Raw genomic sequence first — 115343 nt, 5'->3', positions numbered from 1 at the left:
TCGCGGGCGATGACGAGCTCCAGCTGACGCAGGCCGACTGGCTCGCCCCCGAGGGCGCTGAACCGCGCGTCCAAGGCACCGCGACCGTGTCGATCACGACCCTCAACCGCGGCGACTACTGCACGCGCCTGCTGCGCGAGATCGGTGACGACGACGACGCCCGCGCCGTGCTCGACCGCGTGCTCGTCGTCGATCAGGGTTCCGAGAAGATCCGCGAGAACCCGGCGTTCCCCGACGCCGAGCGCGCTCTTGACGGGCGCCTGCGACTCATCGAGCAGAAGAACATCGGCGGCTCCGGCGGGTTCTCGCGCGGAATGCACGAGACCGTCGAGGCGAACGAGTCCGACTACATCATCCTGCTCGACGACGACGTCGAGATCGAGCCCGAGAGCCTGCGTCGCGCCGTCACGTTCGCGAACTACTGCCGCACACCCACGATCGTCGGCGGGCACATGCTCGACATGTACGACAAGGCGAAGCTGCACGCCTTCGCCGAGGGCATCAAGTGGAGCCCCTTCATGTGGGGTCCGTTCACGCCCGGTCGTCATGACTTCTCCGACTCGAACCTGCGTCAGACGACGTGGCTGCACCGCCGTTACGACGTCGACTACAACGGCTGGTGGATGTCGCTCATCCCCGTCGAGACGCTCCGCGAGATCGGGCTCTCCCTGCCCGTCTTCATCAAGTGGGATGACGCCGAGTACGCGCTGCGCGCTCGTGAGCACGGCTACCCGACCGTGAGCCTGCCGGGCGCCGCCGTCTGGCACGTCTCGTGGGTCGACAAGGACGACTCGCACGACTGGCAGGCGTTCTTCCACGCCCGCAACCGTCTCGTCGCGGCCCTCCTGCACTCACCGGTGAAGCGCGGCGGACGACTCTGGCGCGCGAACCTCGCGTACGACATCAAGAACCTGCTGACGATGGACTACTACACCGTCGCGATGCGCCACGCGGCGATCAAGAACGTGCTCGAGGGTCCGGGCCAGTTGCACAGCGACATGGTCGATCGCCTTCCCCGTATCCGCGCGCTCGGCAAGGACTTCACCGAGTCGAGCTCGTTCGTCAAGGCGAGCGAGATCCCGCACTTCCGCGCACGTGAGATCCCGTCAGTGACGAGCGGTCGCATCGAGACCGGCCCGCACGGCGTCGGACTCGCGTTCTGGCTCGGGGTGCGTGCTCTCAAGCACGCGTTCACGAAGCCCGACGACGCGGCGCGCGAGAAGCCCCAGGGCCACCTGCCGTTCCAGGACGCCCGTTGGTTCGAGGTGCCGCTGCACGACAGCGTGCTCATCTCGAACGCCGAGGGCTCGGGCGCGAAGTGGCACCTCCGCAACCCGCGTCTCTTCCGCAGCATGCTCATCGACTCGGTGCGCCTGAACCTGCGCTACCGCTCGAAGTGGCCCGCGCTGCGTGCTCAGTACCGCAAGGCGCTGCCCGACATCACGTCGTCGCGCGAGTGGGTCAAGGCGTTCGGCTCCGAGAAGTAGTCGGTTCCGCTCCGCCCGTGCCGGTCACGGGCGGGGCGGGAAACCGAACGTGTGCTGCGCGAGAGCGCGCCGGGCTTCGGGCGTCGACGAGCGGAATCCGCCCGCGAGGTCGCGACCGGCGTGCAGCCGCGATGTGAGCCGCGTGCGCGCGGCGCGCGCCGCGCGAGTCCATCCCACGGCCCGGAAGGCCGCCTCGTACTCGCCGTAGACCGTCCGCTCCTCGGCGAACTTCGTCCCGTCGTGGTTGGCCTGAGAGACGCTCTCGCCGTGGCGTCGGTACTGGAAGACCGTCACGGGGTCGATGAGGAACGAGCCGCCGTCGAGGGCGATGTCGAGGAGCATCGGCAGGTCCTGCACGATGCCGAGGTCGGTGCGGAACGAGTGGCGGCGGAGGGCGTCGACGCGCCACACGAGCGACGGGAAGTAGGTCCAGGTCGCGCGCACGAGGCTCGCGGCGAGGTCTTCGCCGGCCACGATGTGCGAGCGGCGCGAACCGCCGGGTCGGAAGATCGCCTTCGTGCGGTCGGCGAGCGGCACGTGCACGGCGCCGTTGTCGTCGATGACCTCGACTCCGGGCTGGATGACGGCGATGTCGGGGAATCGCTCGATGAGACCCAGCACGTGTGCGACGAAGTCGGGGCGCAGGGCGTCGTCGCAGCCCATGATGACGACGTGGGTCGATTCGGCGAGATCGGCGGAGTGCTGGAAGTTGCCGCTCGGGCCGAGGTTCGTGGAGTTGCGGAGGTAGGTGACGCGCTCGTCGTCGATCGCCTCGACCCAGGCACCGGGCTCGAGGTCGGGGTAGACGTCATCGACGACGGTGAGGCGCCACCGGTCATCCGTCTGCGCCACCACGCTCTCGACGGCTGTGCGCAGATGATCGAACCGACCGTAGAAGGGCATCATGATGTCGAGGTGCACGTGTCTCATCGTGCCACAGCGCCCCTGAGAGCCGGGTCGCCCCGAGGCCCTGGGTCGCCCCTCAGGCGCGCGGAGCGGGCGGCGGCACGCGCAGGGCGTCGCGCCAGCTCATGTCTCGCGAGGCCTTGATCGCGCAGATGACGAGCAGCATCCACCCGAGGTCGAAGATCGTCGTGCTCTCGAGGAGCGACACCGTCGCGAGGGCGACGAGGACGAGGGCGGTCCACACGTAGACGATGCTGCGTTTGGTCGAGGCGAGCAGCCACGAGCGCACGAGGGCGAGACCGACGAGAACCACGAAGCCGACCACTCCGACGTAGCCGAGCTGGTAGGTGACGTCGACGAAGGCGTTCAGGCCCGTCGCGTTCGCGCGCCCCGTCGCGATGTCGATGAGCATGTACGGAACCGACGTCGGCCACGTGCCGACGAAGCCCCAGCCGAGCAGCGGGTCGGGCGGGGCGAAGCGGTCCATCGTCTGCCACAGCTGCAGGCGCACCTCGAACTCGCTGCCCGCGTTCAGCAGGTCGATCACTCGTGCCCGCGCGAGCCACGCGATGAGGCCGCCGACGAGGATGACGCTGAGGAGCGAGACCTGGGCGATCCAGCGGGACGCCGCGGGAACGCGGCGGATTCCGAAGAGCGCGAGTGCGGCCACCGCGACGATCGCGACGATGCCGATCGCGACGGGGGAGCGCGACAGCAGCAGCAGGGCGGCGGCGAGGACGAGGGATGCCCGGCCGAGCGGCCGCGGGATCGAGCGCGTCGCCGTCTCGATCGAGAACGTGATGAGGGCGATGAGCGCGGCGAAGCCGAGTTCGTTGCGGGTGCCGAAGACGCCCTGCAGCGGGCCGAGGGTGGCGAGGTCGCCCTCGATGCCGAGGAACGGGATCGGCTGATCGATGAGCAGACCCGAGACGATCTCGAGCACGATCGAGAGCAGGAGGAGCAGGCGGAGCACGTCGCCGACGGGCCGCACGATCTGGATGGTGTCGCGGGTGACGGCGATGAAGAAGCCGAGCGCGCCGAAGGCCAGGAGGTAGCCGATGCGGCCCGCCGAGATGAAGGTCGTCTCCGACCAGAAGACCGACAGCGCTGCCCACCCCGCGAAGAGCACGACCGAGATCGGCAGGGCTCCGGACCACTCGAGCTGGTCGCGCCGCAGCCACATTTGCGCGGCCGCGAGCACGACGAGTCCGCTCACGATCGCGATGAGCGCCGGCCAGCCCGCGAGGCCGCGGATCAGGTGAGTCGAGAACGCGACACCGATGGCGACGACGGTCAGCACGTGTGTGAAGCGCGCCGATTCGAGGAGTTCGAGGAGGGCGCCGGGCAGGCGGAGGGGAGACCGATCGCTCATGCGTCTAGGGCATCGCCTCTCCGCTCAGCTGCCGTCGCTTCGTGAGGAACGCGACGGCGACGAGGAGCACCCAGCCGCCCTCGACGAGGATGCGGCTCTCGGCGAGGCTCTGGGCGATGAGCGCGGCGAGGACGAGGAGGGGGAGCAGGGCGCTCGCGCGCGGCGGCAATGCCGCCCCGCGGCCGTCGTAGGCGGTGTCGACCGCCAGGAACCAGGAGCGCCAGAGGGCGGGGATGACGATCGCGGCGAAGACGACGAGTCCGATGATTCCGAGCTGGAACCAGACGTCGAGCCAAGCGTTGTGAGCCTGGAGGTAGAGGACGCCCTTCCGCTCGGCGAGCGAGTCGAACGGATCGACCCAGGGGGCCCAGTAGCCGATCCAGCCCCACCCGGCGAGGGGCCGCTCGGAAGCGAGCCCGCTGACGGCCGCCCAGATGTCGAATCGGCCGGTCAGGTCGTCGCTCTTGCCGAAGATCGAGAGCAGGAGGTTCCAGCCGAGGGTCAGTGCGGCGATGGATGCCACGAGGGCCGCACCCGCGGTCAGATAGACGACGCCCCGACGCCGGGGGCCGCGGTGACGCGCCCACAGGGCGAACCCGAGCGCCGCGAGCACGACGACCGCCGCCAGTGTCACGGTCGCCGAACGCGTGAGCACGAAGCTCACGGCGGCGATCACGAGCCAGGTGATGCCCCACCGACGCTGCACGGTCTTCGCAGCGAGCTGGATGCCGAACACGATGAGGGCGAGCAGGGCGATGAAGCCGAGGAGGTTCCGACTCGCGACGATCCCCTCGATCGGTCCGCCGTCGAAGAGGAGCCCCCGCGACCAGTAGAACGCCATGGGGATCTTCTCGCCCTCGTACGAGACGAAGTTCGGCAGGAGCGGCCCGCGCACGACGAGTGCCACGCCGAGTTCGAAGAGGAGCGAGAGCCCGAGGATCCACCGCAGGGCGTTGCCGAGTGCGCGGAGGAACTCGGCCCAGCTGAGGCACAGTCCGACGAAGACCGCGGCGATGGTGGTGGCGACCGTCAGGCCCACTCCGAGTGCGCTCGCGGCCGGGTAGTGCGACCACGCGATCGACAGCGCGGCGACGATGAGGAACGCGGCCACGCCCTTGGGGGAGCGCCGCCACGACCACTCCGGCTTCTCGCGGACGAGCAGGACGACCGCGCCGATGGTCAGCAGCCCGGCGATGACCCCGAACCCCCACCACCCGAGCAGGTTGCGCCAGAACTGTCCGGCGAGCACCGTGAAGAAGAGGAGGACCGAGAACGCGCGCACGGCGAGGCGTCGGTGCGCAGGTGTCATGAAGCCAGGCTAGCGCGCTCACCCTGTCGACTCGTTGATATCGTCGAGTCATGGGAACCCGCGATGATGCCGACCGAGCCGAGCGCGAGCTGCGCTCGACCGAAGGGGCGGGGTACACCGATCGGTTGCTCGCCCACGAGAAGCGGGGCTGGCTCCGGAAGAACCTCGACGTCCAGGCGCCCTACCGTTGGGATCTGAAGCGGCTCGACCTCGGTCACACGCTTGACGTCGGGTGCGGGCTCGGGCGCAACCTCTTGAACCTCGAGGGCGGCGTCGGCGTCGACCACAACGCCGAATCGATCGCCGTCGCACGCTCGCGCGGCCTCACGGCCTACACGATCGAGGGCTTCCTCGCGTCCGAGCACGCCGTGCCCGAGAGCTTCGACTCCCTCCTCTTCGCCCACGTGCTCGAGCACATGGGTCGTGACGAGGGCTTCGACCTCGTCTCCCTCTACCTTCCGTTCCTCAAGCCCGGCGGGCGGGTGTGCTTCATCACGCCGCAGGAGGCGGGCTACCGCTCGGACCCGACGCACGTGCACTTCGTCGACTCCCAGGGACTGCGGGATGTCTGCGAGCGCTTCGACCTCGAGATCGAGCGCGACTACTCGTTCCCGTTCCCGCGCCCGATCGGCCACGTCTTCACGTTCAACCAGTTCGAGGTCGTCGCGCGGAAAGCCCCTTCCGTCGTCTCCGCATAGGCTGGTCGCATGCCAGCACTCCGAACGAAGGGGGCCGGACGCCTCCCGATCGGATCGATTGCGGCCGATCATTCCGGAGTGACGTTCGCGAGCACCCTCATCGAGCCGGGCGATTCCATCGACATTCTGCTCGACGGCCGCCGCATCTGGTCGACCTACGCGCCCACGCCTCGCCGCAACGGGACGAGCTATCTCGCGTGGCCCCGTCCGCTCGCCGAGCGGCTCGTCGGGAGCGGTGAGCTCGGCGTGCGGCGCAGCGACGGCGATGACGTCATCGCATCGGGTGCCGTGCAGATCGGCGCCCTCGACGAACCGATCTCACTCGTCAACGATCGCGGCGAGCCGCTGATGCTCACGAAGTGGGGCAGACTCGCCCGTTCGGCGAGCGATTCGAGCGTGCACGACCGACTGATCGCCGACGGGCGGAGCATCGTCGACGTCCTGCAGGCCGCGGGCTGGGCCGTCGTCGTCACGAGCGGGAGCCTGCTCGGTGCCATCCGGTCGGGTGACCTCCTGCCGCACGACGACGACTTCGATCTCGCCGTGCACCTCGATGCCGATTCTCCCGCCGACCTCGCCGTGCACTGCTACGCCCTCTGCCGCGACCTCGAGGCGGCGGGCTACGCGCCGATCCGGCACAGCACGGCTCATGTGCAGGTCCCTTTTCACTCCGACGACGGAACCCTCAGCCACTACGTCGACATCTTCACGGGCTTCCACAAGGACGGCGTCTACAACCAGCCGTTCGCGATGAGAGGCATGCTCGCCGAGAGCGACATCTTCCCGTTCGGCGAGGTCGACATCGCCGGCACCGCCTTCCCCTCCGTCGCGAACCCCGCCGCATGGCTCGCGCTCTGCTACGGCGCCTCATGGCGCGAGCCCGACCCCGCCTTCCACTTCCACGTTCCGCGCGCGACGACCCGCCGATTCGAGAACTGGTTCGGGGTCTTCGACCAGTTCCGCACCTTCTGGGACGACGCCGTCGAATCGGGCGAGATCGTCGCTCCCGTCACCGCTGACGCCGAGGGGCTCGCGGCACGTCTGCCCGCGTCATCCGTCGTCGTCGACCTCGGGTGCGGGCGGGGCGAGATCAGTCGCGAGCTCGCGGCCCGGGGCCACCACGTGATCGCGGCGGACTTCAGCGGCGCGGCCCTGCACCGCGCTCGTCTCGCGGGAGGACGGGTCGACTACCGGCGCATCAACTTCGTCGATCGACGCGACGTGCTCGACCTCGCCGTCGACGTGCGGTCGTTCGCCGCCGGTGCGCCGGTTCACCTGCTGCTGTCGAACGTGCTGCACAGCATCGGCCTCGACGGCCGGGCCAACATCTTCCTCCTGCTGCGACAGGCGCTGCGTCACGGCGGCTTCGCCTGGGCGTCGTTCCCGACCGACGAGGCGCGCTGGCTGCGCCACGAGGACCCGTCGTCGTGGCACCTGCCCCTCGACTGGGTCGAAGAAGAGGCCGCGCGCTTCGGGATAGTCTGTGAACTGATCGCCGCCGCCCCGGTGCGCGACCTGCACGGAACGCGCACCATGGCGACCGTGCTCCTGCGCCGGAGCGATACCGCGACGAACACCGACGAACACGAAGGGCCGAATCGATGACGAAGCCCCTCGACGGCATCAGCCGCAAGATCTCCGAGGCGAAGGACACGCGACTCTACTCGCGGCAGCGCCTGACGACGGAGGTGCGCCGGCTCAGCCGCGAGAACGAGCAGTTGCGTCGCGAGATCGACGAACTGCGTCGCGATTCGCAGCGCATCGCCGAGATCTACGACCTCGTCGTCGACCGCCTCAGCCGCGACAGCTGATCAGCCGGCGCGGTGATCGCGCCGCACGTCGATGACCTGACCCGTGACGGGGCTGTCGAGCACGCGGAGCGTCGCCCGCGCCACACTGCTCGCCGCCAGCAGGGTGTCGCTCGGCTCGTCGCCGAAGGCCTTCTGCCTCATCGGGGTCTCCGTGCGCTCGGGGTTGATGCAGTTCACGCGGATGCCGTCGTCGCCCCACTCGTCGGCGAGTGCCTGCGTGAGGTTCACCACGGCGGCCTTCGTCGCCGAGTACATGCTGTACGACGCGCGGCCCCGCGTGTAGGAGCTCGACGTGAAGAAGACGAGGTTGCCGCCGGAGCGGTGCAACGCGGGGTAGGCCTCCTGGGAGATCTTCACGGGGGCCATGAGGTTGACCTCGAGCATCTTGCGGAGCTCGGCGGGGTCGGCGTCGGCGAGCGGTGAACGCGAGAGCAGCCCGGCCGTCACGACGATGTGGTCGATCGGCCCGTCGCGCTCGGCGAGTTCGAGAGCCGCGCGGATGGCCTTCCGCTTCGTGACATCCGTTCCGGTCGCGCTGCGGCTGAACACGTGCACGGTCGCGCCCGCCGCACGCGCGAGTTCGGCGACGCTTGCGCCGATCCCCGAGCTCCCGCCGAAGACGACGATGTTCGAACCGGTCAGATCGGGCAGGGGAGTGGCGTCGGTGCCCGCGAGCTCGGCCGACTGCAGCTGGAAGAGCTTGTCGGCGATGTGGATGTCGAGCGGCTCGGTGATCTTCATGTTCTCGGGCGTACCGTCAACTACGTAGATCGGGACGTCGGGCAGATACGTGAAGACGACGCCGCAGTCATCCGTCGCCGAGAACTGGGGGTCCTGGCGGGCGAGCGCGTAGGCGCGGCGGATGACGGGAAGGCGGAACGCCTGCGGGGTCTGGCCGCGGCGAAGCGCCGCCCGTGGGGGGATGCCGGTGATGAGGCGATCGGAATCGACCTCGATGATCGTGTCGGCCGAGGGGATCGCCGTGTCGACCGCGTCATAGGTGTCGAGCGCGTCGATGCAGTCGCTGATGATGCGCTCGTCGATGAAGGGGCGAACGGCGTCGTGCAGCAGCACGGTGATCGACTCGTCGCCCTCGGTGGGCAGAGCCGCGAGAGCGAGCTCGGTGGTGTCGTTGCGCGTCGCACCGCCCGGCAGGATGGCCGTGAGCTTCTCGAACCGAGGATCGAGCTTCAGGTAGTCGAGCTCGTGGATCGTCTCGGCGTTCATCATGACGATGACCTCGTCGATGCGCTCGTGGGCGCTCAGCACCTCGATGGTGTGCTCGACGATCGCCTTACCGGCGATCCGGATGAGCTGCTTCGGGATGCCGAGACCGACGCGGGTTCCGACGCCGCCGGCGAGGACGACCGCGATGTTCCGCTGTCGTCCGCTGCTCACGTGTCGTCCCCCTCCGCTGCCGTCCAGTGGAATCCGGCAACCCGGGAAGTCTACTGGACGAGCCTCGCGCGGCGACTAGGGTCGAGGAGCGGCGGGGAGATCACGCCGCGATGACGAAGGACGGGCATGGCGATTCTCGATGTCGCGCGGCGATGGGCGGGGCCCGCGCTCGTGCGCGCTCGCGCGCTGCGGGGCCGGCTCCGCGCTCGCCGAGGGAACATCGGCGGCGAGGGTGTCGTCTCCGTCGTCATCCCGGTGCACAACGTGGCACCGTACCTCGATGCCTGCCTCCGTTCGGTGCTCGGCCAGGACCACGATCGGCTCGACGTCATCGTCATCGACGACGCCTCGACGGATGCGACGCCCGCGATTCTCGAACGCTGGCACCGCCGCGACCCGCGCGTGCGCGTCATCACGCGCACCGAGTCGCGCGGGCCGAACGCCGCGCGGAACCTCGCGCTCGCCGAAGCGCGCGGAGAGTTCGTCACCTTCCTCGACGGTGACGACGTGCTGCTCGCCGGGGCCTATCGCGATGCTCTCGCCTCCCTCCGCGCATCGGGCTCCGACTTCGCCGTCGCGAGCTACGAGCGGTTGGAGGGCGCAAAGCGCACTACGCCGGCCTTCTGGGTGCTCGACGCCCACGCCGCAGACCGGCGTGGGGTGACGCTCGCCGAGTGGCCGGAGGCCATGGTCAACGCCGTGCAGTGGTCGAAGGTCTATCGACGGGCGTTCTGGGAGGGCGCCGGCCTCTCGTTCCCCGAGGCCGGTCACTACCAGGACCAGATCGTCACGGCCCACGCCTTCGCCCGCGCCGCGACGTTCGACGTGCTGCACCGGCCCACGGTCGTCTGGCGCATCCGCGACGACGGCTCGTCGATGACGCAGCAGTACCGCGCCCTCGGGAGCCTGCGCGACCGGTTCGCGACGGCGCGGCGCGTGCTCGACATCTACCGTGTCGAGGCATCGCCTGCGGTCGTGCGCGCGCGCCTCGTGCAGTACCTCTCGAACGACTTCGCCATCACGGCGTCGACCGTGACCGATCTCGACGATGCCGCGTGGCACGTGCTGCGTGAGGAGCTCGCGGCGAGCGTGCCCGCGCCGTTCGACGACGAGATCTGGCTCGACGTTCCGGCGGAGTTCAAGGTGCTCTACGCGTTGATCCTCGAGGGCGACCGTGACCGTGCACTCGAGTACGTGCGCCGCGGCGGCCTCCGCATCCTCGACCACGCCCTCATCGACGTCGCCGGCGTCGCCCACATCGCGCTCCCGTTCTGGGGAGACGAGTCGGCGGCCGTGCCGCTCGAGTGCTTCCGCGCTGCGCCGCGTGAGCTGCGGGCGTTCGGGGTCGCCCTCTGAGTCGCGGATGACGCCCGCTTCGGGTCAAGCGTCCAAGCGATGCTAGGGTCGATCCGACTTTAACGCTTACAGGAAACGATGACTCGACCTCGCCGAAGACTCCCACGCATCGCCTACGTCGTCCACGGAAAAGATGGTCTGCACCCGGGCTCCGCGCACGTCCGAATCGTCCGACGAGCACGAAAGGCGCTGCGTGATGGTGACGCCTGGGTCATCCAGCTCGATGTCGACGAATTCAACAGACACGGCTCTCAGGGCGATTTCGATGCCGTGCTCGTGCAGCGCGACGCCGTCGAGCCGCTCCTCGCCTACCCCTTCCTGAAGGCGCTTCGCCGGACGAAGACGCGCCTCGTGCTCGACCTCGACGATGACCTGCTGACGGAACCCGCCGTCGATCGCCTTCTCGCCCAGGGCTACGATCACGTCCGTCTCGAGACGCTCAAGCGATTCGTACGCCATGCCGACTCCATCCTCGTGAGCACCGAACCGCTCGCCGCATCGGTGCGCACATTCAATCGCTCCGTCGTCCTCGTACCGAACGTCGTCGATCCCGAGCTGTGGACGCGGCCGCGACCCGCTGCGGAGGTCGCACCGCGGGGGCGCGAGATCCGCGCGGTCTACATGGGCAGCTGGACCCACGGCGGCGACCTCGACCTCCTGCGCCCGGTGTTCGAGTCCCTCGTCGATCACGAGGCACCTGTAGCTCTCGAGACGATCGGTGTCGCCGAACGCAACGCCCGCTGGTTCGAACGTCTCGACATCCCGGCCGGTCGTGGCAACTACCCGGAGTTCGTCCCGTGGCTGCTCGACAACCGCCACCGCTGGGACGTCGCGGTCGCGCCGCTCGAGAGCACCGAGTTCAACGCGCAGAAGAGCGACCTCAAGTTCCTCGAATACACGATGCTCGGGCTGCCGACGATCGCATCGGCCTTCGGTCCCTATGCACCGCACGCGTCCAACGGAATCACGCTGGCCGCGTCCACGGACGAGTGGAAGTCTGCGCTCTGGGACGTCGCACGCAACCGCGACGCCGTCGACTCCGCGCGCGCCGTGGCGACACGATACGTCGAGAGCGAACGTCTCCTCTCGGATTCGCGATCCTGGATTCGAGCGATCGTCGGGCGCGAACGATGAGCGCCGCTCCGACCGACGCCCAGCAGCCCGACGACTCCGCCACAGACGGGAAGACGTATGAATAGCCCGGACACGTCGAGTGTGGCCGCACGTGCGCGCGCCGCCGTCCGACGGGGACTGCCCGACAAGTTCAAGCCCGCCGTGCGCGACGGAATCGAACGACTGACGACCAACCTCGGCCGATGGCCGACCGCCGCAGCAGCGCTGCGTGCCCGCCAGACGGCGTATGCGCTCTGGTCGAGCGGCATCATCGATACGGAGTTCTACGGCACACAGGCCGGGCGGACCTTCGCCAACATGGCCGACGCAGCTCGGCACTACGTCGCGGAAGGCGTGCACTTCGGTCTCATGCCGAACCCGCTCCTCGACGACGAGTGGTATCGGAGAGTGTCGGGACGCAAGGGCTCGGCGATCACGAGCGTGATCTTCGACGAGACCATCGGCATGGTGGAGCTCGGGCCGGTGTTCGATTCGAAGCGATTCGCACAGGAGACCGATCCGAGCGTCCGCACGCCGTTGCAGGCATTGCAGAGCTTCGGGCGACGTGCTCGGACCGACACGATCCTTCCCGTCTCTCCTCTCGTTGAGAGCGTCATCGGCGACGCCCGGTGGGGAGCCGTCCGCTCCGCTCTCCTCGAGGAGTCACGCCGGTACACGGCCTCGCGCGCCTACGCGGTGCCGCGCCTCCGGCCGGCGACGGCTGAAGACGTCGAACGCTCCGCCGTGTTCCTGGAGGAACTCCGGGGAAAGGACACGAGATTCGGTGGGATCACCGAGCAGCCGCTCGTGTCGATCATCATGCCCGCTCGCGACCGCGCGCACCGACTCGACGAGTCCGTGCGGTCGGTCGTGCTGCAGTCGTACCCGAACTGGGAACTCCTGATCGTCGACGATGGATCGGTCGACGAGACGCCGACCGTGCTCCGAGAGTGGGCCGAGGCCGATTCCCGCATCCGCATCCTCACCCAGCCGCCGTCCGGGGTCTCGGCTGCGCGCAACCTCGGCATCGCGAATGCGACCGGTGAGTTCGTCGCGTTCCTCGACTCCGACAACGTCTGGGCGCCGGAGATCCTCGAGGTCGCCGTCCGGTGGATGACGCAGGAGAACGACGACGTCGTGCACACCGCCATCCTTCGCCACGTCGGCAGCTCACGGATCCTGTACCAGGGCGCCCAGGTCAGCGGCCACGACCAGCTGCTGCAGGCCGGAAACTCGGTCGACCTGAACGCTCTCGTCACGCGTCGCTCGCTGCTCACCGCCGTCGGTGGTTTCGACGAGAGCATCCGCCGATGGGTCGACTACGACCTGGCGCTCCGGCTGAGTCTTCACTCGACGCCTCGATTCCTGCCCTACGTCGGTGTCCACTACGACGACGCCGTCGGGACCGAGGCCCGTATCAGCACCACGGAGTCTGGCGCGTGGGAGAAGGCCGTCCTCGAGAAGTACTTCTGCGACTGGGATGCGGTGCGCGAGGCCGTCCCGTCACGCGTGCCTGGCCGGACGAGCGTCATCGTCCGGTCGAACGGAGACGCCTGGCGAGCGATCGAGGCCGTCGCCGACGTGTTCGAATCCAACGCGGACGCCGATCTCGAGGTCTTCGTCGTCTCGAGCGGTGTCACCCGCTCTGCGGCATCGACCCTCGTGGCCGCGTTCACCGGCAACCCCCGTGTGCACCTCGTCCATCTGCAACGTCGACACAGTCATCCGCTCGAGGCGAACTTCGTCTTCGGTCAGACGACCGGCGAGTTCGTCTGTTTCCTGGACCTCGGCGTCTCTGGTTCGACGGAGTGGATCTCGACCCTCGCCGCGACGCTCGAGGGCGACGCGTCGCTCGCCGCCGTGCAGCCGCTCATCGTCGGCGTCGACGGGGCCATCGAATCTGCCGGCCTCGCCTTCGGTGGCGCGTACGTCCTGCCGTGGAGCACCCTGCGCGGTCATCCGGTAGAGGATGCTGACCAGGTCGCGCTCCCTCGCCCGACCCGCGCCGTGACGTGGCGAGCGATGCTCGTGCGGGCCTCGGACTTCGCTGAGGTTCGCGGCTTCGACGTGCTCTACGGCGATGGATTCGGCGACGTCGACCTCTGCCTCCGTCTCGGCGACCTCGGACGACGTGTCGGTGTGGTGACGGCAGCTCGTCTGCGTGTGCAGACGACCTACCGCTGGGAGCGCAAGGTCGATCAGCTCGGTGCCGCTCGTCTGCTGCGCGAACACGGGGCGCACCTTCCGGAGCCCGATGTCGAGCTCTATCGCGCGATCGGTGCGGAGATGCGTGGTTACGACGCCCGCGAGGACCTGACTCACGCGCTCGCGCGGGTCGGAAAGCCCCTCGTCGTCCGAGATCAGTCCGACCCGACCGTGCGCTGGGCGATCAAGACCGCAGCGCCGGCGGGAGCACGAGGAGACCATTGGGGCGACACGATGTTCGCCGATGACCTGGCGGAAGCGCTGCGTTCACAGGGTCACCGCGCCGTCGTCGATCGGCGCGAGGCCGTCGCGCGCGAGAGCGCCCACCTCGACGATGTCGTCGTCGTCCTCCGTGGACTCGATCGGGTAGCTCCTCAGCCGGGCGCCGTCAACGTGCTCTGGATCATCAGTCACCCCGAACTCGTCACCGCGGACGAGATCCAGTCCTTCGACGTCGTCTTCGCGGCGAGCGAGCCCTGGGCGGAGCGCGCCACACGCCGATTCGGCCGCGAGGTGCTGCCGCTGCTCCAGGCGACGAACACGAGCCGATTCGCTCCCTCGCGAAAGGGCGAGGTCGATTCGGCCGAAGTGCTCTTCGTTGGAGCGACACGCAAGGTCTACCGGCCCATCGTGCGATGGGCGAGCGACATCGGAGCCGATCTCAGCATCTACGGACCAGGTTGGCAGGGCCTCGTCGACGACGAGCAGATCCGGGGAGAGTCGCTCTCCGCTGCCGAGGTCGGCGCGCACTACGCGTCGTCGCGCGTGGTCCTCAACGACCACTGGACCGAGATGGCTGCCGAGGGCTTCATCTCCAACCGTCTCTTCGATGCGGTGGCGACCGGAACCTGGGTCGTGAGCGACGTCGTCGAAGGGATCGGCGAGATCTTCGGCGATGCCGTGACGATGGTCAGCGATCGAGAATCGCTCCGCGACGTGCTGATCGACTCCGACCACCGTCCGTCCGACGAGGTCCTCGCCCGCTCAGCGGAGCGGATTCGTCAGGAGCACTCCTTCGTCGCGCGCTCCCAGAAGCTCATTGCACACGTCGACGCCATCATGGAGAAGCGACGTGCCCAGAGCGGTGCCGAGGTGAACCCGGCGTAGTCCGTCTCACTCCTCACCGCATCTGTCCGGTGACGACCGTGCGCGTCGAGCGCTTCGGGGGTGCAGCCCTCGCGTCGGTCAACACCGCTAGTCGAGCGCGGCCACGAGTCTCTCACCGAGGAAGGGCGCGAGGGTCGCGGCGTAGGTCGCCGTCAGGTGACCCGGATCCCGATACACGATGACGTTGCCGATGACGGGGCGACAGACATCCGGCTCGCAATGGATGTCGGTCAGGTCGATGAGCCGAGCGTTGTCGTCGGCTTCGACTGCCGTGCGCATCGCGTCGCCCGGCAACGCATCCGCTCGCGGCACGGTGCACGCGTCAGCCGCCGCGAGTCCTTCTCGCTCGACGCAGGTGATCACTTCCCTGCTCATCAGGGGGTTGTCGACGAGGCCGAGCACAGGCACATCTTCCGGCAGTGTCGACCACGCGGCGATTAGTCCGTCGGACGTCGCCTGCTCGACGGACTCGCCGTTCGCGGGTCGGACCTCGCCGTCCGGGGTGCGGCGGGCGTTCGTCACGAGCACGGCGTCGAGGTCGGTCGACGCGGCGATGTGCTGCCGGACTTCTCCACGCCACTGTTCGCATTCAGCCGTCAGTTCGTCGGTGCTGAAGACCAGTTCGGCGTCGGTCCAGTAGCACCCGATGCGCCCGGCGACATCGATGCGCCAGTTCAACTCTTCCGCGATCGTCTCGTACGCCTCGAGGAGCGTGTTGTTGTGCGAGTCGCCGACCGCGAGGATGTGCTTGTCGTAGCCCGTCGTCGGTCCGAGCGGACAGACCCGCAGGGTGCCGTCGCCGCGCGTCGACCAGCACTCGGAACGGTTGACGTCGTCGGTGAGCAGGTCGGCGGCGCTCGGCAGAAGCACGTCCCGAAGCTCCTCGTCGACGTCGCAGCCCGTGACCGCGACCGCTGCGCCGAGGCACTCTGCGTTTGCCTGAAGCCGCTCGTTCTCGGCGGAGGCTGCCGACGCCTGACCCGACGAGATGAGCATGGGCGGAATCGCCAGCGAGAGGACGACGGCCATCCCGATGACGGACCAGAGTGCGACCGTCCGCGGCCGGCGCTGACCTCCGAGTAGACGTCGATCGAATCGCACGGGGTCCTCGACGAATCGCGTGGATGCTCCCGCTACGACGATCGATGCGATCAGGATCGCGACCTTCTCGAGCGTCGTGAGTTCGTGGCCTGTCACGTAGGGCACCAGCACGATGAGGGGCCAGTGCCACAGATAGATCGCGTACGACACGGCGCCGATGAACGCAACGGGGCGGATCGAGCCGATCCTCTCGAGCAGCGTCCGTCGGCCGCCCCAGATGCAGAGCGCGGTGCCGATCACCGGCACCGCCGCCATCGCACCGGGAAACGGGGTCTGCGCGTCGAACAGCGCGACCGATGCGATGATCGCAGTCACGCCGACGATCGTGAGGACGTGGCGTGCCGGTCCGCGGCTGAGTGCGGGCGCGAATGCGACGAGAGCGCCCACGCCGAACTCCCAGGCCCGAGAGAAGGTCGAGAAGTACGAGAGCGGCGCCGCCGTCGCCGTGATCCACAGGCTGTAGCCGAAGCTCAGCGCCGTGACGGACGCCAGCGCGATGAGGATGGCCGTCTGCGTGCGCGATCGAGTGCGCGTGGCGACGAGGCAGGCGCCGAGCATCACGATCGGCATCATCACATAGAACTGCTCCTCGACTGAGAGCGTCCAGAAGTGCTGGACGGGAGACGGTATGTTGCCCGTCGCCGCGAGGTAGTCGACGCTGTTCGCCGCGAGCAGCCAGTTCTGCACGTACAGAGTGGAGGCTGCGATCTCGGACAGGAACTGCTGCCACCGGCCCGCGGGCACGAAAGCGAGGATCGCGAGTGCGGTCACTGCGAGGACCAGGAGGGATGACGGGAGGAGGCGTTTCGCTCGCCTGGCCCAGAACCGACCGAGTCGGATGCTCCCGGTGCGAGTGGATTCCCCGAGAAGATGCGACGTGATCAGGTAGCCGGAGATGACGAAGAAGACGTCGACGCCGACGAAGCCACCGGTGAGGCGCAACGGCCACAGGTGGAACACGAGCACGGCCATGACGGCGAGCGCGCGAAGAGCTTGGATCTCGGGCCGAAAGCCCGATGCCGAGGGCGCTGTGCTGACGGAAGGCGCATCGAGCGACGTCGCGGTCACGTGTCGACCGTCCTCAGCGCAGGCCCACCCCTGAACACTCCGTCTCCTGACTCGACCGGACGATCACACCCCTACCGCGACTCCGATGGGCCGCAGTTCCGACGCGCTGACATTACACGATCGCCTCCCGCCATGACGCCCGTGCTCCCCGGCATGGCCGTCCTAGACGAACGCCGCCTTGCCCGTGACCGAGCGCCCGACGATGAGGGTGTTCATCTCGCGCGTGCCCTCGTACGAGTAGAGCGCCTCGGCGTCGGCGAAGAAGCGAGCGGCGTCGAAGTCGAGCACGATGCCGTTGCCGCCGAGGGCCTCGCGCGACCACGCGACCGTCTCACGCATGCGCGAGGTGGCGTAGGCCTTCGCGAGGGCCGAGTGCTCGTCGCGCTGCTCGCCGCGGTCGAGCATCTCGGAGACGCGCACGACCATGCCGATCGACGCCGTGATGTTGCCGAGGCACTTGACGAGCAGGTCCTGCACGAGCTGGTGCGAGGCGATCGGCTTGCCGAACTGCACGCGATCGGTCGCGTAGCGCACGGCGGCCTCGTAGGCGCCGATCGACGTGCCGACGGCGGCCCAGGCGACCTCGGCGCGCGTGAGGCGCAGCACCTTCGCGGTGTCCTTGAACGAGTTGGCGTTCTGCAGGCGGTGCGACTCGGGCACGCGTACATCGGTGAGCGTGATATCGGCATTCTGCACCGTGCGCAGGCTGATCTTCCGCTCGATCTTCGTCGCGGAGTACCCCGGCGTCGAGGTCGGCACGATGAAGCCCATGACCTGGCCGTCGTCGGCATCCTTCGCCCAGATGATCGTGATGTCCGAGAAGGTGGCGTTGCCGATCCAGCGCTTCTCGCCGTTCAGGATCCAGTCGTCGCCGTCGCGCGTCGCGATCGTGCGGAGGCCCTGCGCCGAATCCGACCCCGACAGCGGCTCCGTGAGGCCGAAGGCGCCGATGATCTCGCCGCTCGCGAGCTTCGGTATCCACTCCGCGCGCTGCTCGGCCGAGCCGCACACCGCGATCGACCCGGTCGCGAGACCGTTCTGCACTCCGACGAAGGTCGCCACACCGGCATCCACCCGGGCGAGCTCGAGCGCGACGAAACCGCGGAAGACGGCCGAGTTCTCGAACCGGCGGGTCTCCTCCCAGCCGTGCGAGAGCACTCCGAGCCGAGCGAGCGGTTCGATGACCTGCATCGGGAACTCCGCGCGCTCCCAGTAGTCGTTGACGACCGGGGCGACGTCCGCCTCGAGCCACGCGCGCAGCTCGGCGATCGACTCCTTCTCGACATCGGTCAGCTGGTTCTCGTACGCGTAGAAGTCGCTCGCCAGGGGCTCGAAGGTCATGGTTGCTCCAGTGCAATCGTGGGTCGGATGCCGTCAGCCTAGGCCCGTGCACGGAGCGACCCAACCCGGTTGGTAGTTTGGACCAAAGCGCCGAGAGAAGGGCCCGACATGTTTGTGCCGATCGCCAATGAACCCCGGAACTATGCCTGGGGTTCCCGCACGATGATCGCCGAGTACCTCGGCCGACCGGCATCCGGAGAGCCCGAGGCCGAGCTGTGGCTCGGTGACCACCCGGGCTCGCCGGCGACGATCGTCGACACCGAGGCGACCGGCGGCGCGGCCGACCTCGCGGCGTGGATCGCGGCCGACCCGGCGACGGCGCTCGGCGCAGCATCGGGGGAGCGGCTGCCCTTCCTCCTCAAGGTCCTCGCGGCCGACGGCCCGCTGTCGCTGCAGGCTCACCCGACGCCCGATCGGGCGCGTGAGCGCTTCGAGTTCGAGAACGACGAGGGCATCCCCCTCGACGCCTACAACCGCAACTACCGCGACCCGTTCCACAAGCCCGAGCTCATCGTCGCCGTGAGCGAGACGTTCGACGCCCTGTGCGGTTTCCGCGCGCTCGACGAGTCGCGGGCGATCCTCTCCGAGCTGCGCGCGATCGACGCGGCGACGCCCGACGCCCAGCCCGGCGCCCTCGACCTGCTCGACGCCCGGCTCCTCGGCGACACCCCGATCCACGACGCGGTCGAGTGGCTGCTCCGCGACGGCCGGGGCGGTGACACGGGCGAGGTGCAGTGGCTCGTCGAGCGCGTCGTCCACCTCGCCGCCCTCGCACCGAGCGATTCGGCCTTCGCCGATGTCTTCGACACCGTCGGCGTGCTCGCAGCGACGTACCCGGGCGACCCCGGCATCGTCATCTCGCTCCTCGTCAACCGCGTCACGCTCACGCGCGGCGAGGCGCTCTACCTGCCGGCCGGCAACATCCACGCGTACCTGCACGGCCTCGGCATCGAGCTCATGGCGGCGTCCGACAACGTCCTGCGCGGCGGGCTCACTCCGAAGCACATCGACGTCACCGAGCTGCTCGAGGTCCTCGATTTCGAGCCGGTTCCCGTTCCGCGACTCGCGCCCGAGACGCCGAGCGCCGGCGTCGAGGTCTTCCGCCCCGACGTGCCCGACTTCGTGCTGTACCACGTCACCCCCGGCCCCGAGGCGGCGGCGGTCGAGATCGGGGCCGCCGCGATCCTGCTCTGCACGAGCGGCGCGCTCGAGGTGACGGGCAGTGCGTCATCCGTCACCCTCGCGCGCGGCGAGGCGGTCTACGCGACGCCCGACGAGGGCGCTCTCACGGTCGTAGGCCGGGGTGAGCTCTTCCTCGCGACGTCGGGGCGCTGAGCCGGCCTAGGCGACACGAGCACCGAACGTGCGGCGGTACGCCGTCGGGGTTGTCTGCAGCACCTTGACGAAGTGGTGTCGCATGACGGCCGCCGCTCCGAAGCCGGTCTCCCGCGCGATCTCCTCGAGGGTCAGGTCGCTCGATTCGAGCAACTGCTGCGCCCGCAGGAGGCGCTGACGGTTGAGCCACGCGGCGGGCGTCGTGCCCGTCTCGGCGCGGAAACGCCGGGCGAAGGTGCGTGACGACATGAGCGCCTTCTTGGCGAGCACGTCGACGGTCAGGTCGCGGTCGAGGTTCTCGAGCATCCACTCGGTGACGACGGCGAACGAGTCGCTCGTGCACTCGGGCACGGGTGTCGCGATGTACTGCGACTGCCCGCCGTCGCGCTGCGGGGGCACGACCATGCGCCGGGCGACGATGTTGGCCGCCGTGGCACCGAGCTCGGTGCGCACGATGTGCAGGGCGGCGTCGATGCCCGCCGCGGTGCCGGCTCCCGTGACGACCTTGCCGTCCTGCACGAAGAGCACGTCGGGGTCGACGTCGGTGCCGGGGAAGCGATCGGCGAGCTGGTCGGTGTACATCCAGTGCGTCGTCGACCGGCGGCCGTCGAGCACGCCGGCCTCGCCGAGGATGAACGCGCCGCTGCAGACGCTCATGACCCACACGCCGCGCTCGACGGCCTCGCGCACCACGCGCAGCACCTCGGGGTGCGGGGTCTCGCCGATGAGCGCTGCGGGCACGGCCACGAGGTCAGCATCGTCGGCGGCGGAGAGGTCTTCGTGCACGACGATGTCGAAACCGAGCTTCGTGGGGATCGGTCCGGGCTCGGCGGCGATGACGTGGAAGTCGAACGTCGGTCCGTTCATCGCGGAGCGGTCGATCCCGAAGACCTCGCAGATGACGCCGAACTCGAACGGAGCCATCTGGGGGAGGGCGAGGCAGACGACCTTCTCGAGCATGATTCTCCGATCTGGCAGGAATGTGCCGATTGGCGTCCATTCTGCCACTGGTGGCATTTTATGGCAATCCATAGATTTACTGCCATGTCACTGATCATCTTCTCCTTCCTCGGTCTGCTCGCCCTGGTCGGCGTGGTCGCCGCCCTCGCGAGCATCGCGAACGACGGCTACGGTCGCCCCGACATCGCCCGCCGCGTCCGGCACGCGCACAACCTCGACCGGCCCGCCCGCTGACGGATGACGGAGGCCCGCGCTCGATCGATAGAGTGATCGAGGCCGGGCGAAGGTCGCCGGCCAGGCGGAGGACACGGATTCATGAGCTGGCTCGTCACCGGTGGTGCCGGATACATCGGAGCGCACGTCGTGCGCGCATTCCAGGCTGCGGAGATCGACGTCGTCGTCCTCGATGACCTGTCGAGCGGATTCTCGGCGTTCGTGCCGTCCGACGTGCCGTTCGTGCAGGGTTCGATCCTCGACGGCGCACTGATCTCCGAGACGATCCAGCGCTACGGCATCACGGGCGTCGTGCACGTCGCCGGCTACAAGTACGCGGGCGTCTCGGTGCAGCGGCCGTTGCACACGTACCAGCAGAACGTCACGGGAACCGCGATCCTCCTCGCCGCGATGGCCGATGCCGGCGTCGACCGCATCGTCTTCTCGTCGAGCGCCGCCGTCTACGGCACACCCGACGTCGACCTCGTCACCGAAGACACCCCGAAGAGCCCGGAGTCGCCCTACGGCGAGTCGAAGCTCATCGGCGAGTGGCTGCTCCGCGACCAGGGTGTGGCCGTCGGGCTCCGCCACGCGAGCCTCCGCTACTTCAACGTCGTCGGCTCGGGCGACCCCTCGGTCTACGACGCGAGCCCGCACAACCTGTTCCCGCTCGTCTTCGAGGCGCTGCTCGCCGGTCGTACGCCCCGCATCAACGGCGACGACTACGCGACGCCCGACGGAACGTGCGTGCGCGACTATATCCACGTCGCCGACCTCGCCGCGGCCCACGTCGTCGCGGCTCAGCGTCTCGATGCGGGCGACCCGATCGAGACGGTCTACAACCTCGGATCGGGCGACGGCGTGTCGGTCGGCGAGATCATGTCGGCCGTCGCCGAGGTGACCGGCATCGACTTCACTCCCGAGATCGCACCGCGTCGCCCCGGCGACCCCGCCCGCATCGTCGCGACCGGCGAACTCGCCGCGCGCGACCTCGACTGGCGCATGCGGTACTCGCTCGTCGACATGGTGCGGAGCGCCTGGGAGGCTCGTCGCGCCGCGAGTTGACCCGCCTCCGGGGGCCGTCCGCGGCCGCTGTTGTCGATTCGTGACAGAGGTCGCGGCGTGTCGTTTCGAGACCGAACCCTCAAGAGCGAGTAGAGGGTTGAGCAATCACGACTTGACTCAGGCCTAACTACACGGGTGTAATTACTCATGACACGGCGATTCGCCGCTGGCAGATTGGGCGGGAGACGATATGGCGATTCCTGAGTATCGTTCCGGGGTTCCCGACGACTGGTTCGTCGATCCCGTCCGACTCGGTGTCCCCGGGGTGCGGCAGAGCGTCGATGACGACAACCCTCTGGCCTGGCAGTCCGACGCGCTGTGCGCGCAGACCGACCCCGAGGCGTTCTTCCCCGAGAAGGGCGGCTCGACGCGCGACGCCAAGAAGATCTGCACGACGTGCGAAGTGCGCTCCGACTGCCTCGAGTACGCGCTCGACAACGATGAGCGCTTCGGCATCTGGGGCGGCCTCTCCGAGCGCGAGCGTCGCAAGCTCCGCCGTCGCGCCGTCTGAACCTCGTCCGGTCGATTCGTGCCACGCCCGACGTGCTGAGCGTCGAACGAGCCACGCCCACCTAGGCTGACCACGATGTTTCCGAGAGTCACCGCCATCCTTGTCGCGCACAACGGCGCCGAACGACTTCCGGGGACGCTCGATGCGCTCGCGGCGCAGTCCCGACGCCCCGACGCCCTCATCATCGTCGACGCCGCATCGACCGACGGCTCGTCCGAGCTGATCGCGACGGCGGGTGCGAGCCACGTCATCTCGACGTCCGAGTCGCTGTCGTTCGGCGAAGCGCTCGAGGCCGCCGTGCGGCTGACGCCGCCGCCCACGAGCGACGACGAACTGCTCTGGTTCCTCTCCCACGACAGCGCGCCCGAACCCGAGGCCCTCGCGCGGCTCGTGGGCGCCCTCGAGATCGCGCCCTCCGTCGCGGTCGCCGGCCCCAAGCTCGTGCAGTGGGGGCGCACCGACTTCATCGACGAGCTCGGTCAGTCGATCACGCGCCTCGGCGCGACCGTCGAGCTCGTCCACGACGAGCTCGACCAGGCTCAGCACGACACCCTGAGCGACGTGCTCGGCGTCGCTCCCGCCGGTCTCCTCGTGCGGCACCGCGTCTGGGACGAGCTCGGCGGGTTCGATCCCGCCCTGCCCGTCGTGGATGACGCTCTCGACTTCTCGATCCGCACGCGACTGTCCGGCCACCGCGTGCAGGTCGTACCCGAGGCGCGCGTCGCGTTCGCCTCCGAGGGCGTGGCCGGCCCGGCCGCCGCTCTCACGGCCCGTGCGCGCCGCACGCGCACCCGCCAGTCGCGCACCGCCCAGCTCCACCGCCGGCTCGCCTACGCTCCCGGTGCCGTCGTCGCTCTGCACTGGCTGACGCTCCTTCCCCTCGCGATCCTGCGCTCGGTCTGGCACCTCCTCACGAAGTCACCGGGGTCGATCCTCGGCGAGTTCGGCGCCGCGTTCCGGGTCGCGTTCTCGGGCATGCGCGTGAGCCAGGCGCGATCGAGCATCGCGCGCACCCGCAAGCTCGGCTGGGCGTCGATCGCCGCGCTCCGTGTGGCGCCCGACGAGATGCGGCGACGCCGCGCGCTCGAGCGCGAGGCACGCATCGCGTGGGCCCGTGGCTCGCGCGACGACGTCAGGTTCATCTCGAGCGGTGGAGCATGGACGCTCCTCGGGGCGACCGTCGCCGGAGTCATCCTGTTCCTCCCGCTCCTCGGCTCTGCGGGCATCTCCGGCGGAGCACTCCTGCCGCTCAGCGCGACCCCCGCGGAGCTCTGGGCCAACATCGGCTACGGCTGGCGCGACATCGGCACCGGATTCGTCGGTGCAGCCGATCCCTTCGCCGCCGTGCTCGCGATCCTCGGATCGTTGACCTTCTGGACACCGTCGCTCGCGCTCCTCATCGTGTGGGTCGCCGCGATCCCCGTCTCGGCCCTCGGCGCCTGGTTCGCCGCCGCCCGCCTCACCGAGAGCGGGGGAGTGCGCGCCGTCGCCGGTATCGCCTGGGCGATCGCCCCGCCGCTCCTCGTCGCCCTGTCGGATGGCCGACCGACGGCCGTCCTCGCCCACGTGCTACTTCCCTGGCTGTTCTTCGCCCTGCTCGGCGCGCGCCGGTCGTGGGCGGCATCGGCCACGGCATCCTTGCTCTTCGCCGCCATCGTCGCGTCGGCACCGAGCCTCGCGCCCGCGCTCCTCGTCATCTGGCTGCTGTGCGTCGCGGCGAGCGGACGTCGCTTCGCGCGCTACATCGCGCTCCCCGTCCCCGCAGCGGCGCTCGCCGCCGCCCTCGTCTGGGCGCAGCTCGAGCGTGGAACGCCCCTGGCCCTGCTCGCCGACCCGGGCGCCCCGTTCGCGTCGGTACACGACAGCGTCGTCGACCTGCTCCTCGGATTCCCGGCCCGCGGCTTCGGAGGCTGGACCGACACCCTCGCGTGGCTCTCGCTCGGCGGCATCGACGCGCGCTACATCGTGCTCGGGCTCGTCGCCCCTCTCGTCATCCTCGCGGTCATCGGCCTCTTCGTGCGGGGATCGCGCACCGCGGTGTTCGCCCTCGCCGTCGCGCTCCTCGGTTTCGCCACGGCGTTCGCCGCGACGCACGTCGAGGTCGCGACCCTCGGCGCTACGAGCCTCGCGCTCTGGTCGGGAGCCGGTCAGAGTCTCTACTGGCTCGGACTGCTGGGTGCTGCGATCGTCGCGCTCCGCGCCTTCGGCCGCTTCGCGGTCGCGCCCGGCGCCGTGCTCGCCCTCGCCCTCGTGCTCGTCGCGGCACCGGCCGCCACGGCGACCCTCGCCGGGCGAGCGGACGTGCAGCCCGCCGCCGAGCGAGAGCTTCCCGCGTTCGTGGTCGCCGAGGCGCAGGCCGACCCGCGCGTCACGACCCTCGTCGTGACGCCCCAGTCGGACGGCGCCGTGCTCGCCGAACTGCAGCGCGGTTCGGGCGTCACCCTCGACGACCAGTCCACGTACGAACAGACCCGGCCCGAGCCCTCCGAGCGCGAGCGCGCCCTCGCCGACCTCACGGGAAACCTCGTCTCGAGGAGCGGCGTCGACACGTCGGCGGCACTGACCGACTTCGGTGTGAGCTTCGTGCTGCTCGCGACCGGCGTTCGTGAGAGCGACGGTTCGATCTCGGGCGCGACCCAGCTGGCCGCCGACCGTGCGACCGTGGCCCTCGACGGCAACGCGTCCCTCGTGCCCGTCGGTGAGACCGACTTCGGAATGCTCTGGCGATTCGGTGAGGCCGGAACCGACGTGCCCGCCACGCAGGTCCCCGCCGACGCGGGCGGATGGCGCGGCAACCTCGTCACGATCCTCCTCATCGTCGTCTTCGGTGCGACGCTCCTCCTGTCGATCCCGACAGGTGTGGGCCGCGAATACAAGGCGCCGGTGCGCGAGCGGCCCGTGCGACTGCGTCCGAAGCGTGAGCCGAGACCGGAGCGTGAACCGAAGCCGCGGCGCGAACGGCGTTCGCGTGCGAAGGCCGCGCCCGAGCCCGTCGGCACCGACGACACGAGCGCCGACGAGTCGACCGCCGACGACGCAGCCGACGAGCCCGAGTACCCGCCGACGCCGGTCGAGCTGCCGCCCGCCGAGGACGCCGCGGATCTGCCCGTCGCCGCGACCCCCTCCTCCGAGGACGAGGCATCGCAGACGGACTCCGCGCCGACCGCCGACTCGGCGTCCGGCGATGCGGCCGATCAGGCGACGAACGACGAGGAGAAGCGAGATGGTTGAGCGCCGTGACATCGCCATCGCGAGCACGCGCATCGTGACGGGACTCATCGGCCTCGCGGTCGGTGTCGTCGCCGTCGGAGCAGCGATCGCCCTCCCGTGGCCGTCCGTGACCGTCGAGCCCGCCGCCGTGACGATCTCGCCGACCGCGAGCGAGCAGCAGCGTGTCTGCGCCGGGCCGCTCCTCTCGCTCGCCGACGACGCCACCCAGGCCACGGCCGCGGCTTCGTTCGGATCGGCCTCGGTCGTCTCGGCCGCCGCTGACTCCGAGGTGACCTCGGTCGAGCTCGACGCCCCGCGCAACCCGCGATTCGACCGCGACGGCGGTCCGACGCTCCTGAGCGCGCCGCCGGTCGGCGAGGCCGGTGCCCTCGCGGGCAGCCAGTCGCAGGTCGCCGCCACCGAGACCGTCGCCGGATTCGCCGCTGCGGCGTGCGCCGAGGCCCTCGACGAAGCCTGGCTCGTCGCCGGCGCGACGGATGTCGGTCGCACGAGTCTCATCGTCCTCAGCAACCCGACGAGCGTCGCGGCGACCGTGAGCCTCGAGCTCTTCGGGGAGAACGGCCCGATCGATGCGCCCGGAACGTCCGCGATCCTCGTTCCCGCCGGGCAGCAGGTCGTGCTGCCGCTCGCGGGCTTCGCGCCGAACGTCCGCACGCCCGTCGTGCACGTCGTGAGCGAGGGCGGTCGTGTCGCGGCCAACCTCCAGCACACCGTCATCCGCGGCCTCACCCCCGGCGGAGTCGAACTCGCCGGTCCGAGCGCGCTCCCGGCGGAGAACGTCGTGATCCCCGGCGTCGTTCTCTCGGCGAACACCGCCGACACGGGCGAGGATCACACCCACGACCTCGAGGACTCGCACCCCGTCATCCGTCTGCTCGCTCCCGACGCCGACGCGCAGGTGACCGTCGACATCACCGCGGAGAGCAGCGGTGCGGTGACATCACTCGAACTCGACCTGACCGCGGGCCAGTCCCTCGACGTCCCGCTCGACGGTCTGACGACCGGCGGTCACACCATCTCGGTGCGATCGAGCGAGCCGATCGTCGCGGCCGCGCGCACCGCGGTGACGCTGCAGAACGCCCCCGACTTCGCGTGGCACGCCGCGACCGAGCCGCTCCTCGACGACGCGCCGTTCGTGGTCGCCGAGGGTCCGTCGCCCGTGCTGCACCTCACGAACCCGGGCTCGACGGATGTCACGGTCGAGGTCGTCCCCGGTGAGGGCGCCGAGCGGAGCATCGTCGTCCCCTCGAACGGAGCCGCGTCGGTCTCGGTCAGCGCCGAGGAGTCGTACGTGCTCGAGGGCGTCGCGGGCCTGCACGCCTCGGTCGGCTACCTGTCGCCCGCGACGTCATCGTCGTTCGCCCTGCAGCCTCCCGGGCCGCTCGAGGCGCCCGTCCGCGTCTACACGCACTGAGGCGCGCGTTCGCGGTGAGTGGTGCCACTCACCAGTGGCGATAACGATCCGGCGCGAGTTCCCACGGCTCCTTGCCGAGCAGTTCGGCCACCGCGCGGTACACGCAGCTCTCGACGAGCATGCGCTCACGCAGCTCGTCGCCCTCGGTCGTGTGCGAGAAACGCATGATCGGCAGACGGAAGAACACGATGCGACGCGTGTCGTGGTGAACGCGCCAGCGGTCGATGTGGTCGCCGTGCAGGGCGTCGTCGGGCGCTTGCGCGACCTCGAACGAGACGCCGTCGAGGTCGTCGGGCCACAGACCCTTGAGGTACCCCGCGGTCGTCGCGACGTTGACGTCGAACTCGTCGATGCGCGAACGCAGCATCGGCAGATACGGCCCGACGATCGACGAGCGCGGTCCGCGGCCGTGACGGTTCCGGGCGAGACGACGCGGTGAGGCGGGCTCCGGGGTGGCGCGGCGGGAGCGGGGCATGTCGTCATCCTAACGTCGCACGATGCGGCTATTCTGAGGCGCATATGAACAGGACCTGCTCCCGCGTCTCGTGCACGACCGAGGCCGTCACGACACTCACGTACGTCTACGCCGATTCGATGGTCGTGCTGGGCCCGCTCAGCATCACTCCCGAGCCGCACAGCTACGACCTGTGCGCGCGTCACGCCGAGCGCACCTCGGCACCGCAGGGGTGGCAGGTCGTGCGTCACGCGATGCTGCGCGGAGCGGGGCACAGCGCATGAGCCGCACCGAGTCGAGCGTGCTCGAGCGCATCGTCAAATCCTACGACGTGCGTGGTCTCGTCGGTTCCGAACTGACCGAGACCGTCGTCGAGGCGATCGCCGCAGCGTTCGTCGACGAAGTGGGCGCTGCGGGCGGCGACGTCGTCGTCGGCCGTGACATGCGTGATTCCTCGCCCGGGTTCGCCGCAGCCTTCGCGCGGGGCGCGACCGCTCGCGGAGCGAACGTCGTCGACATCGGACTCTGCTCGACCGACGAGAGCTACTTCGCGTCGGGCACGCTCGATGCGCCCGCCGCCATGTTCACCGCGAGCCACAACCCGGCCGCCTACAACGGCATGAAGCTCTCGAGCGCGGGTGCGCTCGGGCTCTCGTTCGACACCGGCCTGCGTTCGATCAGAGATCGCGCCGCCGAGTTCCTCGAGTCGGGCATCCCCGCGGTCGACCAGCCGGGCACGGTGCGAGAGCTCGACGTCCTCGCCTCGTACGCGGCGTACCTCCGCGAACTCGTCGACCTCTCCGGCATCCGTCCGCTCCGCGTGGTCGTCGACGCCGGCAACGGCATGGGCGGACTGACCGTTCCCGCCGTGCTCGAAGAGGCGGCCGGCCTCCCGGCGCTCCCGCTCACGATCATCCCGCTCTACTTCGAGCTCGACGGCAACTTCCCGAACCACGAGGCCAACCCCCTCGTGCCCGAGAACCTCGTCGACCTCCAGCGCGCCGTCGTCGAGCACGGCGCCGACCTCGGTCTCGCCTTCGACGGCGACGCCGACCGCTGCTTCGTCGTCGACGAGCGTGGCGAACCCGTCGGGCCGTCGGCCGTCGCCGCGATCGTCGCACTCCGCGAGATCGCGCGCGTCCGCGCCGCGGGCGACGACGACATCTCCGTCATCCACAACCTCATCACATCGTCGATCGTCGCCGAGACGATCGAGGGCGCGGGTGCCACGGCCGTGCGCACCAAGGTGGGCCACTCGCTCATCAAGGCCGAGATGAAGGCCACGGGCGCCGTCTTCGGCGGCGAGCACTCGGCGCACTACTACTTCCGCGACTTCTGGGGTGCCGACAACGGCATGCTCGCGGCGATGCACCTGCTCGCCGAGTTCGGATCGCAGTCCGAGCCGCTCTCGAGCTTCGCTGCCGAGTTCTCGCCGTATTCCGATTCGGGCGAGATCAACTCGACGGTCGACGACATCCCCGCCGCGTACACGCGAATCGTCGAGGCCTTCGCCGGTCGCGGCGAGTTCGACGAGCTCGACGGGCTCTTCATCACGGGGCTCACCTCGATAGACGAGCCGTTCTGGTGGGTGAGCGTGCGTCCGTCGAACACCGAGCCGCTGCTCCGCCTGAACGTCGAGGCGGGCGACCGCGAGACCATGGAGCGCCTGCGCGACGAGGCCCTCGGTCTCATCCGGGCGACGAACTGACCCGCGTCGTACTCCGACGCCTGCGCTCACCCGCGCAGCCGTCATCTCTCGGCACGCCCTGACAGAATGAGACCATGAGCACCCTCACCACCCCCACCGTGACCTTCAAGGTCGCCGACATCGAACTCGCCGAAGCCGGTCGCCACCAGCTCCGCCTCGCCGAGAACGAAATGCCGGGCCTCATGGCCCTCCGCGACGAGTTCGGACCGTCGCAGCCGCTCGCCGGCGCGCGCATCGCGGGCAGCCTGCACATGACTGTGCAGACCGCCGTGCTGATCGAGACCCTCGTCGCCCTCGGCGCGACCGTCCGCTGGGCGAGCTGCAACATCTTCTCGACGCAGGACGAGGCCGCGGCCGCCGTCGTCGTCGGCCCGACCGGCACCGTCGCCGAACCGGCCGGCGTGCCCGTCTTCGCCTGGAAGGGCGAGACCCTCGACGAGTACTGGTGGTGCACCGAGCAGATCTTCGACTGGAGCGCCGAAGCCGCTGCAGCGGGAGCCGACTGGACCGGCCCGAACCTCATCCTCGACGACGGCGGCGATGCCACCCTGCTCGTCCACAAGGGCCGGGAGTTCGAACTCGCCGGCGCCGTGCCCGAGACGCCGGCCGACGCGAGCACCGAGTACCGCGTCATCCTCGACGTGCTGCGCCGCTCGCTCGCCACGTCGACCGACCGCTGGACGACGATCGCCGACGGCATCGGGGGAGTCACCGAAGAGACGACCACCGGTGTGCACCGCCTCTACGAGCTGCACGCCGCGGGCGACCTGCGCTTCCCCGCCATCAACGTCAACGACTCGGTGACGAAGTCGAAGTTCGACAACAAGTACGGCATCCGCCACTCGCTGCCCGACGGCCTCAATCGCGCGACCGACGTGCTCATGGGCGGCAAGGTCGCCCTCGTCGCCGGCTACGGCGACGTCGGAAAGGGCGCGGCCGAGGCGCTCCGCGGCCAGGGTGCTCGCGTCATCGTGACCGAGGTCGACCCCATCTGCGCGCTCCAGGCCGCGATGGACGGATTCCAGGTCGCGCGTCTCGAGTCGGTCGTCGGCGACGTCGACATCTTCGTCACGGGCACCGGCAACAAGGACGTCATCACGCTCGACCACATGCTCGCGATGAAGCACCTCGCGATCGTCTCGAACGTCGGCCACTTCGACAACGAGATCGACATGGCGGCGCTCGAGTCGCTCGAGGGCGCCGAGCGCGTCGAGATCAAGCCGCAGGTGCACGAGTGGCGCCTGCCGACCGGCCGGTCGATCCTCGTGCTCTCCGAGGGGCGCCTCATGAACCTCGGCAACGCGACGGGCCACCCGTCGTTCGTCATGAGCAACTCGTTCACCAACCAGGTCCTCGCGCAGATCGAGCTGTACACGCGGCCCGAGGCGTACCCGGTGGGCGTCTACGTGCTGCCGAAGCACCTCGACGAGAAGGTCGCGCGTCTGCACCTCGACGCGCTCGGCGTCGAGCTCACCGAACTCTCACCCGAGCAGGCCGCCTACATCGGCGTCACGGTCGACGGACCGTACAAGGTCGACCACTACCGCTACTGAGGTGTCGGGCGTCGCGCACGGCGCGGCGCCCGCCCCTCAGGAGTCGGCCGGCGCGTGCGGACGTGCCGTGAGGAACGGCTCGAGCTCGGTCATCCGCGCCGCCTCGAGCCGCAGGGCCTCCGCTTCACGCGTGCGACGGACGGCCGAGACCCCCGCGAGGAACGCCTCGGGGTGCACGTGCGGCACGGGCGAGACGAACGGCGTGACGTCCGCGGCGAGTGTGATCGCCAGGCGTGACCGGCTTGCGGGCACGAGGTGCTCCGCTCCCGCGAAGAACTGGGCGACACGTCGCGCGAGGGCGTCGGGCAGGCGCGCGACGTCGGCCGTCAGCGCCCATTGCTCGAGCTCACGCGGCACGGCGATCTGCGACGGCTCGGGGCGCTTCACCCGCTCCATCTGGCTGTAGGTTCCCGCGAGGAGATCGCCGAGTCGCTTCGCGCGGCGGTTTAGGAACGACACGATGAGGGCGATGCCGCCGATCGTCATGTAGAGCTCGAGCACCCCGGTGAGCGCGCGGATGAACGCGTGCCGCAGGCGGATGCCGCCGCCGTCGTCACGCACGATCCGTGCACCGATCGCGAGCTTGCCGAGCGAGCGGCCGCGCGAGAGCGTCTCGACGGTCATCGGGGCGATGACGAGGCAGATGACGAGGGTCGCCGTCACGAGCGCCTGGCCGAGAGCCGCGTCGGCGAAGAGCGACGAGTTCTCGGCGAGCAGCAGGATGACGATGAGCGAGCCGCCGTAGACGACGGCATCGATGAGGGCGCCGGCCGCGCGCAGGAAGACACTCGCCGACGAGACGTCGAGGGAGACGGCTTCGCCGGTGAGGAGGCCATCGTCGTCGCGGGAGGGGACGGGCGTCGAAGTCTCGGCCATGGATAGTATTCAAGCAGATGGATCTCGACGCCTTCCACGAAGCCCGACGCCCCGAGTGGGACCGACTCGACGTTCTCGCGCGCGAGCGCACCCTCGACGGGGCCGGCGCCGACGAGCTCATCGAGCGGTATCAGGCGGGTGCGAGCGACCTCTCGATCATCAAGACGAGCGCGGGCTCGACACCCGTCGGCGACAGTCTCTCGGTGAGCCTGTCGCGTGCTCGTCTCCGATTCACGGGCACGGGTGAGAACCTCCTCGCGGCGATGCCGCGATTCTTCCTCCTGCAGCTGCCGGCGGCCCTGTACCGGGTGCGCTGGCTGACGCTCGCCGTCGCCGTCGCGACCGTCGCCATCGCGGCGCTCGTCGCCGGCTGGGCCGTGGCCGATCCTCGCGTGCTCGCGGCCCTCGGCACGGACGCCGACTTCCAGAAGCTCGTCGACGAGGACTTCGTCAACTACTACTCCGAGAACCCCGCAGCGGCGTTCACCGGGCTCGTCTGGACGAACAACGCCTGGATCGCCGCGCAGTGCATCGCCTTCGGCATCCTCGGGGTGTTCGTGCCGTACATCATCGTCCAGAACGCCGCGAACGTCGGGCTCACGGCGGGCATCATGTTCTCGTACGGCGAGGGCGACACGTTCTTCCAGTACATCCTCCCGCACGGTCTGCTCGAGCTCACGGCGGTGTTCGTCGCGGCGGCGGCCGGTCTCAGAATCTTCTGGGCGTGGGTCGCTCCCGGCGCCCGCACCCGCGGCGAGGCGCTCGCGACCGAGGGTCGCGCGCTCTTCACCGTCGCGATCGGTCTCGTGATCGTGCTCTTCGTCTCGGGCGTGATCGAGGGGTTCGTCACCCCGTCGCCGCTGCCCTGGCAGCTCAAGATCGCCATCGGCGCGATCGCCCTGCTCGCGTTCCTCGCCTACATGGTGATCGTCGGCGGCCGTGCGGTGCGTGCGGGCGAGTCGGGCGACCTCGTCGAGTTCGACTCGGGTTCGCGGCGCATCGTCGCGGGCTGAGCGCCCGCCGGGAGACGACGGATGCCGCGGGCTCGTCGACTCCGAGGAGTGAGGCAAGCCCGCGGCATCCGCGGTTCTGTCGTGCGTCTAGTGGGCGATCTTGGTGATGCGCCCCGGGCGGTCGAACACGAATCGTGAGATCGCCGCGGCGATGATGGCGCCCACGATCGGCGCGACGATCGAGAGCCACACCTGACCGATCGCGTCGGGGCCGCCGTAGATCGCGGTGGCGATTGATCGAGCCGGGTTGAAGGAGGCGTTCGACACCGGGATCGCGATGAGGGCGAGCACCGTGAGGGTGAAGCCGATCGCGAGGGGAGCGAAGCCTGCTGCGGCGCGGACGCTCGTCACCCCGAGGATGACGAAGAGGAAGACCGCCGTGGTGAGCGCCTCGACGATGAACACGGAGACGAGTCCGAACCCGTCGGGCGAGAGTACGTCGTAACCCGTCGATGCTCCCGTGAAGCTCGTCGCGGTGAGCTTGTCGCTCGCGGCGAGGATGACGAGCAGGAGCGTCGAGGCGAGCACACCGCCGACGAGCTGGGCGAGGATGTAGCTGATCGTGTCGCGCCAGGCGAAGCGCCCGGCGACGGCGAGACCGATGGTCACCGCAGGGTTGAAGTGGCCGCCCGAGATCGGACCGAAGGCGTAGGCGCCGATGACCACGCTGAGGCCGAGCGCGAGGGCGACTCCGAGGAATCCGACGTTGAAGCCGCCGTCTCCTCCGGCGAAGCCCGCCGAGTACAGGGCGGTTCCGATGACGCCGAAGACGAGGATGAAGGTTCCGATGATCTCGGCGGTGAGCTTCTCGCCGAGGCCGGGTGTGGGTGCTGCGGAGTCTGACATTGTCGGTCCTTTCACAGATGATGCACAGCAACCACCGAGCTTCGGCGGTCGTTCGGAGGGTATCGGATTCCTCCGTCATCGTGTGAGCGAGACGCCCGAGTGTCATCAGATGACGCCCGGCGACGATCAGAGCAGGCCGGCCGCCTTCAGATCGAGGTAGCGGTCGGAGAGCGCGGGCGGCAGGTCGGCCGGCGCCGCGGTCACGACGTGCGCGCCGAGACGACGCACGGCCGAGGCGACGCGTTCGACGTCGAGGGACGCCCGCTCGGCCGCCGCGGCGAGATAGGTCGACTCGCGGTCGCTCAGATCGCGTACGGCGGTGTCGAGCGAGGGGTCGGTGACCGAGGCGACGATGACCGTGTGTCGAGCGGTCAGCTGCGGCAGCATGGCGAGGAGGCTGCGCGTGGCGCCGGGGGAGTCGATGCTCGTCAGCACGATCACGAGCGCATGACGGCTCGTGATCGAGCGCACCTGGGCGGGCACGCTCGACCAGTCGGGCTCGATGATCTCCGACTCGATCGACGCCATGGTGTCGACGAGACGGCTGAGCAGTTCCGGCCCGTTCGAGCCGGAGACCCGCCCGCGCACGCGGCGATCCCACGCGAGGAAGTCGACGCGGTCGCCCGCGTGCGAGGCGAGGGCCGCGAGCAGGAGGCTCGCCTCGAACGACGTGTCGAGACGCGGCTCGTCGGCGATCCGCGCGGCGGACGAGCGCGCGGTGTCGGTGATGATGACGATGCGACGGTCGCGTTCGGGCCGCCAGGTACGGACCATGAGGCGCTGACCGCCCGTCGGGTCGGCGGCTCGCGCCGTCGCCCGCCAGTCGATCGAGCGCACGTCGTCGCCGCGCACGTACTCGCGGATCGAGTCGAACTCGGTCCCGTTGCCGCGCACCATGACCGGGGTCCGGCCTTCGAGCTCCCGGAGGCGCGCGAGCCGTGAGGGAAGGTGTTTGCGGGCGAGGAAGGGCGGGAGGACGCGGATTCGGCCCGGAGCCGAGAGGTCGGCCTGACGCGCCCACAGGCGGAGCGGCCCCCACGATCGCACGGCGACGACGGCCACGCGTCGCTCTCCGCGACGGGCGGGAGTGAGGGAGAAGGACAGCACCCGGCGCTCGCCGGGCGGAAGGTCGACGCGGCGACGGCCGCGCCGGTCGATGCCCGCGGACGGCTGCCACGCGTCTCGCACGAGTGCGCGCATGCGTCGTGCACCGGAGTTCGTCAGGAACAGCTCGGACTCGATCGATTCGCCGAGTCGCACGCGCGCCGGAAGGCGCCGCTCGACGGTGACCTGGCGCGGCGATGCCGCGAGAGACAGGTCGATGATGCCGAGTGCGATGCACGCCGCGATCCATCCCGCCGCGATCCACCATGCGCTCGCCTGATCGGCACCGCCGGCGACGAGGGGTACGAGACCGACGGTGATGAGGAGGACGAACCAGCCCGAGACGGCCACCTAGATCGGAACCCTGACCTGCTGCACGATCGACGACAGGATGGCGTCGATCGAGACGCCCTCGAGCTCCGCCTCCGGTCGCAGCTGCACGCGGTGACGCCAGGTCGGCAGCAGCATCGTCTGCACGTGGTCGGGAGTGATCGATTCGTAGCCGGTGAGCCACGCCCACGCGCGGGCGGCGGCGAGGAGACCCGTCGTTCCGCGCGGGCTCACACCGAGCCGCACCGAGGGACTCTGGCGGGTGGCACGAGCGAGGTCGACGAGGTAGCCGAGCACGTCAGCCGAGGCGCCGACCGACGAGACCGCGTGCTTGGCGGCGCGCAGGTCCTCGGCACCGAGCACGGGCGACACACCCGCCGCCGCGAGGTCGCGCGGGTCGAAGCCGGTCGCGTGGCGGCGGAGCACCTCGACCTCGACCTCGCGCTCCGGAACGGCGAGCACGAGCTTCAGGAGGAATCGGTCGAGCTGGGCCTCGGGAAGGCTGTACGTTCCCTCGTACTCGATGGGGTTCTGCGTCGCCGCGACGATGAACGGGTCGGGCAGTCGACGCGAGACGCCGTCGGCCGAGACCTGGCGCTCCTCCATCGCCTCGAGCAGAGCCGACTGCGTCTTCGGCGGAGTGCGGTTGATCTCGTCGGCGAGGAGGATGTTCGTGAAGACCGGCCCCTCGCGGAACTCGAACTCGGCGTCGCGCGGGTCGTAGACGAGAGAGCCCGTCACGTCGCCCGGCATGAGGTCGGGCGTGAACTGCACGCGCTTCGTGTCGAGCGACAGCGAGCGGCTGAGCGAACGCACGAGCAGGGTCTTCGCGACGCCCGGCACGCCCTCGAGGAGCACGTGGCCGTCGGCGAGGAGCGCGACGATGAGCCCGGTCACGGCGCCGTCCTGGCCGACGACGGCCTTCGACACCTCCGTGCGCACGTCGTTCAGACGTGAGCGCAGCTCGTCGGGAGTTGCTGTCATGGGCGGGTTCCTTCCGGTTCGGTCGGCATGGTGCGGGGTCGGAGCGTGTCGGTGACACGCTGCTCGAGGTCGTGGAGGTCGCGCGCCGTCGTGACGAGGTCGCGATCGGTCAGGGGAGACGCGTCGACGAGCAGTGCGTGGATGGCCGCGCGGTCGCCATCGATGAGGCCCGCGGTCGCGTCGGCGATCTCGCGAGCGGGCGCCGTCGCTCCGAGGCCGAGGTGGCGGGCGAGGCGGCCGAGCGTTCCGGCGCGCAGCGCATCGAGCGCGTGGCCGCGGTCCGAGGTCCGCGCGTAGAGGCGGGCGCGGCCTTCCATGGTCTCGCTCGCCCTCACGACGACGGGGAGGTCTTCGGCGACGAGAGGACCGAATCGGCGGCCGCGCCAGACGCCCGCGGCGATCGTGGCGACGATGAGCAGGGTGATCGCGGGGCTCACCCAGCCGGGCGTGATCTCGGCGAGCGTCGGGGCGGTGTCGGCATCGACGTCGGAGATCACCGGCAGATACCAGACGAGGTGGTCGCGCTCGCCGAGCAGTCCAAGTGCGAGCGCGGCGGAGCCGCCGTCGACGATGGACTCGTTGGCGAAGACCGCCGTATCGGAGACGAGGGCGACGTCTCCGGCGTCGACGAGGGCGAACGCTCCGTCGTCATCGGGAAAGCAGCCCACGACGTCGCCTTCGGCCTCCGAGGTCGATAGCGAACGAAGAGCGCCCGACAGGGATTCCGCTCGGGTCGCCGCGGGGATGTCGCACTGAGCGGGGCGCGGGGTGTCGTCTGCGACACCGGCCGTCGCGACGCCGGGGGCGATGGCCCGGAGGGCGGTGAACCCGGGCGCCGCCACGACGAGTCGCGGAGTCGAGTCGGCGAGCAGCGACCACTGGCGGCCGTCGAGGAGCGCGTCGCCGTCGTGCACGAAGAGCGTCGCGTCGGTCGCCTCCGCCCGCGTGACGGCATCGTCGAGAGAGGATGCCACGGTGACATCCACTCCCTGATCTCGGAGCACCTCGACGACGGCCTGGGCGCCGCCGGGAGCGGGGGAGTCGGCGGCGAGGGGGCGGCCGGCCGCACTGAACGCATTCTGGATGAGCAGCGTCGCCACCGCGGCGGCGATCGCCAGGAGAGCGAAGACGATCCAGATCCGTCGCCGACGGAACGACTGGCGGACCGTGGGTGTCAGGGTGAGCGTCATGCGGCCCCACCGGCCACGGGAGCGAGGTCGATCGATGCAGCGGCCAGCCGCTCGTCGAGCGACCGGATCGCCTCGAAGTCCTCGCGCACGCCCGGGCGGCCGAGGTAGCGGACGGCATCGAAGGAGTCTGCCGCAGAGCCGATCGATGCTTGCTCTGCAGGGAAGACGTCGCCCGCTGATCGAGCGAAGGCATGCGATGTCGTCCCCGGGGCGAGGCTCACGGCCGTGCGCTCGACGAGCGCTCGCGCGACGGCGCGGAAGCGCTCCTCGATCGCGCCCGACCAGTCGCCCGCGGCCGCACGCGCATCGGAGGCGCGACGGAGGTCGTCGGCCGATCGATCGTCGTCCTCGCCGAAGAGCGAGCCGCGGGCCGCCGAGCGGTGACGCAGGCGCGGTAGCCCGTAGATGAGCACTCCGATGACGAGGGCGACGACGAGGAGTACGGCCGCGACGGCGACGAGGAGCCCCGACGCGTCACCGGCTCCCGAGAAGAGCGAGCCGATCCAATCGAGGAACGATTGCGTGGCCTGCTCGAGGAGGGTCGGCTTCGCGGCGGTGTACTCGGGCTTCGACAACTCGTCGATGAGCCAGTTCCGGGCATCGGGAGCGTCGGGCGCGACGGGGACGTCCGTGCCGATCAGGCGCGGAGGGATCATGCGCGCCGATACGGGTCGGGGAGGCCGGCGCGCTGCTCGACGGGAACCTCGAGATAGCGCTGGAGCTCGATGTCGAGGCCCTCCGTGCGCATCCGCTGATCGATGTAGATGATCGCGACGAGAGCCGAGAGCGCGACCGTGCCGACGGCTGAGACGACCATGGTGAGGGCCAGGCCGACGACCATGATGCCGATATAGACCGCGAGTCCGCTGCCCGTTCCGGTCGGGTCCATGACGCTCATGACGATGGGACCGATGAGCTGGAACGGGGCCGAGACGAGCTGGGCTGCGATGTTCACGATCGCGTTGACGAGGATGAGCACGCCGAAGATGCGCCAGAAGTGTCCGTTCGTGAGCTGCCACGAGCGCTTCATCGCGGCTCGGATCGTGAGGTCTTCGAGCACGATCGCGCTCGGCGTGAGCGAGAGCTTCGTGCCGAGCCAGGCGAACAGGACGACGAGGCCGAGCGCGAGCAGCCCGGCGACGAGCACGGCGATGACGATGGCGACGGGCGAGATCAGTGAGATCGCGATGGTGATCGCGACGACGATGAGTGCGGGGATGAGGACCGCCAGCGAGGCGAGCAGCACCCATCCGATGAGTCGGCCGAGTCGCTTGACGCCACGCTTCCACAGGGCGCCGAGCCGCAGGCGCTCGCCGAGCGTCGCGCTCGCGACCTCGACGACCATGATGCCCTGCAGCAGAGCCGTTCCCGCGACCGAGATCGCGAGGGGGACGAGCATGAGCAGGAGCATCGTGCCGATGCCGCCGAGCGCGATGGTGTCGATGTCGGCGGCCGCCGCGCGCGCCATCCGTTCGGTGAGCCAGATGAAGTAGGGGACGAGCACCGCGACGGTGATGAGACCGACCGCGAGCTGCACGAGGAGGCCGCTGCCGAACGTCGGCGCGGGGTTGCGCCGGATCGCCTGGAACGGCGCGCCGAGCAGGGTGCCGAATCCGAGCGGGCGGAGGGGGAGGAGGCCGGGCTTCGGGGGCGGTGTCCACCCCGACGGCGGTGGCGGAACGAAGCCGGGACCGCCCGGCTGCCCGATGTTCTCGGGCTCCGGCTGGGCCCACGACGAGGGGAGGGAACCGACGGCAGGACCCGACGGAGGAAGCCAACTGTCCCGATCGCTCACAGACGAAGCCCTTTCGATACGTCCGTCCATGCTCGCACATCGACCGCGCCTGTCGGCCATCGCCAAGCAGGCCTCGGCTACGCTGGTCGCACGCACGCCAGTGCCGAACCCGACGGGAAATAGGGAATGAACACACGCGTACTCGTGGTCGACGACGACACCGCCCTCGCGGAGATGATCGGTATCGTCCTGCGCAGTGAGGGTTTCGACCCTGTCTTCTGCGCCGATGGTGCCCTCGCGGTCGATGCGTTCCGCGACGCCAAACCGGAGCTCGTCCTGCTCGACCTCATGCTCCCGGGCATGGACGGCATCGAGGTGTGCGCGCGCATCCGGCAGGAGTCGGGCACGCCAATCATCATGCTCACGGCCAAGAGCGACACGGCGGATGTCGTGCGCGGTCTCGAGTCGGGCGCCGACGACTACATGGTCAAGCCGTTCAACCCGAAGGAACTCGTCGCTCGCATCCGCACGCGACTGCGGCCGACCCCGGCATCGGTCTCCGAGACCCTGCGCGTCGGCGATCTCGACATCGACGCCGCGGGGCACGAGGTCCGGCGGGGCGAGGAGCGCATCAACCTGACGCCCCTCGAGTTCGACCTGCTGCTCACCCTCGCGACGAAGCCGCAGCAGGTCTTCACGCGCGAGATGCTCCTCGAACAGGTGTGGGGCTACCACTACAAGGCCGACACGCGACTCGTGAACGTCCACGTCCAGCGCCTCCGCGCGAAGGTCGAGCACGATCCCGACAACCCGCGCATCGTCATGACCGTGCGCGGTGTCGGCTACCGGGCCGGCGCGGCGCTCTAGGCAGCGAGTGGCCGCCGAGCCGGGCCGGGCGCCGCTGTCCTGGCGAGGGTGGCGGCTGTGGCCCCAGTCGTTCACCGCCCTGTGGCGGGAGTCGCTGCAGTTCCGCACGGTCCTCATCACGATCGGGCTGTCGAGCTTCGCGATCCTCGTGATCGGCGCGTACCTCTCGTTCTCGGTCCAGGCGAACCTCTTCCAGTCGCGCCTCGATCAGGTGCTCGGAGCCTCGAATCGCGCCGACATCGCCGCGCAGCGCGTGCTCGAGTCCTCCGACGCGGCCGACCGAGCCGCGGTCCAGGGCGTCTTCAGCTCTGCTCGGGGTCTCATCGAGACGACGTCGTCGAGCCAGTACATCGCCCTGATCCGCGTGCCCGACCAGGAGGCATCCAGCATCGCGCCTCAGGACCTCGTGAGTCCCGGCCTCTCGTCGGTGCTCACGCCCGAACTGCGTGCCCAGGTGCAGGCGGATCGCGACGGCCAGTTCTGGCAGTCCGTGAGCCTCGCGAACGACTCGGGCGGCGCCGACCCCGGTGTCGTCGTCGGCACGCAGATCGAGATCCCCGAGGCCGGACGCTACGAGCTCTACCTCGGTTACAGCTTCGCCGACGCCGACCAGACCCTGCGCTTCGTGCAGCTCACGGGGTCGATCGGTGCCATCGCCCTGCTCATCATGCTCGCCGTGATCACGCTCTTCGTCGTGCGCTGGGTCATCGACCCCATCCGCCAGGCGGCGCTCACGAGCCGTCGTCTCGCCGGAGGCGACCTCGAGGTGCGGATGCCCGAGAAGGGCGCCGACGAGCTCGCGACGCTCGCACGCTCGTTCAACGGCATGGCCGACAGCCTCCAGGCCCGCATCGCCGAGTTGGCCGAGCTCTCGGTCATGCAGCAACGATTCGTCTCGGATGTCTCGCACGAACTGCGCACTCCGCTCACGACGATCCGACTTGCCGGCGACGTGCTCGATGCGCAGCGCGAGAGTTTCCCGCCCGACACCGCCCGCACGGTCGAGCTGCTGCACACGCAGACCGAACGCTTCGAACTCCTCCTGTCCGACCTCCTCGAGATCAGCCGCTACGACGCGGGGTCGGTCACCCTCGCCCTCGAGTCGACGAACCTCGTGCAGCTCGCGGGCGACGCGATCGAGAGCATGCACACGCTCGCCGAGCAGCGCGGCAGCGATGTACGCCTCGTCGCTCCGGGCGGTCACTTCGACTCCGAACTCGACCCGCGGCGCATCCGGCGCATCGTGCGGAACCTCCTCGGCAACGCCATCGAGCACGGTGAGGGGCGCCCGATCGTCGTGACGGTCGACAGCGACGAGGCGGCCGTCGCCCTCGCGGTCCGCGACTACGGCTTCGGGATGACGCCGGAGGACGCCGAGCGCGTCTTCGACCGATTCTGGCGCGCCGACCCGAGTCGCAAGCGCACGATCGGCGGCACCGGACTCGGCCTCGCGATCTCGCTCGAGGACGCCGTCGCCCACGGCGGACGACTCGAGGTCTGGTCGGCGCCGTCCCTCGGCTCGTGCTTCCGGCTGACGCTGCCGCGTCACGCGGGCGACGAGATCCCGTCATCGCCGATCCCGCTCCCACCGGAGGATGCCGCGGGCACGGCGACAGCCGTGCTCGACCTCATCGATTCGACGGGCTCCGTCACGACGCTCGACGACGAACCGTCGACGAGGAAGGGGGCACGCGATGCGTGAGCTCCGGTCATCGCTCGCCCGCTGGGCGCTCGCCCTCGTCGCCGTGGTCGCCCTGTCCGGCTGCACCGGCATCCCCTCGTCGGGGCCCGTGCAGCAGGGCCAGCCCGGCGCCGTCGAGGAGTCGATCGAACTCGACGTCATCGCGCGCGGCCCGCAGCGTGACGCCACCCAGCAGCAGATCCTCGACGGCTTCATCCTCGCCGCCGCGAGCCCGCGCAACAACTACCAGATCGCCCGCGACTTCCTGACGCCGGCGTTCGCGTCCGACTGGCACCCCGAGGCGGGCGTCACGATCGACCTCAACTTCGAGACACGCTCGTTCACCGCGACATCCGACACCTCGATCCGCGTCGCGGCATCGCCCATCGCGAGTGTCACGAGCACGGGCCAGTACCGCGAGGAGGAGCCGGGCTCGCCCGTGCCCCTCGACTACGAGTTCGAGCAGGTCGACGGCCAGTGGCGCATCAGCGTCGCTCCGCCCGGCGTGCTGACGGATGAGGCCACGTTCGCCCAGGTGTTCGCGAAGCACGCCCTCTACTTCTTCGATCCCGCATTCGAGTACCTCGTGCCCGATCTCCGGTGGTTCCCACGACAGCGCGAGTCGACCCAGACGAGCATCGTCAAGGCGCTCCTCGCCGGCCCGAGCGAGTGGCTCGGACCGGGCGTCGTCACGGCGTTCCCCGACAGCGTGAGACTCCGTTCGGAGGCCGTGCCGGTGTCATCCGGAGTCGCGACCGTCGACCTCTCGGGCGACGCGTCCAACGAGGTCGTCGCCCTGCAGCGCATGCAGCTCCAGCTCGCGAGCAGTCTCGAATCGGTGCGGAGCATCCGATCGGTCGACCTCTCGTTCAACGGCGTCGTCGAGGCGTTGTCGCCCCTCGTGCCCGAGCCCGTCGAGACGCCGCGCGTCGACGCACGAGCGCTCGTGTCGGCCGGGGGAGCGTTCGGCTTCCTCTCGCTGCAGTCGCAGAGCGTGACCGAGATCCCCGAGCTCTCCGACGAGATCGAGGCGCTCGAGCCCGAACAGGTGACGCTCGGCGTCGGAGGCACGGTCGCGGCGGTCCTGAGCGAGGCCGGGGTCTCCCGCGTGCAGGCCGGCTCCGAGTCGGAGCTGCTCGACGAGAGACCGGGCCTCATCGCCCCCGCCCTCGATGGCTACGGCGTCGTCTGGTCGGTGCCCGCCGGCGACCCGGGTGCGCTCAGTTGGTTCGCGCCCGACGGATCGTCGGGAACCATCGACCCCGGCTGGCCCGAGGGGACCACCATGGTCGCGCTCAACGTCTCGCGCGACGGCACGAGGATGCTCGCCGTCCTCTCGGGCGGATCGGTCGCGCACCTGTTCGTCGCATCGATCCAGCGCGCGGACGCCGCCGGTGCGCCCGCATCGCTCGGAACGCCGTTCGATCTCGTCTCGGTCGAGGGGGACGCGCTCGACGCGACGTGGATCGACCCGCTCAACGTCGCCGCGCTCGTCTCCGTCGGGGGAGAGGAGACGATCGTCGCGGTTCAGGAGATCGGCGGGCGCAGCTCGAGCCGGTCGGGTGCCGTCAGCGGCGTCTCGATCGTCGGCGGAAACACGCAACGCGAGCTCCGCATCCTCACGGCGGCCGGCGAGGTCGCCGTGCAGAGCGGACTGGGGTGGCAGACGCGCGCGGGCTCGGTGTCGCTCCTCGCGACGCAGCAGGGACAGTGACCGCTCCTCCACGCCCGACGGGGAGCGCGCCGAGTCGACAGGGGGCGCGACCGACGCGGACGCCGAGAGCGCGCCCCTGACAGCATCGGGCGATGAATCGTGTGCGAGCCGCCGTCCTCGATGCCGCCGCCGTCCTCCTGCCCGTGCACTGCTCCGGCTGCGGTGCCGGCGATCGCGCCGTGTGCGACGCGTGCAGGTCTCTGCTCGCGCCGCGACCGCACACGGTCCGGCGCGGCGGTCTCGACGTCGTCGCGGGCCTCGAGTACGCGGGTGTCGCCCGCCGAGTCATCGCCGCGTACAAGGACGGCGGTCGAACGGATGCCGCGCGCGCACTCACCCCCGCCCTCGATGCCGCGCTCGCCGGAGCGCTCGCCGGGCGAGCACGAGAAGGCATCGAGCTCCTCGTCGTGCCCCCGACCGCGTCATCCGCTCGGGCTCGGGGCTATCGGCCCGTCGATCGGGTGCTCGCGCTCGCCGGCTTCCGCCCGGCGCGCGTGCTCCGACACGTCGCCGCCCGCCTCGACCAGGCGGGCCTCGGTCGAGAGGACCGACATGTGAATCTGGTGGGAACCCTGGAGGCGAGACGGCCGCTTGACGGCCGGTTCTTCGTCGCCGTCGACGACATCCTCACCACGGGTTCGACCCTCGCCGAGGCCGCGCGGGCCGTGGGTTCCGCGGGTGGAGAGGTGATCGCGGGAGCCGTCATCGCCGAGACGCCGCTCCGACACGCGCGGATGGAAGTCAAGTGGTGACTTCACCCAGCGCGCGGGGTACGGTGGCACGAAAGGCGTGAAAGGATGATCGCCCTTCTCCAGCGGGGCGACTCACGCCTGTATGTGGGAGGTCATCATGGAACTGAACATCGTCGGACGCAACGTTGGGATCACCGATCGATTCCGGGACTACGTCGATGAGAAGGCTGAGAAGGTCTCACACCTGGCCGACCGGGCGCTCGCGCTCGAAGTGAAGGTCACGAGGCACCACGAGACCAACGGCAACGCCGGCCCCGATCGGGTGGAGCTCACCCTCATCGGAAAGGGTCCTGTCGTGCGAGCCGAAGCCGACGGGTCCGACAAGTACGCGGCCTTCGATGTTGCTCTCGGTCGGTTGCTCGAACGCATACGCCGAGCCAAGGACCGCAAGAAGGTCCATCGCGGAAAGCATCGCCCGACCTCCCTGCGCGAGGCCTCGGACGGCGGCTTCAGCGTCGTCGACATCACCCCGGCGGACGCCGAGGTCCTCGAGCGCGTGCGCACGGGAGCGATCCCCGTCGTGGCCGAGGCGGAGGAGGCGGAGCCCGACGAGAGCGACGTGTACACACCCGTCGTGATCCGACGGAAGACGTTCGCCGGCACGCCGATGACGGTCGACGACGCGCTCTACTACATGGAGCTCGTCGGTCACGACTTCTACCTGTTCCTCGACTCCGAATCGGGACGCCCGAGCGTCGTGTACCGCCGCAAGGGCTGGGACTACGGCGTCATCGGCCTCGATGAGAACGCCGATGCCGCGAGCCCGGAAGGTCTCGAAGAGCAGTTGGTGCAGGCCGGCGCCCGCGCCTGACCTGCCCGCGACGCCCCGGATCTCGACACGAGGTCCGGGGCGTTTCGCTGTCCGCGATCGGGCGTCTCGGAAGCCCGGGCGCAGTCGATTGCCAGTGAGCCGGGCACTAGCATGGCTATCATGACCGTCGGCAACGGCGGCGACCGTCGTGCCCTGCGCCGATCGAAATTTTGGGAGAGCATTCGTGGCCTCAGTTCTGGAAAAGGTCCTCCGCGTCGGCGAAGGCCGGACGCTCCGTCGTCTGGAGAACTTCGCGAAAGCCATCAACGCGTTGTCGGATGACTTCGAGGCGCTCACCGACGACGAACTCCGCAACGAGACCGTCGAGTTGCGCGAGCGCTACTCGAACGGCGAGTCGCTCGACGACCTCCTGCCCGAGGCGTTCGCGGCCGTCCGCGAGGCCTCGCGCCGCACCCTCGGCCTCCGTCACTTCGACGTCCAGCTCATGGGCGGAGCGGCCCTCCACCTCGGCAACATCGCCGAGATGAAGACCGGTGAGGGCAAGACGCTCGTCGCGACGACGGCGGCCTACCTCAACGCCCTGACGAGCCGCGGCGTCCACGTCATCACGGTCAACGACTTCCTCGCGAGCTACCAGTCGGAGCTCATGGGCCGCGTCTTCCGCGCACTCGGAATGACGACCGGCTGCATCGTCGCCGGCCAGACCCCCGCGCAGCGTCGCGAGCAGTACGCCGCCGACATCACGTACGGCACCAACAACGAGTTCGGCTTCGACTACCTGCGCGACAACATGGCGTGGCAGGCGACCGACATGGTGCAGCGCGGTCATTACTTCGCGATCGTCGACGAGGTCGACTCGATCCTCATCGACGAGGCGCGCACGCCGCTCATCATCTCGGGCCCCGCCTCGGGCGAGGCGAACCGCTGGTTCACCGAGTTCGCGAACCTCTCGACGCGACTCATCCCCGGTGAGGACTTCGAGGTCGACGAGAAGAAGCGCACGGTCGGCGTGCTCGAACCCGGTATCGAGAAGGTCGAGGACTACCTCGGCATCGACAACCTCTACGAGTCGGCGAACACCCCGCTCATCTCGTTCCTCAACAACGCCATCAAGGCGCGTGCGCTGTTCAAGCGCGACAAGGACTACGTCGTCATGAACGGCGAGGTCCTCATCGTTGACGAGCACACCGGCCGCATCCTCGTCGGACGCCGCTACAACGAGGGCATCCACCAGGCGATCGAGGCGAAGGAAGGCGTTCAGGTCAAGGCCGAGAACCAGACCCTCGCGACCGTCACGCTCCAGAACTACTTCCGCCTGTACTCGAAGCTCTCGGGCATGACGGGTACCGCCGAGACCGAGGCGGCCGAGTTCATGTCGACCTACAAGCTCGGCGTCGTCGCGATTCCGACGAACCGCTCGATGGTGCGCATCGATCAGCCCGACCTCGTCTACAAGAACGAGGAGTCGAAGTTCGCTCGCGTCGTCGAAGACATCGTCGAGCGTCACGCCAAGGGTCAGCCCGTCCTCGTCGGCACGACGAGCGTCGAGAAGAGCGAGTACCTCTCGCGTCAGCTCGCGAAGAAGGGCGTGCGTCACGAGGTTTTGAACGCCAAGAACCACGCGCGCGAAGCCGCGATCGTCGCCCAGGCCGGCCGCCTCGGCGCGGTCACCGTCGCCACCAACATGGCCGGTCGCGGTACCGACATCATGCTCGGCGGAAACGCCGAGTTCCTCGCCGTGCAGGAGATGCACCAGCGTGGCCTCAGCCCCGTCGACACTCCTGAGGAGTACGAGTCGGTCTGGGACGAGGTCTTCGCGTCCAAGAAGAACGAGGTCGAGACCGAGGCCGCCTCGGTGCTCGAGGCCGGCGGTCTCTACGTGCTCGGTACCGAGCGTCACGAGTCGCGCCGCATCGACAACCAGCTCCGCGGTCGCGCCGGTCGTCAGGGCGACCCGGGCGAGAGCCGCTTCTACCTGTCGCTCACCGACGACCTCATGCGACTCTTCAACGCCGGCGCCGCCGAGAGCATCATGTCGCGCGGTGTGCCCGACGACGTCGCGATCGAGTCGAAGGTCGTCTCGCGCGCCATCCGCTCGGCGCAGTCGCAGGTCGAGGCGCGCAACGCCGAGATCCGCAAGAACGTCCTGAAGTACGACGACGTCCTCAACCGCCAGCGTGAGGCCATCTACAGCGACCGCCGTCACATCCTCGAGGGCGACGACCTGCACGAGCGCACGCAGCGCTTCCTCTCGGACGTCGTCGACGAGGTCATCACCCAGCACACCGGCGAGGGCAACCCTGAGGAGTGGGACCTCGACGCGATGTGGGCCGAGCTGAAGACGCTCTACCCGATCGGCATCACGATCGACGAGGTCATCTCCGAGGCCGGTGAGAAGGGTCGCGTGAACCGCGAGCTCGTCCGCCGCGAGATCACGTCGGATGCGAAGCTCGCCTACGAGCGACGCGAAGAGCAGCTCGGCAGCCCCGCGATGCGTGAGCTCGAGCGCCGCGTGGTGCTCTCGGTCATCGACCGCCGCTGGCGCGACCACCTCTACGAGATGGACTACCTGAAGGACGGCATCGGCCTGCGTGCCATGGCTCAGCGCGACCCGCTGGTCGAGTACCAGCGCGAGGGTTACGCCATGTTCCAGCAGATGATGGGTTCGATCAAGGAAGAGACCGTCGGCTTCCTCTTCAACCTCGAGGTCGAGGTCTCCCAGCCCGCGGGAGCCGTCGCGACGCCGACGGTCGACGCCAAGGGCCTCGGTCGTCCGTCCACTCCGGAGGAGAAGCTCAGCTACACGGCCCCGAGCGACGCCGGCGGAGTCGAGGTGCGGAACCAGAAGGGTCAGGTCCAGCAGGCCGCGACCGAGCGCGCGCGTCGTGCCGTCGCGGCGAGCCAGGCTCCCGAGCAGGCCGCTCCCGCCGCGGAGAGTGCTCGTGGAGCCTTCGGGCAGCGCGCCGAGGGATCGGGCGATGCCGCTCCTCAGAACCGCGCACAGCGACGCTCGCAGGGCAAGAAGAGCTGACCTGACACACTCGTGAGACATCGAGCGGCCGGGCGGACCATGAGGTCCGCCCGGCCGCTTCGTCGTCGTGGCGGTTCGCCTACAGCACGTTGATGGCGGCCGCGCGCCAGCGGCCCTTGAACTCCTCCAGGCGGATGGCGACCGCGCGGGAACGCGCCCGCTGGTGCACCATGATCACGGCCTCGACCACGCCGTCGGTCGGAGCACCGCGCATGATGCGCCCGACGGTGAGGACGGGTCGCGTCGGTGCGACGCCCTTCACCCGACGAGCGCGATCCGCGAGGATGGACCGCTTGAGCAGATGCCGGAAGGCGTCGTCGGACACCCAGCGAGCCAGCTGCTCGATGTCGCGCGCTCCCGCGAGGACCTCCATGGTGCAGCGCGTGAGGTTCACGAGCAAGGGGTCGGGGTCGGGGAGTGTCGTTCGATCGAGATCCGTCTCGACGACCGCCGCCCGCGCTTCTGGTGATGAACCCCGTGTCATGCTGCACTCCTTCCCCCCGAATGAGGGTGACCTCACGTCAGAGAGTATGTAAGCGCTTGCATGAGGATCTGTCAATCTGTGTGACACCGTGCTGTGGACAACCGATTCGGGGTCGCTTCCTCGCGCTAGCGTTCGATCATGCGTTGGAACCGACTCTTCGACGACCTCGAAGTCCAGCTCGATCGCGAGCTCGACCTCGAGGACCGCGGGCTCCGTCAGGAGGAGGAGCGGCTGCGGCTCGGGCGACTGTCGCTCCGCGAGCGCATCGCGGCTCTCGCCGCACCCGGAGAGCCTGCTGCATCGGCAGTGCGTGTCGAGATCGGCGACGAGACCTTCCACGTCCGACCGACCGCATTCGGTCGCGACTGGCTCGCCGGCGACATCATCGGCGAGGGACCGTATCCGTTGGCCTGCGTCATCCCGTTCGCCTCGGTCACAGCCATCGTCGTCACGAGCGAGTCGCGCATCGCCGCGAGTCTCGAGACCGAGCGCGAGTCGACGGCGAGGCTCATGGAGCGCATCGGGCTCGTCTTCGCGCTCCGCGACCTCTGTCGTCGCCGAGTCGGAGTCTCGATCGTGACGGTCACCGGTCGTGTGCACGGCACGATCGACCGCGTCGCGAGGGATCACATCGATCTCGCCGTGCACGAACGCGGCGTGCCGCGGCGAACGCGGGATGTCGCGGAGTTCCGAATCCTGCCGCTCACGGCGATCCGCTACCTCACGATGGAGTGACGACCGTCAGTCGGAAGGGCGGATGATCGCGCCGCCCGACAATTCGGGGAGCGCGGCGAAGTCGGCTTGGAGCCACAGCGCGAGGCGCCTCGACTCCTCGTACTTCGCATCGATGTAGGCCTCGAGGACGGTTCGCTCGACGCGCCAGAGGCCACTCGCGCCGACGCGGATCGCCGGGAGCTCGCCCGAGCGCACGAGATCGGTCGCCTCGCTCACCGTGATGCTGAGGATCTCGGCGGTGTCCGAGACGGTGAGGAAGCGACCGACGGAGGCGTCTCCGGGCGAGGTCATGAATCGATTATCCCCCTCCGACGTCTCAGCGGTCAGTCCTGTGGATAACTCCCATCGGCCGCGCCCGTGGGCGAGCATGGTCGAGTCGTGAGAGAGGGATGAGATGGCTGGACGTGCACGCTCGTGGGGGCTCGACCCTCGATTCTTGATCGGAGCGGCCCTCGTCGTCGCCTCCATCGCGGGAGTCGTCGGCCTCGTCGCGAGCCTCGATGACTACTCGACGGCCCTCGTGGCGAAGGAGCACCTCTCGCCGGGCGACGAGATCGATGCGGACGATCTCGTCGAGACCCCGGTGCGCCTCGGTGCGACGGCCGCCGCCTATCTCGACGATTCGGCATTCGACGCGGGGCCCCTCGTCGTCACCCGGGCCGTCGCCGAGGGTGAACTCGTCCCGCTCGGATCGGTCGACGAGGCGCACCGCGCGGCAGATGCACGCGTCGTGGTCACCGTCGTCGGCGCCGTCTCGCGCGACGTCGCCGAGGGAGCCGTCGTCGATGCGTGGTCGGTCGCCTCCGGGCGCGGTTCGAACGACGAGTCGCTCCCACCGCGCGTGCTCGTCGGCGGAGCGGAGGTCGTCGAGATCCGCGATGACGCGTCCGTCGTCGGCGGGAGAAGCACCCTCTCCGTCGAACTCATCGTTCCCCGTTCGGACGTCGCCGCCGTCCTCGCGGCCGTCGCCGCGGGCGACGTGATCAGCCTCGTCCCCGCCGGGCCGGGGGAGTGACGTGAGACTGCTCCTCATCCTCGACCACGCGACCGAAGACCGGCTGCTGGCCGACATCGTCGAACACGGTCACACCGTCGTGGCGCGCCTCCTGTCGTCTCGCGAGGCCGAAGCGAGGCTGCCGGACCTCGAGGTCGACGTCGTCCTCGCCGGCGCCGGCCGTTCGACGCTCAGCGCCGACCTGCTGCGAGCGACCGACTCGCGCGGCATCCGCGTCGTCGCGCTCGCCTCGACCGACCTCGATCGTCACCACGCACGCTCGCTCGGTATCCACGAGGTGCTCGAGGCGGACGTCGCGTGGGGGGAGATCGACGCCTTCGTCCGGGGGTCGGCCGTCCTCGGCGCGCGCGTCGACGAGACGGCGGAGGCCGCGCACCCGCGGGGTGCTCGGGTCATCGCGGTCTGGGGGCCCGCGGGTGCGCCCGGTCGGACGACGCTGTCGATCAACGTCGCCGCCGAGCTCGCTGCGCGCGGTCGCGACGTCGTGCTCATCGATGCCGACACCTACGGCGGTGCGATCGCGCCCGCACTCGGCCTCCTCGACGAAGCTCCCGGGTTCGCGTCGGCGTGCAGGCTCGCCGGCAGCGGAAGTCTCGATCGCGCCGAGTTCGACCGCATCGCACCCGTCTACTCTGCGGCCGGGGGCCCGTTCCGCGTGCTGACCGGAATCCCGACGTCGCGGCGGTGGCCGGAGCTCGCGCCCGACCGCATCGACGCGGCCATCGAGGTGCTCCGTACCGTCGCCACCGACATCGTCATCGACGTGGGGTTCAACCTCGAGGCCGACGACGAGCTCTCGAGCGATCTCTTCTCGCCTCGGCGCAACGCGGCGACCGCGGCGAGCCTGCGTCTCGCCGATGACGTGCTCGCGGTCGGGCTCGCCGACCCCATCGGTCTCGCGCGGTTCCTCCGCGCCCACGTCGACCTGCTCGATGTCGTGTCGACCTCGCGCGTGCACGTCGTGATCAATCGCGTGCGGGGATCAGCGCTCGGCATCGATGCCGCCGGGCAGGTGCGGCAGTCGCTCCGCCGCTTCGCGGGCATCGAGACGGCGACGCTCCTGCCCCATGACCAACGCGCGAGCGATGCGGCCATCCTGCTCGCGCGCACGCTCCGAGAGGCTGCTCCACGGTCGGGCCTCCGTGCAGGAATCCGCGGCCTCGTCGACACCGTCCTGCTGCCGATCGCCGCCGACGATCTGGCCGTCCGGCCGCGACGTGCGCTCCGACGCAGCCTGGCCGCAGGGTAATTCAGAGTCGCACTACGCTGGAGGTCGTGTCGACGCTCAGTGAACTCGTTATCGCCCAAGGTCGCAGCAGTCAGCCCGATGTCGATTGGCTGCACATGCTCGTCGGTGACCTTCAGCTCATCGCCGATCTCGCCTTCGCCGACATCGTGATCTGGGTCCCGAGTGCCGACGACGGTTTTGTCGCGGTCGCTCACTCGCGGCCGTCGAGCGCTGCGACGCTCTTCTATCGCGACTTCGTGGGCCAGGACATCAAGGGGGAGTGGCGCGAGCTCGTCACCGCGGCCTTCGAGTCGCACGAGATCCACGACTCGTCGGCCCCCGCATGGTTCGAGGAGATGCCGACGCGCGTGCGTGCGGTCCCCGTCATGCGTCGCCTCTCGACGTCGGGACCGGACATCGCGTCCGAGCCCGTCGCCGTCCTCACGCGCCACACGAACCTGAGCGAGACGCGCACCCCGAGCCGCCAGGAACTCACGTTCAACGACTGCGCCAACGAGCTGTTCTCGATGATCGCCTCGGGCGACTTCCCCGACCTGGGCGCTCCGACCGGGCCTCGGCGTGGCGCACCGCGCGCATCCGACGGCCTCATCCGCCTCGACGTCGACGGAACGACGACGTTCGCGAGCCCGAACGCCCTCTCGGCATTCAACCGCATGGGCTTCAACGACGAGCTCGAAGGGGAGTCCCTCGCGGAGGTCACCACGCGGCTCCTCGCGGGCAAGATCGTCGTCGACGAGTCGCTTCCCCTCGTCGTCACCGGACGCGCCCCGTGGCGCACCGACATCGAATCGCGCGGAGTCACGGTCTCGCTCCGCGCGATCCCGCTCCGCCACCGCGGTGAACGGGTCGGGGCCATCGTGCTTTGCCGCGACGTGACCGAGCTCCGCCACCAGGAGCAGGAGCTCATCACGAAGGACGCGACGATCCGCGAGATCCACCACCGCGTCAAGAACAACCTGCAGACGGTGGCGTCGCTCCTCCGCATCCAGGCGCGTCGCACGCACTCCGACGAGGCGCGCGACGCCCTCACGCAGGCGATGCGCCGCGTCGCGGCCATCGCCGTCGTGCACGACACCCTGTCGGAGGGGCTCTCGCAGAACGTCGACTTCGACGAGGTCTTCGACCGCGTCCTGCTTCTCGTCGCCGAGGTCGCCTCGGCGCACAACACGACCGCTCACCCGAAGAAGTCGGGCTCGTTCGGCACGCTCCCGAGCGGCTACGCGACTCCGCTCGCCCTCGCGCTCACGGAGCTCGTGACGAACGCCGTCGAGCACGGCCTCGCGGGCCGGGAGGGCGACGTCGAGATCAACGCCTCACGCGACGACGAGACGCTCTCCGTCAAGGTGCGCGACACCGGCTCCGGCCTGCCCGAGGGAATGGTCGGCGAGGGGCTCGGTACTCAGATCGTGCGCACGCTCATCCAGGGCGAGCTCGGCGGCACGATCGACTGGCACACCATCATGGGCGCGGGCACCGAGGTGACGATCGACGTTCCGCTGCGGTGGCTCGGTTCGTCGACGTCCGCGCGATAGGCCGCTCACGCATATCGGCGGGCGTCGATCGACATCGACGCCCGCCGATATGTGGCACGTTTCAGTCGTGCCGAGCGAGGTTCTAGGAGGCGCGGCGTGCGCGAGCGGCGCGACGCTTCAGCGCCCGACGCTCGTCTTCGCTCAGGCCGCCCCAGACGCCCGAGTCCTGACCGGTCTCGAGGGCGTACTGCAGGCAGATCTCGGTGACCGTGCAGCGGGCGCAGACGGCCTTCGCCTTCTCGATCTGGTCGACGGCAGGGCCGGTGTTGCCGACGGGGAAGAACAGCTCGGGGTCTGCTGTCAGGCAGGCGGCTTTGTCGCGCCAATCCATAGGGGATGCTCCTTGTTGCGGGGGTGAGCTGCAGCGATTCCACGCCTAATCGCGGGAAAAGAACTGCAGATGAAGGTCAAGTTGCAGGAAGTAGGATCTTGAGTGACCGGCTCACGTCCCTGTGAGCGTCAACTTGACCTCATAAATGTTGGCATAGTAGAGGTTCGAGATCAATAGTTCTGCATGGGATAACGCTGTGAAATCTTCGCGCCTCCGCCCGGCATTGGCGATTCTGCGGGCGATCCTGGTCCTCGAGGCCGCCGCGCTCGTCGCCATCGTCGTGTGGCTGCTGATCGAGATCCTGACCGATCAACCCGACTCGTTCGCGTCGGCGATCGCGCTCCTCGTGCTCACGGCCATCGGTGCGCTCTGGGTCGTCATGCTCGCCGTGGGAGCCTTCCGCATGGCACCGTGGGTGCGCGGAGGAGCGATCACGTGGCAGGTCCTGCAGATCGCCGTCGCGATCGGGTGCTTCCAGGGATTCTTCGCCCGCCCCGACCTCGGCTGGGCGCTCCTCGTGCCCGCGCTCATCGTCATCGGGCTGCTGCTCTGGCCGCCTCTCGGGCGCGCGTTCATGCCGCCCGCGCCCGGAGGCGTCGTGGCGTCCGACGACGCCGCGGAGAGCTGACCGCTCAGGCGTCGACGAGCCCGAGCTTCTTCCGCAGCATCGCGACGTGGTTCTTGGCCTTCGTGTTGTAGAACGTGTGCGTGATGACGCCGTCCTCATCGATGACGAAAGTCGTGCGAAGGGTGCCGACGGTGATCTTGCCGTACAGGTTCTTCTCGCCCCACGTGGCGTACGCGCGGTGCACGGTGAGGTCTTCGTCGGAGAGCAGCGGGAAGGTCACGTGCTCCGCCTCCTGGAACTGTTTGAGGGTCGCGACGTCGTCCTTCGAGATTCCGAGCACGCGGTAGCCGTGTGCCCCGAGCGACGCCAGGCTGTCGCGGAAGTCGCACGTCTGCTCGGTGCACGCCGGCGTGAGAGCCGCCGGGTAGAAGTAGAGGATGACCTTGTCGCCTCGGAGGTCGGCGAGGGAGACGGGGTTCCCGTCCTGGTCGTCGAGGCGGAAGAGGGGCGCGGTGTCGCCGACGGCGAGGCGGGAATCAGTCACCATGCCATCGTAGGCATACGACGACTCACGCGAAGGTCGTGAGGAGGCGCTGCAGCGAGTCGAGGCGCGCGCGACCGGAGTCGCCGAGCTCGCCCGCTTCGAGGGCCTCGTTGAGCGCGCAGTCGGGTGCATCCGGGAGGTGCGTGCAGCCCCGGGGGCAGCGTTCGGCGATGACCGCGAGGTCGCTGAATGCCCCGAGGATGTTGTCGGGGTTGACGTGCCCGAGGCCGAACGAGCGCACGCCCGGTGTGTCGATGACCCAGCCCGTGCCGTCCTCGGTGTCGAGACGGAGCGAGACCGTCGACGAGGACGTGTGGCGCCCGCGACCCGTGACCGTGTTGACGACGCCCGTCGCCCGGTCGGCGCTCGGGACGAGGGCGTTGACGAGAGTCGACTTGCCGACGCCCGAGTGCCCGACGAAGACGGTGCGGTGACCGACGAGCGCACGGCCGATCTCGTCGAGGGGCATCTCGTCGTTCGCGCTCTCGAACACGGGCAGGTCGAGCCCGGCGAAGTTCGCGAGGAAGTCGGCGGGGTCGGCGAGGTCGGTCTTCGTGATGCAGAGGAGCGGCTCGATGCCGGCGTCGAACGCGGCCACGAGGTAGCGGTCGACGAGGCGGATGCGCGGCTCGGGGTTCGCCGCCGCGACGACCACGAGCAACTGGTCGGCGTTCGCGACGATGATCCGCTCGACCTCGTCGGTGTCGTCGGCGCTGCGGCGGAGGAGCGTCGCGCGCGGCTGGATGCGCACGATGCGCGCGAGCGTGCCGTCATCGCCCGTCGTGTCGCTCACGAGGTCGACGCGATCGCCCGTGACGACGGCGCGCTTCCTGAGCTCTCGGGCGCGAGCGGCGAGCACCTCGCGCTCGGTCGGCAGGCCCTCGTCGACGAGGGTCGTGTAGCGACCGCGGTCGACGCCGAGGACGACACCGGTGACGGCGTCGGCATGTTCCGGCCGGACCTTCGTACGCGGTTTGTTGCCCTTGGGATTGGGCCTCACGCGCACATCGCTCTCGTCGTAGCGCTCGGGCTCGTCGTCGTCGGCCGAATCCCACCACGTCATCAGAAGAGCGGCTCCGGTCGCGGAGCGAGCAGCCCGTTCCAGAGGTCGACGAACTGGGGGAGAGTCTTCGACGTCGACTGGATGTCGTCGACCTCGACTCCCTCGACGGCGAGACCGATGAGGGCGCCGGCTGTCGCGATGCGGTGATCGGCGTACGCGTGCCACAGGCCGCCGTGGAGAGGCGCCGGCTCGATGCGGATGCCGTCCTCCAGCTCGATCGCCGTGCCGCCGAGGCCGGTGATCTCGGCGACGAGGGCCGCGATGCGGTCGGTCTCGTGGTGGCGGATGTGTCCGATGCCGGTGATCTCGCTCGGGCCGTCGGCGAGAGTCGCGAGCGCGATGAGGGTCGGGGCGAGTTCGCCGCCCTCGGAGAGATCGAGCTCGACGCCGCGGATCGACTCGCCGGCGGTGACGGTGAGCCGGTCGCCGACGAGTTCGACGTCGGCGCCGAAGGCCGCGAGGTGTTCGATGAGCGTCGCACCGACCTGCGTCGTCGACGTCGGCCACCCGGTGATGGCGACCGCTCCGCCGGTCACGAGGGCTGCAGCGAGGAAGGGCGCCGCGTTCGAGAGGTCGGGCTCGATGTCGACATCCCGAGCGGCGATGGGGCCGTGATCGACGACCCACTCGCCGACCGTCGGCGATTCGACGACGATGCCGCGAGCGGCGAGCGCCTGGATCGTCATGTCGATGTGGGGGAGGCTCGGAAGCCGCTCGCCCGTGTGGCGCAGGTGCAGCCCGTCCTCGAACCGTGCGGCGGAGAGGAGGAGGCCGGAGACGAACTGGCTCGAGCTCGAGGCGTCGATCTCGATCTCGCCGCCGACGATCGTGCCGGTGCCGTGGACGGTGAAGGGGAGCGAGCCGCTGCGGTCGTCGTTGACGTCGACGCCGAGTGCGCGGAGCGACGTGATCGTCGTCGACATCGGCCGCTTGCGGGCGTACTCGTCGCCGTCGAACGTCGTGGGCCCGAGTGCGAGTCCCGCGAGCGGCGGGACGAAGCGCATGACGGTTCCGGCGAGGCCGCAGTCGATCGTGGTCGACCCGGCGAGCTCGGCCGGGGGAGTGATGCGCAGGTCATCGCCGAACGCGCCGTCGCCCGGGATCTTCTCGATGACGACGTCGAGCGAGCGCAACGCCTCGATCATGAGTTCGCTGTCGCGCGACCAGAGCGGCGACCGCAGGACCGAGGGCCCGTCGGCGAGGGCGGCGAGCACGAGCTCGCGGTTCGTCAGCGACTTCGAGCCGGGGAGCGAGACGACGGCCGAGACCGGCGAAGCGGCCGTGGGCGCGCTCCACGCGTCATCCGTTCCTTCGGGCGAGTCGTCGCCGTAGGGATTGAACTCAGGGGCGGAATACTTCGAGATCAGCATCGGTTATCAGAGTAGTCGGTACTCACCGGCAGGGAAGGAGTGTGGCACGTGTCGACAGCGGTGCTCGATCGTCCTCTCGAAGAGACGCACAGCCTAAGATGGCCGGTGATGACTTCCGAGACGCAGCCGAGCCTCAGCGAGCTGTTCGAGCAGCAGGCGCTGCCGTACATCGATCAGCTCTACGCGGCGGCACTCCGCATGACCCGAAACCCCGCCGACGCTCAAGACCTCGTGCAAGAGACGTTCGTCAAGTCGTACGCGGCGTTCGCCAAGTTCGAGCAGGGCACGAACCTCAAGGCGTGGTTGTACCGCATCCTCACCAACACCTTCATCAACACGTACCGCAAGAAGCAGCGCGAGCCCTATCAGGGAACGATCGATGAGCTCGAGGACTGGCAGCTCGGCGGTGCGGAGTCGACGACGGCTTCGGCGAGCCGCTCGGCCGAGGCCGAGGCGATCGATCACCTGCCCGACAGTGCGGTGAAAGATGCGCTGCAGTCTCTTCCCGAAGACTTCCGTCTCGCCGTGTACTTCGCCGACGTCGAAGGCTTCTCGTACCAAGAGATCGCCGACATGATGAACACGCCCATTGGAACCGTGATGAGTCGTCTGCACCGAGGCCGGCGGATGCTTCGCGAACTTCTGGCCGACTACGCCCGTGAGCAGGGCTTCGAGGCGGCCACGCCCACCACCCGGAGGAAGAAATGACCGACTGCGGCTGCGAGAAGGCCAAGGCCGAGCTCGAGGAGTACCTGCACAACGAGTTGTGCCGTGAAGACGCGGCCGACATCCGCGATCACATGCAGAACTGCCCCGACTGCTCGGGTGAACTGCGTGTGGGGCAGATCCTCACCGAAGCCGTCCAGCGTGCGTGCAAGGAGGCGGCTCCCGACGAGCTCCGCACCCAGGTGCTCGCGCGCATCCGAGTCGTGCAGGCCGAGCACTCGCCCGTCTCCGTCGACTGACTCGCGTCCCCACCGCCGCGATCGGGTGACGCTCGCGGGAGAAAAACCGCTAACCTAGTTAGCGATGAAGACCTTCGCTCGCGTTCTGCGCGTCTTGTTCCCCACGCTCCTGATCGTGGGATGGTTCGCCCTGTTCGGCCTGGGCGGTGCGTCGTTCGGCAAGATCAGCGACGTCTCGACCAACGAGCAGTCCCAGTTCCTCCCCGCCACCGCCGAGGCGACCGAGGTCGGTGAGATCGTCCCCGACTTCCTCGGGAGCGACACGATCCCCGCGATCGTCGTCTTCACGGGCGACGGAGAGCTGTCCGAGTCCGAGATCGCCGAGATCGAGGCGTGGGACTTCTCGGGGCTCGAGGGCGTGCAGACCGTCTCGCCCCCGATCATCTCGGATGACGGCGAGGCCGCTCAGGTCATCGTGCCGATCGACTCCGACGGCGAGATCCGCGATATCGTCACGGAACTGCGGACCGAGCTCGAGGGCTCGACCCTGACGGCGTCGGTCACCGGCCCCGCCGGCTTCACCGCCGACCTCGCGCAGGCGTTCAGCGGAATCGACGGACTCCTGCTCGGCGTCGCCCTCGCCGCGGTCTTCGTCATCCTCGTGATCGTCTACCGATCGCCGCTCCTGCCGCTCATCGTGCTCTTCACGAGCCTCTCGGCCCTGTGCGCCTCGATCTTCACGATCGTGCTGCTCGCGCAGGCCGAGATCATCATCCTGTCGGGGCAGACGCAAGGCATCCTCTTCATCCTCGTGATCGGAGCCGCGACCGACTACGCCCTGCTCTACATCGCCCGCTATCGCGAAGCGTTGATCGAACACGAACGTCGATGGGCCGCGACGTGGGCGGCCCTGAAGGGGGCGTGGGAGCCGATCCTCGCCTCGGGAGGCACGGTCATCGCCGCGCTCCTCATCCTGCTGTTCAGCGAGCTCAACTCGAACAAGTCGCTCGGACCCGTGGCCTCGATCGGTATCGCGTTCGCGGTGCTCGCGGCGATGACCCTCCTGCCCGCGCTCCTGCTCGCCGCGGGACGCGTGGCCTTCTGGCCGCGTCGACCGCGCTACGACCCGGCGCCCGTCGATGCGGCCGCCGTCGCTACGGGCGTGGAGTCGCTCGAACACCCCGCGCATCGCGCCGCCGACGGACTGGCCCACACGAAGGCCACCGCCGGCCGCGGACTCTGGGCGCGCATCGCGCGCCTCGTCTCGACGCGCCCCCGCATCGTGTGGATCGTGTCGGTCGTCATCCTCGGCGTGCTCTCGCTCGGCCTGCTCAACCTCAAGGCCGACGGAGTCCCGACGAGCGAGTTCGTGCTCGGTGCGTCGGAGGCGCGCGACGGCCAGGCGGCCCTCGGCGAGCACTTCCCGGCCGGCTCGGGAACACCCGCCTACATCGTCGGCCCCGAGGCCGATCTCCAGGCGATCGCCGACATCGCCCTCGACATGGACGGCGTCTCGTCGGTCGCCGTCGTCGCCGAGGACTCGCCGTCGGGCTTCGCTCCGGTCACGGCCGACGGCATCCAGCCGCTCGGCCCTCCCGGAACGCCCGCCGCCGACCCGACCGTCGTCGACGGCCGCGTGCTGCTCCAGGCGACGCTCGACGCCGCGAGCGATTCCGATGCGGCGGAAGACGCCGTGGCCGAGCTGCGTCTCGCCCTCGACTCCGTCGGTGAGGACGTCCTCGTCGGCGGCCAGAGCGCCGTCGCCCTCGACACGAAGGTCGCGTCGATCGCCGACCGCAACCTCATCATCCCGCTCGTGCTCGTCGCGATCCTCCTGATCCTCATGCTGCTGCTGCGGTCGATCATCGCTCCGCTCATCCTCATCGGCAGCGTCGTGCTGTCGTTCGGCGCGGCGCTCGGCGTCTCGGCGTGGGTCTTCAACGGCATCTTCGACTTCCCCGGTGCCGACCCCTCGGTGCCTCTCTTCGGGTTCGTGTTCCTCGTCGCCCTCGGCGTCGACTACAACATCTTCCTGATGACACGGGTGCGCGAGGAATCGATCCTCCTCGGAACCCGCGCGGGCATCCTCCGCGGCCTCACGGTCACCGGCGGGGTGATCACGTCGGCCGGACTCGTGCTCGCCGCCACGTTCGCCGCCCTCGGCGTCATCCCGATCCTGTTCCTCGCCCAGATCTCGTTCATCGTCGCCTTCGGCGTGCTGCTCGACACGTTCCTCGTGCGCACGCTCCTCGTGCCGGCGCTCGCGTACGACCTGGGTCGGAGGATCTGGTGGCCGAGCCCCCTCGCGCGCGGCGCGAAGTAGGGCCCGACACCGAAAAGACCGGATGCCGCGTGCGCCCGCTCCGTGAGGAGTCGGGCCGCACGCGGCATCCGGTCTTCGTCGTCTAGAGCGAGAGCGCCGCGCGGATCAGCTCGGTCTGCTCGAGCGCGTGACGCTTCGCCGAGCCGGCGGCCGGCGATGCCGACGCGGGGCGCGAGAAGAGCCGCATCGGACGCGGGCCGAGCTTGTTCGTCTCGAGGACGAAGAACGGCCAGGCACCCTGGTTCTCGGGCTCGTCCTGCACCCACGCGAGCTCGGCGTTCGGGTACGAGTCGGCCACGGCGCGCAGCTCCTCGGCCGGGAGCGGGTAGTACTGCTCGAGGCGGACGAGGGCGATCTCGGGGTTCGGGTTCTTCTCGAGCTCGGCGAGCAGGTCGTAGTAGATCTTGCCCGCGTGGAAGAGGACGCGCTTGACGGCCGACTTGTCGGTGATGCGAACGTCGTCGATGACGGGCTCGAATCGACCGCTCGTGAAGTCGGCGACCTCGCTCGTCGCACCGCGGAGGCGGAGCATCGCCTTCGGGGTGAACACCACGAGGGGGCGGCGCGGCCGCTGGTACGCCTGGCGACGCAGCAGGTGGAAGTACGACGCCGGGGTCGACGGACGAGCGACGGTCATGTTGTTCTCGGCGCACAGCTGCAGGTAGCGCTCGATGCGGGCGCTCGAGTGGTCGGGGCCCTGGCCCTCATAGCCGTGCGGGAGCAGCAGCACGACGCTCGAACGCTGCGCCCACTTCTGCTCGGCCGACGAGATGAACTCGTCGAGCACCGTCTGGGCGCCGTTCGCGAAGTCGCCGAACTGCGCCTCCCACAGCACGAGGGCGTCGGCGCGCTCGACGGAGTAGCCGTACTCGAACGCCATCGCCGCGTACTCGCTGAGGAGCGAGTCGTAGATCCAGAAGCGGGCCTGGTTCTGCGAGAGGTTCTGCAGCGGCAGCCACTCCTGACCGTTCACGCGGTCGTGCAGCACGGCGTGGCGCTGAACGAACGTTCCGCGGCGCGCGTCCTGACCGGCGAAGCGCACGGGGGTGCCCTCGAGGAGCACCGAGCCGAGGGCGAGGAGCTCGCCGAAGGCCCAGTCGATCTTTCCGTTGCGGCTCATGTCGAGTCGCTTCTGCAGCAACTGCTTGAGCTTCGCGTGCACCGTGAAGCCCTCGGGCGGGTTGTTGAAGGCGTCACCGATGAGGTGCACGACCTGCTCGGACACGCCGGTCGTCGAGAGCTGCCCGTCCGAGTCATCCGTCGGGGCGTCGTCGGCCTGGCCGTCGGCGCCGACGATCGGGATCGCCGACGACTGCGCGGCGTGCGTCTCCATGAACGCGCGCTCGAGGCGGTCCTGGAAGTCGGCGTGCGCCGCCTCGTACTCTTCTTCGGTGATGTCGCCGCGACCGACGAGCGCCTCGGTGTAGAGCTTCCGCACCGAGCGCTTCGCCTCGATGAGGCTGTACATGAGCGGCTGCGTCATCGAGGGGTCGTCGCCCTCGTTGTGACCGCGGCGGCGGTAGCAGACGAGGTCGATGACGACGTCGCGCTTGAACTCCTGGCGATACAGGTACGCGAGGTGAGCGACGCGGATGACCGACTCGGGGTCGTCGCCGTTCACATGGAAGATCGGTGCCTGGATCGTCTTCGCGACGTCGGTCGAGTAGATCGAGGAGCGCGAGTCCTGCGGCACGGTCGTGAAGCCGACCTGGTTGTTGATGACGACGTGGATCGTGCCGCCGGTCTTGTAGCCGCGCAGCTGCGAGAGCTGCAGCGTCTCGAAGACGACACCCTGTCCGGCCATCGCCGCGTCGCCGTGGATGAGGATCGGTAGCGTCGAGAAGGTTCCGATGGGCTTCCGGTCCTGCTTGGCGCGGACGATGCCCTCGAGCACGCCGTTGACGGCCTCGAGGTGCGACGGGTTCGCGGCGAGGTAGACGGGGATCTCCTCGCCCGTGTCGGCCGTGAAGGTGCCCTCGGTGCCGAGGTGGTACTTGACATCGCCCGATCCACTCGAGTTGCGGTGGTCGGGGGTGCCCTCGAACTCACGGAAGATCTGTCCGTAGGTCTTGCCGGCGATGTTCGTGAGCACGTTCAGTCGGCCGCGGTGCGCCATACCGATCGCCACGCCGTCGAGGCCGTCCTTCGCAGCGCCCTGCAGGACCTCGTCGAGGAGTGCGATGACGGACTCGCCGCCCTCGAGGCTGAAGCGCTTCTGGCCGACGTACTTCGTCTGGAGGAAGGTCTCGAAGGCCTCGGCCTCGTTGAGCTTGCCGAGGACGCGCATCTGCTCGTCGTGGGTCGGCTTCTCGTATTTGCGCTCGACCTTCTGCTGGATCCACTTGCGCTGCTCGGGGTCCTGGATGTGCATGTACTCGATACCGATGGTGCGGCAGTACGAGTCGCGCAGGACGCCGAGGATGTCGCGGAGGAGCGCCGACCGGGTGCCGCTGAGGCCACCCGTGACGAACTCGCGGTCGAGGTCCCAGAAGGTGAGGCCGTGGCTCGAGATGTCGAGGTCGGGGTGCGAGCGCTGCACGTACTCGAGCGGGTCGGTGTCGGCCATCATGTGGCCGCGCACGCGGAACGAGTTGATGAGCTCCTGCACGCGCGCGGTCTTGTCGACGGCGCTCGCGAGGTCGACAGAGATGTCGGGCGCCCAGTGGATGGGGTCGTACGGCAGGCGGAGGGCCGCGAAGATGCCCTCGTAGAAGCCGTGCTTGCCGATGAGCAGCTCGTGCACGATCTTCAGGAACTCGCCCGAACCCGCGCCCTGGATGACGCGGTGGTCGTAGGTCGACGTGAGGGTGATCGTCTTGCCGATCGCGAGGTTCGCGAGCGTCTTCTCGCTCGAGCCCTGGAACTCGGCGGGGTACTCGAGGGCGCCGGCGCCGATGATGCAGCCCTGGCCCTTCATGAGGCGCGGCACCGAGTGCACCGTTCCGATTCCGCCGGGGTTCGTGAGCGAGATCGTGCCGCCCTGGAAGTCGTCGGCGGTGAGCTTGTTCTTCCGTGCGCGCTGCACGAGGTCTTCGTAGGCGCCGAGGAACTCGTTGAACGTCATCGTCTCGGCGCGCTTGATGGCGGGGACGAGGAGGGCGCGTGTGCCGTCGGGCTTCGGGATGTCGATCGCGATGCCGAGGCCGATGTGGGCGGGCTTCACGACCGCGGGCTTGCCGTCGGACTCGGTGTAGTAGACGTTCTGGCTGGGGAACGACTTGAGCGCCTGGATGAGCGCCCATCCGATGAGGTGCGTGAACGAGACCTTGCCGCCGCGCGCACGCTTCAGGTGGTTGTTGATCACGATGCGGTTGTCGATCATGAGCTTCGCCGGAACGGTGCGCACGCTCGTCGCGGTGGGAACCGAGAGGCTCGCGTCCATGTTCGCGGCGAGGGTCTTCGGCATGCCGCGGAGCGGGACGATCTCGTCCTGCTTCTCGGTGTCGGGCTTCGTCTCGACGACGGCCTGCGGGCTCGTGATCGGCACGTCGGCCGGTACCGGCTCGGGCCGAGGAGCGATCGAGGTGGTCTTCGCCGCGGGCTGGGAGCCGATGACGGTCACCGGCGCGGTGATCGGGCGCGGCGTCGAGTCGGTCGGCGCGGCGTGCTCTCCCTGCGTCGACGTCGTGGCGGGTGCGGGTGCTGCAGCGGTCGGCTGCGGGGCCTCACCCGATGCCTTCGCGGCTGCCGCGTCGCGGTAGCTCTCGAGGATCGGCCACCACGATTCGTCGACCGAATTCGGGTCGCCGACGAACCTCTCGTACATCTCGTCGACGAGCCATTCGTTGGCTCCGAACTCGCCCGACGTGGTCTCGTCAGATCCCGACCCGGTCAATTGGCTCGACACAGCCGATCGCCCACTCTCTCCGTTGATGTTCGTTTCGTTGTGAGCGGTGTCGGTGCGCGTTTTGCGGGTGACGGGCCGCCTCTGCAAGCCTAATCCTCTTTGCCCGAGGCTGCCGCCACGACGACACGGGGACTACCGTGGTCGACATGGAGTTCATCCGCGAGGTCTCCTCGAACGATCTGACCTATTCCGACGTCTTCCTCGTGCCCCGGCGCTCAGCCGTCGCGAGCCGTCTCGACGTGTCCCTCGCTCCGGGCGACGGCACCGGAGCGACGATCCCGCTCGTCTCGGCGAACATGAACTCGGTCACGGGGCCGAGGCTCGCGGCGACGCTCGCCCGGCGCGGCGGGCTCGGCGTCCTCCCGCAGGACATGCCCCTCCAGGACCTCGACGCGGCGATCCGCTGGGTGAAGAACCAGTCGCCGGCTTTCGACACGCCGTACTCCTTCGCTCCCGGCGATACCGTCGCCGACGCGCTCGAGGTGCTTCCGGGCGCCGAAGGCCATGGGATCGTGCTCCACGACGCTCAGGGAGCGTTCGTCGGCTGCATCCCGGCCGCGCGCCTCGCCTCCTCTCTTCCCGACGCCCAGCTCGGCGATCTCGTGCACGGCTCGCTGCCCGCGCTCGACGCCGAGGACGTCGATTCGCCGCGCCGCGCCTTCGACGTCATGACCGAGGCCGGCCTCGACTTCGCGCCCGTGCTCCGGCACGGCGCGCTCGTCGGCACTCTGAGCCGGCGGAGCGCGCTGCGGGGCACCATCTACCAGCCGAACGTCGACGCGCACGGCCGTCTCGCCGTCGCCGCGGCGGTCGGCATCAACGGAGACGTCGCGGTCAAGGCGCGTGCGTTGGCGGAGGCCGGCGTCGACGTCCTCGTCATCGACACGGCCCACGGACACCAGGACGGGATGCTGCGGGCGATCGCCGCCGTGCGTGCCGCCGGTCTCGGGCTGCCGATCTGCGCGGGCAACGTCGTCACCGCCGACGCGGTGCGCGATCTGGTCGACGCCGGCGCCGACATCCTCAAGGTCGGTGTCGGGCCGGGCGCGATGTGCACGACGCGCATGATGACGGCCGTCGGACGGCCGCAGTTCTCGGCCGTGCTCGAGACCGCCGAGGCTGCGCGCGCTCTCGGAGCGCACGTCTGGGCCGATGGGGGAGTGCGCTACCCGCGCGACGTCGCCCTCGCCCTCGCGGCGGGCGCCGCATCGGTCATGGTCGGTTCGTGGTTCGCGGGCACGATCGAAGCGCCGGGACGCCTGCGCTCGGATGACTCGGGCCGGCTCTACAAGGAGAGCTGGGGCATGGCGTCGACGAAGGCCGTGCGCGAGCGCTTCGATCGACTCGACCCGTACGAGCTCGCACGCAAGGAGCTCTTCGCCGAGGGCATCTCGTCGAGTGCGATCTACCTCGATCCGCTGCGGCCCTCGCTCGAGGACCTCCTCGACATGATCACGTCCGGAGTGCGGAGCTCGTTCACCTACGCGGGTGCGCGCAGCGTCGACGAGTTCCACGAGCGGGCGCTCGTCGGGGTGCAGTCGGCGGCCGGCTACGAAGAGGGCAAGGCCCTCCCGGTCAGCTGGTAGCAGACCGGCTCTATACTGTTCAGACTTATGGACGAGCCTCCTTCTTCGCGTTCCAGTTCTCCCGGTCATAGACCGTCGCCCGTGACCGCGGGGGGTGGAACCGATGTCTGAGTGGCTACTGCTCGGAATCGGTCTCCTCCTCACCGTGGGCACGGGCTTGTTCGTTGCGAGCGAGTTCGCCCTCGTCAATCTCGATCGCAGTGATCTCGAGGCGCGTCGCGCTCGGGGCGAGACCCGCCTCAGCATGACGATCGCGGCTCTCAAGATCACCTCGACGCACCTCTCGAGCGCGCAGCTCGGAATCACGCTGACGACGCTGCTCACGGGTTACACGATGGAGCCGGCGATCACGTCGCTGCTCTCGGGGCCGCTCACCGCGATCGGCACGCCCGAGGCCGTCGTGCCCGTGCTCGGCGTCTTCCTCGCCGTGACGATCGCGACGCTCCTGTCGATGGTCATCGGCGAACTCGTGCCGAAGAACTTCGCACTCGCGCTTCCTCTCGCGACGGCGAAGATCGTCATCCCCTTCCAGACGGTGTTCACGACGGTCTTCAAGCCCGCGATCATCGTGCTGAACGGCAGCGCGAACGCGATCATCCGATCGTTCGGGATCGAACCGAAGGAGGAGCTCTCGGGCGCGCGCAGCGCCGAAGAGCTCTCGTCGCTCGTGCGTCGCTCGGCGAGCGCGGGTCTCCTCGAGGCCGACACCGCGACGCTCCTCAACCGCACCCTGCGCTTCTCGCAGCACACGGCCGCCGACGTCATGACGCCGCGTCTGCGCGTCGCGACGGTCCGTCGCACGGACTCGGCCTCGACGGTGCTCGAACTCGCGCGGCAGACCGGCTACTCGCGCTTCCCCGTGCTCGACGAGAACGTCGACGACGTCGTCGGGCTCGTGCACGTGAAGCAGGCGGTCGCCGTTCCCCGTGAACGCCGCCCCGACGTCCCCGTCTCCGCTCTGCAGTCGGAGGCGCTCCGCGTGCCCGAGACGATGCGCCTCGACGCTCTGCTCGGCGAGTTGCGCGGACGCGGCTACCAGATGGCCGTCGTCGTCGACGAGTACGGCGGAACCGCGGGCGTCACAACGCTCGAAGACCTCGTGGAAGAACTCGTCGGCGAGGTGTCGGACGAGCACGACCGCACACGCGCGGGCGTCGTCCGCCGCGCGGACTCGCTCACGTTCCCCGGGATGCTGCGGCCCGACGAGCTCCTCGACCGCGCCGGCATCCGCGTGCCCGAAGAGGGACCGTACGAGACGATCGGCGGATTCATCATGAGCGAACTCGGCCGTCTTCCCGTCGTCGGCGACGAGGTCGAGCTCGAGAGCGGCACCCTGACCGTGCAGCGGCTCGACGGTCGCCGCATAGACCGGGTGCGCTTCGTCACGAAACCCGTCCTCACGACGGAGGGAGGTGAGCGCGATGTCGAGTGATTGGATCGGACTCGCCTGGCTCGTCGTCCTGCTCGCCGCGAACGCCTTCTTCGTCGGAGCGGAGTTCGCCGTCATCTCGGCGCGACGCTCGCAGATCGAACCGCTCGCCGAGCAGGGCAAGCGGAGCGCCATCACGGCCCTCTGGGCGATGGAGCACGCGACGCTCATGCTCGCGATGAGTCAGCTCGGCATCACGGTGTGCTCGCTGCTCATCCTGAACGTCTCCGAACCCGCCATCCATCACCTGCTCGAGGTTCCCCTCGCGCTCACCGGGTGGTCGGAGGAGGTCATCGGCGGCGTCGCCTTCGTCATCGCGCTGCTGATCGTGTCGTACCTGCACGTCGTGCTCGGCGAGATGGTTCCGAAGAACCTGTCGTTCTCGCTGCCGGACCGCGCCGTGTTGCTGCTCGCACCGGCGCTCGTCTTCATCGCCCGACTCTGCAAGCCCATCATCGGAACGCTCAACGCGATCGCCAACGGCGTGCTGCGACTGTTCCGCGTCGAGCCGAAGAACGAGGCGACGAGCACCTACACGCTCGAGGAGGTCGCGACGATCGTCGATCAGTCGACCCGGGAGGGCGTGCTCGACGACGCGAGCGGCACCCTGCTCGCCGCGTTCGAGTTCACGACGAAGAAGGTCGCCGACGTCGCGGTGCCGCTCTCGCAGCTCGAGAGCCTGCCGCCCGAGGCGACTCCGGCCGATGTCGAACGCGCGGTCGCCCGGCACGGCTTCTCGCGCTACGTCATCCGCGCGGAGGACGGCGATCCCGCGGGCTACGTGCACCTCAAGGACGTCATCGACCTCGACGACGACGAGTTCGACGACCCGATCCCGCCGAAGCGCGTGCGCCAGCTCGTCTCGATCTGGAACGGCACCGACCTCGAGGACGCGCTCGCCACGATGCGCGCCTCGGGCTCGCACCTCGCCCGCTCGTTCGACGCCGAGGGCACCGCCTCCGGAGTGCTCTTCCTCGAGGACATCATCGAGGAACTCGTCGGCGAGGTGCAGGACGCGACGCGCCGCGACTCGACGCGCAACTGAGTGAAGCCGCACCGGGCGGTCGATGGCCCTGTCGTCGCCCGCCCGGTGGGCCTATCGTGAGGTCATGAGCGCTTGGCTGGAGTGGACCGATACCGACGCGCGATCGTGGATCGCGGTGCCCGGCCCCCACGATGACAAGTACTCCCGCGGGGTGCTCGGCGTCATCACCGGCTCGGTCGAGTACCCCGGTGCGGCGATCCTCGGTGTCGAAGCCGCCCATCGCACGGGTGTCGGCATGGTGCGCTACGTCGGCCCCCGGTTCGTACGGAGCCTCGTACTCGCACGGCGGCCCGAGGTCGTCACTCAGCCCGGCCGGGTGCAGGCATGGCTCGTCGGCTCGGGCATGGATGCCGCGCGGCGATCGTTCGTGCTCGTCGGTGAGCTCACTCGCGCGATCTCGTCGGGCGAACCGGTCGTCGTCGATGCCGCCGCGCTCGACCTCGTCGCGGCGCACACCGGCCCCACGATCATCACTCCGCACTACCGCGAGCTCGCCTCGCTCCTCGCGAAGCGCGAGATCGACGTCTCCGCGGCCGACATCGCCGCCGACCCGTCGGGATGGGCGGTACGCGCGGCGATCGAGCTCGACGTCGTCGTGCTCCTCAAGGGGGCGTCGACGTTCGTCGCCGATCCCGTCGGGCAGGCGATCGTCGTGCGGGCCGGCACGAACGAGCTCGCGACGGCGGGAACGGGTGACGTGCTGGGCGGCATCCTCGGTTCTCTCCTCGCGACCCACGCGAGCGAGCTCCGCACCGACATCAGCCTGCTCGCTCCTCTCGCCGCGACCGCTGCGCTCCTCCACGGGCGAGCCGCCGAACGGGCATCCGGTGGGGGCCCGATCGCCGCACTCGACGTCGCCGAGGCGCTGCCCGCGGCCATCGCGACCCTCACCGGACGCGCGTAGTGCAGTCACAGGGGTCTTCCCGCTAACCCATAGCGTTCGCAAATAATCGCTTCCTACAGTTGAACCAACAACCGTTGGACGAAAGGCGCCCCATGCAGATCACGCGACGCAGTCGAGTTGGACTCACCCTCATCGGAGGCCTCAGCCTCGTCGGGAGCCTCGCCGGATGCGCAGTGCAAGACAGCTCCGCCATGACGTCCGAGACGACGGAGCCGAGCTCGTCGGCGACGACCGCCCCCGAGGCGACGACCGAGGCCACGGAGAGCGCGGACGCGGGATCGGTGTACACCGACGGCACCTACACCGAGACGGGCGAGTACACGTCGCCCGGCGGGCAGGAGTCGGTGACCGTCACGATCACCCTCGAATCCGACGTCGTGACCGCGGTCGACGTCGTCTCGAACGCCGAGAACCCGAACTCGAAGCGCTACCAGGGCGAGTTCGTCGCCGGTATCGCCGATGTCGTCGTCGGTCAGAACATCGACGATCTGTCGGTGTCGAAGGTCGCGGGCTCCTCGCTCACGAGCGGCGGATTCAACGCCGCCGTCGATGCGATCAAGGCTGATGCCTCCTGAGGTCCTCTCGCGAGTGACCTTCGAGGCCATCGGCACTCGGTGGGAGATCGACACGCGCGAGCCCCTCACCGAGGTCGAACGCGCGGGGCTCGACGAGTTGATCGACGAGTTCGACCGCACCTACTCGCGATTCCGCGACGATTCCCTCGTCGCCGAGCTCGAGAGGGATGCCGGCACGTGGACGTTTCCCGATGACTCGGTCGCTCTCGTCGAGCTGTACCGATCGCTGTATCGGGCGACCGACGGCGCGATGACCCCGCTCGTCGGCCCGAGCCTCGAGAGCCTCGGCTACGGCCGCGACCTCACGCTCGAGGCCGGGCCCGCTCTCGCGAGCTACGAGTGGGACGACTCGATGCGGTGGCAGGGCTCGACCGTGTCGACGACGCGAGGCATCGGCCTCGACGTCGGGGCTGCGGGCAAGGGCCTCCTCGTCGACCACGTGAGCGACTTCCTCTCGGCGCATCACCCCGTGCTCGTCGATGCGAGCGGCGACATGCGCTATCGCGGCGCGGAGCCCGTGCGCGTGGCGCTCGAGCACCCCTACGACGCGCGGCGCGCGATCGGTGTCGTCGAACTCGCCGGGGGAGCACTGTGCGCCTCGGCGACGAATCGTCGTGCGTGGGGCGAGGGCCTCCACCACGTGCTCGACGGGCGCACCGGCCTGCCCGTTCGCGAGGTCGCTGCGACGTGGGTCATGGCTCCCACGGCCATGGTCGCCGACGCCCTCGCGACCGCCCTGTTCTTCGTCGGCCCCGATCGTCTCACCGACGTCGCCGACTTCTCGTACGTCCGTATGTTCACCGATGGTCGGGCCGAGTATTCGCCGACCCTCCCCGGGGAGATCTTCCGATGACAGCCATCCGCGCCACGATCGACCGCACGCTCGGTCGATTTCCCATGTACCGCGTCGCGTCGGTCAGCCTCGCGGCGATCGTCGTGCTCGCCTTCATCCTCTCGATCGCGGGACTTCTGCCGTACACGCCGCTCGCGATCGCCGCGAGCGTCGGCGTCGCGGTCGGCGCGAGCGTCATCGCCGGCTTCGTCGTCGCCCGGCTCTTCCGGCGGAACGCTCACCTCGAGTCGTCGGTCATCACGGGCCTCATCCTGTTCCTGCTCTTCTGGCCGACGGCCGAAGGCCCACGGCTCATCGCCCTCGCGGCTGCGGCCCTCGTCGCCGCGCTCTCGAAGCACGTCATCGCCTGGCGCGGGCGGCACTTCTTCAATCCGGCCGCCTTCGCCGCTTTCGTCATCACGTTGACGGGTCTCGACGCGAGCGTCTGGTGGGTCGCGAGCGCCGAGCTCTTCCCGCTCGTGCTCGTCGCCGCGTTCGTCGTGCTGCTCCGCACGCGCGCACTCGGTCTCGGCGGCGTCTTCCTGCTCGTGAGCACAACGCTCCTCGTCGGCAGTCGCGTGCTCGGCGGAACGCCTTTCTTCGAGGCGTTCTCGACCGTGCTCATCTCGTACCCCGGCATCTTCCTCGCGGGCTTCATGCTGAGCGAGCCGCTCACGCTGCCGCCGCGACGCTGGCAGCGGTTCGTCGTCGCCGCCGTCGTGGGCGTGCTCTTCGCCACGCCGCTGTCGTTCGGACCGATCTACATGACGCCCGAGCTCGCGCTCCTCGTCGGCAACCTCGTCGCCGTCGGCCTCGCCTGGCGGGCGCGCAGCGTCTCGTCACTCGCCTTCGAGGAGCGTCGCCCGCTCGGCGGAGACCTCGTGGAGTATCGCTTCCGGGCTCCGAGCACCGTGCGCTTCCAGCCCGGTCAGTACCTCGAGATCACGGTGCCGCATCGCGCCGACCGCCGGGGCACGCGTCGCGTCTTCAGCATCTCGTCGCCCCCCGGCGACCCCGTCGTGACGATCGCACTGCGACACCCCGAGCGCTCGTCGAGCTTCAAGCGCGCGCTCGCGGAACTGCCCTCGGGCTCGCGCGTGCGGGTCACGACCGTCGCGGGAGACTTCCTCCTGCCTCGTGATGCCTCGCGTCCGCTCCTCATGGTCAGCGGCGGCATCGGCATTACGCCGTTCTCGAGCCAGCTCGCGTGGGTCGCCCGCGAGGGCCAGAAGCGCGACATCGTACTCGTGCACGCCTCGGCCGCGGGGGAGGAGCTGCCCTATCGCGAGGCGATCGAGGCGAGCGGTGCGCGCATCGTGCACGTCGATCGCGCGACGTTCGATCGCGAGAACCTCGCGAGCATCGTGCCCGACATCGCCGACCGTGATGTCGCCGTCTCGGGCGCCCCGACCTTCGTCGATCGAGTGGCCTCCGACGCGGCATCCCTCGGGGCGAAGAAGGTCAGGCGCGACCTCTTCAGCGGGTATTGATCGACGCGCTTCCTGTCGCCCGGCGTCAGCTCGGCGGCAGGAAGCGGGCGAGGAACTCGCGCGTGCGCTCGCGCTCGGGTGCGCGGAGCACCCGTGACGGCGGCCCGATCTCCTCGATGCGTCCCTCGTGCAGGAACGCCACGCGATCGGCGACCTCGCGCGCGAACGCCATCTCGTGCGTGGCCATGAGGATCGTCGTGCCGCGCGACTTCAAGGCGCGCACGAGCTCGAGCACCTCACCGACGAGTTCGGGGTCGAGCGCGCTCGTGACCTCGTCGAGGAGGAGGAGCTCGGGCTCCGTCGCGATCGATCGCACGATGGCCACGCGCTGCTGCTGACCGCCCGAGAGCCGATCGGGGAAGGCCCGCGCCTTGTCGGCGAGACCGACCGAGTCGAGGAGCTCGAGCGCTCGCTTCTCGGAGGCGGCCTTCGGCGTGCGGTGCACGAGTCGGTCGGCGAGGGTGATGTTGTCGAGCACCGAGAGGTGCGGGAACAGGTTGTAGCTCTGGAAGACGACGCCGATGCGTGCGCGCACCGCGTCGGCGTTCGTGCGCGGATCGCTGATGTCATCGGCCTGGAGGAAGATCTGGCCGTCGTCGATGCGCTCCAGCAGGTTGACGGTGCGGAGGAGCGTCGACTTGCCCGAGCCGCTCGCCCCGATGAGGGCGACGACCTCGTGGGCCGAGACGTCGAGGTCGATCCCGCGCAGCACCTCGTGGTCGCCGAACGAGAGATGGATGTCTCGGAGTCGGAGCACCGGGGACGCGGTCGTCGATGCGCCCGTGGGTACGGTCGTGGACTCGGTCATACGAGGCTCCCTCCCTGCTCGCGACGCCGCATGCGCGCGGAGTACCAGTCGGTCAGTCGGATCATCGGCAGTGCGAGCAGCACGAAGAGGAGGCCGGCGAGCACGTAGGGCGTGAAGTTGAAGAATTGAGCCGTTTCAATCTGCGCGGCGCGCACGGCATCGACCGCTCCGAGCACCGAGATGAGCCCCACGTCTTTCTGCATGGCGACGAAGTCGTTCATGAGGGCCGGCGTGACCTTGCGCACCGCCTGCGGCAGGATGATGCGGCGCATCGTGCGCCCGTGGCTGAGGCCGAGCGATCGGGCGGCGAGACGCTGCGAGGGGTGCACCGCCTCGATGCCCGCGCGGAACACCTCGGAGACGTAGGCCGAGTAGACGAGGATGAGCGCGATCGTGCCCCAGAACGCGACGGGCATGCGCGGGAAGATCTGCAGACCGGGCAGGCCGAACCCGACGAGGTAGAGCACGATGATGAGCGGCATGCCGCGGAACAGGTCGGTGTACCCGGCCGCGAGTGCGCGGATCGGGAAGAAGATCGGCCCGCGGAGCGTGCGTGCGCTCGCGAGGGCGAGGCCGAAGATCGCGACGCCGACGGCCGCGAAGGCGAGCACCTGGATGTTGAGCCACAGGCCCTCGATGACGCGTGGGAAGGCCTGCACCGCGATGGCGGGGTCGAAGAAGCTCTTCTGCACGGCGGCCCAGCCGGGGGTCTGGATGACGAAGATCCAGATGAGGACGGCGAAGACGAGCGTGCTCGCGACGCCGATGAGGACGGAGCGGGTGTTCTGCGTTCGCCGGAACGACCGGCGCTCGAGTTCGATCGAACTCGGGCGCCGGTCGCCGGGACGCGGGAGGGTGCTGTCGGTCACTCGAGGACGGGGGCTTCGGCCGCCGAAGCGAGCCACTCCTCGGCGAGTGCGTCGAGCGTGCCGTTCTCACGCAGCGTGTCGACCGCGGCCGTCACGCGCTCGGTCAGCGGGCTGTCCTTGGCGAGCACGAGACCGAACTCGTCGCCCGTTCCCGCCGTCTGGGGGAGCTGGCCGATGATGAGGCCGCCCGTGAGCTCGGCGCCCGTGAGGTAGAACGCCGTCGGAAGGTCGACGACGATCGCGTCGACGGTGCCCGACTGCAGCGCGAGCTTCGCGTCGTCGTTGGTGTTGAAGACCTGGGCGCCGCCTGCGGGAGCGATCTGGCTCTCGATCGCGGCGAGGCTCGTCGTGCCCGTCTGGGCGCCGATCGAGAGGTTCTTCAGGTCGGCGATCGAGGTCGCGCCCGCTGCACGCGAGCCCTCGATGGTGATGACCGTCTGCGTGGTCTCGTAGTACGGGCTCGAGAAGTCGACGGCTTCCTTCCGCTCATCGGTGATCGAGAACTGCTGGAGGTTGACGTCGAAGTCCTTCGGGCCCGGCGCGATGGCCTGGTCGAAGGTCGTGCGGACCCAGACGACGTCGTCGGCCGCGAAACCGAGTTCTTCGGCGACGGCGTACGCGACGGCCGACTCGAAGCCCTCGCCCGATTCGGGCGCGTCGTCGAGCACCCACGGGAAGTAGGCGGGCTCGCCCGTGCCGATCGTGAGCTTGCCGTCGGTGACGAACTCGGAGGCCGTGACGGCGGGGGCGTCGGACTGCTCGGCGGTCTCGCCGGCCGTGCAACCGGCGAGGGCGATCGCCGCGGCGGCAGCGGCGGCGAGGGAGAGCGCGCGGGTGAGTGCAGGGGTGCGGGGCATGGGTTCTCCTGGGGGAAGAAGGCTGTGTGATCCCAGCATGCCGCACGTTCGTGTCGAGGGTGTTGCGCGTGGCGATCTATGACGACGCCGGAGTCCGTTCGCGAGCGTGTGGCAGAGTGGCGGCGACGCGTGTTTCGAGCGTCGCCGAGGGGCGCGGACACCCGCGCCGGACGAGGAGGACATCGATGTTGGTTGCATTCTCAGTGGCGCCGAGCGGCACGGGCCGTTCCGACGGATCGGTGCACGACGCCGTAGCGGTTGCCGTGCGCATCGTTCGCGAGTCGGGTCTGCCGCATCGCACGACGAGCATGTTCACCGAGATCGAGGGCGAGTGGGACGAGGTCTTCGACGTCGTCAAGCGCGCGACCGACGCCGTCGGCGATTTCGGTTCTCGCGTCTCGCTCGTGCTGAAGGCCGACATCCGGCCCGGGTTCACGGGGGAGCTCGATGCGAAGGTCGAGCGCCTCGAGGCGGCCATCGAGAACGACGGCTGAGCCGCGCATGCACGTGGAGCTCGTCGAACCGGGCGACGCCATCGTCCGGCCGCGGTTCAACAGCGAGACCATCGCCGTCCTGTCGGAGGTGACCTCGTTCGCGGAGGTGCTGCCGGTCCTCGACGACCTGCGTGCTCGCGTCGCCCCCGATCGCGTCGTCATGACGATCGACGATCGCGGTCAGGCGACGTACACGAGCATGCACGCCGCCGAGGCCGAGGAGTTCTCGGTCGAGGCGGACGACATCGACTGGGATGACGTCGTGGCCGTCGCCCGCTACGACGCCGCTCAGGTGGCGCGCATCGCCGCGGCCCTCGACGCCGCCGAGACACCTCCTCTGACATCCCTTCGGGAGAAGCTCGCCCTCGACGACGACGGGCTCGCGGTCCTCCTCGACCTCAACGCCCGCCCCGATCGTCCGCTCGACGACGTCGCGATCGTGCAGCGCTGCCGCGTCGAGCGCGACGACCTCGTGATCGCGGCACTGCCGAACGGGTACTTCACCTCGGATGCCGACACGTTCGAGAACCACGCGGTCGTGCTCGAGCTCGGCCGTCACGGCTATCGGCACTTCGGGGTCGGTGCGTCCCTCCTCGCGTTCGACCGGCCGACGCCGCCGACCCCCGTCGAGGCGGACGCGATCGTGGGCGTCCTGACGAGTCTCTACGGTTCACCCGCGTCACCGCACTGGGAGGAGATCGCCCGCGTGCTCGGCGAGAGCCGTCTGCTGCTCGTCGGCTACACCGACGGCTTCACGGAGATGCTCGTGGAGTGAACGATCGAGCGGTCGACTATCGAATCGATTCGAGTAGGCGTAGTATCGCCGGGTGACCCTCTCTCCTGACGGGCCGACGACGCTGTCGCCGGCCCGTATTCGTGGGGCGCTCCTCGCGCTCGCCCTCGGCGGTTTCGGCATCGGTTCGACCGAGTTCGTCGCCATGGGCCTCCTTCCCGACATCGCGCGCGATCTGTTCCCGGCTCTCGCGGCCTCCGCGCCCGAACAGGCGAACGCGCAAGCGGGCTGGGTCATCTCGGCCTACGCGCTCGGCGTGGTCGTGGGTGCTCCGACGATCGCGGCCGTCGCGGCTCGATGGCCCCGTCGTCGCCTGCTGCTCGTGCTGCTCTCGGCGTTCACACTCGGAACGGTCGCCTCGGCCCTCGCGCCGACGTTCGAGCTCGTCCTCCTCGCGCGCTTCGTGTCGGCGCTGCCCCACGGCGCCTACTTCGGCATCGCGTCGCTCGTCGCCGCGAGCCTCATGGGCCCCGGCAAGCGCGGTCGCGGCATCGCGCTCGTGCTCGGCGGGCTCACGATCGCCAACGTCATCGGCGTACCCGTCATCACCTGGATCGGTCAGCTCGCCGGCTGGCGCGTCGCCTACCTCGTCGTCGCCGGGCTCTTCGCCCTCACGTTCCTCGCGGTGCTCGCGGTCGTGCCGTGGCAAGCGGGCGATCCGTCGGCGACGATGCGCACCCAGCTGAAGGTGTTCGGTCGGGTCCAGGTCTGGCTCGCGCTCCTCGTCGGAGCCATCGGCTTCGGCGGACTCTTCGCCGTGTACAGCTACGTCGCCCCGATCGCGACGGAGGTCACCGGTCTCGGGGAGGCGATCGTCCCGATCGTCCTCGTCGTCTTCGGCGTCGGCATGACGATCGGCAACTTCGCGGGCGGCGCGCTCGTCGACCGCAGCGTCCGTCGCTCCGTCTACGGCTTCTTCCTGCTCATGATCGTCGCGCTTGCCGCCCTCGGCCTGAGCGTGCAGACGGTCGTCGGCCTCTTCGCCGGCGTCTTCTTCGTCGGAGCGGCGGCCTCGGCCCTGTCGCCCGCGATCCAGGCGCGGCTCATGGATGTCGCTCGCGACGGTCAATCGATCGCCTCGGCGCTCAACCACTCGGCGCTCAACATCGGCAACAGCCTGGGTGCGGCCCTCGGCGGCCTCGCCATCGCCTCGGGGCTCGGCTACGTCGCACCGATCTGGATCGGCCTCGGCTTGAGCGTCGCCGGACTCGCGCTCGCCGTCGTCACGTTCTCGATCGACCGCGCGCAGCGGAAGCGCGGAGCCGTGCACAACTACGTCACGACGTCGGTGCGCGTCAGCGCGTGAGTGACGCGCGCCCGCGGCATCCGTTCTCGTGACGGACTCGCGGGGGAGGGTCAGTCGGTCTGGAGCAGGATGCCGTCTTGGATGGCGCGCTTCCGGAGGGCGACCTTCGTGCCGACGTCGTAGCCTGCGACGCGGTACTTCTCGCGGATGCGCTTGAGGTAGCTCTTCGCGGTCTCTTCCGAGATGCCGAGCTGGAAGGCGACGGCCTTGACAGGCTCGCCCGCTCCGTAGAGGGCCATGACGCGACGTTCCTGGGCGCTCAGGCGCGGTCCGTCGTCGTCGCCGTCGGCGTTCAACGCGTCGACGAGTTCGTCGGAGATGTACGAGCCGCCCTCGTGAGCCGCGCGGATCGCCTGCACGATGCGATCGACGGGCTCGGTCTTCACGAGGTAGCCGAGGGCGCCGGCAGCGAGCGCTTCGCGGACCACGGCGGGTTCGGAGTACGTGCTCATGAGAACCGTGCGCACGCCCGTCGTCTTGAGCGTCGAGAGCTTCAGTGAGATGGGGATGTTGTCCTTGAGGTCGAGGTCGAGGAGCACGACGTCGACGGGGAAGGCCGGGTGCGAGAGCAGCTCGGGCCAGGAAGCCACCGCTGCGACGAGGTCGATGTCGGGTGCCGCACTGCGAATCCACTCGCTCAACGCGCCGAGCAGCATGCGGTGGTCGTCGACGACCACCAGTCGAATGGCGCCATCCACCTGCGTCACAATTTCCTCCTCGATAACCGGCTGGGATCTCTACCGTGCCGCGCCGATACCCGGCGATCCGGCCGGGCTGTCGACCGAACAGGCGACTTCGATGCGAAGAACCCCCGCGTCGCGCGACTCCGTGTGGGGCCCGACGACATTGATAGCTTCCCATGTCGCGGGGTCGATCCGTCGATGTGGCACACCCGATGCGGTGATAAACAGCGGAAAGTCGACCATGTTGCTGTGCGATCGGGCCGTTCTCGGACCTCTCGGACCGATCTCGATGCGGATCGGCGTCGCGCTCGAGCGAGCACGTTCGCCCACGAGGAGCCAGATGGCGAGCAGGAGGGCGTCGCGCTGTCGGGCAGAGAATAGTCCCGCGAGACCGCCGCGATCCTCGATGATCACGGAGTCCGTGAGGAACTCCGACTCGGCGACGGCGTGACGGAGCCACGTGTCGGTGCGTCCCTCGATGAGGCGCATGCGCAGCTGGCTCGCGAGGGAGCCCGCGGTGTCCGCGGCATCCGGGGGGAGGGGAAGCGGGAGGCGACCCTCGGCGACGTCGGCGAGCAGCGTCTCGGCGTCGAAGTCGAGCCGGGCGAGATCTTCGGAGGCGTGCATGCCGACCGCGGTGCGGGGCGTGCCGACGGTGCTCTGCACGAGGACGAGGTCGAGCTCGAACCGCACCATCCGGCGGAAGCCGTCGATGATGATGACGGCGAAGATCGCGGCATAGGCGACGCTCGCCGCGACCGCGAGGCCCGTCACGATGTCGAGGCCGGCGTCGAGCGAGAAGAAGGCCGGGAGCGTCAGCACGACCGAGAGGCCGAGTGCGACGAACAGCACGGCGCGGGTGCGGCGGAGGGCGGCGAGCGGGATGAGGAGCGCACCCGCTGCTGCGGCGGCCGTCGGTGTCACTCCGTCGCGAAGGGTGAAGAGCGAGGCGGCGAGGTCGAATCCGACGCCGAGGGCGCCGTACGCGAGGAGCATGAAGAAGAGCCACTCGGGCACGCGCGCGCCGAGCGCCCGCACGAGGGCGAAACCGAAGCACGTCGTCAGCACGACGACGACCCACGCCGCGACGGGGAGGACGCGGTCGGGATAGACCGGCAGCATCGCGAGGAAGCGTGCGAAGTGCGCCGCGGCGAGGATGAGGGCCGCGATCGACAGACCGAGGGCGAGGCGCCGGCCGCCGAGACCCGAGAGGTTGGCGTTCGTCGAGGCGAGCGTGCGCGCAGGGCGACGGAAGCCTCGCTTTGGCGAGCGATCGCCGGGGGCCCTCGAACCGAGGTGGATGCCGAGGGTGTCTTCTGCGGGGAGGCTCATGACTTCGGCACCTCCAGCACGACGGTCGTGCCCGCTCCGGGAGACGAGAACAGCCGGGCGCGGCCGTTGACCGAGCGCAGTCGGCCGACGACCGATTCGGCGTAGCCGAGCCGTGCACCGTCGACGTCGTCGATGTTGAATCCGACGCCCGCGTCGGTCACCATCGCTCGCACCATGATGTCGTCGTCGGTGATCGTGACGTCGGCCTCCGACACACCCGCGTGGCGTCGGACGTTCTCGAGGCACTCGCCGAGGGCGCCGAGGAAGGCGTCGAGCGTCTCGCGGGGCAGCAGCACCTGACCGGAGCCGTGCCAGCGCACGGCGAGGCCCATGCGCCCGAATCGCTGCTTGACCGACTCGAGGGTCTGGCCGAGCACCGAGTCCATCTCCGGCTCCGGTGTGAAGAGGCCGTCGGTGTTGCGTGTGCCCGCGGTTCCGCCGAGTCGCAGCTGACGGAGGAGGCGCGCATCGTCGGATGCCTGGTGCCGGAGCGACTCGGGCGAGACGCCGACCCCGGAGTGGGCGAGGAGGCTCAACGTCGCGAGGACCGTGTCGTGGAGGAGGCGGGCGTCCTGCCGCTGCTGGGCCTCGAGCTCGCTCGCGAAGCGTTCGGCGCGGTGGGCGCGGCCGATCTCGTCGATGCGCGACATGGCGCGGCGCGAGCCCTGATCGATCCAGACGGCGAGCACGGCGTTCGCCCCCCACCCGGCGACCGAGAGGGCGATGATCGCGACCGTGTGATCGCCGCGCGTCGCGACGAGCGAGACGACGACGAGCGTCGCGAGGGCGTAGCCTCCGGCGAGGATGCGGCCGCGGCGACTCGTCAGCAGCATGAGCACGACCGACGCTATTCCGATGCTCGCCTGCAGCACGATCGCGGTCGACGTGGCATCGCTCAGCCTCGGCGACGAGAGCCCCGTGACGACGATGACGGCGAGCCCGAGGCCGACCGCGGGGAGCGTCCAGTAGAGCGCGCCCGTGTTGGTGAGGGCGAGGACCGAGGCGACGAGAGCGAGGGAGAGGAGCGCGACGGTCGGTAACTCGTCGCCCGGGATCGCGCCCGGCGCGGTGAGGCACGCGATCGCACCGACGGTGCCCGCGAGGCCGCCGAAGCGTGCCGCGCGTCGCAGCAGTCGGTCGCGTTCCTTCGGGATCCGGTTCATCGGTCGCAACCCTAGCGGAGCACGACGTCGGCGCGGATCACGCGGCGAGGAGCTCGGTGATGGCCTCACCCACGAGATCGGACTCGATGAGGAACGCATCGTGGCCGTACTCGGATTCGATGCGGTACGGCTCGCCCTGACGGATGCCGGTGCGGAGCCCCGCGGCGATCTCGGCCTGCCCGCTGTACGGGAAGTACCGGTCGCTGCCGACGCCGAGCACGAGCGCTCGCGCGGTGATGCGCTCGAGCGCCGCGGCGACGCCGCCGCGACCGCGCCCGATGTCGTGCGAGTTCATCGACTCGGTCAGGGTGATGTAGCTGTTCGCATCGAAGCGTCGGGTGAACTTGTTGCCGTGGAAGTCGAGGTACGACTCGACGGCGAAGCGGCCCCCGGCGCCGAGCGGGCTGATGTCGCTCTGCCACTCGCGGTGGAATCTCTCGTTGAGCTCCGTCGGGCTCCGGTAGTTCAAGAGGGCCATGCGCCGGGCGAGCGCGAGGCCGCGGGTCGGCCCCTCGAGCTCGTCGTAGAAGTCGCCGTGGCGGAAAGCGGGGTCGGTGCGGATCGCCTCCATCTGCACGGTGTTGAGCGCGATCTGATCGGCCGTCGTCACCGGGGGAGCCGCGAGCACCGCGATGCGCTCGAGTCGCTCGGGAGCCATGATCGCCCACTCGAGCACGTGCATTCCGCCCATCGACCCGCCGACGACCGCTGCCCAGCGGTCGATGCCGATCGCGTCGGAGAAGGCGATCTGGGCCGCGACCTGATCGCGGATCGTGACGTAGGGGAAGCGCGCCGCCCATTCGGCGCCGTCGGGCGCGAGGGAAGCCGGGCCGGTCGTGCCCTGGCATCCGCCGAGCACGTTGGGGGCGACGACGAACCAGCGGTCGGTGTCGATGGCCTTGCCCGGCCCGACGATCGCCGACCACCAACCGGAATTGGTGTGCCCCGGGCCGTGCGCGCCGGTGACGTGCGAGTCGCCCGTGAGGGCGTGCAGCACGAGGATCGCGTTGTCCTTCGCCGGAGAGAGCGTTCCCCACGACTCGTACGCGATGCGGACGGACGGCAGCTCGTCGCCCGACTCGACGGCGAGTGCGCCGATCGACGCGAACAGACGCTCACCGACGGGATCGCCCTCGCGCCACGCACCCGTGACGGGGGGCTTGCCGAGCGTGTGCACCTGCGCCTCGGTGATGAAGCTCGAGGGCACCGTGTCGGCTGTCGTCTGCCAATCCATCTCACCATTCTGCGTGCTCCCCGGGGAGTGTTACGCAGGCCGGGTCGCGACGGAGCATCGGCGAGGGGAAACGACGGATGCCGCGGGCGATCGGCCCGCGGCATCCGTCTGTCAGAGCTCTCAGGCGTTGTTACGCAGTGCCTCACTGACGGCGCGAGCGGCGGCGAAGCCGGCCTCGAGGTCGGACTTCAGGTCGTCGACGTTCTCGATGCCCACCGAGAGGCGCACGAGTCCGGGCGTGACGCCCGTCGTCAGCTGCTGCTCGGGCGTGAGCTGCGAGTGCGTCGTCGACGCAGGGTGGATGACGAGCGAACGGACGTCGCCGATGTTCGCGAGGTGCGAGAAGAGCGACAGGTTGTCGACGAGGGCACGGCCGGCATCGACGCCGCCCTTGAGCTCGAACGACAGCACGGCTCCGACACCCTTCGGGGCGTACGTGTTGGCTGCCGCGTACCACGGGCTCGAGGGCAGACCCGAGTAGTTGACCGAGGCGACGTCGGGGTGGTTGTCGAGCCACTCCGCGATCTCCTGGGCGTTCTGCACGTGGCGCTCGATGCGGAGCGAGAGCGTCTCGATGCCCTGGATGAGCTGCCACGCGCTCGCCGGAGCGATCGCGGCACCGAGGTCGCGGAGCAGCTGCACACGCGCCTTGATGATGTAGGCGAGTCCGTCGCCGACGGCGGCCGTGTACGACGCGCCGTGGTACGACGGGTCGGGCTCGGTGAGGCCGGGGAACTTCTCGACGTTCTTCGACCACTCGAACGTGCCGCCGTCGACGATGACGCCGCCGATGACCGTGCCGTGACCGCCGAGGAACTTCGTCGCCGAGTGCACGATGATGTCGGCGCCGTGCTCGAACGGGCGGATCAGGTACGGCGTCGCGATCGTGTTGTCGACGATGAGGGGCAGGCCCGCCTCGTGCGCGACGTCCGAGACCTGGCGGATGTCGAGGATGTTGATCTTCGGGTTGCCGATGGTCTCGGCGAAGAAGAGCTTCGTGTTCGGGCGGACCGCGCGGCGCCACTCTTCGGGGTCGTCCTGGTTCTCGACGAACGTCGTCTCGATACCGAGCTTCGCGAGCGTGTACTTGAAGAGGTTGTAGGTGCCGCCGTAGATCGACGCCGACGACACGATGTGGTCGCCCGCCTGCGCGATGTTCAGCACCGCGAACGTCGAGGCCGACTGGCCCGATGCGACGAGGAGCGCGCCCGTTCCGCCCTCGAGCGCGGCGAGGCGCTCTTCGACGACGGCCTGCGTCGGGTTCTGGATGCGCGTGTAGATGTTGCCGAACTCGGCGAGCGCGAAGAGGTTCTGTGCGTGGTCGGCGTTGTTGAACACGTACGAGGTGGTCTGGTAGATCGGCGTCGCACGGGCGTTCGTCGTCGGGTCGGGCTGTGCGCCCGAGTGAACCTGCTTGGTCTCGAAGCGCCAGTCGGCAGCGTCGCTCATGGGAACTCCTGAAGGGTTGTGGGGCAGTGGTGGACTCCACTGCACGCTGAGCAGCCTAGGTAGGCCGAGGCGGCATCGACAATGATGCCCGACACACGACGTAATCGCGTCAGTTCTCGCGGGGCAGCACGATCGTGCCCGTCGGTGTCGACTCCTCGCGGCGGAACATCCAGCGCGCCCGCGGTTCGACGAGCGGGCGGAAGACGCGGCGTACGGGGCGCAGCGACAGCACGACCGAGATGAGCACGCAGAACACGATCATCGCGGGAAGCGTCCACCAGGGTTGGGCGCCGGCGAGCACGTCGGTCTCGCGGAGGGGGTAGAGCGCGAACGTGTGCAGCATGTAGATGTACATCGTCGCGGCCCCGAACGCCGTGAACGCGGTCTTCCCGCGGGGCATGAGGGTGAGGAAGGCGAGGGAGAGCACCATCGCGAGGAGCAGGAGACCCAACCGGATCGCGCCGCTCCACGGCTCGTCGTAGCCGATCGAGACGTACGACTCGTCGTAGAGCATGAATCGGCGGAGCTTCAACTCGCGCCACGTGTCGATCGCGACCGGCATCGCGATGCCGAGCACCACGAAGAGCGCGATCGCTCCGGCTCGCCACCGCCACGCGATCGCCGAACGCAGTTCGAGCCACCGGCCGGTGATCTGCCACTGACGCACCTGCCAGCCGAAGACGAAGAACGGCAGCATCCCGAAAGCGCGTGAGAGCGCGAACGTCGAGTCGATCGACTCGACGTAGCCAGCGCCGACCGACAGCACGATCGAGATGAGCAGCGGATGACGAAGGAGCACGAGGTACGGCAGCGTGATGCGCCAGATCGCGAGGGCGAGGAGGAACCACAGTGTCCAGCTCGCGGTCGAGTAGTCGAAGTCGAGGTTGCCGCCGAGGAGCCAGCGGATGACGGTCCAGATCGTCTCGAAGATGATGTACGGGAAGATCACGTCGGTCAGGATGCGCGTGAGGGCCCGCGCGTTCGGCGGCCCCGACTTCGCGAAGTACCCGCTGACCATGACGAAGACGGCGACGTGGAACGAGTAGATCACGAGGTAGGCGCTGTAGGCCGGGTCGGACTCGGCGATGAGGGGGAGGATGCCGTGCCCGATGACGACGAGGGTGATCGCGATCCACCGGGCGTTGTCCCAGAGGGGGACGCGGCGTCGCGTCGGTGCCTTCGCCTGGATCATGACCCCATTGTCGCAACACTCTGCCCCACAATGGAGCCATGGGTTCACGTCGCGCGGTCGTCACAGGGGCAAGTTCGGGCATCGGGGCGGCGACCGTCCGCCGTCTGCGGAACGACGGCTGGGACGTCGTCGCGGTCGCGCGTCGCGCTGATCGACTCGACGCGCTCGCCGCGGAGACCGGCGCGACCCCGTTCGTCGCCGACGTGACCGTCGAGGCCGACGTCGAGGCCCTCCGCGTCTTCCTCGCGGAGTCGGGCCCCGTGCACACCCTCATCAACAACGCCGGTGGGGCCAAGGGCATCGAGTCCGTCGAGACGGCGAGCGTCGAGGACTGGGCGTGGATGTTCGAGGTCAACGTCATCGGCGTGAAGCGCGTCACGAGCGCGCTGCTGCCCCTGCTCCGTCTCGGGGCGACCGAGAGCGGCGGCGCCGACATCGTCACGGTCACCTCGATCGCCGGGCACGTTGCCTACATCGGCGGCGGCGGATACAACGCCGCGAAGTTCGCGGCCCACGCCCTCATGGAGGTGCTGCGCCTCGAGCTGAGCGGCGAGCCGATCCGTGTCATCGAGGTCGCGCCGGGGCTCGTGCACACCGAGGAGTTCTCGCTCGTGCGCTTCGGCGGCGACGCGGCGAAGGCCGCTGCGGTGTACGACGGCGTCGAGGCCCCGCTCACGGCGGTCGACGTCGCCGACGTCATCGTCGACGCCGTCGAGAAGCCCGCCCACGTCAATCAGGACCTCATCGTGCTGAAGCCCGTCGCCCAGGCCGCGCCGCATCTCCTCGCGCGCGGACCGCTGAGATCGGCAGGGGCATGAGCCCGCGTCAGCGGTGGGAGAAGTGGACGGCGCTGCCGCTCCTCGGACTCTCGCTCGTGTTCATCGTCGCGTGGACCCTGTACGTGATCGACGAGTCGCTCCCGCCCCAGGCCATGCACGTGCTCCGGCTCACGCTCGTCGTCGTGTGGCTGAGCTTCCTCGTCGACTACGTCGTCCGGCTCGTCGCGAGCCGCCACCGCGGCCAGTTCGTGCGCCAGAACGTCCCCGACCTGCTCTCGGTGATCTTCCCCGTCTTCCGACCGTTCCGGCTGATGACGCTCCTCAAGGAGATCCCCTACTTCCGTTCGCGCACCGCCTCGTCGACCCGCGTGCAGTTCGTCGCCTACGCGCTCATCTTCGTGCTGCTGTTCGTCTACTCGATCTCGCTCGCCGTGCTGCAGGCGGAGCGAGGAGCTCCGGACGCGAACATCACGAACTTCGGCGACGCGCTCTGGTGGGCGTGCGTCACGATCGCGACCGTCGGCTACGGCGACCTCTACCCGGTCACGATCATGGGCCGCCTGCTCTCGGTGCTCTTGATGGTCGGCGGCATCGCGATCGTCGGTGTCGCGAGCGCCACGGTGATCTCGATCCTCAACGAGCGCCTGTCGCACGCCAAGCGCGACCGTGCGGCGGGGCAGTCGGACGACCGCCCCGAGTCCGGCCCCGTCGAGCCCCGCGATACGCTCGATGCATGAGCATTCACCTCGTCGGCGGTGGCTGGAGCCCCGCCCAGACCACGGCCGTCTTCGGTCCCTTTCTCGACGAGGCGACGGCCGGAGCCGCACGCGAATCGGCTGAGGCCACGAGCATCGTCGTGCTCCTCGTCGGCGGCGACAGCCCCGAGGAGAACGACTACGCGGACCGCTACCGTGCGCTTCTCCGCGACGGCGACGGTTTCGCCGTGACGATCACGCGCGTGAGCCCGGGCCAGACGTTCGAATCCACACACCTCGCCGGAGCGCACGGCCTCGTCATCGGCGGCGGCACGACCCCCGACTACCTCGCCGCGGTGCAGCCCATCGCCGGAGAGATCCGCCGGCTTGCGGCATCCGGTCTGCCCTATCTCGGCTTCTCGGCCGGCGCCGCGATCGCCGCCGAGCGCGCGCTCGTCGGCGGCTGGCGCATCGGCGACGTTCCGGTGTGCGCGGAGGACGCGGGGGAGGGCCTCGACGACGTCGCGGTCGAGGCGGGCCTCGGCCTCGTCGACCTCACGATCGAGGTGCACGCGGCGCAGTGGGGCACGCTCGCGCGCCTCCTCGCCGCGACGGAGGCCGGCCTCGTCGACGGCGGAGTCGCGATCGACGAGGACACCGCGTTCGTCGTGGGCGAGCAGGGGCTCCGCGTCGAGGGCGCGGGCAACGTGTGGAGCGTTCGCCGCACGGAGGACGGCGTCCTGGTCCGCACACTCGGCGCCTGACATGCCGACGGACCTCGATCGACTCGCGCGCGACGGCGTCGTGCACGAGAGCTGGGTGCCCGCACTCACCCCGGTCGCGGGGGAGCTCGCCGCGCTCGGCGACTTCCTGCGCGCGGAGACGGCCGCCGGTCGCGGATATCTGCCGGAGGGCGGGCGCGTGCTGCGGGCGTTCACGCAGCCGCTCGACGCCGTGCGCGTCCTCATCGTCGGTCAGGACCCGTACCCGACCCCGGGACACCCGATCGGACTCTCGTTCGCCGTCGATCGCGATGTGCGCCCGCTGCCGCGGAGTCTGCAGAACATCTACCGCGAATTGAACGACGATCTCGGCATCGAGCCGGCGCCGCACGGCGACCTCAGCTCGTGGGAGGCCTCGGGGGTGCTACTGCTCAACCGCGTGCTCACAGTGCGGCCGGGTGCGGCCGCCTCGCACCGCCGTGTCGGCTGGGAGTCGATCACCGCGGCCGCGATCGGAGCTCTCGCCGAGCGCGGCGGGCCTCTCGTCGCGATCCTCTGGGGCAAGGATGCCGCGGCGACGCGACCGTTGCTCGGCGACGTCGCGGTCATCGAGTCGGCGCATCCGAGTCCGCTGTCGGCGCGACGAGGATTCTTCGGGTCGGCTCCGTTCAGCCGGGCGAACGAGATGCTCGTCGCCCAGGGGGCCGAGCCCGTCGAGTGGCGCGTCGTCTGAGCCTCGACATCGCCTAGGCTGTCGCCATGCTCGAGGAGGAATACCAGCCGCGCCGGGAACTGCCGCCCCACCTGCGGAAGGCTCCCGCGCCCGAGGCGCCCTTCTCGTACGAACTCCGCGACGCCGTGCTCGCCGACATGCCGGCCGTGCGTGAGATCTACAACTACTACGTCGCCAACTCGACGGTCACATTCGACGAGGACCGGAAGAGCCTGCGCGAGTGGAAGTCGAAGTTCACCTACCTCCAGAAGCTCGGAATGCCCTTCATCGTCGCCGAGGCGCCGAGCGGGCAGCTCCTCGGCTACGCGCTCGTGTCGCCGTGGAAGCAGAAGCGCGCCTATCGGTTCACGGTCGAGAACTCGATCTACCTCGGCCCAGCCGCCACGGGCAAGGGTCTCGGTCGCGTGCTGCTCGGCGAACTCATCGACCGCTCGAAGGCCGCCGGTCTCAAAGAGATGATCGCGGTCATCGCCGACCAGGGCGCCGAGTCGTCGGTCGCCCTGCACGAGAAGTTCGGCTTCACCGAGGTCGGACGCATGGGCCGCGTGGGCTACAAGTTCGAGCGCTGGCTCGGCACGGTCATGCTGCAGCGCTCTCTCAAGTAGCGCTCGCGACCGTCATCCGCCGCCCCTCTCCGATCCGTCTCGGAGTGAGGGGTTGACAGGCGCGCCGCAAGCTGGTTGGTTAGTTACATAAGTAACTAACCAACGAACCGAGGTGACATGGATGACTCTCGGCCGATCTTCCTGCAGATCGCAGAGCTGATCGAGAACGACATCATCGACGGAGCGCTGCCCGAAGAGGGCCAGGTGCCGTCGACAACAGAATTCGCGGCTTTTTACCGCATCAATCCGGCGACGGCGGGCAAGGGCGTCAACCGCCTCGTCGACGACGGAATCATCTACAAGAGACGGGGAATCGGCATGTTCGTCGCCACCGGAGCCCGCGACGTCCTCGTCGCGCGTCGCACGGCGGAGTTCTCCGCCGAATTCATCGGCCCACTGCTCGCCGAAGCGGCGAAGCTCGGGCTCACCACCGATCGACTGATCGACATGATCCGCACCGAAGGAGCATCCGAATGACCACGCAGCCCGTCGCTCGCGTCGTCGGCCTGACGAAGACCTACGGGTCGTTCACGGCCATCGACGGCATCGACTTCCACCTCGAGGAGAACGGTATCTACGGTCTCCTCGGCCGCAACGGCGCCGGAAAGACCACCATCATGCAGTTGCTCACGGGGCAGATCTTCCCCGACGGCGGCTCGCTCGAGGTCTTCGGCTCGGCACCGGCCGAGCACGCCGACGTGCTGCGGCGCATCTGCTTCATCGCCGAGTCGCAGAAGTACCCCGACGGCTTCCGCCCGTCGCACGTCTTCGCGTCGGCGCCGTGGTTCTTCGAGAACTGGAACCAGGAGCTCGCCGACGAACTGATCGCCGAGTTCCGACTTCCCGTGAGCCGCCCGATCAAGAAGCTCTCGCGGGGGCAGCTGAGCGCCGTCGGCGTCATCGTGGGCCTCGCCTCACGTGCGCCGCTGACCTTCTTCGACGAGCCGTACCTCGGGCTCGACGCGGTCGCCCGCCACATCTTCTACGACCGCCTTCTCGCGGACTACGCCGAGCACCCCCGAACGATCGTGCTGTCGACGCACCTGATCGACGAGGTCTCGAACCTCCTCGAGCACGTCATCCTCATCGACCAGGGCCGCGTGCTCATCGATGCTCCCGCCGACGAGGTGCGCGGCACCGCGACGACCGTGGCCGGCACGCGTGCCGCCGTCGAATCGTTCGTCGACGGACGCCGGATCATCGGGCGCGACGGCCTCGGCGGGCTCGCCTCGGTCACGGTCGAGGGCGCGCTCTCCGCCGCCGACCGTCGACGCGCGAGCGACCTCGGGCTCGAACTCGGACCCGTCTCGCTGCAGCAGCTCATCGTTCACCTGACCGGCGCGGACCTCGGCGCCGACACCGCACAGGAGGTTTCCGCATGACCACCGCAACGGCCCCGGCCGCGTTCGCCGCACCCGGCTCCACCGGAACGTTCCATCGCCTCTGGAGGATCGTCCGGCTGCACCTCGCGAACCCCTCGATCTTCATCGGAATCCCGTGGGCGATCGTCGGGCTCGCCTCGCTCGTCACCATCACGATCGCCATCATCATGAGGAGCGCCGGGGCGACGCCCGACGATCTCGAGAACATGCGCTACAGCTGGGCCGTCGTCTCACCGCAGTGGTACATGGTCGTCGTCGGCGTGCAGGCGATCGGGCTGACCTTCCAGTTCGCCCTCGGCTTCGGCACGACGAGGCGCGACTTCTGGCTCGGCACCTCGCTCATCTTCGTGCTCGTCTCGGCGGCGAACGCCGTCGCCATCGCGCTCCTCGTGCAGCTCGAGAAGGCGACCGGCGGCTGGTGGGTCGGCGCGCACATGTTCGATTCGCTCTGGTACGGACTCGACGGCTTCGTGGTCGACCTGTTCTCGACGTTCTCGCTGCAGCTCTTCGTGCTCGTCGTCGGCGCCGCGGTGACGACCGTGTACATGCGGTGGCGGATGCCCGGCATGCTGGCCCTCATCGCCGGTTTCGCCGTGCTCATGCTCGCCGTCATCGCCTACTTCACGTTCTCGGGCAACTGGGACGAGGTGTTCGGCTGGCTCGGCTCGATCGGCATCGCCGGAGCCTTCGGTCTCCTCCTCGGACTGTCGATCGTCCTGCTGGCGGCCGGCTACCTCGTCATCCGCCGCGCGACACCGCGGAGCTGACACGCCGGAGTGCCGTTCGCGCGGGGGAGTGCCCGACGAACGGCACTCCGTCGCGTGAGCGGCACTCCTGCGCGCGGGTCAGTCGAGCAGGATCGTCGCGTCCGCGCCGATGGCGAGCAGCAGCAGGCTCGACACCATGCCGGTCACGAAGAACAGGGCGGGGTGGGCGAGCCCGATGACGACGCGGCGGAGGTTCGGCCGATCGGGCAGCAAACGGCCGGGGACCGGGTGATCAGCCATCTGCTTCCAGCCGCGCACGCGAGCGAGGAACCAGGCGCAGCGCCAGATGAACGCGAGCCACAGGAGCCCCGCGACGAAGGGGAAGGCGCCCATGAGGAGCTCGAAACCGATGCCGACGACATCGTCTTCCTTGCCCTCGGCGACGAGCTGGATCGAGGTCGAGATCGCCGCACCGAGCACGACCGAGAGGCCCCACGCGACGACGGCGAAGATGAGTGCGATGTAGCGCGTGAAGAAGTGGCCGAAGATCGATTCGGCGCCCTCGAACTGTCGCCGGGGGGCCGCGAGCAGGTAGAGCACGGTCGCCCCGAGCGACGGAGCGATGAGCAGGATGAGGATGCCGCTCCAGACGAGCGTCGGCCAGTCGAAGCCATCGGCGATGACGAGCAGGATGGCGAGAAGGGCGCTCCAGACCCAGCCCGCGTAGAGCGGGTGGCGCACGATCCAGGCGGTCACACGATCACTCTAGTGAGCGGCCGCGTCGTTAGTCTCGAGGAATGAGCGAGCTCCACGATCTCTCCGCACTCGAACTCTGGCGACTGCTGCAGGCCGGCGAGACGAGCCCCGTCGAGCTGACCGCGCACTACCTCGAGCGCATCGAGCGCATCGATCCGGCGGTCGGCGCGTTCGTCACGGTGACGCGCGACGCCGCTCTCGAGCGTGCGCGCGTCGTGCAGGACACCGTCCCGACGGCCGCGCCCCTGTGGGGTCTGCCCTCGGCCGACAAGGACCTCCTCCGCCGCGCGGGCGTGCCGACCGGTTTCGGTTCGCGCGCGTTCGCGGGGTTCGTGCCCGACGAGAGCGATCCGCTCGTCATCGACATGGATGACGCGGGCGCCGTGAGCCTCGGCAAGACCGCGACTCCCGAGTTCGGGCTTCCCTCGTACACCGAGTCGCTCGCCTCGGGCCCGACACGCAATCCGTGGAACACGGAACTCGGAGCGGGAGGCTCGAGCGGTGGGGCCGCGGCGGCCGTCGCCGCGGGTCTGCTGCCGTTCGCGGTCGGCTCGGACGGCGGAGGGTCGGTGCGTATTCCGGCAGCGGCATGCGGCCTCGTCGGCCTCAAGCCGTCGCGCGGTCGCGTGCCGGGAGGCTCGGGCCTCGCCTCGCTCGCGGGTCTCGCGGTCGCCGGCCCGATCGCGCGGTCGGTCGTCGACGCCGCGTTCCTGTTCGACGGGATGATCTCGCCGCGCGGGCTGCCCGCCGCGCACCGCTCCGCCGTGCGTGCACCGGGCGACGACGGCCCGTTCCTCGCGTCGGCCGTGCACGGCGAGGGGCGCTTCCAGCTCGGTGTCACGACGAGCTCCGCGTGGGACGAGTACACCGACATCCGTATCGAGGAGCCCGCCCTCGCCGCGCTCACGATCGCTCGCTCCGCACTCGAGCGGCGCGGACACGGCACGGAGGACCTCGTCCTCGATCCCGAACCGGGGTACGCGCCGGCCTTCCGCACCATCTGGCAGGCGGGCGCCGCAGCCATTCCCGTCGACGGCGAACGCGAGGAACTCCTCGAACCCCTCACGCGCTGGCTCCTCGAGCGCGGGCGAGCCGTTCCCGCGAGGCAGCTCGTCGAGTCGCTCGCCTGGCTCGCCGACTACGAGATGCGTCTCATCGCGCAGCTCTCGACCTTCGACGCCGTGCTGACTCCCGCGCTCGCGATGACGCCGCGGCCCATCGGCTGGTACGACGCCTCCGACGGCGAGCGGAACTTCGATCAGCAGGTGAGGTACACGCCGTTCACGTCGTGGGTCAACGTGAGCGGCCTGCCGGCGATCACGGTCTCCGTCCACGACACCGACGACGGCCTGCCGATGGGGGTGCAGCTGATCGGTCGTCCCGGCGGCGAGGCGGTGCTCCTGTCGCTCGCGTCGCAGCTCGAGCGAGCGGTGCGTCGCCCGGTGCGGCATCCTGCTCTCTGGTGACGATTGGCGGATGACGCGCGCCGTGCGAAACTGAGGTAATGCTTACCTCAGCAGAAGACGTCGAGACGCGCCCCCGGCCGGCCTACCGTTCCTACGACGTGACGGTGCGCGCGATCCGTTCGCTCTCTCCGCACTTCACGCGAGTCACGTTCACGGGTGACGAGCTCGAGCACTTCGGCACCCACCGACTCGACCAGCGCATCAAGATCGTGTTGCCGCTCGACGGCGGGTTCGAATTCTTCCCGCGCGGCGACGACTGGTACGGGCCGTGGCGCGAGCTGCCCGTCGAGCAGCAGAACGCCTTCCGCACGTACACCGTGCGGGATGTACGCTCCGAGCTCGCCGAGGTCGACATCGACTTCGTGTCGCACGGCGACGAAGGCCCCGCGTCGCGCTGGGTGGCCGGTGCGTCGATCGGCGACGCGCTCATCATCGTCGGTCCCGACTCGCGAAGCGCGGACTCCCACGTCGGCATCGACTGGCGACCCGGTGACGTCAGCACGGTGCTGCTCGCCGGTGACGAGACCGCGGCACCCGCCATCTGCTCGATCGTCGGTTCGCTCGACCGCGACGCCGTCGGAGCCGTGTTCATCGAGGTGCCGAGCGCCGCCGACGCCCTCGAGATCGATGCGCCCGCGGGCGTCGACGTGCGGTGGCTCGGCCGAGACGGCGGCGAGGAGCACGGCTCCCGCCTCGTCGCGGCGGTGCGCGAGTGGACCGTGCGGCACATCGACCTGCACCACGACGGCGACGGCCGCGACTACGCCGATGCCGACCTCGACACGCTGTGGGAGGTCCCCGAGGGCCGGAGCATCGACGGCGACTTCTACGCGTGGCTCGCGGGAGAGGCCTCGACGATCACGGCGCTCCGCCGCTTCCTCGTGCGCGACGCGGGTCTCGACCGGCGTTCGGTGGCGTTCATGGGGTACTGGCGGCGCGGTCGCGCCGAAGGAAGTTGACCGCGCTCGCCCAGCCGGTGGTCTCGGCGTCGAGCCCGACGAAGCGCCGTGTGCGACTCCTCGTCGCCCTCGTCGTGACGATCGCAGTCCTCGCCCTCATCGCGCTCGCGAGCCTTGCAATCGGCACGCGACAGGTCGCGTTCCCCGACGTCATCCACGCGCTCGTCTCACCCGTCGACGGCAACGCCGACCACCTCGTCGTGCGCGAGCTGAGGATCCCGCGGCTCGTCGTCGGTCTCATGGCGGGCGTCGCGCTCGGTCTCGTCGGAACGGTGCTGCAAGGCGTCACACGCAACCCGATCGCCGACCCCGGACTCCTCGGCATCAACGCGGGCGCGTCGTTCGCGGTCGTGCTCGCGATCGCGACCCTCGGCGTGACCCAACCCCTCGGGTTCGTCTGGTTCGCGTTCGGGGGAGCCGCCCTCGCCGCGCTCCTCGTCTTCGTCATCGGATCGAGCGGGCGAGACGGCGCGACGCCCGTCAAGCTCGCTCTCACCGGCGCCGCTCTCACAGCGCTGCTCACCCCTCTCGTCACCCTCGTGCTCATCGGCGATGGAGACACCCTCGCGCGCTTCCGATTCTGGTCGGTCGGTTCGCTCGCCGGTCGTGGTCTCGACGTCGCCGCCGCGCTCTGGCCGTTCCTCGTGGCCGGCGTCGTGGTCGCGGCCCTCCTCGGCCGTCGTCTCAACCTCCTCGCCCTCGGGGATGACGTCGCGCGGGGTCTCGGCGCACGCCTCGGTACGACGCGGGTGCTCGCTGCCGTCGCCGTCATCGTGCTCGCGGGCACCGCGACGTCGCTCGTCGGACCGATCGCACTCGTGGGCCTTGTTGTCCCTCACCTCGCGCGGCCGATCGCGGGCGGGGACTACCGGTGGATCCTCGTCTTCTCGGCCCTGTTCGGGCCCGCGCTCCTGCTCGCGGCCGATGTCGTGGGGCGCGTCGTCGTGGCCCCGGCCGAGCTCGAGGCGGGCATCATCGTGGCCTTCATCGGCGCACCCGTGCTCATCGCGATCGTGCGGCGTTCGACGGTGAGGTCGATCTGATGGATGTCCTCGATCTGCCCGCGCTCCGTCGCCGACGGTCACGGCGCCAGGCGATCGTCGCGGTCGTGCTCATCGCGATCGTGCTCGGCGCGAGCGTCGTCGCGATCTCGCTCGGTGCCTCGGGCATCACACCGGCTCGCGTCTTCGCGACGCTCGCGGGATTCGGCGACCGCGGCGACGAGTTCGTCGTCTTCCGGCTGCGTCTCCCGCGCATCGTGACCGCGATCGTCGCGGGCTTCGCGTTCGGCCTCGCGGGTTCCCTCTTCCAGTCGGTCCTCAGCAACCCGCTCGCGAGCCCCGACATCCTCGGCGTCTCGGCCGGTGCGAGCTTCGCCGCCGTCTTCGTGCTCCTCGTCGCGAGCGGTTCGGGCTTCGCCGTCTCGGCCGGCGCATTCGTCGGGGCGTTCGTGATCGCGGCGCTCATGTGGGTGCTCGCGTGGCGCGGCGGACTCGTGGGCTATCGGTTCGTGCTCATCGGCGTCGGGCTCGGCTACGTCGTGACCGCCGCGCTCGGCTGGATGATCACGCGCGCCGACGTGCGCGAGGTCTCGCAGGCGCTCGTGTGGATGGTCGGGGGAGTCGGCGGCGCCTCGTGGTCCGACATCGGCATCGCGGCCGGCATCGTGCTCGTGTCATCCGTCGCGATCATCGCCCTCGGGCGCCGGCTGCCGGTGCTCGCCCTCGGCGACGATGCGGCTCGCGGTCTTGGCGTGCGCGGTGCCGTCTCGCGCGGCGCGCTCCTCCTCGCGGCCGTGGCGCTCGTCGCCGCCGCCACCGCCCTCGCAGGGCCGATCGCCTTCGTCGCCCTCATCTCGGCTCCCATCGCGCGCGCCCTCCTCCGCGACGGGGGAGCAGCGCTCCTTCCCTCCGCGCTCATCGGCTCGGCGCTCGTCGTCGTCGCCGATCTCGTCGGTCAGCACGTGCTCGCCGACTCGGTTCCCGTCGGCATCGTCACGGGCGTCATCGGCGCCCCCTATCTCTTGTGGCTCATCGCCACCTCGAATCGGAAGGGGGCCGACGGATGACGTCGATTCCTGCGCCCACCCACGACCTGCGCGCCGAGGGGCTGAGGCTCGGCTACGACGGTCGCATCGTCGTCGACGGGCTCGACTTCTCGGTTCCCGACGGACGCATCACGGCGATCGTCGGGCCGAACGCGTGCGGCAAGTCGACCCTGCTCCGCGGCCTCGCTCGGCTCCTCCGCCCCCTCGACGGCCGGGTGTCGCTCGACGGCCGATCGCTCGCCGACATCGCCCCGCGCCAGCTCGCCCGCACGATCGCCGTACTTCCGCAGCAGCCCGTCGCGCCCGACGGCGTGCGCGTGTGGGATCTCGTCTCTCGCGGGCGTCACCCGCATCAGGGCTGGTTCCGTTCGCGATCGAGCGACGACGATCGCATCGTGACGGAAGCCCTCACGGCGACATCCACTCTCGAACTCGCCGATCGGGCCGTCGACGAGCTCTCGGGCGGACAACGTCAGCGGGTGTGGATCGCCATGGTGCTCGCGCAGCAGGCCGACATCGTGCTGCTCGACGAACCGACGTCCTTCCTCGACCTCGCGCACCAGGTCGAACTGCTCGATCTGCTCACCGAGCTCAACCGCACGCGCGGTACGACGGTCGTGCTCGTGCTGCACGAACTCAATCTCGCCGCGCGCTATGCCGACCACCTCGTCGTCATGCGCGCGGGCGCGATCCAGGCCCAGGGCGAACCGACCGCCGTGCTCACCGCCGCGACCGTGCGCGAGGCGTTCGGGCTCGAGTCCGTCATCGCGACCGACCCCGTCTCGGCGAGCCCGCTCGTCGTACCGGTCGGTCGTTTCCATCCCGGTGAGAATGAGATTAGGCTTACCTAACCCCCCTGTATCGATCTCTGAGGAGAACCATGTCCTTGCGTCTACGCACCACAGCCCTCGCACTGGGCGCGGTCGTCGCCCTCGCCCTGACCGGCTGCGCGACGACCTCGAACGACGCTCCCGCGTCGGAGGGCGCGTCCGCCGACGGCGCCTTCCCCGTCGTCATCGAGCACGCGTTCGGTGAGACCGAGATCCCCGCCGAGCCCGAGCGCGTCGCCACGTGGGGCTGGGGCAGCACCGAGGCGGCTCTCGCACTCGGCGTCGTTCCCGTCGCGATCGGTCAGCAGACCTATGGCGCCGACGCCGACGGCGTGCTGCCGTGGGTCGCCGAAAAGCTCGAGGAGCTCGGCGAGCCGACGCCGACCGTGCTCACCGACGACGGCGAGACGCCCCCGTACGAGGAGTTCGTCGAGGCCGACCCCGACGTCATCCTCGCTCCCTTCTCGGGCATCACCGAAGAGCAGTACGAGCTCCTCAGCGAGATCGCCCCCGTCGTCGCCTACGAGGGCGAGGCCTGGACGACGCCCTGGCAGGACGTCGTGCGCACCGTCGGCACGGCTCTCGGCCACGCCGACGAGGCCGACGCCGTGCTCGCCGATCTCGACGCGCAGATCGCGGCGAAGGCCGAGGAGCACCCCGAGCTCGAGGGCAAGACGATCGCCGCCGTCTGGGACGTCGCCGGAACCTTCTACGTCTACAAGGCCGCCGATGCGCGCGTCGAGTTCCTGTTCGGTCTCGGTCTCGAGAACGCACCCGCCGTCGACGAACTCGCGAACGGCGAATCGAGCTTCTACTACACGCTGAGCTACGAAGAGCTCGACAAGCTCGAGAGCGACATCGTGCTGAGCTACCACGACACCGCCGAGGAGGCTGCGGCCTTCCTCACGTCGGCACCCATCGGTGCGATCCCGGCCGTCGCGCGCGGCGCCGTCGCCCAGGTCGTGGGAACCGAGCTCATCGCGGCCGTCTCGCCGCCGACCGCGCTGTCGCTGACGTACGGACTCGACGAACTCGTCGACGCGCTCGCTATCGCCGCTTCGAAGTAGGGCGCACGTAGCCGCCCTTCTCCAGGCCGGCCTCGATCTCGAATCTGTTCGTCAGGGGATTGCGGCCGGCCAGGGCGTAGAGCAGCGGGAAGAGCATGCCGTAGCGACGCCACTGCGCCTTGTGCACGGCCTCGTGCTCGAGCACGTCGTCGGTGACGTTCTGCGCGGTGAGGTAGCACGAGCCGACGCAGGTGCCTCCCCGGCGGAACGCCCATGACGGCAGCCCGCGGAAGACGAAGAGCCCCTCGCGACGTTCGACGCGGCCCGTGCTCCAGAGGAACCCCCAGATGAAGCCCACGGTCGTCGCGTAGGCGTGGCCGAGGCGGCTGAGGGGTGAGTCGAGAAACAGTCGGGTGAGCACGGCACCACCCTACCGAGGCTCGCCGTGAGCTCAGCGGGTGAGCGCCGAGATGATCCGCAGGATCGCCGAGAGGTCGTCGGCCGCGGCTTCGGGCGATGCGGGCGAGAATCCCGAGATCGATGAGCCGACGACGCTGAATTCGGCCCGAATGCCGGAGATCGTCGCGGTGAGGGTCGACAGTGCGACGCCGAACGGCACGGGGTCGGCGAGGCCGGCGAACTCGGCGGGGTCGAGCACGTCGAGATCGACGTGCACGTACACGTCCGTCGCGTCCATCGCCCGGAGAGCGTCGAGCACGGCCTCCGCCGAGTCGAGGCGCGGGATGACGGTGAGCGGCGTCTCGTCGATGAGCTGCTGTTCCGCCTCGTCGATCGCCCGTGCGCCCGCGAGGACGACTCGGTCGATGGCGACGGCCGTCTCGGTGAGTGCGATGCCGTCGGCTCCCTCGCCGAGCACCGCACGGAGCGACATGCCGCCGAGGGCGCCCGAGGGGGACGATTCCGGGGAGTGCAGGTCGGCGTGCGCGTCGAACCAGACGACGGCGAGCCCGGCGGAGCGTCCGGCGGCGACGCCGATGGCGGGGATCGCGACGCCGCAGTCGCCGCCGATCACGATGACACCGGGGCCTGCGGCCGTCGCCTCGAGCGCGATCGCCTCACCGATGCGTCGCAGTGCGCTGTAGCGCTTGACGCCCGTGCCGAGCTCTTCGCCCGCTTCGACGGGGACGTCGATGACGGTCGTCGCCGAGGAGGGGAGATCGTCGCGGATGGCGAGAGCGCCGTCGGCGAGACTCATCGCGCGGGCGGACGTACCGCCCTGCCACTGGGGTACAACGAGGAAGCGGGAGGCCATCACCTCAGTATCGCGCTCCGAGGCGGTGGCGGGAACCGGAGAGTGCCGTCTCGGCACTATTCTCGGCGCATGGCTGACATCGATACGATCAACGAACGCTGGGCGGTGACCGGCGCGGCCGGCCGGATCGGGCGGAGCATCCGACGCGCTCTCCGAGAACGCGTCGCCGAACTCGTCCTGCTCGATTCGGCGCCCATCGATGACCTCGGCGCCGGTGAGCGCTCGGAGCGCATCGACCTCGCCGATGCCGCCGCGCTGCGCGACGCGTTCGCGGGTGCGGATCGAGTGCTCCACCTCGGCGCCGTCTCCGACGAGGCCGACTTCCACGACCTCGTCGAGGCGAACGTCATCGGCACGTTCCACGTCTTCGAGGCCGCGCGGCAGGCGGGCGTGGCACGAGTCGCATTCGCGAGCACCGGTCGTGTGACGGGGTTCTACGAGGTCGGCACGGTCGTCGATTCGACGATGCCGGTGCGCCCCGACGGGCTCTACGCCGTCTCGAAGGTCGCGGGGGAGGCCGTTGCGCGTCTCTACGCCGAGAAGTTCGGACTCGACGTGGTCGCCGTGCGCATCGGTGCGTTCGACGAGAAGCCGCGAGACGCGCGCCAGCTGAGCATCTGGCTGAGCCCCGGCGACGCCGAGCGCGCGATGATCGCCGCGCTCACGGCTCCGGTCGACGGGTTCGAGATCCTGCTCGCCTACTCCGACAACACCCACGGCTGGGTCGACCTCGACCGCAGTCGCGCTCTCGGCTACGAGCCGCGCGACGACGCGTCGCGGGTCGGCGCCGAGAACGGTGCCGTCGACCCCGTCACGTCGGGTCCGCACGCGGGCAGCCTCGCGACACCCGAGTTCACCCTCTCGAGGCAGCGCCCGTTCTGATCGCTCGTACAACGATCGAGAGGTCGATCCGCGGGGCTCGGGCGACCGAGCTACCCGGACGGATCGACCTCTCGAACCGGTGAATCAGACGGTTCAGCCGGTGATGGCGCCGGGCGTGCCGCCCGACTTGAGCGCGGCGAGACGCGCGTCGACCTCGGTCAGCTCGCCGAGGTCGTCCAGCTCGTTGAACTGGGCGTCGAGGCTCGACGCGGCGAGCTCGGCCGCACCGCGCACCTTCGCCTCTTCGCGGCGGATCTTCTGCTCGAAGCGCGAGACCTCGCTCGTCGGGTCGAGGAAGTCGATCGACTTCACGGCCTCCTGCACCTGGCGCTGCGCCTCGGCGGTCTTCGCGCGTGCGACGAGTTCGGCACGCTTGTTCTGAAGCTGGGTGAGCTTCTCCTTCATGCCGTTGAGGCCGGCCTTGAGCTTCTCGACGACGTCGGTCTGCGCGGCGATCTGCGGCTCGGCGGCCTTCGCTTCATTCTCGGCCGAGATCTGACGGCTGAGGGCGACCTTCGCGAGGTTGTCGAACTTGTCGGCATCGACGGTGTCGCCCGAGGCGCGGTACTCGTCGGCCTTGCGGCTCGCGGCGAGGGCCTTGTTGCCCCACGACGCCGCGGCATCGACGTCTTCGCGGTGGTCGTCCTCGAGGAGGCGCAGGTTGCCGATCGTCTCGGCGATCGCGGCTTCGGCGTCGGCGATGCTCGACGTGTAGTCGCGCACCATCTGGTCGAGCATCAGCTGGGGATCCTCGGCCTGATCGATGAGCGAGTTGACGTTCGCGCGCACGAGCTGCGAGATGCGCCCGAAGATGGACTGCTTGGTCATTGTTCTTCCTTTCGATTACCGATGAGATCTCAGAAGCGTCCGCCGCCTCCGCGACGTCCGCCTGATGAGCTTCGCGAGCGTCCGCCCGAACTGCGTCCGAACGAACCGCTCGATCGCCGGGACGAACCGCCCCAGCTGCTTCCCCACGAGCTGCCACCGCGTGACGAGCGACCGACCGACCCACCGATGAGGCCTCCGAGGATGCCCCCGATGATGTCGCTCGAGAAGTCACTTCCCGTTGTACCACCGGCACCCGGGAAGAGCCCGGACAGACCGTCGTCGGAGGTGAGGTCGGCGTGCGCGAGCCGAAGGGCCTCGTCGCCGAGCGTCGCCGCACGCAGTGCCGCGTCGTTCGCCGCCGTCGGATCGGCCATGCCGCGTGCCTCGACGAGGAGCGCACCGGCCGACGCGAGGCGAGTGCGTGCTTCGACGCCGACCGAGTTCCGTCGGGCGACGATGAACTCCTCCGCCGCCGCGATACGCGCCTGCGCGTTCGAGAGACTGCGACCGAGCATCGCGCGCGACCGCTCGGCCGCGGCCTGGGCGTCGGAGATGCGCCGGATGACGGCGTCGATGCGTGCGTTCGCGACTCCGAGCGTCGACGCGAGGGCGAGCGGATCCCGAGGCGTCGCAGCGCGACCGGCGCGGAGCTCGGCGATGGCCCGCTGCGTCTCGCCGACGACCGCGGCGAGTTCGGGGTCGGCGGGGAGCCCCGCCGAGATGACGAGGTCGTTCTCGAGGTCGGCGATTCCCGCGTCGACGGCCGCGTCGGCCTCGGCGAGGCGCTGCGAGAGCGCTGCGACGCCATCGGCCTCCGCCGCCGCGCGCGTCACGGCCTCTTCGGCGAGACGGATGCCGACGGCGGCGCCACCCGTGTTGCCCGCGGCGACCTCGGTGCGCGCGCGTTCGATCGCGGTGTCCGCGACCTCGAGGTCGGCGTCGATCTCGGCGGGAGCATCGAGCAGGTCGTCGAGCGCTGACTGCGCGTACGTCGCAGCGAGCGTCGTGAGTGCCGCCGCGGCCTCGGGACGTCGGGCACGAGCCACCTCGACCGCGGCGTGCACGCGTTCGATCTCGGCGGGAGCGTTCTGTTCGAGTGCGCGGAGCGCGTCGAAGGCCGCGGTCTGCGCGTCGAGAGCGTCGTCGGCCCGATCGGCGAGCTCGATGATCTGCGCGTACCAGGCGCGACGCTGCTCGTCGGTGTCGGGTTCGGCGTCGTCGAGCTTCTGCTGGAGAGCGAAGGCCTCGCCGATCCGTGCACGGGCGGTCGTGAGCGCCTCCCGGAACGGTCGGACGGACTCCTCCCCGTATGAGGCGAGCGCGAAGCCGAGCTCCTCCTCGCTCGTGCGGATCGCGTCGTCGGCCTGCACCAGCGCGCTCCCGGCCTCGCGACGGAGTTCGGCGAGCGACGCCTCGGCGCTCGCCCGTCGACGGCGGCGTGAGACGGCGATGACGATGATCACGACGAGTGCGATGACCGCGAGGGCGACGAGCACCCACACCCAGCCGAAGTCCGGCCCGGTGGATGACGGGCCGCCGAGTCCGTCGACGGCGCCGAGCACGGCACCCGCCCAGTCGCTGTCGCGGAGCGCCGGCTCGATGAAGTCTCGGTTGATGCGCTGGATGTCGGAGTCGGACACCGATGAGGTGCCCGCGACCGAGAAGTAGTAGTTGCGGGAGTCGACGGCGACGGCGAGTAGGTAGTCCTCGTCGCCCATGCCGTTCGCGACCGCCGTCGTGTCGGCCCATTCCTGCGCGGATGTCGGGCTGTCGAACGTGTCCACGAACGCGACGAAGAGCTGTCGCCCCGTGTCGTCGACGAGTTCGGCCATGGCCTCAGCCGGTCGACTGTCGCCGTCGAGGGCGCCGACGGTGTCGATGATCGGCGAATCGGTGAACTCGACGGGGGATTGCGCCCAGGCCGGGGTGGAGACCCCCACCAGGAGGAGGGCGGCCGCAAGGCCCAGGATCGCTCGTCTCACGCGCATCGCTGCGGGTGCTCCTTCCGGGTGCTGCTGCCGAGTCTAGGGTGGGGGCGAATCATCGTCTACGGCGGCGTCGGCTCGCCGGCGAGGTGTGCGACGGAGTCGAGGAGTGCTTCCCGCACACGCTGCGCCGCGAACATCCGCGCGCCGTCGTGAACGGGTCGGGGGAGTGTGCTCGTGACGACGTGGGGCGCCCACCGGCTCTCCTGCGCCACGATGCGGGCGACGTCGTCGGCGAGGCGTCGACCGCCGAGCTGCGCGGTCGGGCCGCCGATCACGACGAGGTGCGGATCGACCACGGCGAGCACGGGCAGAAGCACCCGAGCGATGCGCTCGGCGAAGTCGTCGGCGACCTCGGCGAACCGTCCGGAGGCGATGAGTGATTCGATCGCCGCCGTGTAGTCGGCGCTGTCGAGGCCCGACTCGCGGGCGAGACGCATGACACCGATGCCGCCGACGAGATCCTGAACCGTCTGCGCACCCGGCGCGAGACGGGCGGCGCTCACCGAGAGCTCGACGAAGCCGATCTCACCCGCGCCGTGCGAGGCGCCGCGGTGAGCGGAGCCGTCGACGTCGAAGGACATGCCGACGCCGTTGCCGAGCCAGAGGTACACGACGTCGTCGTCGACGGGGCTCTGCCCGTGGCCGCGTTCGGCGAGGGCCGCGAGGTCGACGTCGTTCTCGACCGAGACCGGCATGCCGAGTGCGTCTTCGAGTTCGGCGCGGAGGCCGGTCGTCGGCCATTCGGGCAGCGCGTCGGCACGGAGACGGCCCTGGGCGCCCGGTTCGAGATAGCCGGGGATTCCGACGCATGCCGTCGTCACCGCCTCAGGGCTGCACCCGGCGGCCGCGACGGCCTGCGTGAGCGCTGCAGTGACCTCCGCCGCGGCGGAGCGCCCGCCCGCGGCATCCGATCTCTCGATCTCGACGTACGAGAGCGCCGAACCCACGGCATCGACGATCGAGGCGCGGAGCTCACGGTGATCGAGATCGATGGCGAGCCCGAGTGCTCGGTCGAGGCGGGGTCCGTAGACGACCGCGCTCGGGCCGGATGACCCGGAGGCCCGTCCCTCTTCGCGGATGAGCTGCTCGTCGAGCAGACGCCCGACGATGACGGTCGCCGTCGGCTTCGACACGTCGACGATCTCGCAGATGCGATTGCGCGTCAGGGAGCCGAAATCGAGGAGGGCCTCGAGAGTGGCGCGGTCATTGACCGCGCCGAGCCATTGCGGCGTTCCGCGAGCGGACCGACGTGCCACTCGGTCCCCTTTCGTCACCCGGGATCGACGAATCGATCACACGCGTGAAAAGTGCCCCCGGAGGGATTTGAACCCCCGACCTACGGTACCGGAAACCGGCGCTCTATCCCCTGAGCTACGGAGGCGCACAACTACTGAGATTAGCACTTCTAGAGGCTCGCGATGTTCGCCCGGATCGCCTCGACGAGCGAGGCCGCATCGCCGGGCTCGAGGAACTCGGTCGAGTCGACGACGATCCAGAACGGCCCGGTGAAGGCCTGCGCCTCTCCGTGTCCGCCCGTCGCCGAGAAGTAGCCGTCGACATCGGGAGGGGTGCCGTACGTCGGAACCCAGGTCGAGTTGACGGCGGCTTCGTCGTTCCGCTGCGACAGCACCGCTTCGCCCGGCTTCGCGACGGCGAACTCGACGGTCGCACCGCTCGACTGGTTGAGGAGGCCGCACGCGACGCCGCCCGACTCGACGACGGCGAGGGCAGCGGCCGTGGTCGGCTCGAAGTCGGGGGCCGCACCGACGTTCGGGTTGTAGGCGTAGACGTCGTCGTTCGAGAGCAACTGCGTGCAGTCGGCGCTGAAGGCGTCGGGGGTCGCGGTCGGCTCGTTCGTCGCGGTCGGCTCCGTCGTCGGCTCGGCGGTCGCCGACGGGCTCGCGGTGGGCGACGGGGTGGCCTGCGGCTCGGGGGAGGAGCACGCGGCGAGCAGCACGAGTCCGGCGCTCGCGAGTATGACGCTCGCCGATCGGCCGAGGAGACGAGGGGAACGAGGTGATGTGCCGGACATGCGCACGACCCTATCAACGTCGCCCGGTAGGATTCCCGAGTGACTCCCGACGACCTCTCGCGTGTACTGTCCGGCCTCGTCGACGCTCTCATCGAGCGTCGAGGCGGTGCGACGGGCGATGGTGGCCTCACCGTCGGCGAGATCACGTTCGAGCGTCCGAAGAACCGCGACCACGGCGACTGGGCGTCGAACATCGCCCTGCGCCTCGCCAAGCCGCTCGGAGCGTCGCCGCGAGACATCGCCGCCGAGCTCGCCGAGGGTCTCGCCGCCGTCGACGGCATCGCGAACGTGGACGTCGCGGGCCCGGGCTTCCTCAACATCCGCCTCGAAGCGGGTGCCGCCGGTGTGCTCGCGCAGACGATCGTCGACGCGGGTGAGTCGTACGGCACGGGCGACGCCCTCGCCGGCCTCGTCGTGAACCTCGAGTACGTCTCGGCGAACCCGACCGGCCCGCTGCACCTCGGCCACACCCGCTGGGCGGCGCTCGGCGACGCGCTCGCCCGTGTGCTGCGTGCCGCGGGCGCCCAGGTGTCGACCGAGTTCTACATCAACGACGCCGGCAACCAGATGGACACCTTCGGCCGATCGGTCATCGCCGCGGCGAAGGGTGAGCCGACCCCCGAGGGCGGCTACGTCGGTGCGTACATCGGCGACCTCGCGCGCGTCGTTCTCGAGCGCGAGCCGAACCTCCTCGACCTCGACGACGAGGCCGCGGTCGACGTCGCCCGCGAGATCGCGTACGCGACGCAGCTCGCCGAGATCCAGAACTCGCTCTCCCTCTTCAACGTCGAATTCGACGAGTGGTTCAGCGAACGCACGCTGCACGCCCCCGGGCCCGACGGCCGCAGCTCGGTCGACCTCGCCGTCGATCGCCTGCGCCTGCAGGGTCACGTCTACGACGACGATGACGCCATCTGGGTGCGCACGACCGACTTCGGGGATGACAAGGACCGCGTCATCCGTCGCGGCAACGGCGTCTACACGTACTTCGCCGCCGATGCGGCGTACTACCTCGACAAGGGCGACCGGGGCTTCCCGCACAAGATCTACCTGCTCGGCGCCGACCACCACGGCTACGTGCACCGCCTCAAGGCCCTCGCGGGAGCGGCGGGCGACGACCCCGAGCGCGACATCGAGGTGCTCATCGGGCAGCTCGTGTCGATCAACGGCGCGAAGCTCTCGAAGCGCGCCGGCAACATCATCGAGCTCGACGACCTGCGCGAATGGCTCGGCACCGACGCCCTGCGCTACTCGCTCGCACGCTACCCGGCCGACTCGCCGCTCACCCTCGACCCCGAGATCCTCACGAAGCGCACGAACGACAACCCCGTCTTCTACGTGCAGTACGCGCACGCCCGGACGTGCGCGGTCGCTCGCAATGCGGCATCCGTCGGTCTCGATCGCAGCGTCTTCGAGCCGGCGCTCCTCGACCACGAGACCGAGTCGGCCCTGCTCGGCGCTCTGCAGGAGTTCCCACGCATCGTCGCCCAGGCCGCCGGCCTCCGCGAGCCGCACCGCATCGCGCGCTACGCCGAGGAACTCGCCGGGCTCTACCACCGCTGGTACGACAACCGTCGGGTGCTGCCGTTCGGCGACGAGTCGATCGGTGCGGTCCACCACACGCGACTCTGGCTGAACGACGCCACCGGACAGGTGCTGCGGAACGCGCTCGGACTGCTCGGCGTCTCGGCGCCTGAGCGGATGTGAGGCGGGCATGAAGGCCGTCGTCGCCGTCCTCGTTTCCGTCGCCGTCCTCGTCGGCATCTTCTTCGTCGCGGACGCGATCACCCGCGGCGTCATCGAGGGCACCGTCGCCGATCAGATCGAACAAAACCTGCCCGAGAACGTCGAGGGCACGGTCGACGCGTCGATCGGCGGCTTCTCGGTGCTCGCTCAGCTCGTGACGGGATCTCTCGACGACGTGACGCTCCGCTCCGACGACCTCACGGCGAACGGTGTTCCGCTCGCCGTCGACATCCACGGTGCGGGAGTGCCGATCGACTTCGCCTCGCGCCCCGTCGATCGTGTCGAGGGCACCGTCACGATCGCCGCCGATGCCGCGGCAGACCTCATCCCGCTGCCGGCGGGAGCGGGTGGCCTCGTCCTCGGTGACGGCACGGTCTCCTACGCCGGGTCGATCGCGATCTTCGGTCTCTCCCTCGACTACTCGGTCACCGCCGAGGCCGTCGCCGACGGAGATCAGGTTCTCGTCACACCGACGAACGTCGAGATCGGCTCGGGCGGCAACTCGGTCGACCTGAGCGGCGTCGTCCAGCAGATCTCGCAGCAGCCGATCCCCGTGTGCGTCGCGAGCTACCTGCCCGAGGGCCTCGAGGTGAGCGACATCACCGTGACGCCGACCGACGCACGCGTGACGTTCGAGTCGACGACGCTCGTGCTCGACGCCGAGTCGCTGCAGAACACCGGCTCCTGCGGCTGAGCGTCGACCTCGATTCGGCGGCGGCTCGGGCCGATCGATAGACTCGCGAGCGGTGCTCGCGTTCGACGCGGCCCTTCTGCTGACTGGCTTCAGGAACCAATCCGGGTTCGCTCGCCGCGCAGTGCGACCCCCACTTTCGTCTTCTCTGTGAGGTTTCCACCGTGGCCACCGCTCCTTCCGCCCCCGTGTGGCTTGACGTCCCGGTCGATGCCGACGCCCTCGACGCCCGCATCTGGCCGGCCGGCGCCGGCCGCGATGAAGCCGGGGGGATGACGCTCGCCGGCGTCCCCGCGGCCGATCTCGCGCGTCGATTCGGCACGCCGCTCTACGTCGTCGACGAAGACGTCGTGCGCGATCGAGCGTCGCGGATCCGTCGGGTCTTCGACGAGGCGTTCGGTCGCATCGGCGCGAATGTGTCGGTGTATTACGCGGGCAAGGCGTTCCTCTCGACCGACGTCGTGCGCTGGGTCATCGAGGCGGGCCTGCACGTCGACGTGTGCTCGGGCGGAGAACTCGCGGTCGCCCTCGCCGCCGGGGCCGATCCCGCGATCCTCGGCTTCCACGGCAACAACAAGTCCGACGCCGAACTGCGTCGCGCCACCGAGGTGGGCGTCGGCACGATCGTCATCGACAGCCCCGACGAGATCGAACGCGTCGCCGCCTTCGCGACCGCGGCCGGCCGCCGCCAGAACGTGCGCCTGCGCGTCAACAGCGGTGTGCACGCCCACACCCACGCCTTCCTCGCGACGGCGCACGAAGACCAGAAGTTCGGCGTGCCCCTCGAATCCGCCGTCGCGCTCGTCGCCGCGATCCGCGCGCAGCCGTCGCTCCGCTTCCTCGGTCTGCACTGCCACATCGGGTCGCAGATCTTCGACGCCGCGGGCTTCGCCGAGTCGGCGCACCGTCTCATCACGGTGCACGCCGAGCTCCTCGCCGACGGCGACGTCCCCGAGCTGAACCTCGGCGGTGGCTTCGGCATCGCCTACACGACGGCCGACACCCCCGCCGACATCGACGACATCGCTCGCGGCATGGCCTCGGCCGTCGAAGCGGAGTGCTCTGCTCGCGGCATCCCCGTGCCCCGCATCGCGATCGAGCCCGGGCGCTGGATCGTGGGGCCCGCGGGCGTCACGCTCTACGAGGTCGGCACCGTGAAGCCCGTTCCCGTCGAGGGGGGCGAGCGGCTCTACGTGAGCGTCGACGGCGGCATGAGCGACAACGCGCGTCGCGCGCTCTACGAGGCCGACTACGCCGCACGCATCGCCTCGCGCGTCTCGGGTGCGGCTCCCGCGCTCTCCCGCGTCGTCGGAAAGCACTGCGAAGCCGGAGACATCGTCGTCGAGGCCGACTACCTTCCCTCCGACATCCGCCGGGGTGATCTGCTCGCCGTCGCCGCGACGGGCGCCTACTGCTACTCGCTCGCCAGCAACTACAACTACCTCGAGCGCCCGGCGGTCGTCGCGGTTCGCGACGGAGAAGCCCGAGTGCTCGTCCGTCGCGAGACCCCCGACGACCTCGTGGCCCGTGACACCGGGGTCGCCCGCACCGATGAAGGAGCCCGCGCATGATCGCCTACCGTTCACTTCGAGTCGCCCTGCTCGGCGGAGGATCCGTCGGCTCTCAGGTCGCACGCCTCCTCATCGAGCACGGCCCTGAGCTCGCGCAGCGCGTGGGCGCCGAACTCGAGCTCGTCGGCATCGCCGTGCGCGACGTCGACGCGAAGCGCGACGTCGAGCTGCCGCGTGAGCTCTACACGACCGACGCCGAGACGCTCATCCTCGGCGCGGACGTCGTCGTCGAGCTCATCGGCGGGCTCGAGCCCGCGCGCACGCTCGTGCTGCAGGCACTCCGCTCGGGCGCCGACGTCGTCACCGCGAACAAAGCCCTCCTCGCGACCCACGGTCCCGAACTCTTCGAGGCGGCCGAGCAGGTCGGCGCGCAGCTCTCCTACGAGGCCGCCGTCGCCGGTGCCATCCCGATCATCCGGCCGCTCCGCGAGTCGCTCGCCGGCGACCGCGTGAAGCGCATCCTCGGCATCGTCAACGGAACGACGAACTTCATCCTCGACCGCATGGACACGTCGGGCGCCGACCTCGACGACGCCCTCGCCGTCGCGACCGAGCTCGGCTACGCCGAGGCCGACCCGACCGCCGACATCGGCGGCTACGACGCCGCGCAGAAGGCCGCGATCCTCGCGAGCCTCGCGTTCCACACGACGGTCCCGATCGAGTCGGTGCACCGCGAGGGCATCACGTCGGTCACCGCCGCGCAGATCGAGTCGGCGCGGAAGGCCGGCTACGTCGTCAAGCTCCTCGCGATCTGCGAGCGTCTCACCGATCCCGACACGGGGGAGGAGGGCGTGTCCGCTCGCGTCTATCCCGCGCTCGTCGACCGCCGTCACCCGCTCGCCGCCGTCCACGGCGCGAACAACGCCGTCTTCGTCGAGGCCGAGGCCGCGGGAAGCCTCATGTTCTACGGCGCCGGTGCCGGAGGTGTCGAGACGGCCTCGGCCGTGCTCGGCGACCTCGTGGCCGTCGCCCGTCGCCACGTCGTCGGCGGCCCGGGTCTCGCCGAGTCGACGCACGCCTCGCTGCCCGTGCTCGAGATCGGCAAGGTCATCACGCGCTACGCCGTGACCATCGAGGTCACCGACGAGCCCGGCGTGCTCGCGACCGTCGCCCGCATCTTCGCCGACCACGAGGTCTCCGTCGAGCAGCTCGAGCAGTCGGTGAGCGCCGCCGGCACGGCTACCCTGGTCATCGGAACCCACCACGCGCGTGAGTCCGCCCTCGCCGAGACCGTCACCGCTCTCGAAGCGAGCCCCGTGGTGTCCCAGATCGCATCCGTCCTGAGAGTCGAAGGAGCATAGTGCCCAGCTCGAACTACCCCGCGGCAACCGAGGGGGATCGCGGGATCCCCAGCCGCCAGTGGCGCGGAGTGCTCCGCGAGTACGCCCACCGACTCGACGTCACCGACGCGACGCCCATCATCACGCTCGGCGAGGGCGGAACGCCGCTCATCCCCGCCGCAGCGCTGTCGCACCGCACGGGAGCCGACGTCTGGGTCAAGTTCGAGGGCATGAACCCGACCGGTTCCTTCAAGGACCGCGGCATGACGATGGCGATCTCGAAGGCCGTCGAGCACGGCGCGAAGGCCGTCATCTGCGCATCGACCGGCAACACGTCGGCGTCGGCCGCGGCCTACGCGACGCACGCCGGCATCACCGCGGCGGTGCTCGTGCCCGAGGGCAAGATCGCTATGGGCAAGCTCAGCCAGGCGATCGCGCACAAGGGCGAGCTCATCCAGGTGCAGGGCACGTTCGACGACTGTCTCGACATCGCGCGCGACCTCGCCGCGAACTACCCGGTGCACCTCGTCAACTCGGTCAACCCCGACCGCATCGAGGGTCAGAAGACGGCGGCGTTCGAGATCGTCGAGGTCCTGCAGGACGCGCCCGACTTCCACTTCGTGCCCGTCGGCAACGCGGGCAACTACACGGCTCACCACCGCGGCTACCGCGAAGAGCTCGAGCGCGGCGCGACGACGCGACTGCCCCGCATGTTCGGCTTCCAGGCCGCCGGCTCCGCACCCCTCGTGCTCGGCCACCCCGTGAAGGCCCCTGACACCATCGCGAGCGCCATCCGCATCGGCAACCCCGCGTCGTGGGAGCTCGCCCTCACCGCGCGCGACGACAGCGACGGCTACTTCGGCGCGATCGAAGACTCCGCGATCCTCGAGGCGCACCGCATCCTGTCCTCCGAGGTCGGCATCTTCGTCGAGCCCGCGAGCGCGATCAGCGTGGCCGGCCTCCTCGAGCGCGCCGACGCGGGAGTCATCCCTGCCGGTTCACGCGTCGTCCTCACGGTCACGGGCCACGGCCTGAAGGACCCGCAGTGGGCGCTCCGCACGGCCGACGGTTCCGACGTCGAGCCGACCATCGTCCCCGTCGACACGGCTGCCGTCGCGAGCGTGCTGGGACTCTCCGCATGAGCGCCGTCGACGAACGGCTCGTCGGCCGCAGTGTCACGGTCAAGGTTCCCGCGACGACGGCGAACCTCGGCCCCGGCTTCGACACCCTCGGCCTCGCGCTCGCGGTCTACGACGACCTCGAGATCTCGGTTCCCGCCGACGGAGTGCTCTCGATCGAGGTCCACGGTGTGGGCGAAGGCGAAGTCCCGCTCGATGACTCGCACCTCGTCATCCGTGCCATGAAGCACACGTTCGACCACGTCGGCATCGCGATGCCCGCCGTGCGTCTCGTCGCGCACAACACGATCCCGCACGGCCGCGGCCTCGGATCGTCGGGCGCTGCGATCGTCGCCGGCATCGTCGCGGCGCGCGGCCTGCTCGAGGGCATCGCCCTGTTCGACGCCGACCAACTACTCGCGCTCGCGACCGACCTCGAGGGGCACCCCGACAACGTGGCGCCCGCGCTCTTCGGCGGACTCACGATCGCGTGGACCACGCCGACGGGTCCGCAGCACAAGAAGCTCCTCGTGCACCGCGGCGTCTCGCCGCTCGTGCTCGTTCCCGAGCACGTCATGTCGACGGCGCTCGCCCGGAGCCTGCAGCCCGAGTCGGTTCCCCACGAGGATGCCGTCTTCAACGTCTCGCGCTCGGCGCTGCTCATCGCTGCTCTCACGCAGAGCCCCGAGCTCCTGCTCGCCGCGACGGAGGACAAGCTGCACCAGAACTACCGCGCCGCGGCGATGCCCGAGACCGACCGGCTCATCCAGCTGCTCCGCGCCGCCGGTCACCCCGCCGTCGTGTCGGGCGCCGGCCCGTCGATCCTCGTGCTCTGCGGAGACCCGAGCGAACGACTCGTCGCCGCCGACCTCGTCGCCGAGCAGGCGACCGAGCCGTGGCAGGCGCTTCCGCTCGCCGTCGACTTCCTCGGAGCCACCGGCACCGCCGTCTGATCCGCGCAGCTTCCGGCCGCGTCATCCTCTCCTTTCACGAGGGATGACGCGGCCGTCGCCGTTCCCGAGCCGACGCTTCGGTATCTCCCCGCTCATATCGCTCCACCCGCCCTGCCCACATCGCTCCGCCCTCATCGTTCCGCCCCATTACTGCCGCCACTCCCGTGCGCGGATGCTGCGGTTCGGCGGTCGAGTAGGCGTGGCGGATGACACGGGCGGCGTGTCCCGGGATTCTGCAGCATCCGTGATCGCCCTGCCTGCGGCATCCGTCGTGCGCCCGGTCTATGCGCCGCGTTGACCTCATTGCGTTTCCCGTCCGCCCCAATGCGGCGGATAAGGAGATCGTGGGTGGATGACGGTGTGTCGGGGTCACTACATCGGCGTGGCGCGTGATTTCTCCTTATCCGTCATCGGAGTGGTGATGTTCCGACCACGGATGCTGCCGATTCGCGGTCGTGGCGGCGTGGCGGATGACGCGGGCGGCGTGTCGGCGGAATCTGCAGCATCCGTGATCGGTCCGCCCGCGGCATCCGGGGCAGGAACCGGGCGAGTGTGCGACGGGTGTCGGACAGCGACGCGCTGTGCGGCATGCGGCTCGGGAGGGCTGCGCCAGGTGTTATGCTCGGAGCGCACCCGGTGGAACCCGCGGCACTCGCGAATCCGCCATATCGTGCGATTCCCAGCAACTCTTGCTCTCGCTCGCGTGCGCAGTCGTGCTTTCTGCACAGCGCTCGTTCGCGACCAGCTCTCCTGGCCGGCACCGCCGACGCCCAGGGGAAAGGAACCATACCCCGTGACGAACACCGAACTTCCCGTCGACAGCGCGATCGACGTCTCCCGCCTCGGCAGCCTCAAGGTCGCCGAGCTCCAGGCGCTCGCCTCGCGACTCGGCATCTCCGGAGCCGGCAAGCTCCGCAAGGGCGACCTCGTCGCCGCGATCACCGCGACGCAGGGCGACGCTTCTGAGGCGGCTCCGGCTGCCCCCGAGGCTGAGGTCGAGGCTCCGGCCGAGGCCGCTCCCGCCGCCGACGCCGCTCCCGAGACTCCGGCCGAGACCGCTGCAGAGTCGACCCCGGTCGAGCTGCCGCTCCCCGCACAGGACGCCCCCGCCGAGACGGAGCCCGCAGCGGGCTCGCGCTCGCGCCGTTCGCGCCGTGCATCGACGACGTCCGCCGGCTCGCACGTCAACGTGACGGCCGGCTCGGGCCTCGACAGCCTGCTCCCCGCGCTCGACGAGCGTGCCCGTGTCGAGCACTCGAAGACCGAGGGTCAGAAGAACGACTCCGGCAAGAACACCGCTCGCGCCGAGGCATCGACCGACGGCGACGACGCCGCGACGGCGAACGAGAACCCCGCCGGTGAGCGCCAGGGCCGTCGTGGCCGCGGTCGCCGTGGCGGCGAGAACCGTCAGGACTCCGACAACCAGCAGGGCGCCAAGGGCGACGGCCAGAACCAGAACGCCCAGAACGCGGGCGGTCAGGCGGCGAAGGCCAAGGGCGACCGCAACAACAACCAGCAGAACGACCGCCAGCAGGGCGAGCGCAACGCGCAGCAGAACGACCGCCAGCAGGGCGATCGCAACGCTCAGCAGGGTGAGAACCGCAACCAGCAGGGTGCGCGCAACGCGCAGAACGCCGACCAGAACCGCGGTCCCGCCGAGCAGCAGAACCGCGACGACGAGCAGGGCGGCCGCCGCAACCGGTACCGCGACCGCAAGCGTCGGGGTCCGGGCAGCGACGAGGTCGAGCCCGAGATCCTCGACGACGACGTGCTGATCCCCATCGCGGGCATCCTCGACGTCCTCGACAACTACGCCTTCGTGCGCACGACCGGCTACCTGCCGGGCCCGAGCGATGTCTACGTCTCGCTCGGCCAGGTCAAGAAGTACAACCTGCGCAAGGGTGACGCGGTCGTCGGTGCGATCAAGCAGACGCGCGAGGGCGACGGCAACAGCCGTCAGAAGTACAACGCGATCGTCAAGGTCGACTCGGTCAACGGTCAGACGGTCGACGAGGCCGCCGCTCGCGTCGAGTTCCAGAAGCTCACGCCGCTCTACCCGCAGGATCGCCTGCGCCTCGAGACCGAGCCCACCAAGCTCACGCAGCGCATCATCGACCTCGTCGCTCCGATCGGCAAGGGCCAGCGCGGCCTCATCGTCGCTCCGCCGAAGGCCGGCAAGACGATCGTGCTGCAGCAGATCGCCAACGCGATCTCGATCAACAACCCCGAGGTCCACCTCATGGTCGTGCTCGTCGACGAGCGCCCCGAAGAGGTCACCGACATGCAGCGCACGGTCAAGGGCGAGGTCATCGCCTCGACGTTCGACCGACCGGCCGAAGACCACACGACGGTCGCCGAGCTCGCCATCGAGCGTGCGAAGCGTCTCGTCGAGCTCGGTCACGACGTCGTCGTGCTCCTCGACTCGATCACCCGCCTCGGCCGCGCGTACAACCTGGCCGCTCCCGCTTCGGGCCGCATCCTCTCGGGTGGTGTCGACGCCTCGGCGCTCTACCCGCCCAAGCGTTTCTTCGGTGCGGCACGCAACATCGAGAACGGCGGATCGCTCACGATCCTCGCGACGGCTCTCGTCGAGACCGGCTCCAAGATGGACGAGGTCATCTTCGAAGAGTTCAAGGGCACGGGTAACTCCGAACTCCGCCTCTCGCGTCAGCTCGCCGACAAGCGCATCTTCCCGGCGGTCGACGTCAACGCGTCGTCCACCCGTCGCGAAGAGATGCTCATGTCGTCCGACGAGGTGAAGATCACGTGGAAGCTGCGTCGTGCGCTCGCGGGCCTCGACCCGCAGCAGGCGCTCGAGGCCGTCCTCGGCCGTCTCAAGGAGACGCAGTCGAACGTCGAGTTCCTCATGGTCGTCCAGAAGTCGATGCCGGGTGCCACCGGCAACGGGGCCGCGCACACGCACGGCCACGAGAACGACCACCGCTGATCCCGTGTTCGAGACCGTCAACGCCCTGATCGAGGAGCACATCCAGCTCCAGGACGAGCTCGGCGACCCCGCGCTGCACGCCGACGCGGCCCGAGCGAAGAAGGTCAACCGGCGCTACGCCGAGTTGAGCCGGATCGTCTCGGCCTACTCGACGTGGCAGCAGGCGGGCGACGATCTCGTCGCCGCTCGCGAGTTCGCCAAGGAGGACGAGTCCTTCGCGGCCGAGGTTCCCGTGCTCGAGGAATCGCTCGCAACGGCTCAGGAGAAGCTTCGACGCCTCCTCATCCCGCGCGATCCGGATGACGGTCGCGACGTGATCATGGAGATCAAGGGCGGCGAGGGCGGCGCCGAGAGCGCGCTCTTCGCAGCCGACCTCCTGCGCATGTACATCCAGTACGCGACATCCAAGGGCTGGAAGACGGAGCTCCTCGAGCGCAACGAGTCCGACCTCGGCGGCTACAAGGACGTGCAGGTCGCGATCAAGTCGAACGCGACCGACCCCTCGCAGGGCGTCTGGGCGCACCTCAAGTACGAGGGCGGCGTGCACCGCGTGCAGCGCGTACCCGTGACCGAGACGCAGGGCCGCATCCACACGTCGACGACGGGCGTGCTCGTCTTCCCCGAGGTGGACGAGCCCGAAGAGGTCGAGATCAACCAGAACGACCTCAAGATCGACGTGTACCGCTCGAGCGGCCCCGGCGGTCAGTCGGTCAACACGACCGACTCGGCGGTGCGCATCACGCACCTTCCGACGGGGATCGTCGTCTCGATGCAGAACGAGAAGTCGCAGCTGCAGAACCGTGAGGCCGGCATGCGCGTCCTGCGTGCCCGCATCCTCGCGCGTCAGCAGGAGGAGATCGCGGCGGCGGCGTCCGATGCCCGCAAGTCGCAGATCCGCACGATGGACCGCTCCGAGCGCATCCGCACGTACAACTTCCCCGAGAACCGCATCGCCGATCACCGCACCGGGTACAAGGCCTACAACCTCGACCAGGTCATGAACGGCGCGCTCGACCCGCTCATCGATTCGGCGATCCGCGCCGACGAAGAGGCACAGCTCTCCGGCGAGGCCTGATCCGCGCGAGCGGTTCACACCGCGTCAGACCGAAGCGCCCACGGTCTCGAGGGGCGCGACGGCACCGATCGCGTGCACGGTGACGATCGCCGTCTTGAACTCGGGCATGGCCGAGATCGGGTCGGTCGCATCGCTCGTGAGCAGGTTGGCGCTCGCGTCGTCCGCGAAGTGGAACGGCAGGAAGATCGTCTCGGGCCGGATGCCGGTCGAGGTCGTCACCCGCGCGACGACGGTTCCCCGGTGGTTCTCGACGGTGATGAGTTCGCCGTCGGCGAGACCGCGGTCGCGAGCCGTCGTCGGGTGGATCTCGGCGCGCAGTTCGGGCTGAGAGTCGGCGAGTTCGGCGACGCGACGGGTCTGCGAACCGGACTGGTAGTGCTCGAGCAGTCGACCCGTGATGAGGGTGAGCTGTCCCGGTTCCGTCGGGCGCTCGGGGTGCGCGGTGGCGCGAACGGGCACGAGGCGCGCGCGGCCGTCGGCGTGACCGAAGCGGTCGAGGAAGAGGCGTGGAGTGCCGGTGCTCCCGACGGGGAACGGCCAGTACGCGGCCACCTCGGTGTCGAGCAGTTCGTGGCTGAGACCCGAGTAGTCGGCGATGCCGCCCTCCGAGGCGCGGGCGAGCTCGTCGAAGACGAGCGCGGGGTCGAGGTCGT

Annotated in this window: 104 protein-coding genes and 1 tRNA gene (2 of these 105 cut by a window edge); 64 read left to right on the top strand and 41 right to left on the bottom strand. The window is 69.6% G+C overall.

Going from position 1 to position 115343, the window contains the following annotated elements; genetic code table 11:
• Positions 1-1487, top strand: the 3' portion of a protein-coding gene (locus BJ972_RS06065) for a glycosyltransferase (RefSeq protein ID WP_129172914.1). Its footprint begins 499 nt before the window's first position; 1487 of the gene's 1986 nt are visible here — the last part of the coding sequence; its start codon lies beyond the left edge, outside the window; its stop codon occupies positions 1485-1487.
• Between the two features lie 24 nt (positions 1488-1511).
• Here the strand turns inward: BJ972_RS06065 and BJ972_RS06060 are convergent, their stop codons facing one another.
• From BJ972_RS06060 to BJ972_RS06050, 3 genes are all read right to left on the bottom strand, one after another.
• Positions 1512-2408, bottom strand: a complete 897-nt coding sequence (locus BJ972_RS06060; RefSeq protein WP_206736485.1) for a glycosyltransferase family 2 protein — start codon at positions 2406-2408, stop codon at positions 1512-1514.
• A gap of 61 nt (positions 2409-2469) precedes the next feature.
• Complete coding sequence (locus BJ972_RS06055; protein ID WP_129172913.1) at positions 2470-3765, bottom strand: exopolysaccharide production protein; 1296 nt, start codon at positions 3763-3765, stop codon at positions 2470-2472.
• A 4-nt stretch (positions 3766-3769) separates the two neighbouring features.
• The gene (locus tag BJ972_RS06050) at positions 3770-5074 is read right to left on the bottom strand and encodes an O-antigen ligase family protein (protein ID WP_129172912.1); all 1305 of its coding nucleotides are present in this window, start codon (positions 5072-5074) and stop codon (positions 3770-3772) included.
• A gap of 50 nt (positions 5075-5124) precedes the next feature.
• Between BJ972_RS06050 and BJ972_RS06045 the strand changes: the two genes are divergently transcribed.
• From BJ972_RS06045 to BJ972_RS06035, 3 genes are read left to right on the top strand one after another with little or no spacing between them, the layout of a single operon-like run.
• Entirely contained in the window at positions 5125-5772 is a 648-nt protein-coding gene (locus tag BJ972_RS06045; RefSeq protein ID WP_129172911.1) for a class I SAM-dependent methyltransferase, read from the top strand.
• Between the two features lie 9 nt (positions 5773-5781).
• Positions 5782-7377 carry a LicD family protein gene (locus BJ972_RS06040; protein ID WP_129172910.1) on the top strand — a complete coding sequence of 532 codons (1596 nt, stop codon included), beginning with the start codon at positions 5782-5784 and terminating at the stop codon, positions 7375-7377.
• The gene (locus BJ972_RS06035) at positions 7374-7583 is read left to right on the top strand and encodes a hypothetical protein (protein WP_129172909.1); all 210 of its coding nucleotides are present in this window, start codon (positions 7374-7376) and stop codon (positions 7581-7583) included. The genes BJ972_RS06040 and BJ972_RS06035 overlap by 4 nt, the downstream gene beginning before the upstream one ends.
• Here the strand turns inward: BJ972_RS06035 and BJ972_RS06030 are convergent, their stop codons facing one another.
• Positions 7584-8981, bottom strand: coding sequence for a bifunctional cytidylyltransferase/SDR family oxidoreductase (locus BJ972_RS06030; protein ID WP_129172908.1), 1398 nt, complete (start codon positions 8979-8981; stop codon positions 7584-7586). It abuts the gene before it with no gap.
• A 126-nt stretch (positions 8982-9107) separates the two neighbouring features.
• Here BJ972_RS06030 and BJ972_RS06025 point away from each other — a divergent pair, with 126 nt between their 5' ends.
• Positions 9108-10337: a glycosyltransferase family 2 protein gene (locus BJ972_RS06025; RefSeq protein WP_129172907.1), complete on the top strand. Its 1230-nt coding sequence runs from the start codon at positions 9108-9110 to the stop codon at positions 10335-10337.
• A gap of 66 nt (positions 10338-10403) precedes the next feature.
• On the opposite strand, the gene BJ972_RS06020 is transcribed toward BJ972_RS06025, so the two are convergent.
• Positions 10404-10796: a hypothetical protein gene (locus tag BJ972_RS06020; protein WP_129172906.1), complete on the bottom strand. Its 393-nt coding sequence runs from the start codon at positions 10794-10796 to the stop codon at positions 10404-10406.
• Between the two features lie 15 nt (positions 10797-10811).
• On the opposite strand from BJ972_RS06020, the gene BJ972_RS06015 reads away from it, so the two are divergent.
• On the top strand, positions 10812-11471 hold the full coding sequence (locus BJ972_RS06015; protein WP_129172905.1) for a glycosyltransferase family protein: 660 nt from the start codon (positions 10812-10814) through the stop codon (positions 11469-11471).
• Between the two features lie 81 nt (positions 11472-11552).
• Complete coding sequence (locus tag BJ972_RS06010) at positions 11553-14762, top strand: glycosyltransferase (RefSeq protein ID WP_179419926.1); 3210 nt, start codon at positions 11553-11555, stop codon at positions 14760-14762.
• Between the two features lie 87 nt (positions 14763-14849).
• Here BJ972_RS06010 and BJ972_RS17645 read toward each other — a convergent pair whose 3' ends face one another.
• Both BJ972_RS17645 and BJ972_RS06000 read right to left on the bottom strand, forming a co-directional pair.
• Positions 14850-16931, bottom strand: coding sequence for an acyltransferase family protein (locus tag BJ972_RS17645; RefSeq protein WP_129172903.1), 2082 nt, complete (start codon positions 16929-16931; stop codon positions 14850-14852).
• A 162-nt stretch (positions 16932-17093) separates the two neighbouring features.
• Positions 17094-18272, bottom strand: coding sequence for an acyl-CoA dehydrogenase family protein (locus BJ972_RS06000; RefSeq protein WP_129172902.1), 1179 nt, complete (start codon positions 18270-18272; stop codon positions 17094-17096).
• A gap of 108 nt (positions 18273-18380) precedes the next feature.
• Between BJ972_RS06000 and manA the strand changes: the two genes are divergently transcribed.
• Entirely contained in the window at positions 18381-19607 is a 1227-nt protein-coding gene (gene manA, locus BJ972_RS05995) for a mannose-6-phosphate isomerase, class I (protein ID WP_129172901.1), read from the top strand.
• 6 nt (positions 19608-19613) lie between these two features.
• Here the strand turns inward: manA and BJ972_RS05990 are convergent, their stop codons facing one another.
• Complete coding sequence (locus tag BJ972_RS05990; protein WP_129172900.1) at positions 19614-20567, bottom strand: GlxA family transcriptional regulator; 954 nt, start codon at positions 20565-20567, stop codon at positions 19614-19616.
• An 84-nt stretch (positions 20568-20651) separates the two neighbouring features.
• Between BJ972_RS05990 and BJ972_RS05985 the strand changes: the two genes are divergently transcribed.
• The 5 genes from BJ972_RS05985 (at position 20652) to BJ972_RS05965 (ending at position 27001) form a co-directional block, all read left to right on the top strand.
• Positions 20652-20801: a hypothetical protein gene (locus tag BJ972_RS05985; RefSeq protein ID WP_164989877.1), complete on the top strand. Its 150-nt coding sequence runs from the start codon at positions 20652-20654 to the stop codon at positions 20799-20801.
• 81 nt (positions 20802-20882) lie between these two features.
• The gene (galE, locus tag BJ972_RS05980) at positions 20883-21845 is read left to right on the top strand and encodes a UDP-glucose 4-epimerase GalE (RefSeq protein ID WP_129172899.1); all 963 of its coding nucleotides are present in this window, start codon (positions 20883-20885) and stop codon (positions 21843-21845) included.
• 190 nt (positions 21846-22035) lie between these two features.
• The gene (locus tag BJ972_RS05975; RefSeq protein ID WP_129172898.1) at positions 22036-22356 is read left to right on the top strand and encodes a WhiB family transcriptional regulator; all 321 of its coding nucleotides are present in this window, start codon (positions 22036-22038) and stop codon (positions 22354-22356) included.
• Between the two features lie 75 nt (positions 22357-22431).
• Positions 22432-25587, top strand: coding sequence for a glycosyltransferase (locus BJ972_RS05970; RefSeq protein WP_129172897.1), 3156 nt, complete (start codon positions 22432-22434; stop codon positions 25585-25587).
• A complete protein-coding gene (locus BJ972_RS05965; protein ID WP_129172896.1) occupies positions 25580-27001 on the top strand; it encodes a DUF5719 family protein in 1422 nt (473 codons plus the stop codon). Before BJ972_RS05970 ends, BJ972_RS05965 begins: the two co-directional genes overlap by 8 nt.
• 28 nt (positions 27002-27029) lie before the next feature.
• Here BJ972_RS05965 and BJ972_RS05960 read toward each other — a convergent pair whose 3' ends face one another.
• Positions 27030-27476, bottom strand: a complete 447-nt coding sequence (locus tag BJ972_RS05960) for a metallopeptidase family protein (RefSeq protein ID WP_129172895.1) — start codon at positions 27474-27476, stop codon at positions 27030-27032.
• Between the two features lie 44 nt (positions 27477-27520).
• Between BJ972_RS05960 and BJ972_RS05955 the strand changes: the two genes are divergently transcribed.
• The 3 genes from BJ972_RS05955 (at position 27521) to ahcY (ending at position 30716) form a co-directional block, all read left to right on the top strand.
• A complete protein-coding gene (locus BJ972_RS05955) occupies positions 27521-27739 on the top strand; it encodes a DUF3499 family protein (protein ID WP_129172894.1) in 219 nt (72 codons plus the stop codon).
• Positions 27736-29163 carry a phosphomannomutase/phosphoglucomutase gene (locus BJ972_RS05950; RefSeq protein WP_129172893.1) on the top strand — a complete coding sequence of 476 codons (1428 nt, stop codon included), beginning with the start codon at positions 27736-27738 and terminating at the stop codon, positions 29161-29163. The genes BJ972_RS05955 and BJ972_RS05950 overlap by 4 nt, the downstream gene beginning before the upstream one ends.
• 74 nt (positions 29164-29237) lie before the next feature.
• On the top strand, positions 29238-30716 hold the full coding sequence (gene ahcY, locus BJ972_RS05945) for an adenosylhomocysteinase (RefSeq protein ID WP_129172892.1): 1479 nt from the start codon (positions 29238-29240) through the stop codon (positions 30714-30716).
• A gap of 36 nt (positions 30717-30752) precedes the next feature.
• Here ahcY and BJ972_RS05940 read toward each other — a convergent pair whose 3' ends face one another.
• Complete coding sequence (locus tag BJ972_RS05940; protein WP_129172891.1) at positions 30753-31592, bottom strand: RDD family protein; 840 nt, start codon at positions 31590-31592, stop codon at positions 30753-30755.
• Between the two features lie 17 nt (positions 31593-31609).
• On the opposite strand from BJ972_RS05940, the gene BJ972_RS05935 reads away from it, so the two are divergent.
• Positions 31610-32605, top strand: a complete 996-nt coding sequence (locus tag BJ972_RS05935) for a stage II sporulation protein M (protein WP_129172890.1) — start codon at positions 31610-31612, stop codon at positions 32603-32605.
• Between the two features lie 87 nt (positions 32606-32692).
• Here BJ972_RS05935 and BJ972_RS05930 read toward each other — a convergent pair whose 3' ends face one another.
• From BJ972_RS05930 to BJ972_RS05905, 6 genes are all read right to left on the bottom strand, one after another.
• The gene (locus tag BJ972_RS05930; protein ID WP_129172889.1) at positions 32693-33451 is read right to left on the bottom strand and encodes an aquaporin; all 759 of its coding nucleotides are present in this window, start codon (positions 33449-33451) and stop codon (positions 32693-32695) included.
• 126 nt (positions 33452-33577) lie between these two features.
• The gene (locus BJ972_RS05925) at positions 33578-34906 is read right to left on the bottom strand and encodes a DUF58 domain-containing protein (RefSeq protein ID WP_129172888.1); all 1329 of its coding nucleotides are present in this window, start codon (positions 34904-34906) and stop codon (positions 33578-33580) included.
• A complete protein-coding gene (locus tag BJ972_RS05920; RefSeq protein WP_129172887.1) occupies positions 34907-35869 on the bottom strand; it encodes an AAA family ATPase in 963 nt (320 codons plus the stop codon). It abuts the gene before it with no gap.
• Positions 35866-37059 carry a DUF4350 domain-containing protein gene (locus BJ972_RS05915; protein WP_129172886.1) on the bottom strand — a complete coding sequence of 398 codons (1194 nt, stop codon included), beginning with the start codon at positions 37057-37059 and terminating at the stop codon, positions 35866-35868. The genes BJ972_RS05920 and BJ972_RS05915 overlap by 4 nt, the downstream gene beginning before the upstream one ends.
• Positions 37056-37715 (bottom strand): DUF4129 domain-containing protein, encoded by a 660-nt coding sequence (locus tag BJ972_RS05910; RefSeq protein ID WP_129172885.1) that lies wholly within the window; start codon positions 37713-37715, stop codon positions 37056-37058. Before BJ972_RS05910 ends, BJ972_RS05915 begins: the two co-directional genes overlap by 4 nt.
• A complete protein-coding gene (locus BJ972_RS05905; protein WP_164989876.1) occupies positions 37712-38854 on the bottom strand; it encodes a DUF7847 domain-containing protein in 1143 nt (380 codons plus the stop codon). Before BJ972_RS05905 ends, BJ972_RS05910 begins: the two co-directional genes overlap by 4 nt.
• 126 nt (positions 38855-38980) lie before the next feature.
• On the opposite strand from BJ972_RS05905, the gene mtrA reads away from it, so the two are divergent.
• The 6 genes from mtrA (at position 38981) to secA (ending at position 47611) form a co-directional block, all read left to right on the top strand.
• On the top strand, positions 38981-39661 hold the full coding sequence (gene mtrA / locus BJ972_RS05900; protein WP_129172883.1) for an MtrAB system response regulator MtrA: 681 nt from the start codon (positions 38981-38983) through the stop codon (positions 39659-39661).
• A gap of 7 nt (positions 39662-39668) precedes the next feature.
• Positions 39669-41363: an MtrAB system histidine kinase MtrB gene (mtrB, locus tag BJ972_RS05895; RefSeq protein WP_241830724.1), complete on the top strand. Its 1695-nt coding sequence runs from the start codon at positions 39669-39671 to the stop codon at positions 41361-41363.
• Entirely contained in the window at positions 41356-43056 is a 1701-nt protein-coding gene (locus tag BJ972_RS05890; RefSeq protein WP_129172882.1) for an LpqB family beta-propeller domain-containing protein, read from the top strand. The genes mtrB and BJ972_RS05890 overlap by 8 nt, the downstream gene beginning before the upstream one ends.
• A gap of 92 nt (positions 43057-43148) precedes the next feature.
• Positions 43149-43808 (top strand): ComF family protein, encoded by a 660-nt coding sequence (locus BJ972_RS05885; protein ID WP_129172881.1) that lies wholly within the window; start codon positions 43149-43151, stop codon positions 43806-43808.
• 97 nt (positions 43809-43905) lie between these two features.
• On the top strand, positions 43906-44619 hold the full coding sequence (gene hpf / locus BJ972_RS05880) for a ribosome hibernation-promoting factor, HPF/YfiA family (protein WP_129172880.1): 714 nt from the start codon (positions 43906-43908) through the stop codon (positions 44617-44619).
• Positions 44620-44803: 184 nt separating this feature from the next.
• Positions 44804-47611 (top strand): preprotein translocase subunit SecA, encoded by a 2808-nt coding sequence (secA, locus tag BJ972_RS05875; protein ID WP_129172879.1) that lies wholly within the window; start codon positions 44804-44806, stop codon positions 47609-47611.
• A gap of 79 nt (positions 47612-47690) precedes the next feature.
• On the opposite strand, the gene BJ972_RS05870 is transcribed toward secA, so the two are convergent.
• A complete protein-coding gene (locus BJ972_RS05870) occupies positions 47691-48095 on the bottom strand; it encodes an Rv3235 family protein (protein ID WP_129172878.1) in 405 nt (134 codons plus the stop codon).
• 138 nt (positions 48096-48233) lie between these two features.
• Between BJ972_RS05870 and BJ972_RS05865 the strand changes: the two genes are divergently transcribed.
• Positions 48234-48830: a hypothetical protein gene (locus BJ972_RS05865; RefSeq protein ID WP_129172877.1), complete on the top strand. Its 597-nt coding sequence runs from the start codon at positions 48234-48236 to the stop codon at positions 48828-48830.
• Between the two features lie 6 nt (positions 48831-48836).
• Here BJ972_RS05865 and BJ972_RS05860 read toward each other — a convergent pair whose 3' ends face one another.
• Positions 48837-49121, bottom strand: coding sequence for a helix-turn-helix domain-containing protein (locus BJ972_RS05860; protein ID WP_129172876.1), 285 nt, complete (start codon positions 49119-49121; stop codon positions 48837-48839).
• Between the two features lie 103 nt (positions 49122-49224).
• Here BJ972_RS05860 and BJ972_RS05855 point away from each other — a divergent pair, with 103 nt between their 5' ends.
• Genes BJ972_RS05855 through BJ972_RS05845 form a run of 3 tightly spaced genes read left to right on the top strand, consistent with a single transcriptional unit; the run spans position 49225 to position 52626 of the window.
• Complete coding sequence (locus BJ972_RS05855; RefSeq protein WP_129172875.1) at positions 49225-49845, top strand: SAF domain-containing protein; 621 nt, start codon at positions 49225-49227, stop codon at positions 49843-49845.
• Between the two features lies 1 nt (position 49846).
• On the top strand, positions 49847-51094 hold the full coding sequence (locus BJ972_RS05850; RefSeq protein ID WP_129172874.1) for a CpaE/TadZ family protein: 1248 nt from the start codon (positions 49847-49849) through the stop codon (positions 51092-51094).
• A gap of 26 nt (positions 51095-51120) precedes the next feature.
• Positions 51121-52626, top strand: a complete 1506-nt coding sequence (locus BJ972_RS05845) for a sensor histidine kinase (protein ID WP_129172873.1) — start codon at positions 51121-51123, stop codon at positions 52624-52626.
• An 82-nt stretch (positions 52627-52708) separates the two neighbouring features.
• Here BJ972_RS05845 and BJ972_RS05840 read toward each other — a convergent pair whose 3' ends face one another.
• Positions 52709-52957, bottom strand: a complete 249-nt coding sequence (locus tag BJ972_RS05840) for a WhiB family transcriptional regulator (protein ID WP_056730333.1) — start codon at positions 52955-52957, stop codon at positions 52709-52711.
• Between the two features lie 196 nt (positions 52958-53153).
• Here BJ972_RS05840 and BJ972_RS05835 point away from each other — a divergent pair, with 196 nt between their 5' ends.
• Positions 53154-53585: a hypothetical protein gene (locus BJ972_RS05835; protein ID WP_179419925.1), complete on the top strand. Its 432-nt coding sequence runs from the start codon at positions 53154-53156 to the stop codon at positions 53583-53585.
• 4 nt (positions 53586-53589) lie between these two features.
• Here BJ972_RS05835 and bcp read toward each other — a convergent pair whose 3' ends face one another.
• Genes bcp through aroA form a run of 3 tightly spaced genes read right to left on the bottom strand, consistent with a single transcriptional unit; the run spans position 53590 to position 56502 of the window.
• Positions 53590-54072, bottom strand: a complete 483-nt coding sequence (gene bcp / locus BJ972_RS05830) for a thioredoxin-dependent thiol peroxidase (protein ID WP_129172872.1) — start codon at positions 54070-54072, stop codon at positions 53590-53592.
• A gap of 22 nt (positions 54073-54094) precedes the next feature.
• A complete protein-coding gene (gene rsgA / locus BJ972_RS05825) occupies positions 54095-55132 on the bottom strand; it encodes a ribosome small subunit-dependent GTPase A (RefSeq protein WP_129172871.1) in 1038 nt (345 codons plus the stop codon).
• Positions 55132-56502, bottom strand: a complete 1371-nt coding sequence (aroA, locus tag BJ972_RS05820) for a 3-phosphoshikimate 1-carboxyvinyltransferase (protein ID WP_129172870.1) — start codon at positions 56500-56502, stop codon at positions 55132-55134. Before aroA ends, rsgA begins: the two co-directional genes overlap by 1 nt.
• Before the next feature lie 108 nt (positions 56503-56610).
• Between aroA and BJ972_RS05815 the strand changes: the two genes are divergently transcribed.
• The 3 genes from BJ972_RS05815 (at position 56611) to BJ972_RS05805 (ending at position 59730) form a co-directional block, all read left to right on the top strand.
• Complete coding sequence (locus tag BJ972_RS05815; protein WP_129172869.1) at positions 56611-57210, top strand: sigma-70 family RNA polymerase sigma factor; 600 nt, start codon at positions 56611-56613, stop codon at positions 57208-57210.
• Positions 57207-57467: a zf-HC2 domain-containing protein gene (locus BJ972_RS05810; protein ID WP_129172868.1), complete on the top strand. Its 261-nt coding sequence runs from the start codon at positions 57207-57209 to the stop codon at positions 57465-57467. Before BJ972_RS05815 ends, BJ972_RS05810 begins: the two co-directional genes overlap by 4 nt.
• Before the next feature lie 64 nt (positions 57468-57531).
• Positions 57532-59730 (top strand): MMPL family transporter, encoded by a 2199-nt coding sequence (locus tag BJ972_RS05805; RefSeq protein ID WP_129172867.1) that lies wholly within the window; start codon positions 57532-57534, stop codon positions 59728-59730.
• Positions 59731-59812: 82 nt separating this feature from the next.
• On the opposite strand, the gene BJ972_RS05800 is transcribed toward BJ972_RS05805, so the two are convergent.
• Positions 59813-63577 carry a multifunctional oxoglutarate decarboxylase/oxoglutarate dehydrogenase thiamine pyrophosphate-binding subunit/dihydrolipoyllysine-residue succinyltransferase subunit gene (locus BJ972_RS05800; RefSeq protein WP_129172866.1) on the bottom strand — a complete coding sequence of 1255 codons (3765 nt, stop codon included), beginning with the start codon at positions 63575-63577 and terminating at the stop codon, positions 59813-59815.
• A gap of 146 nt (positions 63578-63723) precedes the next feature.
• Here BJ972_RS05800 and guaB1 point away from each other — a divergent pair, with 146 nt between their 5' ends.
• The 7 genes from guaB1 (at position 63724) to BJ972_RS05765 (ending at position 71438) form a co-directional block, all read left to right on the top strand.
• Positions 63724-65163, top strand: a complete 1440-nt coding sequence (gene guaB1 / locus BJ972_RS05795) for a GMP reductase (protein WP_129172865.1) — start codon at positions 63724-63726, stop codon at positions 65161-65163.
• 103 nt (positions 65164-65266) lie between these two features.
• Positions 65267-66595, top strand: coding sequence for a hemolysin family protein (locus BJ972_RS05790; RefSeq protein WP_129172864.1), 1329 nt, complete (start codon positions 65267-65269; stop codon positions 66593-66595).
• Positions 66585-67637 carry a hemolysin family protein gene (locus tag BJ972_RS05785; RefSeq protein WP_129172863.1) on the top strand — a complete coding sequence of 351 codons (1053 nt, stop codon included), beginning with the start codon at positions 66585-66587 and terminating at the stop codon, positions 67635-67637. Before BJ972_RS05790 ends, BJ972_RS05785 begins: the two co-directional genes overlap by 11 nt.
• Positions 67638-67701: 64 nt before the next feature.
• The gene (locus tag BJ972_RS05780; RefSeq protein WP_129172862.1) at positions 67702-68541 is read left to right on the top strand and encodes an ADP-dependent NAD(P)H-hydrate dehydratase; all 840 of its coding nucleotides are present in this window, start codon (positions 67702-67704) and stop codon (positions 68539-68541) included.
• 92 nt (positions 68542-68633) lie between these two features.
• Positions 68634-69116 carry an FMN-binding protein gene (locus tag BJ972_RS05775; protein ID WP_129172861.1) on the top strand — a complete coding sequence of 161 codons (483 nt, stop codon included), beginning with the start codon at positions 68634-68636 and terminating at the stop codon, positions 69114-69116.
• Positions 69106-69969: an FAD:protein FMN transferase gene (locus BJ972_RS05770; RefSeq protein ID WP_129172860.1), complete on the top strand. Its 864-nt coding sequence runs from the start codon at positions 69106-69108 to the stop codon at positions 69967-69969. Before BJ972_RS05775 ends, BJ972_RS05770 begins: the two co-directional genes overlap by 11 nt.
• A complete protein-coding gene (locus BJ972_RS05765) occupies positions 69966-71438 on the top strand; it encodes a ferredoxin--NADP reductase (RefSeq protein WP_129172859.1) in 1473 nt (490 codons plus the stop codon). The genes BJ972_RS05770 and BJ972_RS05765 overlap by 4 nt, the downstream gene beginning before the upstream one ends.
• Positions 71439-71463: 25 nt before the next feature.
• Here the strand turns inward: BJ972_RS05765 and BJ972_RS05760 are convergent, their stop codons facing one another.
• Genes BJ972_RS05760 through BJ972_RS05750 form a run of 3 tightly spaced genes read right to left on the bottom strand, consistent with a single transcriptional unit; the run spans position 71464 to position 73972 of the window.
• Entirely contained in the window at positions 71464-72246 is a 783-nt protein-coding gene (locus tag BJ972_RS05760) for an amino acid ABC transporter ATP-binding protein (protein WP_129172858.1), read from the bottom strand.
• Positions 72243-73115, bottom strand: coding sequence for an amino acid ABC transporter permease (locus BJ972_RS05755; protein ID WP_129172857.1), 873 nt, complete (start codon positions 73113-73115; stop codon positions 72243-72245). The genes BJ972_RS05760 and BJ972_RS05755 overlap by 4 nt, the downstream gene beginning before the upstream one ends.
• Positions 73112-73972 carry an ABC transporter substrate-binding protein gene (locus BJ972_RS05750; protein ID WP_129172856.1) on the bottom strand — a complete coding sequence of 287 codons (861 nt, stop codon included), beginning with the start codon at positions 73970-73972 and terminating at the stop codon, positions 73112-73114. Before BJ972_RS05750 ends, BJ972_RS05755 begins: the two co-directional genes overlap by 4 nt.
• Positions 73973-74157: 185 nt before the next feature.
• Here BJ972_RS05750 and BJ972_RS05745 point away from each other — a divergent pair, with 185 nt between their 5' ends.
• Genes BJ972_RS05745 through BJ972_RS05735 form a run of 3 tightly spaced genes read left to right on the top strand, consistent with a single transcriptional unit; the run spans position 74158 to position 76565 of the window.
• Complete coding sequence (locus tag BJ972_RS05745) at positions 74158-74466, top strand: thiamine-binding protein (protein WP_129172855.1); 309 nt, start codon at positions 74158-74160, stop codon at positions 74464-74466.
• Between the two features lie 7 nt (positions 74467-74473).
• A complete protein-coding gene (locus BJ972_RS05740; RefSeq protein ID WP_129172854.1) occupies positions 74474-75241 on the top strand; it encodes a hypothetical protein in 768 nt (255 codons plus the stop codon).
• 52 nt (positions 75242-75293) lie between these two features.
• On the top strand, positions 75294-76565 hold the full coding sequence (locus BJ972_RS05735) for an MFS transporter (protein ID WP_129172853.1): 1272 nt from the start codon (positions 75294-75296) through the stop codon (positions 76563-76565).
• A gap of 50 nt (positions 76566-76615) precedes the next feature.
• Here the strand turns inward: BJ972_RS05735 and BJ972_RS05730 are convergent, their stop codons facing one another.
• The 6 genes from BJ972_RS05730 to BJ972_RS05705 form a co-directional block, all read right to left on the bottom strand.
• The gene (locus BJ972_RS05730; protein WP_277871222.1) at positions 76616-77272 is read right to left on the bottom strand and encodes a response regulator transcription factor; all 657 of its coding nucleotides are present in this window, start codon (positions 77270-77272) and stop codon (positions 76616-76618) included.
• Between the two features lie 30 nt (positions 77273-77302).
• Positions 77303-78580, bottom strand: coding sequence for a hypothetical protein (locus BJ972_RS05725; protein ID WP_129172852.1), 1278 nt, complete (start codon positions 78578-78580; stop codon positions 77303-77305).
• Entirely contained in the window at positions 78577-79743 is a 1167-nt protein-coding gene (locus tag BJ972_RS05720) for a sensor histidine kinase (protein ID WP_129172851.1), read from the bottom strand. The genes BJ972_RS05725 and BJ972_RS05720 overlap by 4 nt, the downstream gene beginning before the upstream one ends.
• 37 nt (positions 79744-79780) lie before the next feature.
• Positions 79781-80977 carry a homoserine O-acetyltransferase MetX gene (metX, locus tag BJ972_RS05715; RefSeq protein WP_129172850.1) on the bottom strand — a complete coding sequence of 399 codons (1197 nt, stop codon included), beginning with the start codon at positions 80975-80977 and terminating at the stop codon, positions 79781-79783.
• A 120-nt stretch (positions 80978-81097) separates the two neighbouring features.
• Positions 81098-82426: a bifunctional o-acetylhomoserine/o-acetylserine sulfhydrylase gene (locus BJ972_RS05710; protein ID WP_129172849.1), complete on the bottom strand. Its 1329-nt coding sequence runs from the start codon at positions 82424-82426 to the stop codon at positions 81098-81100.
• 109 nt (positions 82427-82535) lie between these two features.
• Positions 82536-83618: an acyltransferase family protein gene (locus BJ972_RS05705; protein WP_129172848.1), complete on the bottom strand. Its 1083-nt coding sequence runs from the start codon at positions 83616-83618 to the stop codon at positions 82536-82538.
• A 38-nt stretch (positions 83619-83656) separates the two neighbouring features.
• On the opposite strand from BJ972_RS05705, the gene BJ972_RS05700 reads away from it, so the two are divergent.
• The 8 genes from BJ972_RS05700 (at position 83657) to BJ972_RS05665 (ending at position 89301) form a co-directional block, all read left to right on the top strand.
• On the top strand, positions 83657-84436 hold the full coding sequence (locus BJ972_RS05700; protein ID WP_129172847.1) for an SDR family oxidoreductase: 780 nt from the start codon (positions 83657-83659) through the stop codon (positions 84434-84436).
• On the top strand, positions 84433-85134 hold the full coding sequence (locus BJ972_RS05695) for a potassium channel family protein (protein ID WP_129172846.1): 702 nt from the start codon (positions 84433-84435) through the stop codon (positions 85132-85134). The genes BJ972_RS05700 and BJ972_RS05695 overlap by 4 nt, the downstream gene beginning before the upstream one ends.
• Positions 85131-85856, top strand: coding sequence for a Type 1 glutamine amidotransferase-like domain-containing protein (locus tag BJ972_RS05690; RefSeq protein ID WP_129172845.1), 726 nt, complete (start codon positions 85131-85133; stop codon positions 85854-85856). Before BJ972_RS05695 ends, BJ972_RS05690 begins: the two co-directional genes overlap by 4 nt.
• Before the next feature lies 1 nt (position 85857).
• Positions 85858-86547 carry a uracil-DNA glycosylase gene (locus BJ972_RS05685; protein ID WP_129172844.1) on the top strand — a complete coding sequence of 230 codons (690 nt, stop codon included), beginning with the start codon at positions 85858-85860 and terminating at the stop codon, positions 86545-86547.
• A gap of 26 nt (positions 86548-86573) precedes the next feature.
• Positions 86574-87152 carry a GNAT family N-acetyltransferase gene (locus BJ972_RS05680; protein ID WP_129172843.1) on the top strand — a complete coding sequence of 193 codons (579 nt, stop codon included), beginning with the start codon at positions 86574-86576 and terminating at the stop codon, positions 87150-87152.
• A 117-nt stretch (positions 87153-87269) separates the two neighbouring features.
• On the top strand, positions 87270-87629 hold the full coding sequence (locus tag BJ972_RS05675) for a GntR family transcriptional regulator (protein WP_129172842.1): 360 nt from the start codon (positions 87270-87272) through the stop codon (positions 87627-87629).
• Complete coding sequence (locus BJ972_RS05670) at positions 87626-88534, top strand: ABC transporter ATP-binding protein (protein WP_129172841.1); 909 nt, start codon at positions 87626-87628, stop codon at positions 88532-88534. The genes BJ972_RS05675 and BJ972_RS05670 overlap by 4 nt, the downstream gene beginning before the upstream one ends.
• The gene (locus BJ972_RS05665; RefSeq protein ID WP_129172840.1) at positions 88531-89301 is read left to right on the top strand and encodes a hypothetical protein; all 771 of its coding nucleotides are present in this window, start codon (positions 88531-88533) and stop codon (positions 89299-89301) included. The genes BJ972_RS05670 and BJ972_RS05665 overlap by 4 nt, the downstream gene beginning before the upstream one ends.
• 78 nt (positions 89302-89379) lie before the next feature.
• Here the strand turns inward: BJ972_RS05665 and BJ972_RS05660 are convergent, their stop codons facing one another.
• Entirely contained in the window at positions 89380-89997 is a 618-nt protein-coding gene (locus tag BJ972_RS05660; RefSeq protein ID WP_129172839.1) for a hypothetical protein, read from the bottom strand.
• Positions 89998-90038: 41 nt separating this feature from the next.
• Between BJ972_RS05660 and BJ972_RS05655 the strand changes: the two genes are divergently transcribed.
• The 6 genes from BJ972_RS05655 to BJ972_RS05630 are packed head-to-tail and all read left to right on the top strand — an operon-like array spanning position 90039 to position 96366.
• Positions 90039-91463 (top strand): amidase, encoded by a 1425-nt coding sequence (locus BJ972_RS05655; protein WP_129172838.1) that lies wholly within the window; start codon positions 90039-90041, stop codon positions 91461-91463.
• Between the two features lie 38 nt (positions 91464-91501).
• Complete coding sequence (locus tag BJ972_RS05650) at positions 91502-92422, top strand: siderophore-interacting protein (RefSeq protein WP_129172837.1); 921 nt, start codon at positions 91502-91504, stop codon at positions 92420-92422.
• The gene (locus tag BJ972_RS05645) at positions 92419-93465 is read left to right on the top strand and encodes a FecCD family ABC transporter permease (RefSeq protein ID WP_218850996.1); all 1047 of its coding nucleotides are present in this window, start codon (positions 92419-92421) and stop codon (positions 93463-93465) included. Before BJ972_RS05650 ends, BJ972_RS05645 begins: the two co-directional genes overlap by 4 nt.
• Positions 93465-94490, top strand: coding sequence for a FecCD family ABC transporter permease (locus tag BJ972_RS05640; protein ID WP_129172836.1), 1026 nt, complete (start codon positions 93465-93467; stop codon positions 94488-94490). Before BJ972_RS05645 ends, BJ972_RS05640 begins: the two co-directional genes overlap by 1 nt.
• On the top strand, positions 94487-95320 hold the full coding sequence (locus tag BJ972_RS05635; RefSeq protein WP_129172835.1) for an ABC transporter ATP-binding protein: 834 nt from the start codon (positions 94487-94489) through the stop codon (positions 95318-95320). The genes BJ972_RS05640 and BJ972_RS05635 overlap by 4 nt, the downstream gene beginning before the upstream one ends.
• A 29-nt stretch (positions 95321-95349) precedes the next feature.
• Positions 95350-96366 carry an iron-siderophore ABC transporter substrate-binding protein gene (locus tag BJ972_RS05630; RefSeq protein WP_129172834.1) on the top strand — a complete coding sequence of 339 codons (1017 nt, stop codon included), beginning with the start codon at positions 95350-95352 and terminating at the stop codon, positions 96364-96366.
• Here BJ972_RS05630 and BJ972_RS05625 read toward each other — a convergent pair.
• Together BJ972_RS05625 and BJ972_RS05620 are read right to left on the bottom strand one after the other, a co-directional pair.
• On the bottom strand, positions 96347-96727 hold the full coding sequence (locus tag BJ972_RS05625; protein ID WP_129172833.1) for a Fe-S oxidoreductase: 381 nt from the start codon (positions 96725-96727) through the stop codon (positions 96347-96349). The two genes, BJ972_RS05630 and BJ972_RS05625, sit on opposite strands and share 20 nt — an antisense overlap.
• A 30-nt stretch (positions 96728-96757) precedes the next feature.
• A complete protein-coding gene (locus BJ972_RS05620) occupies positions 96758-97579 on the bottom strand; it encodes an arginase family protein (protein WP_129172832.1) in 822 nt (273 codons plus the stop codon).
• Positions 97580-97648: 69 nt separating this feature from the next.
• Between BJ972_RS05620 and BJ972_RS05615 the strand changes: the two genes are divergently transcribed.
• A complete protein-coding gene (locus tag BJ972_RS05615; protein ID WP_129172831.1) occupies positions 97649-98461 on the top strand; it encodes an NAD-dependent epimerase/dehydratase family protein in 813 nt (270 codons plus the stop codon).
• Between the two features lie 93 nt (positions 98462-98554).
• Here BJ972_RS05615 and BJ972_RS05610 read toward each other — a convergent pair whose 3' ends face one another.
• From BJ972_RS05610 to BJ972_RS05590, 5 genes are all read right to left on the bottom strand, one after another.
• Positions 98555-99289 carry a PspA/IM30 family protein gene (locus BJ972_RS05610; RefSeq protein ID WP_129172830.1) on the bottom strand — a complete coding sequence of 245 codons (735 nt, stop codon included), beginning with the start codon at positions 99287-99289 and terminating at the stop codon, positions 98555-98557.
• A gap of 29 nt (positions 99290-99318) precedes the next feature.
• A complete protein-coding gene (locus BJ972_RS05605) occupies positions 99319-101277 on the bottom strand; it encodes a TPM domain-containing protein (RefSeq protein WP_129172829.1) in 1959 nt (652 codons plus the stop codon).
• 59 nt (positions 101278-101336) lie between these two features.
• Positions 101337-102533 carry an ROK family protein gene (locus tag BJ972_RS05600; RefSeq protein WP_164989875.1) on the bottom strand — a complete coding sequence of 399 codons (1197 nt, stop codon included), beginning with the start codon at positions 102531-102533 and terminating at the stop codon, positions 101337-101339.
• 52 nt (positions 102534-102585) lie between these two features.
• A tRNA-Arg gene (locus BJ972_RS05595) sits at positions 102586-102658 on the bottom strand.
• A 24-nt stretch (positions 102659-102682) separates the two neighbouring features.
• Positions 102683-103309, bottom strand: a complete 627-nt coding sequence (locus BJ972_RS05590; protein WP_129172827.1) for an iron ABC transporter ATP-binding protein — start codon at positions 103307-103309, stop codon at positions 102683-102685.
• A gap of 39 nt (positions 103310-103348) precedes the next feature.
• On the opposite strand from BJ972_RS05590, the gene BJ972_RS05585 reads away from it, so the two are divergent.
• From BJ972_RS05585 to prfA, 8 genes are all read left to right on the top strand, one after another.
• A complete protein-coding gene (locus BJ972_RS05585) occupies positions 103349-105016 on the top strand; it encodes an arginine--tRNA ligase (protein WP_129172826.1) in 1668 nt (555 codons plus the stop codon).
• A 7-nt stretch (positions 105017-105023) separates the two neighbouring features.
• Complete coding sequence (locus tag BJ972_RS05580; RefSeq protein WP_129172825.1) at positions 105024-105749, top strand: LmeA family phospholipid-binding protein; 726 nt, start codon at positions 105024-105026, stop codon at positions 105747-105749.
• 161 nt (positions 105750-105910) lie between these two features.
• A complete protein-coding gene (gene lysA, locus BJ972_RS05575) occupies positions 105911-107317 on the top strand; it encodes a diaminopimelate decarboxylase (protein WP_129172824.1) in 1407 nt (468 codons plus the stop codon).
• A complete protein-coding gene (locus tag BJ972_RS05570; RefSeq protein ID WP_129172823.1) occupies positions 107314-108618 on the top strand; it encodes a homoserine dehydrogenase in 1305 nt (434 codons plus the stop codon). Before lysA ends, BJ972_RS05570 begins: the two co-directional genes overlap by 4 nt.
• Positions 108618-109739 (top strand): threonine synthase, encoded by a 1122-nt coding sequence (gene thrC / locus BJ972_RS05565; protein WP_373366810.1) that lies wholly within the window; start codon positions 108618-108620, stop codon positions 109737-109739. The genes BJ972_RS05570 and thrC overlap by 1 nt, the downstream gene beginning before the upstream one ends.
• Positions 109736-110668: a homoserine kinase gene (thrB, locus tag BJ972_RS05560; protein WP_129172822.1), complete on the top strand. Its 933-nt coding sequence runs from the start codon at positions 109736-109738 to the stop codon at positions 110666-110668. The genes thrC and thrB overlap by 4 nt, the downstream gene beginning before the upstream one ends.
• Positions 110669-111461: 793 nt before the next feature.
• Complete coding sequence (rho, locus tag BJ972_RS05555) at positions 111462-113615, top strand: transcription termination factor Rho (protein ID WP_129172821.1); 2154 nt, start codon at positions 111462-111464, stop codon at positions 113613-113615.
• Positions 113616-113619: 4 nt separating this feature from the next.
• On the top strand, positions 113620-114690 hold the full coding sequence (prfA, locus tag BJ972_RS05550) for a peptide chain release factor 1 (protein ID WP_129172820.1): 1071 nt from the start codon (positions 113620-113622) through the stop codon (positions 114688-114690).
• 24 nt (positions 114691-114714) lie between these two features.
• Here the strand turns inward: prfA and BJ972_RS05545 are convergent, their stop codons facing one another.
• A protein-coding gene (locus tag BJ972_RS05545) for a molybdopterin oxidoreductase family protein (RefSeq protein ID WP_129172819.1) crosses the window boundary here: on the bottom strand, positions 114715-115343 show its end. The gene runs 1492 nt beyond the window's last position; only the last 629 of its 2121 coding nucleotides appear in the window; the start codon falls outside the window, past its right edge — the gene reads right to left on this strand; the stop codon is at positions 114715-114717.

It is taken from the genome of Agromyces atrinae (genome assembly GCF_013407835.1).
Classification (GTDB): Bacteria; Actinomycetota; Actinomycetes; order Actinomycetales; family Microbacteriaceae; genus Agromyces; species Agromyces atrinae.
The sequence above is the reverse complement of the archived record's forward strand: the minus strand, read 5'-3'. Positions and strand labels throughout refer to the sequence as shown.

Bases quoted from the DNA above. Each gene is read 5' to 3' on its own strand.
- BJ972_RS06055 (WP_129172913.1), bottom strand. From the start codon at position 3,765: ATGAGCGATCGGTCTCCCCTCCGCCTGCCCGGCGCCCTCCTCGAACTC.
- BJ972_RS06050 (WP_129172912.1), bottom strand. From the start codon at position 5,074: ATGACACCTGCGCACCGACGCCTCGCCGTGCGCGCGTTCTCGGTCCTC.
- BJ972_RS06045 (WP_129172911.1), top strand. From the start codon at position 5,125: ATGGGAACCCGCGATGATGCCGACCGAGCCGAGCGCGAGCTGCGCTCG.
- BJ972_RS06040 (WP_129172910.1), top strand. From the start codon at position 5,782: ATGCCAGCACTCCGAACGAAGGGGGCCGGACGCCTCCCGATCGGATCG.
- BJ972_RS06035 (WP_129172909.1), top strand. From the start codon at position 7,374: ATGACGAAGCCCCTCGACGGCATCAGCCGCAAGATCTCCGAGGCGAAG.
- BJ972_RS06025 (WP_129172907.1), top strand. From the start codon at position 9,108: ATGGCGATTCTCGATGTCGCGCGGCGATGGGCGGGGCCCGCGCTCGTG.
- BJ972_RS06020 (WP_129172906.1), bottom strand. From the start codon at position 10,796: ATGGCGTACGAATCGCTTGAGCGTCTCGAGACGGACGTGATCGTAGCC.
- BJ972_RS06000 (WP_129172902.1), bottom strand. From the start codon at position 18,272: ATGACCTTCGAGCCCCTGGCGAGCGACTTCTACGCGTACGAGAACCAG.
- manA (WP_129172901.1), top strand. From the start codon at position 18,381: ATGTTTGTGCCGATCGCCAATGAACCCCGGAACTATGCCTGGGGTTCC.
- BJ972_RS05990 (WP_129172900.1), bottom strand. From the start codon at position 20,567: ATGCTCGAGAAGGTCGTCTGCCTCGCCCTCCCCCAGATGGCTCCGTTC.
- BJ972_RS05985 (WP_164989877.1), top strand. From the start codon at position 20,652: ATGTCACTGATCATCTTCTCCTTCCTCGGTCTGCTCGCCCTGGTCGGC.
- galE (WP_129172899.1), top strand. From the start codon at position 20,883: ATGAGCTGGCTCGTCACCGGTGGTGCCGGATACATCGGAGCGCACGTC.
- BJ972_RS05975 (WP_129172898.1), top strand. From the start codon at position 22,036: ATGGCGATTCCTGAGTATCGTTCCGGGGTTCCCGACGACTGGTTCGTC.
- BJ972_RS05970 (WP_129172897.1), top strand. From the start codon at position 22,432: ATGTTTCCGAGAGTCACCGCCATCCTTGTCGCGCACAACGGCGCCGAA.
- BJ972_RS05965 (WP_129172896.1), top strand. From the start codon at position 25,580: ATGGTTGAGCGCCGTGACATCGCCATCGCGAGCACGCGCATCGTGACG.
- BJ972_RS05960 (WP_129172895.1), bottom strand. From the start codon at position 27,476: ATGCCCCGCTCCCGCCGCGCCACCCCGGAGCCCGCCTCACCGCGTCGT.
- BJ972_RS05955 (WP_129172894.1), top strand. From the start codon at position 27,521: ATGAACAGGACCTGCTCCCGCGTCTCGTGCACGACCGAGGCCGTCACG.
- BJ972_RS05950 (WP_129172893.1), top strand. From the start codon at position 27,736: ATGAGCCGCACCGAGTCGAGCGTGCTCGAGCGCATCGTCAAATCCTAC.
- ahcY (WP_129172892.1), top strand. From the start codon at position 29,238: ATGAGCACCCTCACCACCCCCACCGTGACCTTCAAGGTCGCCGACATC.
- BJ972_RS05940 (WP_129172891.1), bottom strand. From the start codon at position 31,592: ATGGCCGAGACTTCGACGCCCGTCCCCTCCCGCGACGACGATGGCCTC.
- BJ972_RS05935 (WP_129172890.1), top strand. From the start codon at position 31,610: ATGGATCTCGACGCCTTCCACGAAGCCCGACGCCCCGAGTGGGACCGA.
- BJ972_RS05930 (WP_129172889.1), bottom strand. From the start codon at position 33,451: ATGTCAGACTCCGCAGCACCCACACCCGGCCTCGGCGAGAAGCTCACC.
- BJ972_RS05920 (WP_129172887.1), bottom strand. From the start codon at position 35,869: ATGACAGCAACTCCCGACGAGCTGCGCTCACGTCTGAACGACGTGCGC.
- BJ972_RS05915 (WP_129172886.1), bottom strand. From the start codon at position 37,059: ATGACGCTCACCCTGACACCCACGGTCCGCCAGTCGTTCCGTCGGCGA.
- BJ972_RS05910 (WP_129172885.1), bottom strand. From the start codon at position 37,715: ATGATCCCTCCGCGCCTGATCGGCACGGACGTCCCCGTCGCGCCCGAC.
- mtrA (WP_129172883.1), top strand. From the start codon at position 38,981: ATGAACACACGCGTACTCGTGGTCGACGACGACACCGCCCTCGCGGAG.
- BJ972_RS05890 (WP_129172882.1), top strand. From the start codon at position 41,356: ATGCGTGAGCTCCGGTCATCGCTCGCCCGCTGGGCGCTCGCCCTCGTC.
- BJ972_RS05885 (WP_129172881.1), top strand. From the start codon at position 43,149: ATGAATCGTGTGCGAGCCGCCGTCCTCGATGCCGCCGCCGTCCTCCTG.
- hpf (WP_129172880.1), top strand. From the start codon at position 43,906: ATGGAACTGAACATCGTCGGACGCAACGTTGGGATCACCGATCGATTC.
- BJ972_RS05870 (WP_129172878.1), bottom strand. From the start codon at position 48,095: ATGACACGGGGTTCATCACCAGAAGCGCGGGCGGCGGTCGTCGAGACG.
- BJ972_RS05865 (WP_129172877.1), top strand. From the start codon at position 48,234: ATGCGTTGGAACCGACTCTTCGACGACCTCGAAGTCCAGCTCGATCGC.
- BJ972_RS05860 (WP_129172876.1), bottom strand. From the start codon at position 49,121: ATGACCTCGCCCGGAGACGCCTCCGTCGGTCGCTTCCTCACCGTCTCG.
- BJ972_RS05855 (WP_129172875.1), top strand. From the start codon at position 49,225: ATGGCTGGACGTGCACGCTCGTGGGGGCTCGACCCTCGATTCTTGATC.
- BJ972_RS05840 (WP_056730333.1), bottom strand. From the start codon at position 52,957: ATGGATTGGCGCGACAAAGCCGCCTGCCTGACAGCAGACCCCGAGCTG.
- bcp (WP_129172872.1), bottom strand. From the start codon at position 54,072: ATGGTGACTGATTCCCGCCTCGCCGTCGGCGACACCGCGCCCCTCTTC.
- rsgA (WP_129172871.1), bottom strand. From the start codon at position 55,132: ATGACGTGGTGGGATTCGGCCGACGACGACGAGCCCGAGCGCTACGAC.
- aroA (WP_129172870.1), bottom strand. From the start codon at position 56,502: ATGCTGATCTCGAAGTATTCCGCCCCTGAGTTCAATCCCTACGGCGAC.
- BJ972_RS05815 (WP_129172869.1), top strand. From the start codon at position 56,611: ATGACTTCCGAGACGCAGCCGAGCCTCAGCGAGCTGTTCGAGCAGCAG.
- BJ972_RS05810 (WP_129172868.1), top strand. From the start codon at position 57,207: ATGACCGACTGCGGCTGCGAGAAGGCCAAGGCCGAGCTCGAGGAGTAC.
- BJ972_RS05805 (WP_129172867.1), top strand. From the start codon at position 57,532: ATGAAGACCTTCGCTCGCGTTCTGCGCGTCTTGTTCCCCACGCTCCTG.
- guaB1 (WP_129172865.1), top strand. From the start codon at position 63,724: ATGGAGTTCATCCGCGAGGTCTCCTCGAACGATCTGACCTATTCCGAC.
- BJ972_RS05790 (WP_129172864.1), top strand. From the start codon at position 65,267: ATGTCTGAGTGGCTACTGCTCGGAATCGGTCTCCTCCTCACCGTGGGC.
- BJ972_RS05785 (WP_129172863.1), top strand. From the start codon at position 66,585: ATGTCGAGTGATTGGATCGGACTCGCCTGGCTCGTCGTCCTGCTCGCC.
- BJ972_RS05780 (WP_129172862.1), top strand. From the start codon at position 67,702: ATGAGCGCTTGGCTGGAGTGGACCGATACCGACGCGCGATCGTGGATC.
- BJ972_RS05775 (WP_129172861.1), top strand. From the start codon at position 68,634: ATGCAGATCACGCGACGCAGTCGAGTTGGACTCACCCTCATCGGAGGC.
- BJ972_RS05770 (WP_129172860.1), top strand. From the start codon at position 69,106: ATGCCTCCTGAGGTCCTCTCGCGAGTGACCTTCGAGGCCATCGGCACT.
- BJ972_RS05765 (WP_129172859.1), top strand. From the start codon at position 69,966: ATGACAGCCATCCGCGCCACGATCGACCGCACGCTCGGTCGATTTCCC.
- BJ972_RS05760 (WP_129172858.1), bottom strand. From the start codon at position 72,246: ATGACCGAGTCCACGACCGTACCCACGGGCGCATCGACGACCGCGTCC.
- BJ972_RS05750 (WP_129172856.1), bottom strand. From the start codon at position 73,972: ATGCCCCGCACCCCTGCACTCACCCGCGCGCTCTCCCTCGCCGCCGCT.
- BJ972_RS05745 (WP_129172855.1), top strand. From the start codon at position 74,158: ATGTTGGTTGCATTCTCAGTGGCGCCGAGCGGCACGGGCCGTTCCGAC.
- BJ972_RS05740 (WP_129172854.1), top strand. From the start codon at position 74,474: ATGCACGTGGAGCTCGTCGAACCGGGCGACGCCATCGTCCGGCCGCGG.
- BJ972_RS05725 (WP_129172852.1), bottom strand. From the start codon at position 78,580: ATGAGCCTCCCCGCAGAAGACACCCTCGGCATCCACCTCGGTTCGAGG.
- BJ972_RS05720 (WP_129172851.1), bottom strand. From the start codon at position 79,743: ATGAACCGGATCCCGAAGGAACGCGACCGACTGCTGCGACGCGCGGCA.
- metX (WP_129172850.1), bottom strand. From the start codon at position 80,977: ATGGATTGGCAGACGACAGCCGACACGGTGCCCTCGAGCTTCATCACC.
- BJ972_RS05710 (WP_129172849.1), bottom strand. From the start codon at position 82,426: ATGAGCGACGCTGCCGACTGGCGCTTCGAGACCAAGCAGGTTCACTCG.
- BJ972_RS05705 (WP_129172848.1), bottom strand. From the start codon at position 83,618: ATGATCCAGGCGAAGGCACCGACGCGACGCCGCGTCCCCCTCTGGGAC.
- BJ972_RS05700 (WP_129172847.1), top strand. From the start codon at position 83,657: ATGGGTTCACGTCGCGCGGTCGTCACAGGGGCAAGTTCGGGCATCGGG.
- BJ972_RS05695 (WP_129172846.1), top strand. From the start codon at position 84,433: ATGAGCCCGCGTCAGCGGTGGGAGAAGTGGACGGCGCTGCCGCTCCTC.
- BJ972_RS05690 (WP_129172845.1), top strand. From the start codon at position 85,131: ATGAGCATTCACCTCGTCGGCGGTGGCTGGAGCCCCGCCCAGACCACG.
- BJ972_RS05685 (WP_129172844.1), top strand. From the start codon at position 85,858: ATGCCGACGGACCTCGATCGACTCGCGCGCGACGGCGTCGTGCACGAG.
- BJ972_RS05680 (WP_129172843.1), top strand. From the start codon at position 86,574: ATGCTCGAGGAGGAATACCAGCCGCGCCGGGAACTGCCGCCCCACCTG.
- BJ972_RS05675 (WP_129172842.1), top strand. From the start codon at position 87,270: ATGGATGACTCTCGGCCGATCTTCCTGCAGATCGCAGAGCTGATCGAG.
- BJ972_RS05670 (WP_129172841.1), top strand. From the start codon at position 87,626: ATGACCACGCAGCCCGTCGCTCGCGTCGTCGGCCTGACGAAGACCTAC.
- BJ972_RS05665 (WP_129172840.1), top strand. From the start codon at position 88,531: ATGACCACCGCAACGGCCCCGGCCGCGTTCGCCGCACCCGGCTCCACC.
- BJ972_RS05655 (WP_129172838.1), top strand. From the start codon at position 90,039: ATGAGCGAGCTCCACGATCTCTCCGCACTCGAACTCTGGCGACTGCTG.
- BJ972_RS05650 (WP_129172837.1), top strand. From the start codon at position 91,502: ATGCTTACCTCAGCAGAAGACGTCGAGACGCGCCCCCGGCCGGCCTAC.
- BJ972_RS05640 (WP_129172836.1), top strand. From the start codon at position 93,465: ATGGATGTCCTCGATCTGCCCGCGCTCCGTCGCCGACGGTCACGGCGC.
- BJ972_RS05635 (WP_129172835.1), top strand. From the start codon at position 94,487: ATGACGTCGATTCCTGCGCCCACCCACGACCTGCGCGCCGAGGGGCTG.
- BJ972_RS05630 (WP_129172834.1), top strand. From the start codon at position 95,350: ATGTCCTTGCGTCTACGCACCACAGCCCTCGCACTGGGCGCGGTCGTC.
- BJ972_RS05620 (WP_129172832.1), bottom strand. From the start codon at position 97,579: ATGGCCTCCCGCTTCCTCGTTGTACCCCAGTGGCAGGGCGGTACGTCC.
- BJ972_RS05615 (WP_129172831.1), top strand. From the start codon at position 97,649: ATGGCTGACATCGATACGATCAACGAACGCTGGGCGGTGACCGGCGCG.
- BJ972_RS05610 (WP_129172830.1), bottom strand. From the start codon at position 99,289: ATGACCAAGCAGTCCATCTTCGGGCGCATCTCGCAGCTCGTGCGCGCG.
- BJ972_RS05605 (WP_129172829.1), bottom strand. From the start codon at position 101,277: ATGCGCGTGAGACGAGCGATCCTGGGCCTTGCGGCCGCCCTCCTCCTG.
- BJ972_RS05590 (WP_129172827.1), bottom strand. From the start codon at position 103,309: ATGTCCGGCACATCACCTCGTTCCCCTCGTCTCCTCGGCCGATCGGCG.
- BJ972_RS05580 (WP_129172825.1), top strand. From the start codon at position 105,024: ATGAAGGCCGTCGTCGCCGTCCTCGTTTCCGTCGCCGTCCTCGTCGGC.
- BJ972_RS05570 (WP_129172823.1), top strand. From the start codon at position 107,314: ATGATCGCCTACCGTTCACTTCGAGTCGCCCTGCTCGGCGGAGGATCC.
- thrB (WP_129172822.1), top strand. From the start codon at position 109,736: ATGAGCGCCGTCGACGAACGGCTCGTCGGCCGCAGTGTCACGGTCAAG.